Origin of the sequence: Pseudomonas sp. SWRI68, from assembly GCF_014269165.1 — a bacterium.
GTDB classification, from domain to species: domain Bacteria; phylum Pseudomonadota; class Gammaproteobacteria; order Pseudomonadales; family Pseudomonadaceae; genus Aquipseudomonas; species Aquipseudomonas capeferrum.
The window spans coordinates 56,896-172,238 of the sequence record NZ_JABWRU010000011.1 but is presented as its reverse complement, the minus strand read 5'-3'; the positions used below and the strand labels follow the sequence as shown (position 1 = coordinate 172,238).

Here is a 115,343-nt window from a genome sequence, read left to right as displayed (position 1 = left end):
CCGACTCCAGCGTGAAGACCAGGACCTGATCGTCCTCGGCGATGACGACACCTTGGACGATAGCTTGTGGGAGGCGTTGTCACGGCACAAGCCGGCGTTGCTGGAGATGCTCGCCGAACGCGAGGACGACTGGCTGAGCCCAGCCTTTCGCATCACCCCCGACATGTTGCCGCTGGTAGCCCTGGAGCAACAGGCCATTGACCGCATCGTCGCCAGCGTGCCCGGCGGCGCCGCCAACGTTCAGGACATCTACCCGCTGGCGCCGCTGCAGCAGGGCATGCTGTACCACCACCTGTCCGCCAGCGACGGCGACCCGTACCTGTCGCAGGTGCAACTGCGCTTTGCCAGCAAAGCCCACCTCGAAGCCTTCGCCGAGGCACTGCAGTGGGTGATCCAGCGCCATGACATCCTGCGCACCGCGCTGCACTGGGAGTACCTTGACCAACCGGTGCAAGTGGTCTGGCAGCAGGCGACGCTGGTTCGCGAAGCCGTCCCGGTTACCGGTAGCGCGGCGCTGGCCGAGTTGTGCGCGCGCTTCGACCCACGCCAATACCGCCTCGACCTGCGCCAGGCGCCGCTGATGCAGTTGATGCACGCGCAGGGCGAAGGTGAGACGTGGGTGGCACTGCTGATGTTCCACCATGTGGTCATGGACCATACCGCGCTGGATATCGTGCGCCGGGAAATCCAGGCGCACCTTGCCGGCCAGGCCGAACACTTGGCCGCGCCCATGCCGTTTCGCAACGTGCTGGCCGCCGCCCGCCAGGCACTGGATGAGCAGGCCCATGAAGGGTTCTTCCGCGAGATGCTGGGTGACATTGATGAGCCGACACTGGCCTTCGGCCTGCAAGCCAAAGGCGATGCGCTGCTGGAGCAGGCACGCCTGACTCTGGCCCCGGCGCTCAGCCAGCGCCTGCGCAGCCAGGCCCGGCAACTCGGGGTAAGCCCGGCGAGTGTACTGCACTTGGGCTTCGGCCGGCTGGTGGGGCAGCTTTCGGCGCGTCAGCAGGTGGTGTTCGGCAGTGTGCTGCTGGGCCGCATGACTACCGGCGATGGCAGCGAGCAGGCGCTGGGCATGTTCATCAACAGCCTGCCGCTGCGTATTGACCTTGGCGCAACCGGCGTGCGTGATGCGTTGCTGGCCACCCACCGACGGCTCAGCGCCTTGCTTGGCCACGAACAGGCGTCCCTGGCCCTGGCCCAGCGCTGCAGCGGCGTGGCGGCACCGGCGCCGCTGTTCAACACCCTGCTCAATTACCGCCACAGCGATGCGGGCGATGCTGCCGAGGTCATCCCGGTGGCCGACGGCATCGATATCGTCGGCGCCGAGGAACGTACCGATTACCCGTTGACCGTCAGCGTCGATGATTTGGGCGACGATCTGCGCCTGACCGTACAGAGCCTGCCCGAATGGGGCGCGGCGCGCTTGTGCGCGCAATTCGAGCAGGTCCTGGCCAGCCTGGTCGAGGCGTTGGAACATGCGCCCACTGCACCCATGCAAGGGCTGCAGGCACTGCCCCTGGCAGAGCGCGAACAGTTGCTGCAACAGTTCAACCACACGGCTCAGGCGTACCCACAGGGGCAGACCGTCCATGCTTTGGTCGAGGCCCGCGCGGCCCGCGCACCGGCTGCAGTGGCGCTGCGGCAGGGTGACCAGGCTTTGAGTTACCACGCACTCAACTGCCACGCCAACCAGCTTGCGCATCAGCTGATCGCGCGTGGTGTCAAGATGGGCGACCGTGTTGCCCTATGCCTGCCGCGCAACAGCGGGCGCGTGGTCGCGTTGCTGGGCGTGCTCAAGGCGGGCGCGGCCTATGTACCGGTAGACCCCGCCTACCCGGCAGAGCGCATTGCCTATCTGCTGGCCGACAGCGAACCGGCACTGGTGGTGAGCGAGGCTGCTATTACCGGGTTGCCGGCCGGGGTGCCGCGCCTCGACCTGGATCTTGCACAAAGCATCGCCGTGCACGATAGCAACCCTCAGTTGCCTGAGTTGCACGCGCAGCACCTGGCGTATCTGGTCTACACCTCCGGCTCCACCGGCCAGCCGAAGGGTGTGATGATCGAGCATCACACCCTCGCCAACCTGGTGCACTGGCACTGCCAGGCCTTCGCGCTGGACGCCACTGCACACGCGTCCAGCGTGGCCGGTTTCGGCTTCGACGCCATGGCCTGGGAAGTCTGGCCCGCCCTGTGCGCCGGAGCCACGTTGCACCTGCCGCCTGCGCACATCGCCAACGAGCATGTCGATGAACTGCTCGACTGGTGGCTGGCGCAGCCGTTGACGGTCAGTTTCCTGCCTACACCGGTGGCCGAGCAGGCCCTGCGCCGCGAACGTCAGCACCCGACACTGCGCACCTTGCTGGTAGGCGGCGACCGCCTGCGCCAGTTCGAGCGTGACCCAGGGTTTGCTTTGGTCAACAACTACGGGCCGACCGAAACCACCGTCGTCGCTACCTCCGGGCAGGTGGTGCCTGGCGGGCCTCTGCACATCGGCCGGCCGATCGCCAATACCCGCGTCTATGTGCTGGACGAAGGCCTGCAGCCGGTACCGGTCGGCGTCACCGGTGAGCTGTTCATCGGCGGGGCGCAAGTGGCGCGTGGCTACTTCAACCGCCCAGCGTTGACCGAGCAGGCGTTTCTCGTCGACCCGTTCAGCGCGCAGCCCAACGCACGGATGTACCGCAGCGGTGACCGGGTGCGCTGGAATGCCGATGGCACCCTCGATTACCTTGGCCGCAACGACGACCAGGTGAAGATTCGCGGCGTGCGGGTAGAGCTGGGCGAAATCGAAGCCACCCTCGCAGCGCAGCCCGGCATCGACGCGGCCGTGGTGCTGGTGCGGGGCGAGCGTCTGCTGGCCTGGTTCACCGAGACCGCCCCGGTGGATGTCGAAGCCTTGCGCCAGGCCTTGCAGGCCCGCTTGCCGGCGCACATGGTACCGCTGGCGTTGCTGCGCCTGGCTGAGCTGCCGCTGACCAGCCACGGCAAGCTGGACCGCCGCGCACTGCCCGACCCGGCTACCTCGCAGTTGTTCGGCCAGGCATTCGAGGCGCCTGAAGGTGAGACCGAAGCCACGATGGCGGCCATCTGGGCCGACGTGCTGGGCGTGGAACGGGTAGGGCGGCACGACAACTTCTTCGAACTGGGCGGCCACTCGCTGCTGGCGGTGACGCTGGTCGAGCGCCTGCGCAAGGCTGGCCTGCTGATCGATGTGCGGGTGCTGTTCGCCCAGCCGACCCTGGCCGCGCTGGCCAGCGCAGCGGCTATCGGCCGCGAAGTGACAGTGCCCGCCAACCGGGTGCCGCTGCACGCTGAACGGATTACCCCGCAGATGTTGAGCCTGGTCACCCTGGAGCAGGCGACCCTCGACGACATCGTCGCCAGCGTGCCGGGTGGCGCTGCCAACGTGCAGGAAATCTACCCGCTGGCCCCCCTGCAGGAGGGCATTCTCTACCATCACCTGAGCGCCGAGCAGGGCGACCCCTACCTGCTGCAGACCCGCCTGGCCTTCGACAGTGTCGAGCGCCTGCTGGCCTGGGCCGGTGCCCTGCAACAGGTTATCGACCGCCATGACATCCTGCGCACCGCAGTGCTCTGGCAAGGGCTGGCGCAGCCGCTGCAGGTGGTCTGGCGCAAGGCCGAGCTGGTGGTCAGTGAAATCGATGACCTGGCTGATGAGGATGGCAGTCCTCGGATCGAGCAGTTGCATGCGCGTTTCGATGCACGGCACCACCGGCTGGACCTGACCCAGGCGCCGCTGACCCGCCTGTACTACAGCCTGGACCCCGCCAACCACCAGGTGGTGGCGATTCTGCTGTTCCACCACCTCACCCTCGACCACACGGCCATGGACGTGGTCGCCCGCGAAATGCGCGCATTGCTGTTTGGCCAGGGGCACACGCTGCCGGCCGCGGTGCCGTACCGCAACTATGTGGCCCAGGCCCGCCTGGGTGATCAGGCCGGCCACGAGGCGTTCTTCCGCGAGATGCTGGCCGATGTCGATGAGCCGACCTTGCCGCTGGGCTTCGCCGACGTGCAGGGCGATGGCCGGGGTATCGAAACGGCCTTCCAGGCCCTGGATGGCGAGGTTGCCCTCGGTTTGCGCGCCCAGGCCCGGCAACTGGGTGTCAGCGCCGCGAGCCTGATGCACCTGGCCTGGGCGCGGGTGCTGGGGGTGCTTGCTAACCGCCATGACGTGGTCTTCGGTACCGTGCTGATGGGCCGCTTGCAAGGGGGTGAGGGCGCCGATCGGGCGCTGGGCATGTTCATCAACACCCTGCCGCTGCGGGTGGACACCACGCTGGCCGTGCGTGCCGCCGTGCGCGCCACCCACCGTAGCCTGTCGGCCTTGCTCGGCCATGAGCACGCGCCGTTGGCCCTGGCCCAGCGCTGCAGTGGCGTGGCGGCCGCTGCGCCGCTGTTTAGCGCCTTGCTCAACTATCGGCACAGCGCCGACGATGCAACGCGTGACGGCGAGGGCATCTGGGAGGGCGTGCGCCTGCTCGGGGGCGAGGAGCGCAGCAACTACCCGCTGACCCTCAGTGTCAACGACCTGGGTGATGGCTTCACGTTCAGTGTGCTGGCCATCGAGGGCATTGGTGCGGCGCGGGTTGCCACGTGGATGGCCAATGCCGTCACCCAGCTGCTGCAAGCACTGGAGCAGGGGCAGGAGGCGCCGGTCGACAGCCTATCGATCTTGAACGATGAAGCTCGCCAGCAACTGCTGGGCAGCTTCAATGCCACCGCGCAGCACTATCCGCAAGGGCTGACGGTGCATGCTCTGGTCGAGGCCCGGGCAGCCGCGACCCCGGATGCCACGGCAGTCAGTCAGCCGGGCATGGCGCTCAGCTATGGTGACCTGAACCTTCGGGCCAACCGCCTGGCGCACCAGCTGATCGCACGCGGCGTGCGCTGCGGTGACCGGGTGGCGTTGTGCCTGGGCCGTAGCGCCGAGCGGGTGATCGGCCTGCTGGCCGTGCTCAAGGCCGGGGCCGCCTATGTACCGGTGGACCCAAGCTATCCCGCCGAACGCATCGCCTACCTGTTGGCCGACAGCGCGCCCGCCCTGCTGTTGAGCGAAGCGGCCATCGACGGCTTGCCTGCTGGCATACCGCGCCTGAACCTCGACCAGGCCGCCAGCGATGACGCCCTCGACAGCAACCCGCACGTGCCCGGGTTGGATGCTCACCAGTTGGCCTACCTGGTCTACACCTCTGGCTCCACCGGCCAGCCCAAAGGGGTGATGATCGAACACCATACCCTGGCCAACCTGGTGCACTGGCACTGCCAGGCCTTTGCGCTGGAGACCGGCACACGTACTTCAAGCGTCGCGGGCTTCGGTTTCGACGCAATGGCCTGGGAGCTCTGGCCGGCATTGTGTGCCGGTGCCACGCTGCACCTGCCACCTGCGCACATCGGCAATGAACATGTCGAAGCGCTGCTTGACTGGTGGCTCGAACAGCCACTGACCGTCAGCTTCCTGCCCACGCCCGTGGCCGAGCTGGCGCTGCGCCGCGTACGCCAGCACCCGACCTTGCGCACCTTGCTGATAGGTGGCGACCGCCTGCGTCAGTTCGAGCGTGACCCAGGCTTTGCCCTGGTCAACAACTACGGGCCGACCGAGACCACGGTGGTCGCCACCTCTGGGCAGGTGCAGCCCGGCGCTGCGTTGCACATCGGCAAGCCCATCGCCAATACCCGCGTCTACGTGCTCGACGCGCATCGCCAAGCGGTGCCGGTGGGCGTTGTGGGCGAGCTGTACATCGGCGGTGCGCAGGTGGCGCGGGGGTACTTCAATCGCCCTGAACTGACCGAGCAGCGCTTTTTCGCCGACCCGTTCAGCCGCAAGCCTGGCGCGCGCATGTACCGCAGCGGCGACCTGGTGCGCTGGAACGCCGATGGCACCCTCGATTACCTCGGCCGCAACGACGACCAAGTGAAGATTCGCGGCATGCGCGTGGAGTTGGGTGAAATCGAAGCCGCCCTGGCCGCGCAGACGGGTATTGCCGATGCCGTGGTGCTGGTGCGGGGTGAGCGCTTGCTGGCCTGGTTCACCGAGTCCGCACCGGTGGTGATCGACGCTGTGCGTCAAGCGCTGCAGGCCAGCTTGCCAGGGCACATGCTGCCGCAAGCGTTTATCCGTGTGGAGGAGTGGCCGCTGACCAGCCACGGCAAGCTGGACCGCCGTGCCCTGCCCGAACCGGATACCGCCGATTGGGTCAGCCGGGGTTACGAGGCGCCCGTCGGCGAGACCGAAGCGGCCATGGCCAGCGTCTGGGCCGAGGTGCTGGGCGTGGAGCGGGTAGGGCGGCATGACAATTTCTTCGAACTGGGCGGCCACTCGTTGCTGGCAGTGGCCCTGATCGAACGCCTGCGCCAACAAGGCCTGCCGACCGACGTGCGGGTGCTGTTCGGCCAACCGACCGTGGCCGCACTGGCGGCCGCACTGGGCAATGGCCGCCAGGTAAGCGTGCCGGACTACTGCATTGCAGAGGGCTGCACCCACATCACCCCGGCCATGCTGCCGTTGCTGGCCCTGGACGCCGCCGCCATCGAGCGCATTGTCGCCACGGTGCCGGGTGGCGCCGCCAACGTGCAGGACATCTACCCGCTGGCACCGCTGCAAGAAGGCATTCTCTACCATCACCTGAGCGCCGCCGACCAAGACCCGTACCTGCTGCAATGGCGCGTGGCATTCGACAGCCAGGCCCGCCTGCACGCGTTCGCCGCTGCCCTGGACCAGGTCATCGCCCGCCACGATATCCTGCGCACCGCCGTGCTGTGGGACGGCCTGGCGCAGCCAGCCCAGGTGGTCTGGCGCAGCGTGCCAGGGTCGGTGCTGGTTGAGCGCACCGAACAGGCTGGCCGAATTGACCTCAGCCAGGCCCCATTGATGCGCCTGCTGGCGAACCCGCAGCCGGGCGCCGAACGCATCGAGGCCACCCTGCAATTCCACCACATCGCCCTTGACCATACGGCCATGAAAGTGGTGCTTGCGGAGATCCGCGATCACCTGCGCGGGCAACAGCCCGGCCAGCCGGCCGTGCCCTACCGCAACTATGTGGCCCAGGCCCGGCTGGCCATCAGCGAGGCCGAACACGAAGCGTTCTTCCGCGCCGAACTGGCCGACATCGACGCGCCGACCTTGCCCTATGGCCTGCTCGACCTGCAGGGCCAGGCCAGTGCCTTCGAACTGGCCACCGTGCAGCTGCACAGCGAGCAATACCGGCGCCTGCGCCGCCAGGCGCAGCAGCTGGGCGTAAGCGCCGCCAGCGTGCTACACCTGGCCTGGGCGCGGCTGGTGGCCGCCACCAGTGGCCAGGACCGCGTGGTATTCGGCACCGTGCTGCTCGGCCGCCTGCAAGGCGGTGCGGGGGCCGACCGCGGCCTGGGCATGTTCATCAATACCCTGCCGCTGCGCCTGGACCTGCAGGGGCTGGGTGTGCAAGCCGGTGTGCGCCTGGCCCACCAGCGCCTGAGTGCGCTGCTGGTGCACGAGCATGCCTCGCTGGCCCTGGCCCAGCGCTGCAGCGGTGTGGCCGCGCCGACACCTTTGTTCAGTGCCATGCTCAACTACCGCCACGGCGCCAGCCAGCCCGAACAGCAAGCGCAGCGCGAAGCCCTGGAAGGCATCGAGGCCCTGCCCAGCGGCGGGCACGGCAACTACCCGCTGAGTGTCAACGTCGACGACCTGGGCGACGGCCTGCGCCTGACCGCCCAGGTCAGCGCCCAGGTGGGCGCGCAGCGCGTCTGCGAGCAACTGTTGCAGGTGCTGGTCGGCTTGCTGGATGCCCTTGAGCATGCGCCCCAGATGCTAGTGCAGCAGCTGCCAGTATTGACACCGAATGAACGCCAGCAACTGCTGGCCAACGCCACGCAGCGGCCCGACGCTGCGGAGCAACCGTTGCACGCGCTGTTCGAGGCGCAGGTGAGGCGCACGCCGAATGCCATTGCCCTGGCCGCCGAGGAGGGCGAACTGAGCTATCGCCAGCTCGACGAGCAGGCCAATCGCCTGGCCCATCACCTGATCGGCCTGGGGGTAAAACCCGATGACCGTGTGGCGATCTGCGTCGAGCGTGGTTTGTCGATGGTGGTCGGCTTACTGGCCATCCTCAAGGCGGGCGGTGCCTATGTGCCGGTCGACCCGGGTTACCCGGCCGAACGCATTCGCCACATGCTGGTGGACAGTGCGCCGCTGGCGGTGCTGGTGCACAGCGCCACCCGCGAGGCCGCGCACGGCGCCCAAGCGCCCCTGGTCGACCTCGACCAGCCTTGCTGGCACGCCCAGCCGATCAGCAACCCACGCGTGCCTGCGCTGAACGCTCGGCATCTGGCTTATGTGATCTACACCTCCGGCTCCACGGGCCTGCCCAAAGGGGTCATGGTCGAGCACCGCAACGTGGTCAACCTGGTGCGCTGGAGCCAGCGCCTTTGCCAGCCGGCGGGTGACGGCGCGGTGCTGCACAAAACCCCGGTCAGCTTCGATGCCTCGGTGTGGGAGCTGTTCTGGCCACTGTGCAGCGGCCTGCGCCTGGTGCTGGCACGCCCGGACGGCCAGCGCGACCCGCAGTACCTCGCGCAACTGATCGAAGCGCAGCAGGTCAGCGTGGTGCAATTTGTGCCGGCGTTGCTGCAGCAGTTCCTTGAAACCCCCGCCAGCAGCCGCTGTACCCGCCTCAGCGATATCGTCTGCGGTGGCGGCGAGTTGACCGAAGCCCTGGCCGCCCTGGTGCGTCAGCGCCTGCCGGGTGTGCGCCTGCATAACGTCTATGGCCCAACCGAGACCACCGTCGATTGCAGCGCCTGGACGCTGGAACCGGGCGCCGAGCTGCCGCAAGGGGCATTGCCGATTGGCGTCGCCATCGACAATACCCGCCTGTATGTACTCGACCCCTACGACCAACCGGTGCCCTGGGGCGTGGTCGGCCACCTGCACATCGGTGGCGCCGGCGTGGCCCGTGGTTACCTGGGCTTGCCAGCGCAACAGGCCGAGCGTTTCATTGCCAGCCCCTTCGTCGACGGCGAGCGCCTGTACCGCAGCGGTGACTTGGTGCGCCAGTGCCAGGACGGTAACCTGGTCTTCCTAGGCCGCAACGATCACCAGGTGAAGATTCGCGGCCTGCGCATCGAACCGGGTGAGATCGAAGCCTGCCTGGTGCGTATTCCCGGCGTACGCGAGGCAGTGGTGATGGCCTTCGATGCCCCGGTCAGTGGCGCGCGCCTGGTGGCCTACCTCACCGGTGAGCCGCAGGCGGCAGACGGCCTGCGCAAAGCGTTGCTGATGCATCTACCGGAATACATGCTGCCGGCGCAGTACATCCACCTCGACCACCTGCCTTTGACGCCGAATGGCAAACTCGACCGCAACGCGCTGCCTGCCCCGGACGGTGCATTGCATGAGCGCCTGTACGAGGCCCCGCTCGGTGAAACCGAAACCCTGCTGGCTCGATTGTGGGCCGAACTGCTCGGCGTGCAGCAGGTAGGCCGGCACGACAACTTCTTCGAACTCGGTGGCCATTCGCTGCTGGCGGTCAGCCTGACTGCACGGCTGCGGCTGGAGGGCCTGCAAGTCGATGTGCGCACCCTGTTCGGTCAACCAACGGTTGCGGCCTTGGCCGCGACACTGGGGCGTAATCAGCAAGTAGTGGTGCCTGCAAACCGTATCCCTGCCGACTGCCCGCGTATCACCCCAGACCTGCTCAGCCTGATCGAACTCGACCAAGCGGCGCTCGACCGCATCGTTGTGAGCGTGCCGGGCGGTGCCGCCAATGTGCAGGATATCTACCCCCTGGCGCCCCTGCAGGAAGGCATTCTCTACCATCACCTGAGCGCCGAGCACGATCCTTACGTGCTGTATTCACGGCTGCGCTTTGCCAGCCTGGAGCGCTTGCAAGCCTTCGCCAGCGCGCTGGACCAGGTCATCGCCCGCCATGATGTGCTGCGTACCGCCGTGCTCTGGGATGGCCTGCCACAAGCCGTGCAGGTGGTCTGGCGTCATGCGCCGCTGCAGCTGTTGCACCTCGATGCAGGCGCGAGCGGCCTGGACCTGAGCCAGGCGCCGCTGATCCGTCTGCTGCACCGTCAAGTGCCTGGCACCGAGCAGATCGAAGCCACCTTGCAGTTCCACCACATCGTCCTCGACCACACGGCCCTGGAGGTGGTCGGCGAAGAGCTGATCGGCTTCCTGCACGGCACGCCGCCGGTGGCCACCCCGGTGCCGTATCGCAACTATGTGGCCCAGGCGCGCCTGGGCATCAGCCCGGCCGAGCATGAGCGGTTCTTCCGCGAACAACTTGCCGATATCGATGAGCCGACCTTGCCGTTCGACCTCAGCGATGTGCAAGGCGATGGCCGCGACATGCACGAGGCCAAGCTGGCGCTGTCGGCCGAGCTGGCCGCAGGGCTGCGACGCCAGGCGCGGCAGCTTGGCATCAGTGTCGCCAGCCTGTTCCACCTGGCATGGGCACGCCTGCTGGCGGCTGCCAGTGGCAAGGACTGCGTGGTGTTCGGTACCGTGCTGCTTGGCCGTTTACAAGGTGGCGAAGGCGCCGAGCGGGCGCTGGGCATGTTCATCAATACCCTGCCGTTGCGCGTCGACCTTAACGAGGTGAGCGTGCGCGAGGGCGCGCAGGCCGTGCACCAGCGCCTCAGCGCACTGCTGGCCCACGAGCACGCGTCCTTGGCGTTGGCCCAGCGTTGCAGCGGTGTGGCTGCGCCATTGCCACTGTTCAGCGCCATGCTCAACTACCGCCATGGCGCTGAAACCAGCGCCGAGCAGCGTCAGGCATGGCAAGGCATCGAGGTGTTGGAAGGCCAGGAGCGTACCAACTACCCGCTGAGCCTGAACGTGGATGACCTGGGTGAAGGCTTCCGCCTGGTTGCCACGACCCTGGCAGAAGTGGGCGCGGCACGTATTTGCGGGCAGATGAACCAGGTGCTGGAGGCGATGGTCGAGGCCCTGGAACAGACGCCGGAGTTGGCATTGCAGCGCTTGCCGGTGCTGGCGCCAGAGGAACGCCAGCGGGTGTTGGTGGGCTTCAATGACACCGCGGTGGCTTACGACCTTGAGCAGACCTTGCACGGGCTGATTGAGGCGCAGGTGGTGCGCACGCCAGATGCGGTTGCAGTGCGGGCCGAGGAAGGTTCGCTCAGTTATCGCGAGTTGAATGAACAGGCCAACCGCTTGGCACATCACCTGATCGCGTTGGGCGTGAAGCCTGATGATCGGGTGGCGATCTGCGTCGAACGGGGGCTGTCGATGGTGGTTGGCCTGTTGGCCATCCTCAAGGCGGGCGGCGCCTATGTGCCGGTGGACCCGGATTACCCGACCGAACGCGTGCGCCACATGCTGAGCGACAGCGCGCCGGTGGCGGTGCTGGTGCACAGCGCTACGCGACACGTACCGGAAGCGGCCCGGCTAATTGATCTGGACCAGCCAACCTGGAACGCGCAGCCTTCCAGCAACCCGGTAGTTTCTGCGTTGACCCCGCGTCATCTGGCCTACGTGATCTACACCTCAGGCTCTACAGGCTTGCCGAAAGGTGTGATGAACGAGCACGCCGGTGTGGTCAACCGCCTGCTGTGGATGCAGGACGCCTACAACCTCGGCGCAGAAGACGTTGTCTTGCAAAAGACCCCATTCAGCTTCGACGTTTCGGTATGGGAATTCCTCTGGCCGCTGCAAACCGGCGCACGCCTGGTCATGGCTCGCCCCGGTGGCCATCGCGATCCGGAGTACCTGCGCCAAGTGATCCGCAGCGAAGGCGTCACCACCTTGCACTTCGTGCCATCGATGCTGGATGTGTTCCTGGCCCACGGCGATGCTTCGGCAGATGCTCTCAAGCGCGTGCTGTGCAGCGGTGAAGCCCTGCCGGGTAGCCTGGTACGGCGCTTCCACGCGCAGTTGCCAACGGTCGAACTGCATAACCTGTATGGCCCGACAGAAGCAGCGGTGGACGTCAGCGCCTGGCATTGCATGACGGCGCCGGACAACACCCCAATCGGCAAGCCCATCGCCAACACCACGCTGTACGTGCTCGATACGCTGGGCCAGCCAGTACCGCAAGGCGTCGCCGGCGAGCTGTTCATCGGCGGCGTGCAAGTCGCCCGCGGCTACCTCAACCGCGCTGAACTGACCGCCGAACGCTTCATCGACGACCCGTTCAGCACTCGCCCCGGCGCACGCCTGTACCGCACCGGCGACCTGGCGCGGCACCTCGTTGATGGCAACATCGAGTACCTGGGCCGCAACGATGATCAGGTGAAGATCCATGGCCTGCGCATCGAGCTGGGTGAAATCCAGGCCGGGCTCACCGCCATCGACGGCGTCAAGGAAGCGGTCGTTATCGCCCGCGACCAGCGTCTGGTGGCGTACTACACCGGCGAGCAGCAGGCCGTGGAAGCCCTGCGCAGTGCACTGCTGGCTCATCTGCCAGCGTTCATGGTACCCGCGCTGTTCATGCACCTGCCGGCGCTACCGCTAAGCCCCAACGGCAAGCTCGACCGCAAGGCCTTGCCGCTGCCGGACGCCGAAGCCCTGCAACACCGCGAATACCAAGCCCCCGAAGGCGACACCGAGACCCTGCTGGCCGCGATCTGGGCCGAACTACTGGGCGTGGAGCGGGTAGGGCGCCACGACAACTTCTTCGAACTGGGCGGCCATTCGCTGCTGGCAGTCAGCCTCACCTCGCGCCTGCGTCAGCAAGGCCTGCATGCCGATATCCGCGTGCTGTTCGGCGAGCCGACCCTGGCTGCGTTGGCCGCCGCCATCGGCGGTGAAACCGGCGTGAGCGTGCCGGCCAACCGCATCCCGATAGATGGCACCCGCATAACCCCGGACATGCTGCCGCTCGCCGAGCTGTCCCAGGCGGCCATCGACACCCTGGTCGGGCAGATCCCAGGGGGCGTGGCCAATGTCCAGGACATCTACGGCCTGGCCCCGCTGCAACAAGGTATCCTCTACCACCACCTCGCCAGCGAGGGCGCCGACCCCTATGTGCTGCAAGCGCGCTTTGCGTTCCCGGGGCAGGCCGAACTCGATGCCTTCGCCGCGGCGTTGGATCAGGTCATTGCCCGCCACGATATCCTGCGCACCAGCATCCACTGGCAGGGCCTGGACGAACCCGTGCAGGTCGTCTGGCGCAGCACGCCTGCAGTGGCCGGCCAGGCTGGCACCACCACCCTCGACCTGAACCAGGCCCCCTTGATCCGCCTGGTGCCAAGCCCAGGCGAAGGTCGCGTGGAGGCGACCCTGCTGATTCACCACATCATTCTCGACCATGCGGCTGTCGAGCAACTGGTGGCCGAGATCACTGCGGTGCTGCAAGGCCAGGCCCTGTCGCACGCCAGCGTGCCTTACCGCAACTACGTGGCCCAGGCGCGCCTGGGCGCCGATGCCCAGGCCGACCAAGCCATGTTCGGCGAGCTGCTGGGCGACATCGACGAACCCACCACCGTGTTCGGCCTGCGCGATGCGCACAGTGATGCCAGCCGGGTGCTGGACAGCCGCCTGGCACTAGACAGCGCCCTGGCCGGCCGCCTGCGTGAGCAGGCCCGTGTGCTGGGTATCAGCGTCGCCAGCCTGGTGCACCAGGCCTGGGGGCAGGTGCTGGCGCAATTGTCCGGGCGCGAAGAGGTAGTGTTCGGCACCGTGCTGCTCGGCCGCCTGCAAGGCGGCGAGGGGGCCGAACGGGCGCTGGGCATGTTCATCAATACCTTGCCGCTGCGGGTGAGCGTGGGCGCGATGGCGGTGGCCGAGGGCGTGCGCCTGACCCACCAGCGTCTGGCGCGTTTGCTGGCCCACGAGCAAGCCTCGCTGGCCCTGGCCCAGCGTTGCAGCGCAGTGCCCGCGTCCCAGGCGCTGTTCACCAGCCTGCTCAACTTCCGCCACAGTGCCCCGGCCAAGGCCGAGCTGCGCCAGGCCTGGCAGGGTATCGAACAACTGGCCGCGCATGAGCGCAGCAACTACCCACTGGTGGTCAATGTCGACGACCTGGGCGACGCCTTTGTGCTGACCGTGCAAGCGGTGCCAGAGGTCGATGGCGCGCAAGTCTGCCAGTTGCTGAGCACCGCCCTCGAACAATTGGCCGAGGCCCTTGCACAGGCACCGTCCATGGCCTTGCACCAGGTGAGCAGCCTGGCGCCAGCCGAGCGCGAGCGGGTGCTTCAAGGCTTCAACGCCACCCGCCGCGATTACCCACGCGAACAGGCGCTGCATACCCTGTTCGACACCTATGCCGCGCTCAGCCCTACTGCGCCGGCGGTGTTGCACGGTGACCGGCAATGGAGCTACGCGCAGCTCGAACAGCACGCCAACCGCCTGGCTCATCACCTGTTGGGCCTGGGCGTACGCCCTGGTGACCGGGTTGCGCTGTTGTTGCCACGCAGCATCGAACTGCTGGCGGCGCAACTGGCGGCCAGCAAGTGCGCGGCGGTGTTCGTACCGCTGGACAGCAATGCACCGGTCGAACGCCAGGCCTTCATGCTCGATGACAGCCAGGCGCGGGTGTTGCTCACCCTCAGCAGTGAACACGTGGTGGGCCACGCCCTGCGCGTCGAGCTGGACCGCCTTGACCTTGCCGGCTACCCGCAGCAGTCTCCGGGCCTGGTGGTGGATGCCGAAAGCGCCGCCTACATCATGTATACCTCCGGCTCTACCGGCACCCCAAAGGGCGTGCAGGTACCGCACCGGGCCATCGTGCGCCTGGTGATCAACAACGGCTTCGCCGACTTCACCTGCCAGGACCGCGTCGCGTTCGCCTCCAACCCAGCGTTCGACGCCAGCACCTTGGAAGTCTGGGCGCCGCTGCTCAACGGCGGCGCAGTGGTGGTCATCGACCAGCACCAGGTGCTGTCGCGTCAGGCCCTGCATGAGGTGTTGCTGGAGCAGGGCGTGACGGTGCTGTGGCTGACTGCCGGCTTGTTCCACCAGTTTGCCGACGACTTGCTGCCGGCCTTCGCCAAGCTGCGTTACCTGATGGTTGGCGGCGATGTACTGGACCCGGCCGTGGTCAACCGGGTATTGCGCCATGGCGCCCCGGCGCACCTGCTCAATGGCTATGGCCCGACCGAAGCCACGACGTTCAGTACCACCTACGCCATCCGTGCGGTCGATGCGGGCAGCATTCCCATCGGCAAACCGATCGGCAATGGCCGCTGCTATGTGCTCGATGCGCGTCAGCAGCCGTTGCCAGTCGGCGCGGTCGGTGAGCTGTACATCGGTGGCGACGGCGTCGCCCTGGGTTACCTCGGCCAGCCCGCGCTGACCGCCGAACGCTTCCTCGACGACCCGTTCAGCCGCGAGCCGGGTGCGCGCATGTACCGCAGTGGCGACCTGGCCTGCTGGCAGGCCGACGGTACCTTGCGCTACCTGGGGCGTGCCGACCAGCAGATCAAGCTGCGCGGCTTCCGTGTCGAACTGGGCGAGATCGAAGCGCGCCTGGGGGCGTGCGCCGGTATCCGCGAGACGGCGGTGGTGGTGCGCGAAGATGTGCCGGGCGACAAGCGCCTGGTGGCTTATTTCACCGCCAGTGAGCCTGCCCCAGGCATTGCCGAACTGCACCAGCAGTTGCAAGGCCAGTTGCCGGACTACATGCTGCCGGCCGCCTATGTCTGCCTGGGTGGGCTGCCGCTGACCGCCAACGGCAAGCTTGACCGCCGTGCCTTGCCGCAGCCAGGCAGTGATGCCGTGCTGAACCGTGCGTTCGAGGCTCCGCAGGGTGAGGTCGAAACCACCTTGGCAGCGATCTGGGCCGAGCTGCTCAAGGTCGCGCAGGTCGGCCGCCACGACCATTTCTTCGAACTGGGCGGCCACTCGCTGCTGGCCGTGACCCTGGTCGAGCGCATGCGCAAGGCCGGCCTTGGCGCCGATGTGCGTGTGCTGTTTGCCCAACCGACGCTGGCAGCTTTGGCTGCTGCGGTGGGCAGCGGGCGCGAAGTGCAGGTGCCGGCCAACCGTGTGCCGCAAGGTGCCCGCCACATTACCCCGGACATGCTCAGCCTGATCACGCTCGACCAGGCCAGTATCGACCGTATCGTCGCCACCGTACCCGGCGGCGCGGCCAATGTGCAGGAGATCTACCCGCTGGCGCCGTTGCAGGAGGGCATCCTGTACCACCACCTGAGCGCCGCACAGGGCGACCCGTATCTGCTGCAATCGCGCCTGGCGTTCGACAACCTGGCGCAGTTGCAGCGCTGGGCGGGTGCCTTGCAGCAGGTCATCGACCGGCACGACATCCTGCGTACTGCGGTGGTCAGTGAAGGCTTGGAGCACGCCGTGCAGGTGGTATGGCGTGAAGCGCGGATGCAGGTGTGCGCAATCGACGACTTGGCCGCCGGCTCGGTGATCGACGCCTTGCAGGCACGCTTCGACGCCCGCCACCAGCGCCTGGACCTGTCGCGTGCACCGCTGTTGCGCCTGCTGCATGCCGACGACCCGGCCAACCAGCGTGTGGTGGCGATGTTGCAGTTCCACCACCTGGCCCTGGACCACACCGCCATGGAAGTCATCGCCAGCGAGATGCAGGCGGTGCTGGCGGGCCACGGCGAGCGCTTGCCGGCGCCAGTGCCTTACCGCACCTACGTCGCCCAGGCGCGCCTGGGGGCCAACGATGCCGGCCACGAGGCGTTCTTCCGCGACATGCTGGGCGACCTCGACGCGCCGACCTTGCCGTTCGGCCTGGCCGATGTGCAGGGGGATGGCCGCGCCATCGAAGAAGCCCGCCTGGCCATCGATGCCAGCTTGGCACGCGGCCTGCGCGAGCAGGCGCGACGCCTGGGGGTGAGCGCCGCCAGCCTGGCGCACCTGGCCTGGGCACGGGTGCTCGGGGTGCTCGCCAACCGCACCGATGTGGTATTCGGCACGGTACTGATGGGGCGCTTGCAGGGCGGCGAAGGGGCCGACCGGGCGTTGGGCGTGTTCATCAATACCCTGCCGCTGCGCATCGACCTCTGCGCACCCGTGGCGCAAGCGGTGCGCATCACCCACCAGCGGCTCTCGGCGTTACTGGCGCACGAGCACGCGTCCTTGGCATTGGCCCAGCGTTGCAGTGGCGTGGCGGCCTCTACGCCGTTGTTCAGCGCCTTGTTCAACTACCGGCACAGCACGGCAGGGGCACCTGCCGAGGCCGATACCGGCACCCCGGGAGTGCGCCTGCTGGGCGGCGAGGAGCGCAGCAATTACCCGCTGACCCTGAGTGTCGACGACCTGGGTGAAGGGTTTGCCCTGAGCGTGCTGGCCCAGGAGGGCATCGGCGCCGAACGGGTCGCCGGCTGGATGAACCAGGCCCTGATCGAGCTGTTGCAGGCCCTGACCCAAACGCCGGACAAACCGGTGGATACGTTGTCGATCCTCGACCCGGCAGCGCGCCGACAGGTGCTGGAAGCCTTCAATACCACCGCACGCGACTACCCGAAAGGGTTCACCGTGCACGCCCTGGTCGAAGCCCAGGCGGCCCGCACGCCGCAAGCGGCGGCGTTGGTGCAGGATGGCCAGGTGCTGAGCTATGGCGAGCTGAACCGCAGCGCCAACCGCCTCGCCCACCACCTGATCGAGCGTGGGGTAAAGGTCGGCGACCGGGTTGCGTTGTGCTTGCCGCGTACCCTGGAGCGCGTGCTGGCACTGCTGGCCGTGCTCAAGGCCGGTGCAGCCTACGTGCCGATCGACCCGGCGTACCCGGCCGAGCGCATCGCCTACCTGCTCGAAGACAGCGCACCGGCACTGGTGCTGGTCGAGTCCGCCACCCTGGCGCTGGTCGGCGAGACCCCTTGCGTCCAGTTGCACCGCGATGCCTGGCAGGGCGCAGCCGACAGCAACCCGCGTGTGGCTGGCCTGGATGATCGCCAACTGGCGTACGTGATCTACACCTCCGGCTCTACCGGCCAGCCCAAAGGGGTGATGGTCGAGCACGCCACACTGGCCAACCTGGTGCATTGGCACGGTGAGGCCTTTGCCCTGAACGCCGGTAGCCATACCAGCACGGTGGCCGGTTTCGGCTTCGATGCGGTGGCCTGGGAGGTGTGGCCGGCGTTGTGTACCGGGGCCGTGCTGCACCTGCCGCCTGCGCGTATCGCCGCTGAGCACGTCGATGAACTGCTCGACTGGTGGCTTGCGCAACCGCTGGCGGTCAGCTTCCTGCCAACGCCGGTGGCCGAGCAAGCGCTGCGCCGCGAGCGCCAGCACCCGACCTTGCGCACGCTGCTGGTCGGGGGGGATCGCCTGCGCCAGTTCGAGCGTGACCCAGGCTTTGCCCTGGTCAACAACTATGGGCCCACCGAGGCCACGGTGGTTGCCACCTCCGGGCAGTTGGCGGCGGCCGGTGCGCTGCATATCGGCATGCCGATCGCCAACACCCGGGTGTATGTGCTCGACGAACGCCAGCAACCGCTGCCAGTGGGCGCCGTGGGCGAGTTGTACATTGGCGGGGCGGGGGTCGCCCGCGGTTACTTCAACCGCCCGCAACTGACCGCAGAGCGCTTTGTCGCCGACCCGTTCAGCGGGCAACCCGAGGCGCGGCTGTACCGCACGGGTGACCTGGTGCGCTGGAACGCTGACGGCACCCTCGACTACCTGGGCCGTAACGACGACCAGGTGAAGATCCGTGGTGTACGCGTGGAGCTTGGCGAGATCGAAAGCGTGTTGGCCGCCCAGCCCGGTATTGGCGATGCGGTGGTGCTGGTGCGCGGCGAGCGGTTGCTGGCCTGGTTCACCGAAACCGCACCGGTGGCCGTGGACACACTGCGCCAGGCGTTGCAGGCAAGCCTGCCCGCGCACCTGGTGCCGATGGCCTTCATGCACCTGCCGGCATTGCCGTTGACCAGCCATGGCAAGCTTGACCGCAACGCGTTGCCCGACCCCGACCCGAACCTGCTCGCAGGCCAGGCCCACGTTGCCCCGCAAGGTGAGGTGGAAACCGCCCTCGCGGCAGTATGGGCCGACATGCTGGGCGTCGAACGCGTGGGCCGGCACGACAACTTCTTCGAGCTGGGTGGCCATTCGCTGCTGGCCGTGAACCTGACCGCGCGCCTGCGCCGGGAAGGCTTGCAGGTCGATGTGCGCACGCTGTTCGGCCAACCGACCGTGGCGGCGCTGGCAGCAACCCTGGGCCAGGGAGGCCAGGTGCAGGTGCCGGCCAACCTGATCCCGGCTGGCTGCCAGCACATCACCCCGGGCATGCTGCCCCTGATCGCGCTGGAGCAGGCGGCCATCGAGCGCATCGTTGCCCAGGTGCCGGGCGGCGCCAGCAATGTGCAGGACATCTACCCGTTGGCGCCGTTGCAGGAGGGCATTCTCTATCACCACCTCAGCGCGCAGGCCCATGACCCTTATGTGTTGCAGTCACGCTTCGCCTTTGCCAGCCGCGAGCACCTGGACCACTTTGCCACAGGGCTGGGCAAGGTCATCGCCAGGCATGACGTGCTGCGCACTGCTGTGCTTTGGCAGGGCCTGCCGCAAGCCGTGCAGGTGGTCTGGCGGCATGCGCCGTTGTCGGTCATGCCGGGCGGCGATGAGCGCGATGCAACGCTCGACCTGGGCCAGGCACCGCTGATCCGCCTGCGCTACACCCAGCAGCCGGGTACGGAACGTATCGAAGCGACCCTGCAGTTCCACCACATCGTGCTCGACCACACCGCCATGGAGGTGGTCGGCGAGGAACTGATCGGTTACCTGCAGGGCGCTGGCGAGCCGGCGCAGGCGCCGGTGCCATATCGCAACTATGTAGCCCAGGCGCGCCTGGGTATCAGCCAGGCCGAACACGAAGCGTTCTTCCGCGAGCAGTTGGCGGATATCGACGAACCGACCCTGCCGTTCGGCCTCAGCGATGTACAAGGCGATGGCCGCGACATCGAAGAGGCCCAGCTGTGGCTGCGGGACGACCTGGCACAACGTCTGCGTCAGCACGGCCGGCAGCTGGGGATCAGCGTTGCCAGCCTATTCCACCTGGCGTGGGCACGCCTGCTGGCGGCTGCCAGCGGCAAGGACCAGGTGGTGTTCGGCACGGTGCTGCTTGGCCGTTTGCAAGGCGGCGAAGGCGCCGAGCGGGCGCTGGGCATGTTCATCAACACCTTGCCGCTGCGGGTCGACCTGAACGAAGTGAGCCTGCGCGAGGGTGCGCAGGCCGTGCATCAGCGCCTCAGCGCCTTGCTGGCCCATGAGCACGCATCCTTGGCATTGGCCCAGCGTTGCAGTGGCGTGGCTGCACCCTTGCCGTTGTTCAGCGCCATGCTCAACTACCGGCACAGTACGCAGGTCACTGACAGCCAGCGTCAGGCTACCCAGGGTATGGAGAACCTCGAGAGCCAGGAGCGCAGCAACTACCCGTTGGGCCTGAACGTGGACGACCTGGGTGAAGGCTTCCGCCTGGTTGCCATGACCCCGGCCGAAGTGGGTGCGGCTCGTATTTGCGGGCAGATGAACCAGGTGCTGGAGGCCATGGCCGAGGCCCTGGAGCAGACGCCTGAGTTGGCGTTGCAGCGCTTGCCGGTGCTGGAGCCAGAGGAGCGCCAGCGGGTGTTGGTGGGCTTCAATGATACGGCGGCGGCGTACGACCTTGAGCAGACCCTGCATGGGCTGATCGAGGCGCAGGTGGTGCGCACGCCAGATGCGGTTGCAGTGCGGGCCGAGGAAGGTTTGTTGAGCTACCGCGAGCTGAACGAACAGGCCAACCGCCTGGCACATCACCTGATCGCGTTGGGCGTGAAGCCTGATGATCGGGTGGCGATCTGCGTCGAACGTGGGCTGTCGATGGTGGTTGGCCTGTTGGCCATCCTCAAGGCGGGCGGCGCCTATGTGCCGGTGGACCCGGATTACCCGACCGAACGCGTGCGCCACATGCTGAGCGACAGCGCGCCGGTGGCGGTGCTGGTGCACAGCGCTACGCGACACGTACCGGAAGCGGCCCGGCTAATTGATCTGGACCAGCCAACCTGGAACGCGCAGCCTTCCAGCAACCCGGTAGTTTCTGCGTTGACCCCGCGTCATCTGGCCTACGTGATCTACACCTCAGGCTCTACAGGCTTGCCGAAAGGTGTGATGAACGAGCACGCCGGTGTGGTCAACCGCCTGCTGTGGATGCAGGACGCCTACAACCTCGGCGCAGAAGACGTTGTCTTGCAAAAGACCCCATTCAGCTTCGACGTTTCGGTATGGGAATTCCTCTGGCCGCTGCAAACCGGCGCACGCCTGGTCATGGCTCGCCCCGGTGGCCATCGCGATCCGGAGTACCTGCGCCAAGTGATCCGCAGCGAAGGCGTCACCACCTTGCACTTCGTGCCATCGATGCTGGATGTGTTCCTGGCCCACGGCGATGCTTCGGCAGATGCTCTCAAGCGCGTGCTGTGCAGCGGTGAAGCCCTGCCGGGCAGCCTGGTACGGCGCTTCCACGCGCAGTTGCCAACGGTCGAGCTGCATAACCTGTATGGCCCGACAGAAGCGGCGGTGGACGTCAGCGCCTGGCATTGCATGACGGCGCCGGACAACACCCCGATCGGCAAGCCCATCGCCAACACCACGCTGTACGTGCTCGATACGCTGGGCCAGCCAGTACCGCAAGGCGTCGCTGGCGAGCTGTTCATCGGCGGCGTGCAAGTCGCCCGCGGCTACCTCAACCGCGCTGAACTGACCGCCGAACGCTTCATCGACGACCCGTTCAGCACCCGCCGCGGCGCACGCCTGTACCGCACCGGCGACCTGGCGCGGCACCTGAGCGATGGCAACATCGAGTACCTGGGCCGCAACGATGATCAGGTGAAGATCCATGGCCTGCGCATCGAGCTGGGTGAAATCCAGGCCGGCCTGACCGCCATCGAGGGTGTGAAGGAAGCGGTTGTAATCGCCCGCGACCAGCGTCTGGTGGCGTACTACACCGGCGAGCAGCAGGCCGTGGAAGCCCTGCGCAGTGCACTGCTGGCTCATCTGCCAGCGTTCATGGTGCCCGCGCTGTTCATGCACTTGGAGGCCCTGCCGCTAAGCCCCAACGGCAAGCTCGACCGCAAGGCCTTGCCGCTGCCGGACGCCGAAGCCCTGCAACACCGCGAATACCAAGCCCCCGAAGGCGACACCGAGACCCTGCTGGCCGCGATCTGGGCCGAACTACTGGGCGTGGAGCGGGTAGGGCGCCACGACAACTTCTTCGAACTGGGCGGCCACTCACTGCTGGCAGTGACCCTGACCTCCCGCCTGCGCGACCAAGGCCTGGAAGCCGATGTGCGCGCCCTGTTCGACCAACCGACATTGGCAGGCTACGCAGCCATCACAGACAGAATGGAGATCGTCCTGTGAGCATCAACCAACTACTGGCAACACTGACGGCCAAAAACGTGCAGCTGGCGCTGAAGGACGGCCAGCTGGCCGTCCAGGGCAATCGCCAGGCCTTGACCGACGCCACACTGGTGGCGCAACTGCGCGAGCACAAGCCGGCGCTGGTGGCGATGATCGAGCGCGGCGAGTACGTGGCCGTGAGACAGGGCGCGGTGCAGGTGCCGGCAAACCTGATCGCACCTGGCTGCACACGCATCACCCCGCAAATGCTCAACCTGATCGACCTCGACCAGGACACCCTCGATGGCATCGTTGCCTGCATCCCCGGCGGCGCGGCCAATGTGCAGGACATCTACCCGCTGGCACCCTTGCAGCAGGGCATGTTGTTCCACCATGCCAGCGCCACCGACAGCGACCCTTACGTGATGCAGGCGCGTTTCGTGTTCGCCAGCGAAGCACGCCTGCAGGCGTTCGCCGAGGCCCTGCGCGGGGTGATCGCCCGCCACGATATCCTGCGCACCTCGGTGCACTGGGAAGGGCTGGAAACACCGGTACAGGTGGTGTGGCGCCGTGCCGACCTGCAAGTGGCGACACTGCCCGCCAGCGACCCCCAGCGCGGCACGCTCGACTTGACCCAGGCGCCGCTGATCCGCCTGCTACGTGACGCCCCAGAGGCCGATGGTGCATTGAGTGCCACCCTGCAGTTTCATCACATCGCCATGGACCACAGTGCCCTGGAGGTGGTGCGCCACGAACTGATCGCGTTTCTGGCGGGCGAGGGCGAGCGCCTGGGCACGCCGGTGCCGTTTCGCAACTACGTGGCGCAGGCCGTGCTGGGGATCAGCGAGGCCGAGCACGAGGCGTTCTTCCGCGACCTGCTGGAGGGCATTGATGAATCGACTCTGGCGTATGGCATCCAGGATGTGCAAGGCGTTGGCGAAGTGCACAACGAGCACTCGCTCGACCTGCCGCTCGCCCTGTGCCAGCAACTGCGCACCCTGGCGTGCAGCCTGGGGGTGAGCGTCGCCAGCGTGTTCCACCTGGCCTGGGGGCGTGTGCTCGGGGGGCTGACCGGCCGTGAGCAGGTGGTGTTCGGCACGGTACTGATGGGGCGCCTGCAAGGGGCCGAAGCCACTGACCGGGCGTTGGGGATTTTCATCAACACCCTGCCAGTACGTGTGGACCTGGGCAGCGAGGACCTGGCAACGGCCATTCGCGCCACCCACCAGCGGCTGAGTGCATTGATGCGCCACGAACACGCGCCCCTGGCGCTGGCCCAGCGTTGCAGCGGTGTGGCAGCGCCGGCGCCGCTGTTCAATGCCTTGCTCAACTACCGTCACAGCGCGGTGGACACTGCCCAGCCTCGCCGCGCAGCCCTGGCGGGTATCGACATCGTCGAGTCCGCCGAGGCCACCAACTACCCGTTGACCTTGAGCGTCGATGACCTGGGCGAGGGCTTTCGCCTGACCTTGCTGGCCAGTGCCGAGGTCCCGGCGCAGCGCGTCTGCGGGTATTTGCAGCAGGTCCTTGAAGGCCTGTTGCAGGCCCCTCAGGCAGCGGTCATGGCGCTTGCCATGCTGCCTGACAGCGAGCGCCAGCAACTGCTGGAAACGTTCAACGATTACCCGGCCAGCTACGAACGGCAGCTGGCGCTGCATCAGCGCATCGCACAACTGGCCGAGCAGTACCCTGACCACGTTGCCGCCACCTGCGCCGGCGCGTGCCTGACTTACGCCGCGCTCAACCGCCAGGCCAATGCCCTTGCGCAGCACCTGATCAGCCTGGGGGTGCGGCCCGATGACCGTGTCGCCGTGGTCGCCCGGCGCAGCCTGGAGACGCTGGTTGGCTTGTTGGCTGTGCTCAAGGCAGGGGCGGGCTACGTGCCGGTAGACCCGGCCCACCCGGATGAGCGCGTGCACTACCTGCTCAGCGACAGCGGCCCGGTGGTGGTACTGACGCAACAGGCATTGCAGGCGCGCCTGGGGCCCGTCGAGGTGCCGGTGCTGCTGCTGGACCAGCCGGGCTGGCCCGCCTGCGACAGTAACCCCCTTGTGCCCGGCCTGGATGCAAGCAACCTGGCCTATGTGATCTACACCTCGGGCTCGACCGGTCAGCCCAAGGGGGTGATGGTTGAGCACCGCACGGTCAACAACCTGGTCGACTGGCATTGCCGCGCCTTCGACCTGTGCCCTGGCCGGCACACGTCGAGCCTGGCCGGCTTTGGTTTCGATGCCATGGCCTGGGAAGTCTGGCCGGCGTTGTGTGCCGGGGCCACGTTGCACCTGGCGCCGGCATCCCAGGGCAACGAAGACCTCGACGCCATGCTCGCCTGGTGGCAGGCACAGCCGCTGGACGTCAGTTTCCTGCCCACGCCGGTGGCCGAATACGCCTTCAATCACCAGCTCGAACACCCGACTTTGCGCACTCTGTTGATCGGCGGCGACCGCCTGCGCCAGTTCAACCGCACCCAGCGCTTTGCCGTGGTCAACAACTACGGCCCCACTGAAACCACCGTGGTGGCCAGCTCTGGCGTGTTGGAGCCCGGCGCGGCGCTGCACATCGGCCGGCCGGTCGACAACGCGCGCCTGTATGTCCTCGACGCCCATCAGCAACCTGTCGCGCTGGGCGTGCCAGGGGAGCTGTACATTGGCGGTGCCGGGGTTGCCCGGGGCTACCTGAACCGCCCGGCATTGACCGCCGAGCGCTTCCTTGACGACCCCTTCGTCGCCACGGCCGGTGGGCGTATGTACCGCACGGGCGACCTGGTGCGCTGGTTGCCCGACGGCACCCTGGACTACCTGGGGCGCAACGACGACCAGGTCAAGATCCGCGGCGTACGCGTCGAACTGGGCGAAATCGAAAGCCGCCTGAGCGCCTTGGCCGGCATCGATGAGGCGGTGGTGCTGGCCCGCGAGGACCAGCCCGGCCAGCCACGGCTGGTGGCTTACTTCACCGCCCAGGCCGACGTCGAGCCGCTCACCCCCGAAGGCCTGCGTGCCCAGTTGCAGGCGCACTTGCCCGAATACATGGTGCCGGTGGCGTTCGTCGCGCTGCAGGCGTTGCCGCTGACCGCCAATGGCAAACTCGACCGCCGGGCATTGCCGCAGCCTGACCGCTCGGCATTGTTCGAGCAAGGTTACGAGGCCCCCGAGGGCGAGCTGGAGCAGGCCCTGGCGCACGTGTGGGCCGAGCTGCTGCAGGTCGAACGCGTCGGCCGTCGCGACCATTTCTTCAGCCTTGGCGGCCATTCCTTGCTGGCCATGCGCATGGTCTCCCAAGTGCGCGTGCGCCTGGGCGTCGAGCTGAGCCTGAGCGAACTGTTCGCCAACCCGGAGCTGGCTGCGGTGGCCGACGTGCTGGCCAAGGCCGAGCGCAGCGAGCTGCCGGCGATATGCCCGGTGCCACGCGATGCGCCGCTGCCAATGTCGTTTGCCCAGCAGCGGTTGTGGTTTCTGGCGCAGATGGACGGCGGCAACCAGGCTTACAACGTGCCGATGGCCCTGGGCCTGCGCGGGCCACTGGACGCGGATGCCCTCAAGGCTGCATTGCTGCGGATCATCGAGCGCCACGAAACCTTGCGCAGCCGCTTCGTGCCGCGTGATGCCAGTGCCGAGGTGGTGTTTGCCGCCACAGCGGGTGGCGAGTGGTTCCAGCGCGAAGACATTGGCGCCGATGCCCTGCCAGCCCGCTTGCATGAAGCGGCCAGTGCGCCGTTCGACCTGGCCCACGGGCCGTTGCTGCGGGCGTGTCTGCTGCGCCTGGGCGCCGAGCATCATGTGCTGGCCTTGACCGTGCACCACATCGTCGCCGACGGCTGGTCGCTGGGTGTGCTCACCCACGAGTTGAGCGCGCTGTACACCGCCATCTGCCAAGGCAGGGATGAACCACTGCCGGCGTTGGCCATTCAGTATGGCGATTACGCCGTTTGGCAGCGCCGCTGGCTATCCGGCGCCCAGTTGCAGCGCCAGGCCGATTACTGGCGCCAGGCCCTGGACGGCGCGCCCAGCCTGCTCAAGCTACCCAGCGACCGCCCACGCCCCGAGCGCCAGGACTTTGCCGGGGCAAGCCTGCCACTGCAGCTGGAGCCACGCCTGGCGGCGGGGCTGCGCACCCTGGCCCAGCGTCATGGGGTGACGCTGTACATGGCCGTGCTCAGCGCCTGGGCTGGCGTGCTGTCGCGGTTGTCCGGCCAAGCTGAGGTGGTGATCGGTTGCCCTGTGGCGGGCCGCGGCCGTGCCGAGCTGGAGCCCTTGGTGGGCGTGTTCGTCAATACCCTGGCCGTGCGCATCGACACTGCAACAGCACCGACAGCGCACGCCCTGCTAGAGCAGGTGCGCGCACGTGTACTGGACGCCCAGGCGCACCAGGACTTGCCGTTCGAACAGGTGGTGGAAATCGTCCGCCCGCTGCGCAGTCTGGGCCATACGCCGTTGTTCCAGGCCACCCTGAACTGGCAGGCCACCGAGGGTGCCGCCTTGCAGTTGCCGGGCCTGCAACTGGAAGCCGTGGCCCAGGCTGGCCAGGTGGCCAAGTTCGACCTGACGCTGAACCTTGGCGAGCATGGCGACAACTTGCGTGGCAGCCTCGACTACGCCACTTCGCTGTTCGACGAAGCCACCGTGCGGCGCTATGTGGGCTACTTCGAGACGTTGATGTGGGCCATGATCGATAACGATCAACAGCCCCTGGCGCAGGTGCAGCTGGTTGGCGACGCAGAACGCCAGGCATTACTGAATGGCTTCAATGCCACCCAGCGCGACTACCCTCGCGAATGTGCGGTGGACCGCCTGTTCGAACAGCGCGTGGCCCGCCACCCGCTGGCACTGGCGGCGGTGCATGGCGACCAGTCCGTGGACTACGCCACGCTTAACGAACGCGCCAACCGCCTGGCGCATTACCTGATGGGCACCGGTGTGGCGCCGGGCGCCTGCGTTGCGGTGTTGTTGCCGCGCTCGTTGCAACTGCTGGTGGCGCAACAGGCAGTGCTCAAGTGTGGTGCGGTCTATGTACCGTTGGACATCCATGCCCCCGCCGATCGCCAGGCGTTCATGGTCGAGGACTGCCAGGCCGCCGCAGTGCTGACGCTTGCCGCTACGCCAGTCGATCTTGCGGTGCGGCGTGTGAACCTCGACCAACTGTCACTCGACGACCAGCCCGGCCACAACCCTGGGCTGGCCCAGGACGCTGGGAGCACGGCCTATGTAATGTACACCTCCGGCACCACCGGCAAACCCAAGGGCGTTTGCGTCACGCACCGGGGCATCGCGCGGCTGGTGCTGAACGACAGCTTTGCCGAACTGACGGCGGGCGACCGTATCGCCTTCGCCTCCAACCCGGCATTCGATGCCAGCACCCTGGAGGTCTGGGGCGCACTGCTCAACGGCGGGCAGGTGCGGGTGATCGACCACCACACGCTGGTCGACCCGCAGCGTTTCGCGGCGGCGCTGGTGGACCAAGGCATCACCGTGCTGTTCCTGACCACGGCGCTGTTCAACCAGTACGTGCAACTGATCCCCGATGCCCTGGCGCTGCTGCGCGTGCTGATCAGCGGCGGTGAGCGTGCAGAGCCCGCAGCCTTCCGTACGCTGCTGCAGAAGGCGCCTGGGTTGCGCCTGGTCAATGGCTACGGGCCGACCGAAACCACCACCTTCGCGGTCACTTTCGAAGTGCATGAACTGGCGCCGAACGCGCCTCAGGTGCCGATTGGCCGGCCTATCGGCAACACACAGGTGTATGTGCTGGACGCCTGGCAGCAACCCGTGCCGCAGGGTGTGGTCGGTGAGCTGCACATCGGCGGTGACGGTGTAGCCCTGGGCTACCTGAATCGCCCGGAGCTGACGGCGCAGCGTTTCATCGATGACCCGTTCAGCCAGCAACCCGGTGCCAGGCTGTACCGCACCGGCGACCTGGTGCGCTGGCAGCCTGACGGCCTACTGGAGTGCCTGGGGCGCAATGACGACCAGGTCAAGATCCGCGGCTACCGGATCGAGCTGGGTGAAATCGAGCAGCAGTTGGCCTTGGCACCGGGGGTTGGCGAGGTGGTGGTGATGGCCGTGCCTGGCGAACAGGGGCCGCTGCGGCTGGTGGCCTGGTTAACCCCGCTCGAAGCAGTGCTGCAGGCCACAGAGCTGCGCGCGTTCCTGCGTGGCCGCTTGCCGGAGTACATGGTGCCGAGCGCCTTTGTCGCGTTGCCACGGATGCCCCTGAACAACAACGGCAAGGTCGATCGCCAGGCCTTGCCGGCACCGGGGCCCCAGGACCTTGCGCTGACGGCTTACGAAGCGCCCGAAGGCGAGCGCGAGCAGGCACTGGCCACGCTGTGGGGCGAACTGCTGCAACTGCAGAGCGTCGGGCGCCAGGACCGCTTCTTCGAACTGGGGGGCCATTCGTTGCTGGCGATGCGCATGGTGGCCCAGGTTCGCCAACGCCTGGGCCTTGAGCTGGCCCTGGGCGATCTGTTCGCCGATGACAGCCTGGCGGCGGTGGCGGCGCGCCTGGCCCATGACGGCAATGCGTTGCCGGCTATCCAGCCGGGCCCACGCCAGGGCGCCTTGCCGTTGTCGTTCGCCCAGCAGCGGCTGTGGTTTCTGGCGCAGATGGAGGAGGCCAGTGCGGCCTATCACATTCCGCTGGCCCTGCGCTTGCAAGGTCGCCTGGACTGCGCGGCGCTGGAGCGGGCCTTGCGGCGCCTGGTCGAGCGCCATGAGAGTTTGCGCAGCCATTTTGTGGAGCGGGACGGCGAGCCGCAAGTGGTACTGGCCAGCGGCAGCGATGGCTTCCAGCTTGGCTGGGAAATCTGCAGTGGGCTGGATGAGCTAGCGCTGGCGGCGCTGATTCGCGAGGAGGCCGGCCGACCCTTCGCCCTGGCCAGGGACTTGCCGGTGCGGGCGCGCATGCTGCAGCTCGCCCCTGGCCACCATGTGCTGTTGCTGACCTTGCATCACCTGGTGGCCGATGGCTGGTCGCTGGCGGTGTTGGTACGCGAGCTTGGCGCGCTGTACCAGGCCTTCGGCAGCGGTGGCGACGACCCGTTGCCAGCCTTGCCTGTGCAGTACATCGACTATGCCCTGTGGCAGCGGCGCTGGCTGAGCGGCGATGCGCTGCGCCAGCAGGCCGATTACTGGGTCGGCCAGTTGGCCGGGGCACCGGCGCTGATCAGCCTGCCCTGGGACCACCCACGGCCCGAGCGCCAGCAATATGCCGGTGACAGCGTCGCGGTGTGCCTGGAGCCGCGCTTGAGCCGCGACCTGAAAGCGCTGTGCCGGCGCCATGGCGTGACGCCTTACATGCTGTTCATGGCGGCCTGGGCGGTGCTGTTGAGCCGGCTGGCTGGCCAGGACGAAGTGGTGATCGGCTCGCCCGTGGCCAACCGCAGGCAAGCGGAAGTGGATGGCCTGGTCGGCATGTTCGTGAACGCCATGGCGTTGCGCGTGCAGACTTCGGATGCACCGGATGTCGCCACGTTGCTGGCCAGGGTCAAGGCTGTGGTGCTGGCCGGGCAGGCGCACCAGGACCTGCCGTTCGAGCAGGTGGTCGAGCTGCTGCGCCCACGCCGCAGCCTGGCGCATACGCCGCTCTACCAGGCCACCCTGGACTGGGAGGCCAGCCCGGAGCGGCAGGCGCTGCAGTTGGCCGACCTGACGGTGAGCGCAGTGGGTGGGCCGGCATGCATTGCCAAGTTTGACCTGAGCCTGAGCCTGGGCGAGTCTGGCGATGGCTTTGCTGGCGGTATCGTCTACGCGACAGCGCTGTTCGAGCGGGCCACCATCGAGCGTTATGCGGGGTATTTCGAACAGTTACTGTGGACCTTCGCTGAAAGTGATCGGGCCATCCCTGCCCATACCGGGTTGCCCGATGCCGATGAGCGCAAGCGGTTGCTGCAGGGCTTCAACGATACTGCGGTGGCTTACGACCTTGAGCAGACCCTGCATGGGCTGATCGAAGCTCAGGTCGTGCGCACACCGGATGCGGTTGCAGTGCGGGCCGAGGAAGGTTCGCTCAGTTATCGCGAGTTGAATGAACAGGCCAACCGCTTGGCACATCACCTGATCGCGTTGGGTGTGAAGCCTGATGATCGGGTGGCGATCTGCGTCGAACGGGGGCTGTCGATGGTGGTTGGCCTGTTGGCCATCCTCAAGGCGGGCGGCGCCTATGTGCCGGTGGACCCGGATTACCCGACCGAACGCGTGCGCCACATGCTGAGCGACAGCGCGCCAGTGGCGGTGCTGGTGCACAGCGCTACGTGCCACGTACCGGAGGCGGCCCAGCTTATTGATCTGGACCAGCCAACCTGGAATGCGCAGCCTTCCAGCAACCCGGTAGTTCCTACGTTGACCCCGCGTCATCTGGCCTACGTGATCTACACCTCTGGCTCCACCGGCTTGCCGAAGGGTGTGATGAACGAGCACGCCAGTGTGGTCAACCGCCTGCTGTGGATGCAGGACGCCTACAACCTCGGCGCAGAAGACGTTGTCTTGCAAAAGACCCCATTCAGCTTCGACGTGTCGGTGTGGGAGTTCCTCTGGCCGCTGCAAACCGGCGCACGCTTGGTCATGGCTCGCCCCGGTGGCCATCGCGATCCGGAGTACCTGCGCCAAGTGATCCGCAGCGAAGGCGTCACCACCTTGCACTTCGTGCCATCGATGCTGGATGTGTTCCTGGCCCACGGCGATGCTTCGGCAGATGCTCTCAAGCGCGTGCTGTGCAGCGGTGAAGCCCTGCCGGGTAGCCTGGTACGGCGCTTCCACGCGCAGTTGCCAACGGTCGAACTGCATAACCTGTATGGCCCGACAGAAGCAGCGGTGGACGTCAGCGCCTGGCATTGCATGACGGCGCCGGACAACACCCCAATCGGCAAGCCCATCGCCAACACCACGCTGTACGTGCTCGATACGCTGGGCCAGCCAGTACCGCAAGGCGTCGCCGGCGAGCTGTTCATCGGCGGCGTGCAAGTCGCCCGCGGCTACCTCAACCGCGCTGAACTGACCGCCGAACGCTTCATCGACGACCCGTTCAGCACTCGCCCCGGCGCACGCCTGTACCGCACCGGCGACCTGGCGCGGCACCTGAGCGATGGCAATATCGAGTACCTGGGCCGCAACGACGACCAGGTGAAAATCCATGGCTTGCGCATCGAGCTGGGTGAAATCCAGGCCGGCCTGACGCGGATAGTGGGGATCAAGGAAGCCGTGGTGATCGCCCGCGAACAGCAGCTGCTCGCGTACTACACAGGCCAATTCCATCCGGTGGAGGCGCTGCGCTCGTCGTTGCTCGGGCACCTGCCGACGTTCATGGTGCCCGCGCTGTTCATGCACCTGCCGGCGCTACCGCTAAGCCCCAACGGCAAGCTCGACCGCAAGGCCTTGCCGCTGCCAGACGCCGAAGCCCTGCAACACCGCGAATACCAAGCCCCCGAAGGCGACACCGAGACCCTGCTGGCCGCGATCTGGGCCGAACTGCTGGGCGTGGAGCGGGTAGGGCGCCACGACAACTTCTTCGAACTCGGCGGCCATTCCCTGGCCGCGATCCGGCTGGTCGACAAGATCACCAAGGCGGGTTTGCAAGTGGCCATCAACGATGTGTTCCAGCAGCCCAGCGTCGCCTTGCTGGCGGCGCGGCTGGGCAACCGGGATGCCGCGCCGCGTGGTGTGATCACGGTGCGGGCCAGCGGTACGCAGACGCCGCTGTTCCTGGTTCACGAATTTACCGGCCTGGACTTCTACTTCCCGGTGCTGGCCCAGCACCTGCCCGGTGACTTCGCTATCTACGGACTGCCCGGCGTACCGGGTGACCGCCCACAACCGCGCACCCTGGAGTGCCTGGCCCGCTACCACATCGAGCAGATGCGCAGCGTACAGCCGCAGGGGCCTTACCGCCTGGCCGGCTGGTCGTTCGGTGGGGTACTGGCCTTCGAGATCGCCAACCAGTTGCTGGGTGCGGACGAGCCAGTCGAGTTCCTGGGCTTGATCGACACTTATGTGCCGCGCCTGGCCGACCAGGGCAAGGCGCGCTGGGAGGGGCCGCGTGCACTGGAGCGGCAGTTGCTGGCCAACTGCAGCCTGTTCTGGCGCACGCAGGGCCCGGCAGTCGCCGACAAGCTGGCGCGGTTGCAGCACCTGGAAGCCGGGGAGACGGATTTTACCGCCCTGGTGGCCAGTTGCCGCGAACATCAGCTGCTGTATGGGCTGTGGGCGAGCATGACGGATGCGCAACTGCAGCACTACTTCACCCGCGAACTGGCGCACGGCCGAGCATTGGCGCATTACCGCCCTGCGCCGCTGAGTGTACCGGTGCACTTGCTGCGCGCCGAGCAGGGCAGCGATAGCCTGTCCGCCCTGGGCTGGGGCGAGACGCTGCCGACTCAGGCGCTGGTCGCCCTGGGCGTGCCGGGCGACCACCGCAGCGTGATGCAGGCGCCCCATGTGGCCGCGCTGGGGCAGGTGCTCGGGCAGGCGTTGGGCGCGGTGCCTAACGTCGAGGTGGCGGCTTATCAGCCGTTGGTAGCGATCCAGACCGGTCAGGCTGGGCACGCGCCGGTGTTCTGCGTGCCGGGGGCCGGCGACAGCGTCACCAGCTTCATTGGCCTGGCCGACGCGCTGGGGCCGGACTGGCCGCTGTATGGCTTGCAGGCCCGCGGGCTGGATGGCTGCTCGGTGCCGCACAGCACGGTGGAAGCCGCTGCCGATTGCCATGTGCTGGCGATCGAGGCGCTGTACCCGCAGGGGCCGTTGAACCTGGTCGGGCATTCGTTCGGGGGCTGGGTGGCACATGCCATCGCCGCCAGGTTGCAAGCCAAGGGGCGGCAGGTGCGCTCATTGACGCTGATCGACAGCGAGGCCCCGGGCGAGGGTGGCACCTGTGGCCAGCCCTACACCTTCGGCGAAGCGTTGCAGCGGCTGATCGACGCGCTGCAGCTTTCCACTGGCAAAGCGCTGGGCATCGACCCAGGTGCATTTGCCGACGCCAGCGACGATCAACAGTTGAGCCAACTGCACGCGGCCATGGTCCGGGTCGGCTTGATGCCGGCACGGTCGCAGCCCGCTGCGCTGCACGGCACCGTGCGCACCTTCGCCACGGCATTGCGCACGGCCTACCGGCCAACGCTGGCCTACAGCGGCGCGGTCGGGCTGGTATTGGTGGACGACCCGGGCCTGGATGCCTTGGGCAATGCGCGCGAGCATGCCGCCATGCAGGCCGGCTGGCAGCAACTGATGCCGAAGCTGGCGCTGTGGCAGGGGCCGGGTGACCACTTCAGCATCCTCAAGGTGCCGGACGTGTTCAGCCTGGCAGCCTGGTGGCACGACGGGCAGGCGCTGCAGCACGGCAAGGTTACCCCGTAATGATCGGCCTCCCCGACCCCGCTGGGGTCGGGTTATGCGAATCCCGAGAGAAAGTGAGTGTTCATGGAAAAGTCCAGATTCCGCAAATTCGGCCTCGGCATCGCCGTGGCCCTGGTGGCCGGCATCACGCTGTATGCCATCCAGGCCCCGGCCAAGCCGCCGCAGTACATCACCGCCACGGTCGAGCGTGGCGATATCGAGAACGCCGTGCTGGCCACCGGCACGTTGGAGGGCATCAAGCAGGTGGACGTCGGTGCCCAGGTTTCGGGCCAGCTCAGGTCGCTGAAGGTCAAGCTGGGCGACAAGGTCAGCGAGGGCCAGTGGCTGGCCGAGATCGACCCGCTGGTGCTGCGCAACACCTTGCGCCAGGCCGAAGTCGACGAGGACAAGCTGCAGGCCGAACGGCGTTCGACCCTGGCCCAGCTCAAGCAGGCCCGGCGGGTGTATGAGCGTTATCGCGAACTGCAGGCCGACGAGTCGGTGTCGCGCCAGGACTTCGAGAATGCCGAGTCGGAGTACGAAGTGCAGCAGGCCGCCGTGCGCTCGCTCGATGCGCAGATTCAAAGTGCCCGGGTCGAAATCGACACCGCCAAGGTCAACCTGGGTTACACCCGTATCAATGCGCCGATCAACGGCCATGTGGTGGGCATCGTCACCCAGGAAGGGCAGACCGTGATCGCCAACCAACTGGCCCCGGTGCTGCTCAAGCTGGCCGACCTCGACACCATGACCGTGAAGGCGCAGGTGTCCGAAGCCGATGTGATCCACATCAGCCCCGGCCAGCAGGTGTACTTCACTATCCTGGGCGAAGACAAACGCTACTACGCCAAGCTGCGCGGCACCGAGCCTGCCCCGCAGAACTACGCGCAAAGCTCCGACAACAGCGATGGCAGCGCCGCCAAACCCAATGGTGCGGTGTTCTACAACGCGCTGTTCGAAGTGCCGAACCCCGAGCATCGCCTGCGCATCTCGATGACGGCCCAGGTGCATATCGTCCTCGACACCGCCCAAGGGGTGCTGACCGTGCCGGTGGCAGCGCTGGGCGCACGCAATGGCGACGGCAGCTTCCCGGTGCGGGTGCTCGATGCCAAGGGCTTTGCCCAGGTGCGCAACGTGCAGGCGGGGATCAACAACAACGTCAAGGTACAGGTGAAGGACGGCCTGGCCGAAGGTGATCGGGTGGTGATTGGTGAGCCGGTGTCCGGCGAAGCAGGGGCGTGAGCATGAACATGAATGTCGAGCTGAGCGCGCCCCTGGCCGTGGCCAACGGCAACGGCGAACCGTTATTGCGCCTGCAGGGCGTCAGCCGCAGCTTCCTGGCAGGCGACCGCGAGTTCCTGGCACTCAAGGGCATCGACCTGCAGATTCACAGTGGCGAGCTGGTGGCGATCATCGGCGCATCAGGCTCGGGCAAGTCGACCTTGATGAACATCCTCGGCTGCCTGGACAACGCCAGCAGCGGCAGCTACCAGGTTGGCGGGCAGGAGACCCGCACGCTGGGCGATGACGCCCTGGCAGCGCTGCGCCGCGACCACTTCGGTTTCATCTTCCAGCGCTACCACCTGCTGCCGCACCTGGATGCCCTGCACAACGTCGAGATCCCTGCGGTGTATGCCGGCACCCCACAAGGGCAGCGCCACACGCGGGCACGTGAGTTGCTCACGCGTCTGGGCCTTGTAGGGCACCTGGGGCACCGCCCCAGCCAGCTTTCCGGGGGGCAGCAGCAGCGGGTAAGTATCTGCCGGGCGCTGATGAACGGCGGCCAGGTGATCCTCGCCGATGAGCCGACCGGTGCGCTGGACACTGCCAGCGGCAAAGAGGTGATGAACATCCTGCTGGAGCTGCATGCGGCCGGGCACACGGTGATCCTGGTCACCCACGACCCCAAGGTCGCCGCCCATGCCGAACGGATCATCGAGGTCAGCGACGGGCAGATTGTCAGCGACCGGCGCACCGGCACGGCGGCCGTGCCCACCCCGGCCGCGGAGCCGCCACGGGCCGTCGAACCTGCCCGGCGCCTGGTGGCCAGCCTGGGGATGTTCCGCGAGGCCTTCAAGATGGCCTGGATCGCCTTGATCTCGCACCGCATGCGCACCTTGCTGACCATGCTCGGGATCGTCATCGGCATCACTTCGGTGGTGTCCATCTCGGCCATCGGCGAGGGCGCCAAGGGCTATGTGCTCAAGGACATCCAGGCGATCGGCAGCAACACCATCGATATTTATTCGGGCAGCAACTTCGGTGATAGCCGGGCCAAGACCATCGAGACCCTGGTGCCGGCCGACGTGACCGCGCTCAACGCGCTGTACTACGTTGACAGTGCCACCCCGGTGATCGGCCAGAGCACCTTGGTGCGCTACCGCAACCTGGACGTCGACGTGCAGCTCAATGGCGTCAGCGAACACTACTTCCAGGTGCGCAACATACCCCTGGCTGCAGGCATCGTGTTCAGTGCCGACGACGCCCGGCGCCAGGCCCAGGTAGTGGTGATCGACCACAACACCCGCAAGCGGCTGTTCGGCCCCCATGTCGACCCGCTCGGGCAGGTGATCCTGGTAGGCAACCTGCCGTGCACGGTGATCGGCGTCACGGCCGAGAACAAGAACCTGTTCGTCGCCAGCAACCAGCTGAACATCTGGGTGCCCTACGAGACCGCCGCTGGCCGCGTACTCGGCCAGCGCCATCTGGACAGCATCAGCGTGCGCATCAAGGACGGCGTGCCGAGCAAGCGGGTGGAGGAGGAGGTGACCAAGCTGATGCTGCAACGGCACGGCACCAAGGACTTCTTTACCAACAACCTCGACAGCATCATGCAGACGGTGCAGAAGACCAGCCGCTCGCTGACCTTGCTGCTGTCGCTGATTGCCGTGATCTCGCTGGTGGTCGGGGGTATCGGGGTGATGAACATCATGCTGGTGTCGGTGACCGAACGCACCCGGGAAATCGGTATTCGCATGGCGGTGGGGGCGCGGCAGTCGGATATCCGCCAGCAGTTTCTGGTAGAGGCGGTGATGGTCTGCCTGTTTGGCGGGGTGGTTGGCATTGGTTTGTCGTACGGGATCGGCTATCTGTTCGAGTTGTTCGTCAAGCAGTGGGAGATGGTGTTCTCGCCAGCCTCGATCGTGATGGCGTTTGCCTGTTCGACCTTGATTGGCGTGTTGTTCGGGTTTGTGCCGGCGCGCAATGCTGCGCGGCTTGATCCGATCGAGGCGTTGGCGCGGGATTGAGTTTTGCCTTGTCACGGCCTCTTCGCGGGGCAAGCCCGCTCCCACAGAGTGGACTGCACTCCTACAGAGACTGTGCTTACTCTGTGGGAGCGGGCTTGCCCCGCGAAGAGGCCGTGACAGGCAACACATGATCAATCGGCGGTATACATCCAGCGCATCAACGAATGCCGCCCGCTGATCCCCAGCTTGATCGCCGCCCGGCGCAAATAGCTCTCGACGGTATTCACCTTCAAGGCCAACCGCTCGGCCTGCTCCGGGGCGGTATGCCCGGCCAGCAGGCCAAGGCACACCTGGCACTCACGTTCTGACAACTTCAGCCCCGATTGCCCCAGGCGGTCGGTAAAGCGCTGCTCCAGGCTCTCCTGGGGGGGGCGCTCTGGGGCGGGTTGCAAGGCATTGATGTGTTTCTCCAGCATCGGCAACAGCAGCGGCGAGATATCGTCCAGGCGGTTGCGTTCGAAGGCCGAAAACCCGTAGGTCGAGTCGGCGCGCAGGACATGGATCTCATAGCGCGAATCGCCTTTGCGGCGGATCATGTGCAAGCGCGAAGGGTCGCTGAAATCCCTGGCCGGCGGCTCGTCCGAGGAAAACACCGTCTCGTCGATCAGGGTGGCGTGGCTGTTATAGCCGGCCGGTGCCATTGGCAACAGGCGTATGTGCGTGGCATCGATGGTCAGGTGGGCCTGGATCAGGTCGTGCAGCATGCGCGGGAACTGGCGGCTGCCGGTGCTGGCAATCACTTTGCCAATTTGCGGGTAGAGCAGGTGCGAATTCATCGTGTCATCCATGAGGTTCGGTGGTGCAAATCCCCGTCTGCCTGCTGGCCCGCATCCTGGGCCGCATTCGGGAGGTGATGGGTATCCTAGTACAACGATTGGGTGACGGTTAAATGAAGTGGCGATAATGTCATAATAGTGGCCATGTTGCTGGGCGGCTGGTGCGGCGCGGCTTGTCGGGTATGATGCTGGCCCCACTATCTTCAAGAGGCCTGCCCCATGTCCCTGAGTGCTGAACAGATCGTCGAATACCGCGCCTTTGCCGAGCAGCTGGCTGATGCCGCCGCGCTGGCGATCAAGCCGTATTTTCGCGCCAGCCTGGACGTCGAGGACAAGGGCGGGCGCTTGTATGACCCGGTGACGGTGGCCGACAAGGCGGCCGAAGACGCCATGCGCGAACTGATCCAGGCCCGCTACCCCGAGCACGGCATTCTGGGTGAAGAGCAGGGCGTGGCGGTGGGGACCAGCCCGTTGACCTGGGTGCTCGACCCCATCGACGGCACCCGCGCCTTCATCACCGGCTTGCCGCTGTGGGGCACGTTGATTGCCCTGAACGACGGTGTACGCCCGGTCGTAGGCGTGATGAACCAGCCCTTCACTGGCGAACGCTTCGTCGGCACCCCGCAAGGTGCCTGGAGCAGCGGCACCCCGCTGAAGACCCGTGCCTGCGCCGACCTGGCCTCGGCCACGCTGATGTGCACCACGCCGGACATGTTCGACACCGCCGAACGCAAGGCGGCCTTCGAGGCGGTTGCCGGCAAGGCCCGGCTGATGCGTTATGGTGGTGACTGCTATGCGTACTGCATGCTGGCTTCGGGCTTTGTCGATGTGATCGTCGAAGCCAGCCTGCAGCCGTATGACGTGCAGGCATTGATGCCGATCATCGAAGGGGCGGGCGGGCTGATCACGGCTTGGGACGGCAGCTCGGCGCAGCATGGCGGCTGTGTGGTGGCGTGTGGTGACCCGGTATTGCATGCGCAGATGGTGGAGATGCTGCGCCACGCCCTGTAAGTGCTGTGTTGTCGATGGCGGCCTCTTCGCGGGGCCAGTCCTGATACCCGGTTACCGCAACCATCGCACTTTTTCCGGTTTGTGCGCTCTATGCTTGGCCAGGCCGCGCTGATCCCCGGTGCCGCCGCCGAATATCGACCCGGTGCCGATGGTTGCAAGCCCTTTCAAAACCTTCCCCGGCCTGCTGCTGGCAGGCGCCTTGACCTGCCTGTGTGCCTGCACCCAGGAGCAGGGCCGTGACATCGTCAGCCAGTTTGGCAACGGCAAGCCCAGCGAGCTGTTCCAGACCAGTGTCGACCGCCTGGCGACGCTGTCCATGCGCGACAACCTGCAAAGCCTGTACCTGCTGATGAACAAGCTGTACCTGCGCAACCCGAACCAGTGGAAGATGTCCGGCTACGTCGATGCCGCCACGGCCGAGCGGCAGATCCGCATCGCCATCGAGCAGCGACAACCCTTGGCGCAGTTGGGCAATCGGCGCGACCTTGCGGCCCTGAGTTACGCCCTGAGCCCGGAGTTTCGTGGCGATCGGGTCGGTGCGTTCATCTACGCCATCGGCAGCATGTTGATCACCGCCCATGGCGGGCGCTCCGAGTTCTACATGACCGACACCATCGACCCGCTGTTCGTCAACAACGCGGCGCGTAATATCGAGAAGGCCACCTGGATGCTCAGCCAGCGCCAGGATGCCAATGGCGTGCTGTTGCTGTTCTCCAACGAGATTTCGGAGGAGGGCAGCAACCTGAGTTTCGCCGTTGAGTTCGGCAAGATCGTCGCGCGCCTGGATTTGCTCGCAGAGCTGCTGGATGAGCGCTATCGGCGGATCGGGCTCAACTATGCGCAAAGCCTGTTGCTGATGAATTTTTTGCCGGTGCAGTGATTGCCCTGCCTTCACAACAACGCCTGAATCGCCCGCCGATACCGTTGCCCTGCCAGGCTCATGCTGTTGTTGTGGGTAGCCCCCGGCACCAGTAACAAGGTCTTCGGCTCTTGCGCTGCGTCGAACAGCTGTCGGCTGAACCGCGAGGGTACAAAGCGATCGTCCAGCCCGTGCACCAGCAGCAACGGCAGGCCTACGTCCTTGATCTTGTCCAGCGAATCGAATTTTTGCGACATCAGCCAACGCACGGGCAGGGTGGTATCGGCAACAGCCGCAGCGACGTCGCCCAGGGAGGTGAAGGTGGATTCGAGTATCAAACCCCGAGCGGGGGGCGGGCTGCCGTCCTTGTGGGCTTGCCGTGCAAGCGCCGTGGCCAGCTCGACCGCGACCGCGCCCCCCAGGGAGTGGCCGAAGATCAACCGCTTGTTGGCATCAGGTTGCAGCTGGGCGAAGCGTGCCCAGGCGATCTGCGCATCTTCGTACACCGTCGCCTCGGAGGGCAGGCCGCCACGGCTCTGGCCAAAGCCGCGGTAATCCACGGCCAGCACCGAATAGCCCATGGCATGCAACTGCTCGATGCGGAACAATTGCCCGGTAAGGTTCCAGCGCACGCCGTGCAGGTACAGGATCGCAGGCGCATCGGCGCGTTTAGCCGGCCACCACCAGGCGTGCAGGCTCTGGTTGTCGGTGAAGCTGTGCGGGCGCAGGTCAAGTTCCTGCACCCCGCTGGGCAGGCCGCGGAACCAGCTGGCCTGGCCCGGCTCGATGCGGAACACCAGCTCGCGCTCTTTGTGTTGCAGAACGGCGCAGCCGGTGGGGAGGCCGATGACCAGCAGGGTGGCGCACAGCCAGGTGAGCCAACGGCGGCGCAGGTGGGTAAGGAAGAAAGTCGGCATGGCGCGGTTGTACCAGATGCATGGGGTTGGATGTCGGGAAAAACGCCGAGCGGTAGCTGCGCCTTTGCGCGACGCAAGGCCGCTCTACAACAGCGGCTGGAACGCTGACAGCAGCCAGTCGCGCAGCCGCCGGCAGCTGGGCTCATGTTCCTTGTCTTCGTTGAAGGCCAGGAAGTGGAAGGTGTCCTTGAGCTCCAACTGCTGCGCCACCGGCCGCACCAGCAACCCTTGGGCAACGAGCGGGGCCACCAGATGGTGCCAGCCCAACGCCACGCCCTGGCTGCCCAAGGCAAGCTGCACCAGCAGGTTGTAGTCATTGGCATTGAAGAAATGCGGCGCCGTGCTGGAGCGGCTTTTCAGGTCGACATCATGGAACGCCAACCAGACGTTCCAGTCCACGTGTTCGGCCACCTGCGAGCGGCCATAAGGGCTGAGGTTGAGCAGCGAGCCATCGCGAATGCCTTCCAGGGTGGCCAGCTGCGGGTGCTGGGCCAGGTAGTGCGGGCTACACACTGGGTAGATCAGGTCATGGTTGAGCGGGTGGCAGCTATAGCCCGCCTGGATCTTGCCCAGTTTGGTGATGTAGATGTCCGGCCGCACCCCAGGCTCCATCGACAGAAAGTTCTGGGTGGTCACCAGGTTGATGTCGATATCCGGGTTCTCGTCGAAGAACTTCGGCATCCGTGGCCCCAGCCACAAGGCGGCAAACGCCGGTGAGCAGCACAGGGTGACCACGTGCTTGGTGTTGGTATTGCTGCGGATTCGCTCGGCCGCCTGGGAGATGTTGACGAACGATAACTGCACCGCATCGAAGAAGATCGACCCGGCCACGGTCAGCTCCACCGCGCGGCCGACCCGGGTGAAGAGTTCGGCACCCAGGTAGGTCTCCAGCTCGCGGATCTGCCGGCTTACCGCCGCTTGGGTCACGCACAGCGCTTCGGCGGCACGGGTGAAGTTCTGGTATTTGGCGGCCGCGACGAACACTTTGACCGCGCGCAGCGAAGGCATCTTGAGCAGGGTCTGATCGGGTTCGGAGTGTCTGACCATGGTGCTGGGGTGGGGTCCTTCGTCTAGCCAAGGCCCTCACTCTAGCCTTTGCGCACCCTACGGTAAATGCACAAGCGCTCTGCCACCGGGGCTGCCGCCCAATTGATAACCTCAGGTAATGGTTAGCGCCCTGCAAATGTCGTTGGACCCGCTCTGGAGCTAGGCATAACGTGAAATACCGGCGCGACATTGAGACATCGATGTCGAATAACTTTTTGAAGCAGGACTTTCTGCGTGCCGGTTTTGACTCACGTTCGATTTTGAACGGACTGCCAAGCGTACTCGCACTGATCTACCCGCCTTATTGAAAGTGCGAAGTTGATAGATTGGTTATAAGCATAATAAAGAGGGTCGTATGAGCCATGCCGATGAGATTCTTTCGGTAAACAACATCTTCAAAGTGTTCGGCCCCAACCCGAACATGGCCATGGAGATGCTCCGCAAGGGCGCCGACAAGAACGAAATCTTCAGCAAGACCGGCCACGTCGTCGGCGTGTTCGATGCAAGCTTTTCCGTCAAGCGTGGCGAAATCTTCGTCATCATGGGCCTGTCAGGCTCGGGCAAGTCGACCATGGTGCGGCTGTTCAACCGCCTGATCGAACCCACCTCTGGCAGCATCCACCTCAACGGCCGTGAAATCACCGGGCTGTCCGATAAAGCCTTGCTTGATGTGCGCCGCAAGGAAATGGGCATGGTGTTCCAGTCCTTTGCCCTGATGCCGCACATGAGCGTGCTGCAGAACACGGCCTTTGGCCTGGAAATCGCCGGCGTCGGCGAAGCCGAGCGCCACAGCCGTGCCCGCGAAGCGCTGAGCCAGGTTGGCCTGGCCGGCCACGAGCACAGCTACCCGCACCAGCTTTCCGGTGGCATGCAACAACGGGTAGGGCTGGCCCGCGCGCTGGCCAACGACCCGACCATCCTGCTGATGGACGAAGCGTTCTCGGCCCTCGACCCGCTGATCCGCAGCGAGATGCAGGGCGAACTGATGCGCCTGCAGGCCGAACAGCAGCGCACCATCATCTTCATTTCCCACGACATCGAGGAGGCTATCCGCATTGGCCACCGCATCGCGATCATGGAGGGCGGCCGGGTGGTGCAGATCGGCACGCCGCAAGCGCTGATCAACCAGCCGGCCAACGACTATGTACGCGCGTTCTTCAAGACCTTCAATAGCCGCTGCCAGTGCGCCAGCCTGGCAAACAGCGCGCCGTTGCAGTCCCTGAGCCGCCACTGAACCTACGCGAGGTTGTCCCATGCCCGAATTCAGCCTGCTCGACCCGTTCCAGGCGGCCACCATCCCCCTGGGTGACTGGGTCACCGCCACCCTCAACTTCCTCGTGCACAACTTCCGCGAGGTGTTCCGCGCCATTCGCTGGCCGATCGACCAGGTGCTCAATGGCATCGAGTTCACCCTGCAGAGCATTCCACCCACCATTGGCATCCTGCTGTCGTCGTTGCTCGGCTGGCAGCTGGCCGGCAAGCGCATGGCGCTGTTGTGCTTCGTCACCCTGACCCTGCTCGGTTTGATTGGCGTCTGGTCGGAGTCGATGACCACTCTGGCGCTGGTGCTCACCTCGGTGTTCTTCTGCGCGGTGATCGGTATTCCGCTGGGCATCGTCTGCGCCCGCAGCAACCGCCTGGAAAGTATCATTCGCCCGCTGCTCGATGCCATGCAGACGCTGCCGGCGTTCGTCTACCTGGTGCCGGTGGTGATGCTGTTCGGTATCGGCAACGTGCCGGGCGTGCTGGTGACCATCGTCTTCGCCTTGCCACCGCTGGTACGCCTGACCAACCTGGGCATCCGCCAGGTGCCGGAAGACAAGATCGAAGCCGCCCGCGCCTTTGGCTGCACGCCGCGGCAGATGTTGACCCGGGTGCAACTGCCGCTGGCCACCTCGACCATCATGGCCGGGCTCAACCAGACCCTGATGCTGTCGCTGTCGATGGTGGTGATCGCCTCGATGATCTCGGTCGGCGGCCTGGGCCAGATGGTGCTGCGCGGCATCGGCCGGCTGGACATGGGCCTGGCCACGGTCGGTGGCGTCGGGCTGGTGCTGCTGGCGATCTTCCTCGACCGCCTGACCCAGGCCATGGGCGCGCGCAGCAGCGCCGACCCGAGCCTGCGCTGGTACCACACCGGGCCGGTGGGCGTGGTGCTGCGCCTGTGCGGTGCAGGGCAAGCTGCAGGGCGGCGCAAGACCGCCTGACACAACCCCATTTCGAACTGCCGCACACGCTATAAAAACCACAAGAAGGTACGCGACGATGTTGGAATCCATGTTTTCCCGCAGCATCCTGCAAGGCGCCAGTGCCTTGGCCCTGGTTGTCGCCTCGCTGTGCGCCAACGCTTCGGCCGACCAGCCGGGCGAAGGCGTGAAGGTGACGCCGATCTTCCCCTCCATTGCCGAGGAGCGCTTCCGTGGCGAGGTGGCCATGGAGGGCCTGCGCGAGCTGGGCTACAAGGTCCAGGAACCCAAGGAAACCGAATACGGCGTAATGATGGTGGCGCTGGCCAACGGCGATGCCGACTTCACCGTGCACCTGTGGGACAAGCTGCACGACAAGTTCTACCAGCAGGCCGGTGGCAATGACGTGATGGTCAAGGCCGGCGACATCATGCCGGGCGTGCTGCAGGGCTACCTGATCGACAAGAAGACCGCTGAGCAGTACCACATCAAGTACATCACCGACCTGAAAAAGCCAGAGATCGCCAAGTTGTTCGACACCGACAGCGATGGCAAGGCCAACCTCACCGGCTGCAACCCCGGCTGGGGCTGCGAGCTGGTCATCGCCCACCACATGAAGGCCTACGACCTGGGCGATAGCGTGCACGTGGACCAGGGCTCGTACTTTGCGCTGATGGCCGACACCATCACCCGCTACAAGGAAGGCAAGCCGATCCTGTACTTCACCTGGGTGCCACAGTGGATTTCCACCGTGCTGGTCGAGGACAAGGATGTGGTCTGGCTGGAAGTGCCGAAGACCGACCTGCCCGATGGCAACAACGCGGTCGACACGATGTACAAGGGCAAGAACCTGGGCTTTGCGGTCGACAAGGTCGAGGCTGTGATGAACAAGGAGTTTGCCGAAGAGAACCCGGCGGCCACCAAGTTCCTGTCACTGATGCAGATCACCACGGCTGACGAGAGCGCGCAGAACCTGAAGATGCAGCAGGGCGAGAAGAAGCCTGCCGACATCACCCGGCATGCCAAGGAGTGGGTGGCGGCGCACCGCCAGCAGTTCGATGAATGGCTGCAGGCGTCGCGCGCAGCGGCGACCCAGGCCAGCAAGTAACCTGGTCCATCGGTGTTGGCTTCATCGCGGGTTCACCTGCGATGAAGGGCACCGCGATTTTCGCAGTAGAGTTGAAACCATGAGCCATTTCGAAAGCACCCTCAAGAACGCCAACCTGGCCCACCTGGACGCGGCTGGCCGCACCGCGCTGTCGATGCCGTGCCAACGCGTCGCCTTCGTGCTGCGCGAGCACTTCTCCATGATGGCCTTCACCGCCGCCATGGACACCTTGGTCACCGCCAACCTGATGAGCGCCACGCCACTGTTTCAGATCCAGGTGGTAGGGGATGGGGCGCAGGTCATGAGCGACCTGGGCATCGCCTTGCCGGTCAACACGCCACTGGCTGAGCTGGATGTGCAGGCCCTGGACAGCCTGTTGGTGTGCGGTGGGTTTCGGGTGCGCCTGGAAAGCGCGCCGCTGCTGCGCGCCAAGTTGCGCCAGGCCGACCTGCATGGCTGCCAGCTCGGCGGTTTGTGGAACGGCGCCTACTTCCTGGCCGAGGCGGGCCTGCTCAATGATCACGACTGCGCCTTCCACCCCGATGGCCGGGCGATGATGAGCGAGCTGTACCCCAAGGTGCGGGTCAGCCGCCAAGCCCATGTACTGGACCGCCGGCGTTTGAGCTGCGCGGGCGCCAGCAGTGCCTTGGACATGATGCTGGCGTTGCTTGAACACAGCGGCGGCCCGGTATTGCGCCGGGCAGTGGAGCAGATGCTGGCGTGCGACCGCGCGCGGGTGATGAGTGATGCGCCGGCCAGCGCAGCGGAAATAGACCCGAGCCTGCCCAAGGGTGTACGTTTGGCCCTTGAGTTGATGCATGCCAATATCGAAGACCCGATCGGCATCGACGAAATTGCCGAGCATGCGGGGTTGTCGCGTCGTCACCTGGAGCGTTTGTTCCGCCGCCATGTGCAGGCGACACCGCCGCGCTATTACCTGGAGCTGCGCCTGACCCATGCACGCCAGCTGCTGCAACACACCAGCAAGTCACTGACCGAGGTGGCGGTAGCCAGTGGGTTTGTGAGTTTTCCGCATTTCTACCGGCGTTTTCGCGAGCTGTTCGCCATCGCCCCGCGCCAGTTCCGGGCGCGCAGCCAAGGTTGGGCGGTGCAGCAGAGCGCATAATTGTGTTCGGTAATCGAACATTGGGCATTGGCGCCTTGTCCGCTATCCGCCCGCCCATTCCAATCGTCGCATTGCCCAACCCCCGCCTTTTTGCTTAAGTGTGGCCATTCACCGGCTGTCGCCTGCCCCAATTCCCTGCGCCCAGCCCGATAGAATGACCGTGAACGACCGCAACCACCGGCCACAAGCCCGTAGGGAGCGGCGCCCAGAACAATAACGAAACCGAGTGCCTTGCCTATGGAAAGCCGCCTGCTGAGCGAGCGCAGTAGCGTGTTTCATCATGCCGACCCCTATGCTGTGTCCGACTATGTGAACCAGCACGTGGGCCAGCATTGCATCGGCTTGTCCCGCACCACCCATCCCCAGGCCAGCCTCAGCCACCGTAAGTTCGCCGAACTCGACCTGTGCCGCATCAGTTACGGCGGTAGCGTGCGCGTCACCTCGCCAGCACTGGAAACCATCTACCACCTGCAGGTGCTGCTCAACGGCAACTGCCTGTGGCGCGGGCACCAGCGCGAGCATCACCTGGTGCCCGGCGAGCTGCTGCTGATCAACCCTGACGACCCGGTTGACCTGACCTACTCGGAAGACTGCGAGAAATTCATCCTCAAGGTGCCGACCCGGTTGCTCGATTCGATCTGTGACGAGCACCGCTGGCAGCGGCCTGATGGCGGCGTGCGGTTCTTGCGCAACCACTACCGGCTGGAGGAGCTGGACGGGTTCGTGAACCTGCTGGCCATGGTCTGCCATGAAGCCGAGGTGAATGAGCCGTTGCCCCGTGTGCAAGGGCACTACAGCCAGATTGTCGCGAGCAAACTGCTGACCTTGATGAGCACCAACATTCGGCGCGAAAGCCTGAATGCGCCGGCGGCGAGCCTGGAGCGGATACTGGATTACATCGAGCGCAACCTGAAGCTTGAACTGTCAGCCGAGGTGCTCGCAGAGCAGGCCTGCATGAGCTTGCGGTCGCTGTATGCGCTGTTTGATCGGCACCTAGGTACCACGCCCAAACATTATGTGCGGCTGCGCAAGCTGGAGCGGGTGCATGCATGCCTGAGCGATGCCAGTTGCAGCGTGAGGAGTGTGACCGAGCTTGCCATGGACTATGGCTTCCTGCACTTGGGACGCTTTTCGGAAACCTACCGCCAGCGCTATGGGGTATTGCCCTCGGTGACGCTGCGCAACCGCGGTTGATGTGCACAAAGCGGATAGCACTCTGCACGAAAAGGATATTGCCACCACGCCTCGATCCCTAACCTGACATGGTCTGAACAATAACAATGGAGACCCTGGCCATGTCCCTGGGATTCGACTACCTCAATGCCATGCTCGAGGACGACCGTGAACAGGGCATCTACCGCTGCAAGCGCGAGATGTTCACCGACCCACGGCTGTTCGACCTGGAGATGAAACACATCTTCGAGGGCAACTGGATCTACCTGGCCCATGAAAGCCAGATCCCCGAAAAGAACGATTTCCTCACCCTGACCATGGGGCGCCAACCGATCTTCATCGCGCGCAACAAGGACGGGGTGCTCAATGCCTTCCTCAATGCCTGCAGCCACCGTGGTGCCATGCTGTGCCGGCACAAACGCGGCAACCGCGCCAGCTACACCTGCCCGTTCCACGGCTGGACCTTCAACAACAGCGGCAAACTGCTCAAGGTCAAAGACCCGAGCAACGCCGGCTACCCCGACAGCTTCAATTGCGATGGCTCCCACGACCTGACCAAGGTCGCGCGTTTCGAATCGTACCGGGGCTTCCTGTTCGGCAGCCTGAAGGCCGATGTCAAACCGCTGGTGGAGCACCTGGGCGAGTCGGCCAAGATCATCGACATGATCGTCGACCAGTCGCCTGAAGGCCTGGAAGTGCTGCGCGGCGCCAGTTCGTACATCTACGAAGGCAACTGGAAGCTCACTGCCGAGAACGGCGCCGACGGCTACCACGTCAGCTCCGTGCACTGGAACTACGCTGCCACCCAGAACCAGCGCAAACAGCGCGAGTCGGGTGACGAGATCAAGACCATGAGCGCCGGTGCCTGGGCCAAGCAAGGCGGGGGCTTCTATTCCTTCGACCACGGCCACCTGCTGCTGTGGACCCGTTGGGCCAACCCCGAGGACCGCCCGGCATTCGAGCGCCGTGATGAGCTGGTTGCCGACTTCGGCCAGGCACGCGCCGACTGGATGATCGAAAACTCGCGCAACCTGTGCCTGTATCCCAACGTGTACCTGATGGACCAGTTCAGTTCGCAGATCCGCATTGCCCGGCCGATTTCGGTGAACAAGACCGAAATCACCATCTACTGCATTGCGCCCAAAGGCGAAAGCACCGATGCCCGCGCCAAGCGCATCCGCCAGTACGAGGACTTCTTCAACGTCAGTGGCATGGCCACCCCGGACGACCTGGAAGAGTTCCGCTCGTGCCAGACCGGCTACGGCGGCGGTACCGGCTGGAACGACATGTCCCGCGGCGCGGCGCACTGGGTCGAAGGCGCCGACGAGGCAGCCCGCGAAATCGAGCTCAAACCGCTGCTGTCGGGTGTGCGCACCGAGGACGAAGGCCTGTTCGTGCTGCAGCACAAGTACTGGCAGGACACCATGATCCAGGCGCTCAAGGATGACCAGCAACTGATCCCCGTGGAGGCCGTGCAATGAGCCTCTACGAAACCGTGCGCGACTTCCTCTACCGCGAAGCGCGCTACCTGGACGATGCCCAGTGGGACCAGTGGCTGGAGATGTATGCCGCCGACGCCAGCTTCTGGATGCCGGCTTGGGACGATGACGACCGCCTCACCACCGACCCGCAAAGCGAGATATCGCTGATCTGGTACGGCAACCGTGGCGGCCTCGAGGACCGGGTGTTCCGCATCAAGACCGAGCGCTCCAGTGCGACCGTGCCGGATACCCGCACCTCGCACAACATCAGCAACATCGAGATCGTCGAGCAAAGCGAGGGCTACTGCCAGGTGCGCTTCAACTGGCACACCCTGAGCTTTCGCTACAAGACCACCGACAGCTACTTCGGCAGCAGCTTCTACACCCTTGACCTGCGCGGCGAGCAACCGCTGATCCAGGCCAAGAAGGTGGTGCTGAAGAACGACTACGTGCGTCAGGTCATCGACATCTACCACATCTGATCCGAGGTAACGCGAGCCGCTCGGTGTGCCGCTTGGCGCGCCGTGGCGACGCTCGCCCGCGAGGTGCTACATGAGCTTCCAGATCGCACTGAATTTCGAAGACGGGGTGACCCGCTTCATCGAGGCCGATGGCCATGAAACCGTGGCCGATGCGGCCTATCGCCAGGGCATCAACATCCCGCTGGACTGCCGCGACGGCGCCTGCGGCACCTGCAAGTGCAAGGCCGAAGCCGGGCGTTACGACCTGGGCGATAACTTCATCGAAGACGCCCTGAACGAGGACGAAATCGCCGAAGGCTATGTGCTGACCTGCCAGATGCGCGCCGAAGCCGACTGCGTGCTACGCATCCCGGCGTCTTCGCAACTGTGCAAGACCGAGCAGGCCAGCTTCGAGGCCGCCATCAGCGATGTGCGCCAGTTGTCGGCAAGCACCATTGCCCTGTCGATCAAGGGCGAGGCGTTGAGCCGGCTGGCGTTTCTGCCGGGGCAGTACGTCAACCTCAAGGTGCCGGGCAGCGAGCAGAGCCGTGCCTACTCGTTCAGCTCGCTGCAAAAGGACGGCGAAGTCAGCTTCCTGATCCGTAACGTACCCGGCGGGCTGATGAGCAGTTTCCTCACCAGCCTGGCCAAGGCCGGCGACAGCATGAGCCTGGCAGGGCCGCTGGGCAGCTTCTACCTGCGGCCGATTCAGCGGCCGCTGTTGCTGCTGGCCGGTGGTACCGGGCTGGCACCGTTCACCGCGATGCTGGAGAAGATCGCCGAGCAGGGCAGCGAACACCCGTTGCACCTGATCTACGGGGTGACCAACGACTTCGACCTGGTCGAACTGGACCGCCTGCAGGCCTTGGCGGCGCGCATCCCCAACTTCACCTTCAGTGCCTGCGTGGCCAACCCTGACAGCCAGCATCCGCAGAAGGGTTACGTCACCCAGCACATCGAGCCGCGCCACCTCAACGACGGCGATGTGGATGTGTACCTGTGCGGGCCGCCGCCGATGGTCGAGGCGGTCAGCCAGTACGTGCGTGAGCAGGGGATTACGCCGGTGAACTTCTACTACGAGAAGTTCGCGGCGGCTGCGGCCTGAGCGTTCGTGGGGGCTGCCGCTCCCACACAGACAGCATCAATATGGAGCGTTTCAGATGACGACAAGATTTCACGATAAAGTCGCCCTGGTCACCGGTGCTGCCCAGGGCATTGGCCGAGGGGTGTGCTGGCGGCTGAAGGCCGAAGGCGCGCAAGTGGTGGCGGTGGACCGTTCCGAGCTGGTGCACGAACTGGCCGGGGAGGGCATGCTGACCCTCACCGCCGACCTCGAGCAGCACAGCGATTGTGCCCGGGTCATGGCCGCTGCAGTCGAGGCCTTCGGGCGCCTCGACATCCTGGTCAACAACGTCGGCGGGACCATTTGGGCCAAGCCCTTCGAACACTATGAAGTGGAACAGATCGAGGCCGAAGTGCGCCGCTCACTGTTCCCGACCTTATGGTGCTGCCACGCCGCGTTGCCCTACATGCTCGAACGTGGGGCAGGGGCCATCGTCAACGTTTCGTCCATCGCCACCCGTGGCGTCAACCGCGTGCCCTACGGCGCGGCCAAAGGCGGCGTGAACGCACTGACGGCCTGCCTGGCCTTCGAAACCGCCGGCCGCGGTATCCGCGTCAATGCCACCGCCCCTGGCGGCACCGAGGCGCCGCCGCGGCGGGTGCCACGCAACAGCGCCGAGCAGAGCGAGCAGGAAAAGGACTGGTACCAGCAAATCGTCGACCAGACCCTCGACAGCAGCCTGATGCACCGCTACGGCAGCATCGACGAGCAGGTTGGCGCCATCCTCTTCCTGGCCTCCGACGAGGCCTCCTACATCACCGGTGTGACCCTGCCGGTAGGGGGCGGCGACCTCGGCTGAGCCACACCCTAAGGCAAAGGTTTTCTTCCACAACAAAAACAATAGAGACAGCTGCCATGCGAACCCTTGACGTACACCCGATCATCGATAACGCGCGCTTCACACCCTTCCACTGGATGGTCATGGCCTGGTGCGGCCTGTTGCTGATCTTCGACGGTTATGACTTGTTCATCTACGGCGTGGTGTTGCCGGTGATCATGAAGGAGTGGGGGCTGACGCCACTGCAGGCCGGCGCCTTGGGCAGCTACGCGTTGTTCGGGATGATGTTCGGTGCCCTGGTATTCGGCAGCCTGGCCGACCGGATCGGGCGCAAGAAGGGCATCGCCCTGTGCTTTGCGCTGTTTTCCACGGCAACCATCCTCAACGGCTTCGCCAGCAGCCCCAGCGAGTTTGGCATCTACCGCTTTATCGCCGGCCTGGGCTGCGGTGGGTTGATGCCCAACGCCGTGGCTCTGATGAACGAATATGCGCCAAAACGCCTGCGCAGCACGCTGGTGGCGATCATGTTCAGTGGCTACTCGTTGGGCGGCATGCTTTCGGCAGGCGTCGGTATCTTCATGCTGCCGCGCTTCGGCTGGGAGTCGATGTTCTTCGCCGCAGCCGTACCGCTGTTGCTGTTGCCGGTGATTCTCTACTACCTGCCGGAATCCATTGGTTTTCTGGTACGCCAAGGGCGCACTGATGAAGCCCGCGCACTGCTCAGGAAGCTCGACCCCGCTTGCGACATACAGCCTGGCGACAGGCTGCAGGCAACGGACCGCAAGGGCGGCGGCAACGCTGTCGTGGAGCTGTTTCGCAACGGCCTGGCCGTGCGCACCCTGGCCCTGTGGCTGGCGTTTTTCTGCTGCCTGCTGATGGTCTACGCACTCAGTTCGTGGCTGCCAAAACTGATGGCCAACGCAGGTTACAGCTTGGGTTCGAGCCTGTCGTTCTTGCTGGTGCTGAACTTCGGCGGCATGGCCGGGGCGATTCTGGGGGGCTGGTTGGGCGACCGCTACAACCTGGTCAAGGTCAAGGTCGGCTTCTTCATCGCCGCAGCACTGTCGATCAGCCTGCTGGGCGTCAACAGCCCGATGCCGGTGCTGTACCTGCTGATCTTCATCGCCGGCGCCACCACCATCGGCACGCAAATACTGCTGTATGCCGGCGCGGCGCAGATGTACGGCCTGTCGGTGCGCTCCACCGGCCTTGGCTGGGCCTCGGGGATCGGCCGCAACGGCGCCATCGTCGGCCCGCTGCTGGGGGGCGCACTGATGGGCATCAACCTGCCGCTGCAACTCAATTTCATCGCGTTCGCCATCCCTGGCGCAATTGCTGCGCTGGCCATGGCCGTGCACCTGGTCAGTGGCCGGCGGCATGGCCTGGCTACGGCTGCGCAGGCCTAGCAAGACCACAGGCCTTGCAAGAGGCCTGATCCACACACCCGCCCCAAGCCTTGCGAGAGGTGCCATGAAAACCCTGTTCAAGGACAGCTCGCTGTCCGCCATCGTCGCCGGTTGCCTGGCGACGATGATTTCCTACGCCGGCCCGCTGGTGATCATCTTCCACGCCGCCGAGGCCGCGCACATGCCTCACGGCCAGCTGTCGTCCTGGGTGTGGGCCGTTTCCATGGGCAGCGGTGTGCTCGGCGCATTGCTGAGCCTGCGCTATCGGGTGCCGGTGGTGATCGCCTGGTCGATCCCGGGTTCGGCCCTGTTGGTGACTGCCTTGCCGGCACTAGGGCTGGAGCAGGCCGTGGGGGCCTACCTGGTGGCGAACCTGATCCTGCTGCTGATTGGCCTCAGCGGGGCCTTCGACCGCATCATCACGCGCCTGCCCGGGTCCATCGCTGCTGGCATGCAGGCGGGCATCCTGTTCAGTTTCGGCACCGAGGTGTTCCGCGCCTTGCCCGTGCAACCGCTGCTGGTACTGGCGATGTTCGTTACCTATGTGCTGATGCGCAGGGTTCAGCCGCGTTATGCGGTGGCCGCCGTATTGTGCATAGGGGCCGTCGTCACCGTGGCCAGCGGCGCGTTCCGCAGTGAGGCCCTGGTGCTGCAACTGGCCTCGCCCCAGTGGGTTACCCCGCAGTTCAGCCTGGCGGCAGTGTTCAGCCTGGCGCTGCCACTGGTGCTGGTGGCCCTGACCGGGCAGTTCATGCCAGGGATGGCGGTGCTGCGTAACGCCGGCTACGCCACACCGGCCAGCCCTTTGATCGGTGCCAGCGCCATCGGCGGCGCCTTGCTGGCACCTTTCGGTTGCCACGGCCTGAACTTGGCAGCCGTCACCGCCAGCCTGTGCACCGGCCATGAGGCCCATGAAAACCCGCGCCGGCGTTATGTCGCGGCCGTCGCCGGCAGCGTGTTGTACCTGCTGTTGGGGGTTGCCGGTGCCACGTTGATGTCGCTGTTTGCTGCCTTCCCTGCGGCATTGATCGCAGCCCTTGCTGGGCTTGCCCTGTACGGGGCGATCAGCGAAGCCCTGGCGCGCAGCCTGGCCGAACCTATGGAGCGCGATGCCGGCCTGTTCACCTTCCTGGTCACCGCCTCGGGGGTGTCTTTCCTTGGCCTGTCGGCGGCGTTCTGGGGGCTGCTGTTCGGCCTGCTGGCGCATGCGCTGCTCAGGCTGCGTCGGCCGCAAGCGAGCGAGGTATTGCGCCGTACCCCATGAGCCCCGTGTTCCCAGCGCTTTATCCATAACAACAAGATCAAGAGAGCTTCGGAATGAACCACACCCCTTGCGTTGCCATCGGCCTGACCTTGCTCAGCCAACCTGCGCTGGCCGCTGATGGCGGCTTCTTCGAGGATTCGAAAGCCAGCCTCAGCGCCCGTAATTACTACTTCAGCCGTGACTTCTCGGACATCGTCGGGGCCAATCAGCAGTCCAAGGCCGAGGAGTGGGCCCAGGGCTTCATTCTCGACTTCAAGTCGGGGTACACCCCCGGCACGGTCGGCTTTGGCGTGGATGCCCTGGGCCTGTTGGGCATCAAGCTCGACAGCAGCCCTGACCGGGTCAATACCGGCCTGCTGCCGGTGCATGGCGATGGCCGTGCCGCAGACGAGTACAGCCGCCTGGCTCCGACGTTCAAGGCCAGGCTGTCGAAGACCGAGCTGCGTGTTGGCGAGCTGCAACCCAACTTGCCGGTGCTGACCTTCAGCGATATCCGCCTGTTACCTCCGACTTACCAGGGGGTGAGCCTGAGCACGTCCGAGCTGCAAGGCCTGACCCTGCAGGGCGGGCATTTGCGGTCAACGCACCTGCGCAACGAAGGCGGCGACGGCAAGATGAACGCCATGCTCGGCCATGTGCCGATGCGCCAGGCACAAAGCGATGCGTTCAACTATGTCGGCGGCGACTACGCGTTCAATGCGAACCAGAGCAGTGTCAGCCTGTGGTACGGGCAACTGGAAGACATCTACGAACAAGGTTTTGTCGGCTTCAAGCACAGCAAACCCGTGGGGGACTGGGTGCTAAGTGCCAACCTGGGGTACTTCACCGCCCGCGAAGACGGCGACGCACTGCTCGGCACCATCGACAACCAGGCCTTCTTCTCGCTGTTCACCGCCCGGCAGGGTGGGCACAGCGTGCATGTGGGGTACCAGGGCATCTACGGCGACAGCCCGTTCCCCCGGGTATTCGCCAACATCTCACCGTTGGGCAACGAGGTCCCTACCTACGAGTTCGCGTATACCGACGAGCGCTCCTATCAGCTGCGCTACGACTACAATTTCGCCGCCATGGGCGTACCCGGGTTGACGGCAGGGGTGCGTTATATCACCGGCAACAATGTCGATACCGGGCTGGGCTACGAGGGCCGTGACCGCGAGCGGGACCTGGATATCGGCTATGCGGTGCAGAGCGGGCTGCTGAAAGGGTTGGGGATCCGGCTGCGCAATGCCATGGCCCGCTCCAACTACCGCAGTGATATCGATGAGAACCGCCTGATCCTGGTGTACACCTGGCAGTTGCTGTGAATACCCATCGCCCGGCTGTTGCCACCTTTTGTCACTGAACCGCATTTGCACCGCAGGGCTTGAGGGGGGTAGTTTTCCTGGGTCATCCACACAGGAACTCCCCCTTGGACTCATTGACCCAAGCCGTACTCGGCGCCGCCCTGCAGGGCACTGTGCTCGGCCGCATCCAGGGCCGCCGTTCGCTGCTGTATGGCGCCGCGCTGGGCACCCTGCCTGACCTGGACGTGATCATCCGCTACGCCGACCCGGTCTCGCAGATGACCTACCACCGGGGCTTCTCCCACTCCCTGTTCGTCCTCACCGCTCTGGCGCTGTTGCTGGCCTGGTGCGTCAACAGGTACTGGCCGGGCAAGGGCTACACATTGCCGCGGCTGTTCCTGGCGTTCTGGCTGGTGCTGGTCACCCACCCGGTGCTCGATGCCTTTACCGTGTATGGCACGCAACTGTTCTGGCCGCTGTCGGTTACCCCGCAAAGCTGGGCGGCGGTATTCATCATCGACCCGGTCTATACCGTGCCGTTGCTGGCCGCAGTGGTCTACACCCTTGCCAAGGGGGTGACGGGCAAGGCCGTGAGGCTGATGACCTTGGCACTGGTCTTCAGTACCGCCTACCTGGGCTTTGGCCTGGCCGGGCGGATGCAGGCGGAGCAGCGTTTTCAGGCAGCCCTGGACCACCAAGGCATCACGGCCAGTGACGTACGCGCCGTGCCTATCGCCTTCAACAGCCTGATCTGGCGCGTGCTGGCCAAGACCCCGGAGGGCGCGTACTACGAAGGTGTCAGCAGTTGGCTCGATCAACATCCGCCGGAAATGCAGCGCCTGCCCCGCAACCTTGAACTGGCTTCGGCGCTTGCCGCTGCGCCACTGCATCAACGCCTGCGCTGGTTCACCGATGACTGGCTGCGTTACGACGAGGTCGACGGCGCGCTGGTGGTGACAGACCTGCGCATGGGGATCCCAGGCAACTACACCTTCCGTTTCAACATGGCCCACCGCGACAGCCAGGGGCACTGGGTTGCCGATACCCCCACGGCATGGCAGGGGGCAGGGGTAGCGTCGATGTTCAACAGCCATGACCTGGCCTTGATCTGGCGGCGCATCGTCGACCAGCAACCGCCCCTGCCGCTGGCTGCCTGGACCTCCCGCTACCTGGCGCCGACGGCGGCACAGCGCGGGCACTAGGGGATGCGCTCGGCAGGGCTGGACCTGGTCAAGTGGGTGGCGATCGTGACCATGGTCGCCGACCACCTGCGCTTCATATGGCCGCGTGCCGAAGGTTTGTTCATCCTTGGCAGGTTGGCCTTCCCGCTGTTTTGCCTGGCTATCGCCGTCAATGTCGGGCGCCGGCACGGAGGGGCGCCGTCAACCGGCGTCAACCTGCGTTACCTGGGCGCGATGCTGGTGTTTTCAGTAGTGTCCGAATGGCCCTACCGTTGGCTGGACAGCGGTTCGCAGACGTTCAGTGTGATGCCGACGCTGGCCCTTGGGCTCCTGGTAGCTTTGGGCGTGCAGCAGCATCAGGTGGCAGCACGGGTACTTGGCCTGGTAGCCCTGGCGGCTGCGGCCCTGTTCAGTGAACGCCTGATGTACGGCCTGGCCGGCGTGCTGTTGCCGGCCGCCTGGCTCATGGCCCGCCGCCTGGGCGCGCTGACGTGGCTGCTGCCGTGCCTGCTGGCAATGGCGGGCAACCTGACCAACGGCTGGTTGCGCGAACATCCGCTCGCGCCGTTCACCCTGCTGACCTTGGCCGCCGCTGCCCTGGCGGTGCCGTTCGGCTGTTTGCTATTACGTCGTGATGAGTGGCGCGTGCCTGCGGTGGGGCGCTGGGGGTACCTGTTCTACCCGGTGCATTTGCTGGTGATCAACGCGCTTATTTGAAGGGGTACACGGGCATTTTGCCGATGAATTCGGGTACAGGATTCAGCTATTTTCGATACTGGTAAAATTGTTAGTAGCTTCTCGCCGACAAAGCGCTCAATATGTGGCTTGCAGGGGCTTGTTGTTTGACATGGCCCTCGTTGTAAATTTCACGGAAAACGCATCAAAACAGCCATCGAGGGCTCAGAGCATGTCCAACAGACAAACCGGTACAGTTAAATGGTTCAACGATGAAAAAGGCTTCGGCTTCATCACCCCACAGGGCGGTGGCGACGATCTCTTCGTTCATTTCAAAGCCATTGAATCGGACGGCTTCAAGTCGCTGAAAGAAGGCCAGACTGTCAGCTTCGTTGCCGAAAAAGGGCAAAAAGGCATGCAGGCCGCCCAAGTGCGTCCTGAGTAAGACACGTACCAGCCGGCTCAACGTTCGAACAGGCACCCGCAACCTTGCGGGTTGACCGAGGTACTTGATCGAACGATGTGAAGCCTGGCAATTGTGTAACGTGTAAAAAAAGCTCCGTATCGAAAGATATGGGGCTTTTTTCGTTTTGGCTGGACAGTAGCAGTGGTCGCCCGATCAACAGAGATTACCTGGTAATAATGCTAGTAGCCGTCTGCTTGCCGATGGGCGATTATTTACAGTGATCGGTGAATAGTTTGCTCCAGGCTGCTGATAACAGTGACCATTCAAACACAACAGGAGGTGCTGTTCATGCCCCAAAAAGCGCAGTCGCTGACCGCAATGTCGTTAGCACAGGTTGATCCCCAGTTTGTAGCACCGGGGGTTGGCGAGGTTGTGTTTCTGATGGGGGACGGCGGCCAAGGTGCCCCGATCATCCGCGAGGGTCAGCACGTCAGTTATGAAATCGAGCAGCGGGAAGATGGGCTGTTCTATGCGGTGAACATCGTCATCGAAGACGAGCCACCCTTGAACTAGATTAACTGCTCGATGGCTGGCCAAGGGGCTTCATAGCCCCTTGCCGATCTGCCTTCAACTGCGCGCCAGTCGCCCGCTGACAAAGTGCGCCACATCATTGAAACCTGGGGTAGATGCATGCCCCGGCGTCACCAGCGAATCGATGAACGCTTCATCCTCTCCCGTGATCTTCACCTCCAGTGCCCCGGCATAGGTGTCCCATTGCGCTTCGGTGCGGGGCCCGACAATCGCCGAACTGACCTGTTGGTTGTTGAGCACCCAGGCAATCGCAAATTCCACGATACCCACGCCCTTGGCCTCGACGTATGCCTGGATCTGGCGAGCGATGGCCAGTGACTCCTGGCGCCACTCCACTTCCATGATGCGCTTGTCTTGGCGCCCGGCACGGCTGCCGGCATCCGGTACCGAGCCAGGTGCGTACTTGCCGCTTAGCACGCCGCGGGCCAAGGGGCTGAACGGCACCACGCCCAGGCCATGGTAGGCCGCTGCGGTCAGTTGCTCGGGTTCTGCCTGGCGGTTGACGATGTTGTACAGCGGCTGGCTCACCACCGGCTTGGCCACGCCCAGGCGCTCGGCCAGGTTGCAGATTTCGGCAATACGCCAGCCGCGGAAGTTGGACACGCCCCAGTAGCGGATCTTGCCCTGGCGCAGCAGGTCGCCGATGGCCTGCACGGTCTCCTCCAGCGGCACCTTGTGGTCCTCGCGGTGCAGGTAGTAGATGTCCAGGTAGTCCAGGTCCATGCGCGTCAACGTGGCATCGATGGCATTGAACACATGTTTACGCGACAACCCGCTGCGGTTGGGCAGGCCGTCGGCGGGGCCAAAACCAACCTTGGAGGCGACGATCCAGTCCTGGCGATGACGTGCCACGGCTTCGCCGACAATTTCTTCCGAGCGCCCAGCGTTGTAGACATCGGCGGTGTCGATGAAGTTGATGCCCTGATCCCAGGCTTTTTCGATGATCCGCAGGGCGTCTTCGGTGCTGGTCTGCTCGCCGAACATCATGCTGCCCAAGGTAAGGGCGGAAACCTGCAGGCCACTTTGGCCGAGGGGACGGTAGATCATGCGGGTAAGTCCTTTGCAGTGGGCTGATGTGCCTGTTTTACACAGAACCAGGCGGCATTGAAAGCCAGCAGCAAGGGCTGACACACCTGTGCCATGGCTGCATCAGCTGTGCCATGGCTGCTGCAGCCACAGCCTGTGGTCAGGCGCTGGCCCTTTGTGCTCAAACCCCTCTGGCATGGCTGTTTCGAAGCTGTTGGGCAGCGCTGGCACAACCGTTGCTCTATCTGTTGCAGGCGCCTGCCATGGCGTCGCCATAACAAGAACGGAGAAGCCACCATGAACCGAACAGGCCCGCACCGCCGGCCCTTCCCGCACGCCTTGGGCTGCCTGGCCCTAGCCTTGGCCTGCTGCGCACCTGCCTATGCCGCCGACGTCGATGGCAAACGCATCATCGCCGCCGACCAGGAACCCGGCAACTGGATGAGCCACGGCCGCACCTATGATGAACAACGCTTCAGCCCCCTCAAAGCCATCAACCAGGACAACGTCAATCAGCTAGGCCTGGCCTGGAGCTACAAACTCGACCTGGACCGTGGCGTGGAGGCCACGCCCATTGTGGTCGATGGGGTGATGTACACCACGGGCCCGTTTTCGGTGGTGTACGCGCTGGATGCCCGCAACGGCAAACTGCTCTGGAAATACGACCCGCAGTCGGATCGCAACCGTGCCGGTGAGGCCTGCTGCGATGCGGTAAACCGAGGCGTGGCGGTGTGGCAGGGCAAGGTTTACGTCGGCGTACTGGACGGGCGCCTGGAGGCGATTGATGCCAAGACCGGCAAGCGGGTCTGGTCGGTGGACACCCGCAGCGACCATAAACGCAGCTACACCATCACCGGCGCGCCGCGGGTGGTCAACGGCAAGGTCATCATCGGCAATGGTGGGGCGGAGTATGGCGTGCGCGGCTATGTAACGGCCTATGACGCCGAAACCGGCAAGCAGGCCTGGCGCTTCTTCACCGTGCCAGGTGACCCCAAGCTGCCGCCGGAAGACAAGGCCATGGAAATCGCCAGCAAGACCTGGCACGGCGATGCCTTCGTCGAGTGGGGCGGTGGCGGCACGGCCTGGGACTCGTTTGCCTACGACCCGGAGTTGAACCTGCTGTACATCGGCGTCGGCAATGGCTCGATGTGGGACCCGAAATGGCGCAGCCAGGCCAAAGGCGACAACCTGTTCCTGTCGTCGATCGTCGCGGTCAATGCCGACACGGGCGAATACGCCTGGCACTACCAGACCACCCCGGGCGATGCCTGGGACTTCACCGCCACCCAGCACATGATCCTTGCCGAGCTGCCGATCAACGGCAAGCAACGCAAGGTGCTGATGCAGGCACCCAAGAATGGCTTTTTCTATGTGCTGGACCGCGCCACTGGCGAGCTGCTGTCGGCCAAGAACATCGTGCCGGTGAACTGGGCCAAGGGCATCGACATGAAGACCGGGCGGCCCATCCTCGACGACGAGGCGGCGGCCTACTGGAAGGACGGCAAGCGCAAGCTGGTGACCCCGGCATTCTGGGGCGCTCATGATTGGCACCCGATGTCGTACAACCCGAACACGGGGCTGGTGTACATCCCGGCGCATATCATGTCGGCCTACTACGAGCACATTCCCGACGCACCCAAGCGCAACCCGTTCAAAAGCGTGTACCAGCTGGGTCTACGCACCGGCATGATGCCCGAGGGTGCCGAAGGCCTGCTGGAGATGGCCAAGACCTGGTCCGGCAAGCTGATCGCCTGGGACCCGGTTAAACAGGCGCCCGCCTGGGAAGTGCCCTACATCACTATCTTCAACGGTGGCACCTTGAGCACCGCCGGCAACCTGGTGTTCGAAGGCAGCGCCGATGGCCGGGTGATCGCCTACGCCGCCGACACCGGCAAGAAACTCTGGGAGTCACCGGCCGCCAGTGGCGTGATGGCGGCACCGATCAGCTATTCGGTCGATGGCGAGCAGTACGTCACCTTCATGGCCGGTTGGGGCGGGGCATTCTCGACGTTTGCCGGGGCACTGTCGCTGCGCGCCGGGGTACAGCCTTTCTCCCAGGTGCTGACCTACAAGCTTGGCGGTAATGCCACGTTGCGTGAGCCGGCACCGCCCGCCAACGCGCCCGAACCGCCACCCCTGACAGCTGATGCCAACGCAGTGGCCGCCGGTGCTGCCCTGTACGACGGCAACTGTTCGCAGTGCCATGGCATTCATGCCGTCAGCGGCGGCGTACTGCCTGACCTGCGCAAGCTCAGCGCGGAAAAACACCAGATGTTCCTCGGCATCCTCTATGGCGGCCGCGTGCCCGATGGCATGCCGTCGTTTGCCGACAACCTCAAGCCCGAGCAGGTGGAACAGGTGCACCAGTACCTCATCAAGCGTGCCCATGACCTCAAGCGCGAGGGCAGTACCTGGCAGCAGTTCAGCGCCAAGCCGGCTGCCCAGTCGCCACTGGCCGACAACCACCCACAGGAGTGAATGACCATGACTGCAACGATCTACCAGAACTACATCGACAATGCCTTCCTGCCCTGCGAGCAACTGATCGAGGTGTACAACCCGGCCAACGCACAGCTGCTGGGGCGTGTCCCGGAGTCGCCGGTGGAGCACGTGGAGCGGGCCATTGCCGCAGCGCGTCAAGCGCAAAAAGGCTGGGCGGCCAAGCCTGCCATCGAGCGCGCCGGGTATCTGCGCCAGATCGCGACAAAGGTACGCGCCAATGCCGAACGCCTGGCGCGCATCATCACCCTGGAAGGCGGCAAGGTGCAGGGGCTGGCGCAGGTCGAGGTCAACTTCACGGCCGACTACCTCGACTACATGGCTGAATGGGCGCGACGCCTGGAAGGCGAGGTGCTGACCAGCGACCGCGCCAATGAGCACATCTTCCTGATGCGCAAACCCTTGGGTGTGGTGGCTGGGATCTTGCCGTGGAACTTCCCGTTCTTTTTGATCGCCCGCAAGATGGCCCCGGCGTTGTTGGCGGGGAACACCATCGTGATCAAACCCAGTGAGGAAACGCCGATCAATTGCTATGAGTTCGCGAAGTTGGTGGCCGAGACCGACCTGCCAGCGGGTGTGTTCAACGTGGTCGGCGGCAAAGGGGCGAGCGTCGGCCATGGGCTGTCCAGCCATGCCGGTATCGACCTTGTAAGCTTTACCGGTAGCGTCGCCACCGGCGCACGGATCATGGCTGCGGCGGCGCCGAACATCACCAAGCTCAACCTTGAACTGGGCGGCAAGGCCCCGGCGATCGTGCTGGCGGACGCCGACTTGGACCTGGCGGTGAATGCCATCGTCGCCTCGCGGGTGATCAATACAGGCCAAGTGTGCAACTGCGCCGAGCGGGTGTACGTGGAGCGCCAGGTGGCCGACGCCTTCGTCGACAAGGTGGCCCATGCCATGGCGGCCACCCGTTATGGCGACCCGTCGAGCCGTGCCGACCTGGACATGGGGCCGCTGATCAACCAGGCCGGGCTCGACAAGGTGGCGCAGATGGTGCGAACGGCTGTCGGGCAGGGCGCCCAACTGGTGACCGGCGGGCAGGTGGCCGACCTGGGTGCCGGGTTCCATTACCAGCCGACTGTGCTTGCGGGCTGTGCGTCGGACATGGAGATCATGCGCAAGGAAATCTTCGGGCCGGTGTTGCCGATCCAGGTGGTCGATGACCTGGACGAGGCGATTGCCTTGGCCAACGACAGCGAATACGGGTTGACTTCTTCGCTTTACACCCGCGACCTGAATGCGGCGCTGAAGGCCTGCCGCGAGATCGACTTTGGCGAGACCTACATCAACCGCGAGAACTTTGAGGCCATGCAGGGCTTCCACGCCGGGGCGCGCAAGTCCGGGGTCGGTGGGGCGGATGGCAAGCACGGCTTGTATGAGTACATGCGCACGCAGGTGGTGTACATCCAAGGGTAGAGGGTGGCTTTGCTGGCCTCTTCGCGGGGCAAGCCCGCTCCCACTGAACAACTGCTAACTCATCGATTTAGCGAGACGCTGTGGGAGCGGGCTTGCCCCGCGAACACCGGCGAAGCCGGTGCCAGGCACCGTGCACGGCCATTCGCGGAACAGGTGTTTTACCTGTGTGCGTGCTTTCCTGCTCAGTAGCAGATTGATCAATGGCGTATGGGGCAGTACCTGCACGCTGCTTGTAGGGTAATTCTGATTTTCGCAGGCCCAGGCTTTTGCATGTTTTTCCAGTGTTAGCTTCCAGCTTTCTACGGCCGGAGGCTATTCATGACGCGCATATCGATACATGGAAAAGGGCAAGCGCTGGATGGCGATATCACCACCACAGGCGCAGTCTGCATTGCCAGCAGTACGAACTACCGGGGGGACAACCGACGTGCGCTGCGCCTGGGCGATGCCACGACCGAGTGCCCGAACTGCAAGAAGGTCGGTGTCATTGTAGAAGGGGTGAATGCTTTCGTCATCGGAGGTAAACCGGCTGTTGTCGATGGGGCGCTGGTCAAGTGTGATTGCCCAAACGGCAGCAACCGGGTCATCGCGCAGTCAGCCATGCACCGGGCTGGCAGCCGTCCTGCTCAGGCTGCATCGCCTGCCTCTGCCGTCAGCCATTCGGCGCCTTCATCAGGGCAGAGTCCTGCTCAAGTGTACAACGCATCTCCCGTCGGCTCATCATCGATACTTGAGCCTGGCTTCCATATTGTGCAACGCAGCATGTCGTTCGAGCAGGTGCTTCAGAGCCTTGGCGCGACGCACAGCCCTTTGCCAGTGGCGTTATTGCAGCGCTTGAATCCTACCTTCCCTGAGGGCTTCAAGGCGGGCGAGATATTTGTGCTGGGCAGCCCAAGCAGTGGGCACGCATGCAGTGCGCTGGAAAATGAACTGATCATGGTGGCCGAAAAGACCAGGGAGTCCCTGTCGATTCTCTCGCGTGAAGAAGCCAACTTCATGATGCAGCACATCGGCGAGATTGCCGGGGTGCTCAATGGCGCCAGCCAGTCGATGGGGGTGGGCAAGGACATGCTTGAGCGTGGACTGGGGCAGGTCAAGGACACGCTGAAGGGCATTGAGACTTTGCACCAACAGCAGTTTGTTTTGCATGGCCACTTGAACAGTGCGGAGTTCTTCGCCAAGCGCAGGGGGCTTTATGAACAACTGAGCGCCCAGTTGCGCGTAGGTTTTCTGAACAAGACATTGAACCTCGGCAGTTACGACACACTCCGCCGCGATCTGGGCATTTCCACCAAAAGCCTGGTGCGTCATTGGACCAAGGCAGGCGTACCGGGCCAGATACCCGGATATGCGACCCACCTGGATGAGGTGGCCAAGATGTCGAATTACTTAAAATATGGTGGGTTTGCGGCGATTGGACTTGGTGCGGGTTCTTCTTATTTGAAAGTTCAGGCGGCGTGTCGGGCGGGAGAAACTGAGGCTTGTAAGAGAGTTAGATTCACCGAGACGGGGAGCTTTTCAGGTGGGTTAACTGGCGGAATAGTTGGCGCAAAGATCGCGGGTGAGGCTGCTCGGCTAGTCTGCTCGTTTGGGGTGTATGGTAAAGTTGCTTGCGGAATCGTTCTCGTTGGTAGTGGGTCCTTTGCTTTTAGTAAGGGTGGCGAAAAGCTTGGGGAGACATCTGGAGAGGCAATCTTCGAGAGACTTTATGACTGATTTAACTACATGGCCTGCAAGCCTGCATATTGCGTTTCTTCTCGCACCATTTCTTATAGGATTGATTGGTCTGGGTATTCATTACCATATTGCCGGCTCACGTCACTTTGAGGTGCTTTGCTCGGCGTTTCAGAACAGCCCTGGTCTTATTGAGGATTTAAGGTACTGGAGCACTATATCGATTCGAACCAGGGCCATGATAGTGGCTGGTGTAACGCTAGCGGCGGTTTGCCCGTCACTGGTGGTACGTCGAGGTTGGTTGAATGCCGAAGATTGCAAAAATTGCCCAGCCTACCTCAAACGTCGGCTGCAGATTTCATTCTGGTGTACTGCAATAGCGGGCTTTTGGATTATGGCTGGGTGGGTACTTATCGAATTCGATAAGCTATAAGAGAAAACCCTCACGGTGGTAGGTCGCCATCACGCCGAGTGATGCGGGGGAGAGATTCGGGAGCGCTATGATTGATTTTTCAAATGTGCCCATGAGCTTGAAAATGGCTTTTGTACTCGCGCCTTTCATTGTTGGGCTCACCGGGGTGGGCATAAGTTATCATATAGCCGCTACTCGGCATTTTGATGTGCTTTGCACGGCATTTAGAAATAGCCAGGGGTTAGTGGATGACTTGAAATATTGGAGTACTATTTCGCTTGGGACAAGAACGAGGATAGTGTATGGCGTGACATTGGCATCGGTATGGCCGAGTTTGGGGGTTCGCCAAGGCTGGTTAGAGGCTGATGATTGTAAAAACTGTCCGCTCTATCTCAAGCGTCGACTGCAGGTCTCGTTTTGGTGTCTATTAATCGGTTGTGCATGGCTTTTTGTGGTTTGGGGCCTAATTGAGTCGGGCAGATTGTAAGTCCGAAAGGGCCTCCCGTCAGCGGGTCGTTTTGCCGATTACTTCATGAATTCTGGCTGCTCATTTGGAGGGCAGCCAAAGCCATGGCTGTACGACATTTCTGAACTTGACTCACCCCATGCCCTCGCGCATGGCCACCAGGGAAGGGGCCGGTTCAGTCAGCCCAACTGGTTGGGCTGGACGATGCCGTATCGCTTCATCTTGCGATACAGCGTTGACCGCGAAACCCCCGCGGCCTCTGCCGCTGCGCTCATGTTCCAGCGCTCTCGCTTCAACACCTCCAGCAAATGCCGCGCCTCGGCAGCCTCGACTTGCTGCTCTAGCACCTTTGGCCGCGCAGGCGCTGCAGGGTCGGCCACTACCTCCGGCAGGTCAGCCACTTCGATCAGCCCACCTTCGGCCAGCGCGACGGCCTGACGCAACGCATTGAGCAACTGCCGCACGTTCCCCGGCCAGGCGTGCCCGAGCAAGCAGCGCCACGCTTCATCGCTCAGGCGCATGCCAGCGCCCCCCGGCAGCCCTACCAACAACCCTTCGATCAATGCGCGCCGGTCACTGCGTTCACGCAGTGCCGGCAACGTCATGCGCATCCCGCACAACCGGTAGTAGAGGTCTTCGCGAAAGCGCCTGTCGCCGATCATTGCCTGCAGGTCCTGGTGGGTTGCCGAAATCACCTGGAGGTCCAGTGCTACCGGCGCTTCGGCACCCAGCGGCACCAGCTCGCGCTCGGCAAGCACCCGCAGCAGGCGCGTTTGCAGGTGCGCCGGCATGTCGCCGATCTCGTCGAGGAACAGCATGCCGCCATTGGCCTGCTCCAGCTTGCCCTTCATGCCTTTGCGATTGGCCCCGGTGAAGCTGCCGGCGCGGTAGCCAAACAGTTCGCTTTCGATCAGTGATTCGGGTATCGCCGCACAGTTGAGCGCCACGAACGGTTTGGCATGGCGCTGGCTAGCCTGGTGCAAGGCACGGGCGAACGCCTCTTTGCCGGTGCCGGTTTCGCCGTTCAGAAGAATCGCGATGTCTCGGTCCAGCACCTTGCGCAGGCGTTTCACGCCTTGTTGCAGCTGTGTGTCCTGGCCTGCCAGTTGCTCGAGCGTGGGGTGTGCAGTGTGGGTGGGCGCGGGCCGCGCAGAAGGCGCTTGGCGGTAACCGGCCGGTACGCGCAGGCCCACATCCAGCAGGTGCGCTTGTTCATGACCGCGCAGTTGAGTGCCACGGGCACCGCCGCGCGTCAGGTCCAGCAACTGGTCGATGGTGGCAGGCAGCAGTTGCTCGATGGCCACGCCCAACAGCTTGCCGGTATGCGCCAGGAACGCTGCCCGATTGGCGCCGATTACCCGGCCGCTTTCGTCCAGTGCCAGCAGTTGCTCTGCGGCCAGGTCGCAGAAGTCGTCGCGTGGTTTGATGGCCAAGGTCAGGCGGTCGCGGTAGCGCTGGCGGAAATGGCTGTTCTCGATCAACCGGGCGTACAGGGTCACCAGCTGCAAGGTCAGGTGCTGGGCTTGCTTGGGGCCGTCGTTGTACAGGCAGGTCGCGTTGAGGCAGCCGAGCAGTTGGTTGTGGGCATCGAAGATCGGTGATACCGAGCAACTGAGCCGCGCATTGGCCGCAAGGAAGTGCTCCTGACGATGGATGGTCAGTGCCTGCTCAGAGGCCAAGGCGGTGCCGATGCCGTTGGTGCCAGCAATCGACTCGTCCCACCGCGCGCCGACGATCAGCCCGGAACGGGTGTAGCGCTGTGGGTCGGCGGGCAGGCGGGCAGCCAGCGTGATGCCTTCGGCGTCACTGAGCAGCACGGCGAAACCGGCGTCCACCACGCGCTTGGCCAGGCCACTGACGCCCTGGCTGGCGATGGCCAGGTAGGCCTCGTGCTGGGCTTGGTGCTGGCGGATTTCAGCGGCGCTGAGGATGTTGTCGACGTGGCGCAGGGCGGGGTCCAGGTGGTGCTGATTGATGCTGCGGTACCAGGATTCAGCGATCACCGGTTCTGGCGTCAGGCCACGTTCGGCAAAGTGGCAGTCGACGAAGGCGGCCAGTTCACTGGCGCGGGGTTTGGCCATGGGCGCTCTACCAAGTTCTTGTTATTTGAGTTGGGGAAACCATAGCTGATTTTGGGTTTGGGAGTTGCTTGTCTTTAGCTTTGCAGGGGGCGGATATCGAGCGCCCCCCGAAGAACCCAAGCAAAAAAGCAGGCGTGTTTCAGCCGATCAGCTTGAGTGCCTCATCCAGACCCAGCGGCCGCTTCATCCGCTGCGACAGCTGCGCCATGGCATCCGAATACCCCTTGCCCACCACCGCTTCAACCTGCTCCCCGACACACTGCAAGGCAATGAAGTCACCTTTCTCCGGCTCGCCGACGAACTCGATTCGGTCCCAGTCCCGAGCATGCCCCAGCACTTCATAGGTGCGCCCATGCTGATAGGTCCAGAAAAACGGCACATCCGCGTAACGACGCTGCTCGCCCAGCATGTTGGCTGCGGCAATTACCCCATGCTGCTGGGCCAGGCGCCAGTGTTCGATGCGCACCGGGCGGCCAGCGAGGGGGAAGGTGGCGATGTCGCCGGCGGCCCATAGGCGGTCGGCGGCATGCAGCTCGGCGTCGACCCGCAACGAACGATCCTCGTCCAGTTCCACGCCCTGCACGAACGCAGTGGCCGGTGCGACGCCGGTACCCAGCAACACCAACGACGTCATCAGCTTCTCGCCATTGGCCAGCAGCACGGCGTCGACCCGTTCTTCACCGAGAAAGCGCTCGACCTCGGTCGGGCCGTGGAACACCACGCCCTTGCGCTCATGCAGCGCGCGTATGCTGCGCCCGATACGCTCCCCTAACTGTTTGCTCAAGGGCACCGCGTGGCGGCTGACCACATGCACCTGCGCGCCATACTTGCGCAAGGCCGAGGCCGCCTCCAGGCCAATGAACCCGTCGCCGACGATCACTACAGGCTGCCCCGGCTCGGCGGCATCCAGCAGGCGTGCTGCATCTTCGCGTGAACGCAGGGTCATGACCCCTGCCAGGTCGACACCGGGCAGTTCGGGGCGCTGCGGTTTGCCGCCCGTGGCCAGCAAGGCGGCGTCATAGTCGATGCGGTGGCCGTCGCTGAGGGTGATTTGGCGCTTTTTCACGTCCAGTGTGCTCACCTTGCCCAAGCACCGCTCCAACTGGCCCGCGCGCAACTGGCCAGCCTCCAGTAGCGCCGGGACTTCATCGGGCGGCATCTCCCCGGCGATGACGAATTTGCTCAGCGCAGTGCGGTCGTAGGCGGGCTGGCGTTCATGGTCAAGCCAGACCAGACGCCCGCCGAAGCCATGGGCCAGCAGCGTGGCCACCGCCGCCGAGCCTGCGGCCCCGGCACCGATGACGACGAAGCAGCGCGCGTCACTGTGGCGTGGTGGCTCGGCCTTTGGCAGCGGCTGGTCATCGACCCAGACTTCACCGTCCTTGACCCACGCCCGATAGCGGCGCAGGTCGGCCAGTGCCGGCGGTTCGCACACCGCGCCTTCGTCCACGGCAAACGCCGCCTTGTGCCACGGGCAGACCAGCAAGCCTGCGCAGATCACGCCTTCTTCCAGTGGGGCGCCGGCATGGGGGCAGTTGGCCTGGTAGGCCTGCACCAGATCGCCCTGGCGGATGAGGATGAGTTCTTCGTTGCCGGCCTGCACACGCAGAGGGCGGTGGGGGTCGAGCTGATCGAGGCGGGCCACGGTATGCTGGGTCATGAGGCTTCTCCAAAGGGGGCCTTTGGAACCATTTGACGCCTGTGCCGTTGAGATGCTGACCTGAGCCGACGACCGGGGCATTATTATTCTGAAGCACCGTGTGGGGCGGGTTTGCCGGCTCCCACACGGGCTGTGGCGCATTGCAGGTGTTTTAGGTGGACTTTACCGTGGCAAGCGCGCCAGCGCGCGTTACCCGCAAGGCCACCAGGCTACCCACCACGATCAATGCCGCCAACGAATACAGCGCGGCATCGGTCGACCCGGTCTGGTCCTTGATGAAACCGACCAGGTACGGGCTGAGGAAGCCCGCCATCTGCCCCACCGAGTTGATCACCGCCAGCCCGGCCACGGCCGCACCGGCGCTGAGCAGCGCAGTGGGCATTGGCCAGAACATTGGCAGGCCGGTGAGCGCGCCCATGGTGGCGATCGACAGGCCGAGGATGGCAATCGGCGGGTTGCCGGCGAAGTTCACGGCGATCAGCAAGCCGATGGCGCCCATCAGCATGGGCACTACAAGGTGCCAGCGGCGCTCGTTACGCAGGTCGGCCGAGCGCCCGCAGACAATCATGAACACCCCGGCCAGCAAGTACGGAATGGCGCTCAGCCAGCCAATCAGCAAGGGGTTGTCGAAGCCCATGCTCTTGATGATCGACGGCAGCCAGAAGTTGATCGCGTACACACCGCTCTGGATACAGAAGTAAACGAAACCGAACGTCCAGATCAGCGGGTTGGTCAGCACTGCGAGCACGCTGTCACCGCTGGTGGCGGGTTTGCTGGCGGCGTCGGCCTTGAGGTCGGCCTCGATCAGTTGGCGCTCGGCCGGGCTCAGCCACGTGGCTTTTTGGTAGCCGTCGCTGAGCAGGCGGATGGCCAGGAAACCCAGGATGACGGTGGGCACGCCCTGGATCAGGAACATCCATTGCCAGCCGGCAAGGCCATGCTGGCCGGCGGCGAAATGTTCGAGGATCCAGCCGGAGAACGGCCCGCCCAGCAGCCCCGACACCGGGATCGCCGACATGAACAGGGCCATGATCCGGCCACGACGGTCGGCCGGGAACCAGCGCGAGAGGTACAGCACCACGCCTGGGAAGAAGCCGGCTTCGGCGGCGCCAGTCAGCAGGCGCAACGTGTAGAACTCGGTGGGTGTGGTGACGAACAGCAGGCAGGTCGAGAGGCTGCCCCAGGCGATCATCATCAACGCGATCCAGCGCCGTGGGCCGAAGCGGTTGAGTGCCAGGTTGCTCGGCAGGCCGCAGAGCACGTAGCCGATGAAAAAGATACCGGCGCCGAGGCCGTAAACGGTTTCGCTGAAGTTCAGGGCGTCGAGCATCTGCAGCTTGGCGAAGCCGACGTTGACGCGGTCCAGGTAGTTGAACAGGTAGCAGATGAAAATGAACGGAATCAGCCGCAGGGTGATGCGCCGGTACAGCGCGTTACGGGTGGTGTCCGTGCCTTGGTCAGGGGCGGGGCTGTGTGCCATGATCGGGTTCTCTGTTGTTATGGTTGTCACCGCGTCGCCTGTTCCGGCGCTCGCCCTGACGAGTCTGGCGGGCCTGCGGTGTGCCTGTCTTTGTGCTTTTGCACAGCGCTTGGCCAGGGCTGCTGTGCCCGCGACCAAAGCCTACCACCCCAAGGACCGTTGAATGTTCGAACTCGACCATGACCTGGCGCAGGATATCGTTGATCGGGCGATGGCCATCCTGCCCTGCAACGTCAATGTCATGGACAGCCAGGGGCTGATCCTTGGCAGTGGCGAGCCGGAGCGTATCAACACCCGCCACGAAGGCGCGCAACTGGTGCTGGCCAACGGCCGCATCGTCGAGCTGGATGTGGACGCGGCAAAGTGCCTGAAGGGCGTGCAGCCAGGGGTGAACCTGCCGCTGATGCTCGATGGGCGGCTGATGGGGGTGCTGGGCCTGACCGGCGACCCACAACAGTTGCGCACCTATGGCGAGCTGGTGCGCATGACCGCCGAGATGCTCCTGGCCCAGCGCCATCTGCAGGTCGAGCAGCAATGGCGGCGGCAGCGTTGTGACGATTTGCTGGCCTTGTTGCTGGGTGGCAGCGGCGATTCACCCAGGTTGCTCGACGAAGCCCGGCAGTTGGGCCTGAAACCCCAGCTGCCCAGGGTGCCCTGCCTGTTCGAGCTGGAGTCGGGGCCACCGGCCGAAGCCTTGTCGGCCTGGCTGACCAGCCGCTACCCGGACAGCTGGTGTGTCAGCCCCGCACGCCAGTCGCTATTGTGGTGCCGCCCGGCAGCCTTGGTGCTGGACGAAGCGCGGCTGCTCGAGCGCCTGCAGCGCCACGGCTGGCAGGTCGAGCGCCTGGCCCTTGGTTGCGTGGCGCAGAGCCTGGAGCAGTTGCGCCGAGGCTATCGCCGGGTGCGCGACCTGCTGGCCTATGGGCAGGAGGTGCTGCCCGCCGAACGCCTGCTCAGCCTTGAGCGCTATCGGTTACCGGCCTTGCTGTGGCGCCATCGCAATGACGATGCCCTGGATGAACTGCTCGAACCGCTGCAACGCATCCGGGCCAAGGACGCGAGTGGTCAGCTGATTGCGACCTTGCGGGCCTGGTGCGCCCATGATGGCCAGAGCCAGGCCTGTGCCGATGCCTTGGGCATTCACCGCAACAGCCTTCGCTACCGGCTGGAACGGGTCGCCGAGCTGGGCGAAGTCGACCCGCTGCGGATGGAAGGCATGCTCAGTTTGTACCTGGGGTTGCAACTGCTGCCGGCCGGTTGAGGGGGGGGCGAAGGCATTTGCCCAAACAACGCCTCTGCTGTCTTGTGCATTTGACCGAGGCCAGCTTGCCAGGCAACTGTCAGCATGCCGCTCATCTGGACAGGAGAATCCCCATGAAGATCGTCATCGCCCCCGACTCGTTCAAGGACAGCCTCGACGCTGCCGGTGTCACCCGCGCCATTGCCCTGGGCCTGGCCGAGGTGTGGCCGGATGCCGAGCTGGTCGAATGCCCCATGGCCGATGGCGGTGAAGGCACCATGGAGGCCATTCTTGCCGCCAGCCAGGGCGAACTTCGCCGCCTGGCCGTGCGTGGGCCTTTGGGGCAAACCGTCGAGGCCGGTTGGGGGTGGCTGGCGCAGAGCCGCACCGCAATCATCGAGATGGCCCAGGCCAGTGGCCTGCAATGGGTGCCGACCGAGCAGCGTGATGCGTGCCGCAGCAGCACCAGGGGTACTGGCGAGCTGATCGCTGCCGCGTTGGCCGCTGGTGCTCGGCGTATCGTCCTGGCAATTGGCGGCAGCGCTACCAATGACGGTGGCAGCGGCATGCTGCGCGCCCTGGGCTTGCGCCTCCTGGATACCGATGGCAAAGCGCTGGAAGAAGGGGGCCTGGCCCTGGCAAGGCTGGCGCACATCGATACCAGCGACCTGGACCCACGGCTGGCCGAAGTGCAGGTCGAGGTGGCTGCTGACGTTGACAACCCGCTGTGTGGGCCCAATGGCGCCTCGGCGATCTTCGGCCCGCAGAAAGGCGCAAGCCCGCAACAGGTGCAGGCGCTGGACCAGGCGCTGGGGCATTTTGCCGATCACTGTGCGCGGTTGCGCGGTGAGGATGTGCGCGACTTCCCTGGCTGTGGCGCCGCAGGCGGCATGGGGTTCGCGGCCAAGGCGTTCATGGGCGCGCAATTCCGCCCTGGGGTGGAGGTGGTGGCTGAGCTGGCCGGGCTCGATGCGCTGGTGCAGGGTGCTGACCTGGTGGTGACCGGCGAAGGACGCTTCGACGCCCAGACCCTGCGTGGCAAGACGCCGTTGGGCGTGGCCCGGGTCGCCAAGCGCCACGGTGTGCCGGTGGTTGTACTGGCCGGCACGCTGGGGGAGGGCTACCAGCAGCTGTATGCCCATGGGATTGACGCCGCTTTTGCCTTGGTCAACGGGCCGATGAGCCTGGAGCAGGCATGCGCCAACGCGCCAACGCTACTGCAGGCGCGCGCGGGTGATATCGCCCGGCTGTGGCGCTGCGCTTCTGCAGCCCCCAAAAAGCATGTGAAATATTAAAAACATCTTAGTCTGATACCTCGCCCAAAACACAAGCCGAATCGGGTGCTTTTGCCAGAAAAGTACTACATACAGCGAGCGTAAAAGCCCCTATTTAGGCCGATTAATACCTGGCAACTCTCACCGTCGCCGAGAAATAAGTATTTTACTAACCCCCTGTCGCTCGCCAATTCTCTGCGCTGCACATTTGAGAGGGCGAGTCGATGTTGGTTCATGGCGATAAGGATTTCGAAGTATTGAAGAACGCCGAGCGCGAACTTCAACAGCATGTCGGGCATCTCCCCGATGCCGCGTTTTATGAACGAAAGTTGCAAGCAGCCTGGAGGCGAGCACAGCACAGCGCCCACTACGCAGAGATAGGCCCCTACCGTTTTTCGGCGTTTCAGCAATTACCGCTGACGGCCAAGGCCTTGCTTAAACGTCAGCCATTGGCGTTCTGTACCGTGGCCCTGGGCGATGCGGCCAAGTACTACGCCACTACCGGCACCACGGGCGAGCCGACCCCGACCCCGCGCCTGAAACAAGACATCATCTGGAATGCTGTCAGCGTCGCCGCCCACTGGCGCTCGGTGCTGCGCCCGGGAGCACGGGTGGCCAACCTGATGCCATCGGACATCGTCCCGGTCGGCGACCTGATCGCCAATGTCTGCGAATACCTGGATATTTCCCATGTGCGGCTGTATCCGTTCACCACCGGCATCACCGACTGGGAGCGGGTGTGCAACACCTTCGACACCTACCGGCCAACGGTGCTGTTCATTGCCCCCGGCGTGCTGGTACAGCTGACCCGCTACCTCAAGCAGCGGGACCTGTTGCACACCTTCGCCCAGTCGGTGAGCTCGATCATGCTGCTGGGCGAGGTCAACACTCAGCCGTTTCGTGAACGTCTGGCCCGTGGCTGGCAGTGCGAGGTGTTCGACGCCAGTTATGGCAGCACCGAAACCGGCACCTTGGCCGCCGTGGGCGAAGACCAGCAGATGCGCCTGGCCACAGCCACCCACTACTTCGAACTGCTGTTGCCCGACGGCAGGCTGGTGACGCCCGCCGAGGGCCTTACCGGGCGCCTCGTGGTCACCCCATTGAACCTGTATGCCCGCCCGTTGCTGCGGCTGGACACCGGCGACAGCGTGACCATCACCGCGCCGTGGCAGCCCGGGCAGCTCAGCCCCAGCCTGCTGATCAATGGTCGCGACAGTGACAGCATCATGGTGGCGGGTGTCAGCCTTGAGATTCGCGCGGTCGAAGAGGTGGTCTACGGCACCTGTGACGCTACCGGCTACGTGATCGAGATCGACCGCCAGAACGACAGCGCCGCCTTGATCCTGGAGCGCGACGTGCACTGGGACAACGCGCAGGAAAGCCAACTGCAAGCGCAACTGCTGGAGCGCTCCCAACAGCTGATGGGCCTGCGCTGGAGCCGCGTGCTGTTCGTCAACAACCTGTCGGCCATCAACAAAAGTGGTGGCTCGCAAAAAAGCTGGAAGAAGACCAACCTGCGCTTCGTGGGGGGCAAGCAATGACCGCACCACGCTTTGCGCAAGGGCGCGGCCTGGGCAATGGCCAGCCTGACCTGTGGTGCACCTACGCCGCCGTGCGCAGCCTGGCCTGGGTCGAGCGCCTCGACAGCGTCGATACGGCCAGCCTGCACACCTACATTCAGTCCCGCCGTAACCGTGACGCAGGCTTCGCCTGGAGCAAAGGCATGCCGTCCGACGCCTGGGCCACGTTCTATTGCTGCGAAACGCTCAAAGACTTGGGCATTGCCATCGAGCAGGGCACCCAGACCGCCGAATGGCTGCATACCCTGTTCGACGGTGATGCCTACGCCATGTGCCCGGGGCAGACCGCAGACGTCTGGGCCACCCACTATGCGGTGCGCACCTTGGTCGAGGTTTGCGATGGCCGCGTGGCCGACCCCGATGCCTTGTATGCCTGGCTTGAAGGGCTGCAGTGCAGCAATGGCGGCCTGAGCTGGTCGGCGGACTTTGCCCGGCGCAACCTGGCCGATACCCGTGCCTGCTTCTATGGCGTGATGGCTGCGCGCGCGCTGGCTCGGCAAGGGCTGCCAGCGCCGGCCTGGGACGTGCCGCGGTTGATCGACTGGTTGCAGGCGCAACAGATGGACGACGGTGGCTTTCGCTTCAGCGAAGCCGCCGAGCGGCCGTGCCTGTGGGCGACCTACCGCGCCACGGCCAGCCTCGCAGCATTACAGGCGCAGCCGCTGGGGCCCGGCCAGTGCGTCGCCTGGATCGAGGCGCTGCGTGGCCCGAGCGGCGCCTTCGTGCGCTGGCAGGGTTATGACGTCGAAGATGTCTGGGCCGCCTTTTGTGCGGTGGGCTCACTCAAGGCGCTCGGTGAGCCGGTGGCACACTTGGCAGATGCCATCGCAAGCTTCATCGCGACCCTGGCGTTGCCGCAGGGTGGTTACACCTATCGGCAGGTCGACGCTGCGGCTGATGTGCTGACCACCGCGGCCGCAGTGATCGGTGGGCAGATGACGGATGCACAGCGGGCGGATGCGCTGCGCTGGATCGAGGGCTGCCAGATGCCGAACGAGCCCGGGATCATGTACATGCCGGGGCGTGGGGCCGAAGTGCGTTGCACCAATTGGGGCCTGGCCGCCGGTGCCTTCGCTGACCGCCCCGACGCACGCAAGGCAGTCGGACACTGGCTGGCCTCGCTGCAGAACCCCGACGGTGGCTTCGGTTTCTGGGAGGGGCGTGGTTCTGACCTGGTGTCCACTGCATCGGCGGTGGCGATTCTGCAGCAACTGGGTAACAACGCCGGTGTCGACCTTGTCGAGCTCGAAGCCTTTGTCGCCAGCTGCTGCCAGCAGGGCCGGCATGCCGCGTACCCGCGTGGGCAGGTCTCTTTGCGCGCCAGCCTGCAGGCATTGATCTGCCTGCGCCATGTTGGCCGGGATGTTCGCGCGCAGGCAAGCGACCTGCTGGCCGCGCACAAGGTGCGCCAGGGCGGCTTCGCCAACCAGGGGCAGCGCATCCCTGATCTGCTCAGCACCTACCAGGCCGTGGCGTTGGCCGCAGCGCTGGGGTTGCCGGTCGACCTGGCGCACCTGCGCTTCTTCCTCGACAAGGTGCGCAGCGGCCCGGGGTATGCCTGGTCGCCGCTCTACCTGCAGGGGCACGACGCGTTGTCGGGCTGCCTGGGGCGCCTGTTGCAGGCGTTTGCCGACGGCAAGTGCCTGCACCTGCCCAACTTGCAGCTGTCGTGAGGAGCAGGCATGCCGACCATCACTGTTACCTGCGCGCCGCTGCAGGCCATTGAACGCAAGCGCCTGGCCCTGGCCTTCACGCGCCAGCTCAAGGCGCTGGGTGCCGAGCCTGCGCACTGCATGGTGTTTTTCAACCCGCTGACGCCTGGCTGCGTGTTCGGCGCGGGCATGCCGTTGCCTACCGTGGACGGTGACGGCGCCGCCTTGCAGTTCTACCTGCGCATCACCTTGTCGGTGGCGCGCGATGCAATAGCCCACGCGGTATTGGCTGAGGGCCTGCACCGCTGCCTAGCCACGCACTACCCGGATGCTTTTGTCTATCTGCAGTTCGACCCGATCCTGCCGGAACAGGTGTTCTACAGCACGGGAGCGGAACTAATCAATGCCGGCAACCCACAAGGAACAACAGGCCCGTGAGCAACTTATCTATTGAGCAGCGTATTCGTCAGGCATTGGCGCAGTTACTGGGCGAGGAGGTCCACGCCATCGATAAACAGGACAGTTTTCGCGACTTCATTGGCGAGCGTTTCGACAGCCTGATGGCCGTCGAAGTCATCACCGCTATTGAAGGCTGTTTTGAAATCGAAGTGGATTACCTGAGTGACGATGTCCGCTACTGGTTTGAAACCTTGGAGAAGATGGAAGCGTTCGTCGCCCAGAAGCTTGAAGATCAATTGACCCTGCAGGCCGCTGAATGAGCAGCGACCATTTGTTCACCACATCGGGCTCTACCGGTGTGCCCCGCCAGTGGCTGCGCAGCCACGCGCAGATGACCCAGGAGGCGGCCTTGATACTCGGCCACTGGGCGGCTGGCGCGACCGAGGTCCTGTCATTTGCGCCGAGCACGCACAGCTACGGCATGATCCTGGGCGAGGTCGGCGCGCAATGGCTGAACGCGCGGCTGCAAGCCTGCTCCCTGGAGCAGCAGGTGTTGCCGCAACTCGATGGCGACGGGCCTTGTGTGATCCTCGCCATTGCCAGTACCTGGCGGCTGTTGCCCACCCTGTTGGCGCGCCTGTCGGCACGGCGTTCGGTGCTGGTGGTGCACAGCGCTTCGCTGCTGCCCCCCGACGCTTTGGCCACCGTGCAGCGCCATGCCGGGCCGCAGGTGCGCTTCATCGAGCTGCTGGGCGCCACCGAAACCGGCGCCATGGCCGTTCGCGAGCTGGATGCGCAAAGCAACGCGGAGCAACCCTGGACGCTGTTGGGTGACGTCACGTTGCTCAGCCCGATCGGCGCGCCGAGCCCGCTGGAAGTCAGCAGCCCGCGTATCGCCCGGGAGCAGGGGGCTGCGGCACCGGCCAGCCGTCACCGTTGCGATGACCTGGTGCTGGCGTTGGACGCCCGACGCTTTCAATGGCTGGGCCGTGCCAGCAGCCTGATCAAGGTCAACGGGGTACGGCTTGACCTGGCACGTGTGGCCAGCGAGCTGAGCCAGCAACTGCACTGCCCGACCCTGGCCTGCGTGGCGGTGCGCGATGCGCTGCGCGCCGAGGCGTTTGAAGTGCTGTTCAGCTCGGCAACGTTGACCGAGCGGGCAGTGCGTGAAGCGTTCACGCACTGGCCAGCGCACCACCCGCGACCGGTCGCCGTGCGCCGGGTCGCCCATCTGCCCCTGTCTGCCACCGGCAAGCCCCAGCCGTGGGCGGCCGCAACTTCTGTCAAGGAATACACCCATGAGCCACGCTGATACCCAGAGCACCATCGCCCATTACCTGAACCACTGCGGTGCGCCGCTGGCCAGTGGCCGCGAGCAGCCCGAATACCTTGGCCTCAGCCTGCGCAAACGCCTCGAACTGCTGCAGCGCAGCCCCGCGCTGGCGGCTGATTGGGCCGCGCAGTACGACGCCTGGCGCGACCATGCCGACAGCCACTATCGGTGCCTGACCAGCACCCGCCCGGCCGAGGCACCGTGGTTTCGGCTGGGGGTCAAGGACACCGTGGATGTCGCCGGCCTGCCGACCCGTCTGGGGCTGCGCAGCTACCGTCACTACCCGCAGCGCAGCGCCAAGGCGCTGACCTGCCTCGATTCGCGCATCGTGCTGACCAGCAAGGTGGCGACCACCGAGTTGAACATTGCGTTCGGCGCAGGCTGCCGCAACCCGCACTTCCCGGGCATCGACCCGTCAGGGTCCAGTACAGGGTCTGCGGTCTCCGTGGCGGCGGGCCTGTGCGATATTTCGTTGGGTACCGATGTACTCGGTTCGGTGCGCTGGCCGGCATCGCACTGCGGCATGGTCGGCTTGCGCATGACCCAGAAGGCCGCCAGCCTAGCCGGCGTATTCCCACTGTCGCCACGCATGGACGCCCTCGGTTGGGTCACCCGCAGTGCCGACGACCTCGACCTGCTAATGCCGTTGCTGGGCCTGGCACCGCTGCTGGGGGATCAGCAACCGCTCAAGCCGCACTACCGGGTTGGCGTGTTGGCGCACGCCCTGGACCCGGCACTGACCAGCGCGCCCATGCTCGACATGCTGGGCCAGGCCCGAACCGCCTTTGCCGACCTGGGCATGGCGCCGCATGAAGTCGCCATGCCTGAACTGTGGGCCTGCCGTGGCGATGCCTGGCAGCTGTGTGCGCGTGACGCCTGGCTGGCCTCGGCCGCCTGGGCACGCCGCTTCGACAGCGAACTGCACTGGTCGACCCTCAGTGCGCTCAAGGTCGGTGAAGGGGTGAGCGACAGCGATTATCAGCGCATTCATGGGCGCATGGACGCCGTGCGCGCGGGCATCGCTGCCTGGTTCGACAGCGCCCAGGTGGACTTCGTGGTCTTTCCGATGGACCCGAACCGGCCATTCGACCGGCGCAACCCGCAACCGGGTGACTCGACCATTCCGTCACCCGACGATCATGATTACTCGCAGAAGATCGGCTTTACCCCACTGGCCAGTTTCAGCGGCCTGCCAGCCATCACCGTGCCGGTTGCCCTCAGTGCCGACGGCAAGGCGCCGTTGGCCATCCAGATCATGGGCCGGCGCGACAGCGAACAGCAGCTGCTGGACATCGCCAAACGGCTGCAGGCGTTGATCGGCCTGCTGCCTACCCGCCGTCTTCAGGTGTAAGGAGCGAGCCATGTGCGGAATTACCGGCTGGGTGGACTACACCCGCGACCTGAGCCAACAGCGCCAGGTGCTCGGCGCCATGACCGACACCCTGGCCCTGCGCGGGCCAGATGCCAGCGGCAGCTGGCAGCACCGGCACGCCTTGCTCGGCCACCGGCGTCTGGCGATCATCGACCTGAGCGGTGGCGTGCAGCCGATGACCTACCGCTTCGCCAGTGGTGAGGAAGTGGCGCTGGTGTACACCGGCGAGGTCTATAACCACAATGCCCTGCGCGAGCGCCTGCGCCAGGCCGGGCACACGTTTCAGACGCGCAGCGACACCGAAGTGGTGCTGCATGCTTACCTGGAGTGGGGCGAGCAGTGCTGCGACTACCTCAATGGCATGTTCGCCTTCGCCGTGTTCGACGCGCGCGATGGCCACTTCCTGCTGGTGCGTGATCGCCTGGGGGTCAAGCCGCTGTACTACGCCCGTCACCAGCAGGGGCTGCTGTTCGGCTCGGAGATCAAGGCGGTGCTGGCGCACCCCGACTTCGCCAGTGCCCTTGACGCGGTCGGCCTGGTGGATGCCCTGAGCCTGAGCCGCGGTACCACCCGCACGGCGTTGCGCGGGGTCAGCGAACTGCCGCCCGGGCATCGGTTGTCCTGGCGGCCCCAGGGGCAGGTCAGCATCAGCCGCTATTGGCAACTGCAACGCCGAGCGCACGAGGACGATCTGGCGACCACCGTCGAGCGCACCCGCGAGCTGCTCGACAACGCGCTGGGCGAGCAGCTGCACGCCGATGTGCCGGTCTGCTCGCTGCTGTCCGGTGGCCTGGACTCGACCCTGCTCACCGCCATGGCGCAACAACGGCTGCAGGCGGAGCAGGGCGGGGCGGTGAACTCGTTCTCGGTGGATTTCGTCGGCCAGGCCGAACAGTTTCAGAGCGACGCGTTTCGCCCGGAGCGCGATCAACCTTACGCCCTGGCTGCCGCGCAGTATATCGGCAGCCAGCACCAGACCATCCTGATCGACAACCGCGAGCTGGTGGCGGACGCGGCGCGCCTGGCGGTGTACCGCGCCAATGACAGCGCGGCAACCTTCGGCGACGTGGATACCTCGCTGTACCTGCTGTTCAAGGCCATCCGCGCGCACTCTACTGTGGCTATATCCGGTGAAGCGGCAGACGAGGTATTTGGCGGCTATGCCTGGTTCCGCGATCCGCAGGCCGTGGCAACAGCGCGCTTCCCTTGGTTGTCGCGCATGCAACTGCTGCAGCCTGGGCTGATCAACCCGGAGTTCAACCGTGTCTGCGACTTTGCCGGCTATCAGGACAGCTGCTATCACCAGGCCCTGGACAGCGTCGAACACCTGCCGGGTGACAGCCCGCTGGAGCGGCGCATGCGCGAGATCTGCCACATGCACCTGCAGCGTTGGCTGCCGATTCTGCTCGACCGCAAGGACCGCCTGAGCATGGCCGCCAGCCTCGAAGTGCGGGTGCCGTTCACGGACCACACTTTGGTGGAGTACGTGTACAACGTGCCGTGGTCGATCAAGGGCAAGGATGGCGAGGAAAAATGGTTGCTCAAGCAAGCCAGCGCCGGCCTGGTGCCGCCTGCGGTGTTGCAGCGGCGCAAGAGCCCGTACCCGACGTCGGCCAACCTGGCCTATGAACGCTTCCTGCGGGGGCGCATCGGGCAGTTGCTGAATGCGCCAGGCCAGCCGGTGTTTCAGGTCATCGACCGTGGCCAGCTGGCCGCCGAGTTGCGCCAGCCCGAGGGCTACTTCAATTCGCAGCTGCGGCGCAACAACCTGGAGACCGCCTTGGCGCTGGATACCTGGCTGCAGGAGTATCGCCTGACGCTGTAGGGCTACAGGATCAAAGGGCTCTGCAGGGTGTCGCTGAAGCGCTTCGGCGCGCCCTGGTCGAGCATGGCGATGAAGCTGCCCAAGGCAGGCGAGGCGTTCTGAGTGTTCCAGTTCATGTACAGGCCCATGGTCGGGGTTGGCTGGTCCTTGATCGGGCGGATCGGCCGGAACTGCACGCGGTCGCGCAGCGTGGAGTAGGCGATCGACTCGGGCACCAGGGCCACGCCGAAACCACAGGCCACCAGGCCGATCAAGGTATGGATCTGCGCCGCTTCCTGGACAACCTTGGGGTAGAAACCGGCCGACTCGCACAGGGCGATCAACTGGCTGTGGTAGCCACTGCCCAGGGCTTGCGGGGTGAACACGAAGTCCTCTTCGGCGAAGTCGCGCAGGTCGACCAGGGGCTGCTGCGCTTTGGCGTGGCTGGCCGGCAGGGCCATGATGATCTGCTCGTTCAGCAACAGCCGCGATGCGATGATGTCGGGCGGCATCGGCAGTTTACGCATGAAGCCGATGTCGGCTTCGCCGGCCAACAAGGCCTTGGCCTGGGAGGCCGAGGGCATCTCCCGGATGGTCAGGCGCACATTCGGGTAGACCTCGCGGAACCTGCGCAAGGTGGTGAGCAGCGACTCGTAGTACGCGATGGAAATGGCCGTGATGGTCAGCTTGCCGCAGATGCCTTCGGAAACATTGCGCGCGTACTCGATGCCTTGCTCCAGTTCCTTGAGCGTGCGGTAGGCGGTTTCCAGGAAGGCCATGCCGGCGGCGGTCAGCTTGACCCCACGCTTGTTGCGCAGGAACAGGCTGAAGCCGAGCTTTTCTTCAAGGCGGTTGATTGCTTGGCTCAGGGGCGGCTGCGCCATGTGCAGGCGGATGGCAGCCTTGTGGAAGTGCAGTTCCTCGGCCACGGCAATGAACTGCCTGAGCAAACGTGTTTCGATCATTCTACGTTCCTTCATCGACATGCAGGGTGCCCGGAAGGCGGCCGGCCCGCCCCTGCAAGGCGGCCATGATAGTGCGTGGCACCCGAGTGACAAAGCCCGGTGATATCCCTGAGATATCAAAGTTGCATGCTTTTAATATTAAGTCATTGATTTTTTTATTGTTATCGTAAAAAAGGAGAATCTGAAGGTGCCCCGCAATGCCCATGACAGACCCTTTCAATAATAAAGTTGCCATCATCACCGGTGCCGCCCAAGGGCTGGGCCTGGCCTATGCCATGGCGCTGGCCGAGCGTGGCGCCCGGGTGGTGATCAGCGACCTGGGGACTGACCGCGCTGGCCAAGGGCAAGACCCGTCAGCACTGGACCAGGCGCTCGCGGCCCTGCAGGCCAAGGGCTGCAACGTGGTCGCCCATGCCGGGCAACTGGAAGACGAACGTGAATGCCAGCAGTTGATCGAGCTGGCCATCGAGCATTTCGGTGCGCTGGACATCCTCATTCACAATGCCGGTTGGGTCGATTACCAGGGGATCGAGGCGCAGGAAGAGGGCTTTCTTCAGCGTGCGCTGGGCATCAGCGTGCACGCCCCGGTGTGGCTGGCCAAGCATGCCTGGAAGTACCTCAAGCACTCGGCGGCGCCGCGTGTGGTGCTGACCACCTCGGACCGCGCCATGTACCAGCGCTATTCGCAGCCCGGCCTGGTGGCCTACTCGGCCGGCAAGATGGCCCAGGTCGGCATCATGAACGCGTTGAGCATGGAAGGGCAGGCGCACGGCATTCTGGTCAATGCCATCTCGCCCGTGGCCAAGACCCGCATGTGGGGCGTGACCGACGCACCGGAAGAGCTCAAGCCCGAATGGGTCACGCCGGGGGTGTTGTACCTGGCCAGTTCACTGTGCCGTGACACGGGGTACATCCTGCGTGCCAGCAACGGGCAGTTCACCGCCACCCGTTTCACCGAGAACAGCGGCGTCAGCTACCCGCGCGACCTGGCGCGGGTGCAGGCGGGCAACCTCAAGGAAGTGGCCGAACGCTGGAGCCGCATCAAGGAATGCCACTATGTGCCGGTCAAGGTCGCCAACACCCGTGCCGACCTGGGCGAAAGCCCGGTCTGGGACGCGCACAGCGGCGCGCTGTACTTCGTCGACATCTCCGGTGGGCGCATCAATCGGCTGAACCCGGATGGTGAGGTCGAGAGCCTGTATGAATCGGCGGCGCGCATTGGTGCCCTGGCGTTGACCGACAAGGGCAACCTGATCTTCACCGAAGACTCCAGCGTCGCCATTCTTGACGTGAACGCGCGCAAGGTGCGGCAGTGTTCCGTGCCGGTCCATCCGCGTTCAACCTACCGCTTCAACGATGGCGCCTGCGACCCCCAGGGGCGTTTTGTCAGCGGCCTGATGGACGAAGCGCCGAGCGGCAATACCGGTGCCTTGTTCCGTTTCGATGCACAGCTGAGCGACGAGGTGATCCACGACGGCATGGCACTGCCCAATGGCCTTGCCTGGTCGGAAGATGGGCACACCGTGTACTTCGTCGACTCGGTCGCCCGTTCCATCTACCGCGCCGAATACCTGCCGGAAGGCCGCCTGGCCGAAGTCGTGCTGTTCGCCGAAACCCCCGCCGAGCTGGGCCGCCCGGATGGCATTGCGCTGGACCGTGAGGGCGGGCTGTGGGTTTGCCAGTTCAATGGCAGTTGCCTGTTGCGTTACGACCGTAACGGCCACCTGACCGACCAGGTGGTGATGCCGGTGCCACGCCCGACCAGTTGCTGCTTTGGCGGCGAAGGCATGGCCACCTTGTACATCACCACGGCGCGTTTCGGCATGAACGCGGTTGAACTGCGGCACTATCCGGATGCCGGCGACCTCTACGCCATTCGCCCGGAAATCGCCGGCATTCACCGCCACGCCTTCAAGGAGTGAGCTGATGCACCCGGCTGGCCGGTAACACGGCCAGTTCGCCAAAGCGCTGCGCTGCATCGATGTAGCGCAGCGCCGACTTGGCGTCTTTCCAGCCTACGTAGCTCATCAACGCCTTCAGCTCCCAACCATTGGCCGTGGCCCAAGTGGCGAAACCGCGGCGCAGAGAGTGGCCGGTGTACAACGCAGCCGGCACCCCGGTACGCTCCAGCATGCGCCTGAGCAGGCCGACCAGGCTGTTGCTGTTGAGCGGCGCGTCGCCGAGATTGCCCCAGCGGTCGAGTTTGCGAAACACCGGGCCATGGGCGATGCCGGCCACTTCCAGCCATTGCAGGTAGGCGGTGACCGGGCACAGCGCCTTGAGTGCCGGGGTGCGGTGCTGCACGCCAAGCGCTTCCCGGTCGCCCTTGCTGCGCGGCAGGAACAGCGTGATGCCGACACCCGCCTCGGCTTGGATATGTTCGATGCGCAGCCGGGCCAGCTCATCACCGCGAAACCCTCGCCAGAACCCCAGCAACAGCAACGCGGCATCGCGACGTGCGCGGCGCAGCGCGGTCAGGTCATGGTTTTCGTGTGCCTGGCGAGCTTCGTCCTCGAAGCACTGCACCGCCGTTTGCAGGTGCTGCAGCAACAGCGGTGCGGCCTGCTTCGGAGGGGTCGGGTGCAGGGTGCGGATACCGCGTAGCACCTGGCGCACCAGCGGTGCCTTGGTCGGGTCGGGGAAGCCCTGGCTGATATGCCATTGGCTAAGGGCCGCAAGGCGTTGGCGCAGGGTGCTCACGGCGTGCTGTCCGGCGTGGTCGGCCAGGTAGCGGGCTACCGCCTCGGCAGTGGCCGGCAGAAAGCCGCCCCAATGGGTTTCGAAATGGTCGATGGCAGCCTGGTAGCTGCGCCGCGTGTTGTCGCGGGTGGCGGCGCGGACGTAGCGCTCGATGTCGGTCATGGTGCGGTAGCCGGTATTCAGTGGTGACACGATAAACCGAATCGGCGGGTATGTCCTGGCACACTTAGCCGCTGTGGCCCATGGCACTGGTTTCGAGTGTATACGCGGGTGAACCCGCTGCCACCAAGTCCTCGATGCCGTTGAAGGGCGGGTAGTCGAGCAGTTGCGCCGGCGACAGCGGGCGGCTGAAGTGATACCCCTGAGCGATGTCGCAACCGGCGAGCTTCAGGCAGACCACTTGCTCGCGGGTTTCCACGCCCTCGGCGACCACCTCCAGGCCCAGGCGCTTGGCCAGGATGATGGTGGAGGAGACGATCGGGCTGTCGTCGTGGCTGTTGGACAGCGGCGCAATCAGCGAGCGGTCGATCTTCAACTTGCTCAACGGCAGCGAATGCAGGTGGGCAAAGCCCGCATAACCGCGCCCGAAATCGTCCAGGCTGATGCCCAGGCCCGCGTCGCGCAGGCGGTGCAAGTGGCCGACTGCAGTGCCCTCGGGGTCGAGGATGGTGGTTTCGGTGATCTCCAGCTCCAGCCGTTGCGCGGCAATTCCGTACCCCTGCAACTGGCTTAACAGCCGCGTGCTGAAGTCTGCCTGGCGCAGTTGCAGCGCCGAGACGTTGACCGCCAGGCGTGCTTCACGGCCCTGGGCGTGCCAGCGCGCCAGTGCTTCGCAGGCCAGGCGCAGCACCTCCCAGCCGAGCTCGATGATGAAGCCGCTGCGTTCGGCCAGGTCGATGAAGCGGTCCGGGTAGAGCAGGCCGAATTCAGGGTGGTCCCAACGCACCAGAGCCTCGTAGCCCAGCACCTGGTGGGTATCGAGGCGGATCTGCGGCTGGTAGTGCAGGACGAACTGGTGCTCGGCCAGGGCTGCGCCAAAGGCCTGTTCGAGGGTGAAGGCATGGATATCGATCAGGTTCAGCGAGGGGTCGAAGAAGCGGTACTGGGCACGCCCGGCCTGCTTGGCCGAGTACATGGCGGCATCGGCGCAGCGGATCAGGCTGTCGATCTCCTGGCCATCGCGTGGGCAGATGCTGACACCGACACTGGGGCTGGTGTTGACCTCCTGGCCATCCAGGGCATAGGTGGCCGAGAGCTTCTGCACCAGTTCGCGTACCCAGGCGTTGATCTGCTCTTCGCTGCGCTGCCCGGCCAGCAGCACCACGAACTCGTCACCGCCAAAGCGCGAGGCCTCGTCGCCGGGCTCCAGCAGGCGCTGAATACGCCCGGCCACGGCTTGCAGCAGCAGGTCGCCGATCTTGTGACCGAGTGAATCGTTGATCGACTTGAAACGGTCCATGTCGATGAACAGGATCGCCATCAGCCGGCGCTGGCCCCGTTGTCGGGTCAGCGCAAACCCCGCCACCTCGACGAACTGGCGGCGGTTGTGCAGGCCGCTGAGGTGATCGGTGGCGGCGGCATGGCTGCTGCGCCGGTGGGCCTCCTCGAGCCGCTCGATCAGTTGCTGGTTGACCTGTTGCGCATGCTCCAGGGCACTGAACGCTTCCTGGCGTTTGCGCAGCAGGCGCAAGGTCCAGGCCAGGCTGGCGAGAATCATCAGGGTCATGCTGAGGTTCAGCCAGAACTGGCGGGCGTAGGCCTGCGTCGAGGGCGCAAGAATCGCTTCGTAGCGCTGGCTGACCACCACGCTGAAGCCGCGTTCGGCAACCCGCCGGTACAGGCTCTGGTAGGCGCCACCGGGTGAGTACTGGGTCAGCGCTCCGGCGTCTGGCCCCGCTTGTGGCAGCCCGGGCTCGAAGTTGTCTGCGGCCATCCGCACGCCACTGGCGTCGATGCGCAGGCGTTCCTGGCCATCGTCCTGCAGCAGGCGCATCAGGCCCGTGCTGCCCAGGTCGATGTGCTGGAACAGAACCGCCAGGTAGCCGATGTCCAGTTGCACCACGAGGATGCTGTCGATTTCACGGCCAGGCAGGTCGGTCAGCGGCATTATGAACGGCAGGCGCCAGCTAGGCATGGCGTTGATGCCGGGTGCTTCGGCGCTGGGCAGGAAGGGTTTGAAACCATAGCGGGCTACGTGCAACTGCAACTGGCGCAGCCAGTCTTCAGGCAGTGTCGCGGCCTCGTCGGCATGGCTGGCCGACACCAGCCGACCCTGCCGGTCATACAGGCTCATGCGTTTGAACACCGGGTCTTCGGCGAGCAGCCGCGCCAGGCTGGCGTTGCCCTGGCGCAGCGCCTTCATGTCGCCCTGGGTGACGCGGCCCACGGCCTGGGCCCGGTCGACCAGCTGGCGCAGGCTCTGCGCGACGATGCTGGCCAGGTTCAGGTGTTCGGCAGCCTTGGCCGACAGTGCATCCTGGCGTGCGGCGGCCTTCTGCGAAACGTGCAGCCCCCACAGAAAGGCCAGGGTGGCTGCACACAGCATCAGGACCAACAGGCGCAGAAGGCTTGCAGAAGAGAGCGAGCGGCGAATCACGGCGGAGGGTCCCGACCCAGGGTGATGCCGGCAAAATACGACAGCAAGATGACAGGCTAATGACTGATGGCCAATTGCCTCTAAGGTTTTGCCGTATCCGCCAAAGGCGTCTGCAGGCGCGTGGTTTCTTCTTCCATATAGGCCATCAACGCGCTGACCTCGGCATCGCCCAGGCGCAGGTTGGGCATCGCCAGGCGGTTGTACTGCTCATACAGCAGCATGGCCAGCGGGTCTTTCTGTGCAAGCATCTGGTCAGGCGCTTTCAGCCAACGGCTCAACCAGCTGGCATCGCGTTGGCGGGTTACCCCCAGCAAGTCGGGGCCGATGCCCTGTTGCATACCGGGCTCGGTGTTGCCCAAGGTGTGGCAGGAGGAGCAGCGGGTACGGAAGATCTGCTCGCCACTGCTGGGCGAGCGCACTTCCGGCGCCTGGGCATAGTCGTTGGCCATGGCGCTGGCTTGTTTCCAGTTGTGCAGGCTGTTGCCCAGGCGGTCGGCGAGGATATAGGGGCTTTCGAAGGGCGAGGCTTTCATCCAGCGGCCGGTGGCCTGGTTGCCGATGATCAGGCTCAGGTTGTGGTCTTTGGAGCGGCCGTTTTCCAGGCCCTCTATGTACAGGCCCAGGCTTCTGCGCAATTGCTCGATGTCGTCGGGCTCGCCGGTGAGCAAGGTCCAGCCGGGGCCGATGGCGAATTTTTCGGCGTAGCGTTTGAGGGTGGCGGGGGTGTCGTTGTAGGGGTCGATGCTGATGGAGTAGAGGAATATATCCTTGCCTACGCGGTCGCCGAGGATCTTCTGCACCTGGCGCAGGCGGGCGGTTTCAACCGGGCAGGAATCGGAGCAGCCGGTGAAGATGAAGTTGATGGCGACGACCTTGTCCTTGATCAGGTCGTCGAAGAAGCGGACCTTTTCGCCATCCTGAGTGAGCAGGGGGGTGTTGGGGAAGTAGTCGGCGCCCCAGGGCGTAGCAGCTTCGTTGGTAGGGGCTTGCTGGGGCTGCACGGGCCAGAACGGGACACTGGCAGCGAACAGCGACAGCACGAGCAGAACACGCCATGAGCCGGTCATGATGCACGCCTCGAGAGGTGAGCCAGTGGGGCTGCGCAGCAGCCCCGTTTCGCCAAGCGATTACTTGTAACTGATCGGCACCGTCACGCTTTGCCCCAGTTTCGATTTCACGGTCGCCGTTGCGGGCGTTGCCGGGCCGTAGCCGGAGGTGGTGACCGACACCCGCCAACGGGCACCGGTGGTGGCTGCGGTCAGCGTGGCCGCGCCCAGGTTCAGCGGGCCGTTGGTGGTTGCCACCGACACGTTGATGCTGTTACCGGTGGCGATCGAGGTAGTCCCTATCAGATCCCAGGTGTAACGGTTGCCGCTGCGCAATTGCACCGAGGCACTGCTGACCTGGATAACGTCGACGGGTGCCGCGGGGCTCACTGCAACGCTGACCGTGGCCGGGACCACCGACTCGGCACCTTTGGTATCACGTGCCGAGTAGGTGAAGCTGGCAGTGAAAGGCGTGGCGACAGTGGCCGGTGGGGTGTAAGTCACCGTGGTGCCATTGGTACTGGTGGTACCCTGGCCAGAGTCCGGCTGGCTCAAGCCAATGATGGTCAAGGGCAGATTGCGCTCGGGGTCGGTGTCGTTGGCCAGCACACTCAGCGTAAGTGCCTTGCCTGCTGTGGTAGCTGCGCTGTCGCTGACCGCGACCGGTGGCTTGTTGACATCGTCATCATCGTCATGGGCAGCCGTGCGGAAGGTCGGCAGGCCAACGGAGGCGACGTATTCTACGCCGTCCCAGCCCGGTAACGGGGTTGGCATCACCTGGAATTGGCCAGGGTGTTCCAGGTCCCACCGCAGCAGCATGGACGAATCCTCATGCTGGGTGTTGTGGCAGTGCTCCATGTAGGTCCCGGCGAACTCACGGAAGCGGATGGCCACATCCAGTTCTTCCGAGGAGTCGGTTTCCGAGCCGATGCGGTAGACGTCCTTGCGTGCCCATTTCTCCCATTCTGGCGGTGCCTTGCCGTCGCGGCTGAGCACGATGCCTTCCTCGAAGTGAACGTGGACTGGGTGGCTCCAACCATTACCGCCATTCTTGATCTTCCAAACCTCAAGGGTGCCATCGCCGCTGAAACCGGCGGGTGTGGCTTGGTTGGCCAACTGAGGGGCGGCATTGATGCGCCGTGGGTCCATGCTGTAGCCGAAGCCACCATCGGTCTTGATGGTCCAGGGCTGAGTGTCAGTACCATCCGAACGGCCAAAAAGGAACTCGCGGTGGCGAGCATCCTTGAGTTTGGCCTGGTCGGCAACGGCGTTGCGGTCGAGGGTCAACGGAACCATTTTCAGGCCTGCAGCCTTGCCCGGCTTGGCCGGTTCATAGGCAACTGGGTCCATACTCAGGTCCTGGCCACTGTAGGGCTGTACCAGCAACTGCAGGAACTTGCCCACCACCGGGTCGCCATTGTCCCATTGCGGGCCCTTGCTGGTCTGCTTGATGACAGCCTTGTATTTCTCCGACAGCACGTCCGCCAGCGCGATGGCCATGTTCGGGCCCTTGCCGGACTGGTGCTCCATCAGGTTGATGAAGTACAGCTTGTCGCCGGCCTTGATGCCGTTCTTGGCGAAGTTGATGATGATGTCGTAACGCTCGGCGATAGCTTGCACCGGCAGGATGCCGTTGTTGTCCTTGAGGTCGCCGTCGCCATTGAGGTCCAGGGTGCCGTCGAACGGCACGGCGTGTTCCATGATGTTGCCGTCGTTGGCGATCATGTGGAACGGCACGCGGGCATACGACAGGTTGGAGCCGGTCGGCCCCTTGAACTCGCCGCTGGTGCCGGCGATTTCACGCACCACAGCGAACTTGAAGTAGCGCGATACCGAGCCGTTGAGCAGGCGGAAACGGTAGCTGCGCGCCCGCACTTTGAGCTTTGGCTGGTACTGCCAGTTGACCAGGATCTGGTCGCCGAGGAAGCCGTCGGTGTTGAACGGGTTGAACCACAACTGGCCGTTGGCATCCCAGGCCTTGTCGGCGATCACCAGGTTGACGTCGTAGTCGCGGTTGCCCCACGGCATGCCCGAACCACTGGGCAAGCGCAGGTTGACGCCGTCCTGCAGGGCCTCGTTGCCGCGGTCCAGGGCGCTGTAATAGTTCATCATCGCGGCGTTGCCTTTGTAGACGTTCTGCGCCGTGAAATCCATCATGTGGTCGTGGAACCAGTGGCTACTCATGGTTTCGCGCCAGTCGCCACGAATCTTGATGCTGCCGTTTTCGCAGGTCTTCAGGCCAGGCGACGCATCATTCACAAACAAGGTTTCGCCAGGTGAGCAAGGGAACGCTGCACGCGGGTCCTGGGCACGGGTATTGATCGTGTCGTAGCCAGCCAACTGGACCGGCCAACGGTAGTCGTAGTACTGGCCGGGGAAAAAGTAGGCATTGGCAAAGCCATCGCTCTCGGCCGGTGAGTGGCCGTTATGCTCGTGGGTCGAGAGGGTGTGCAGGCCAAAGCCACCGTTGGCCGAAGGGTCGATCGGCAGGGCGTTGTAGTGGCGCATCAGGATCGGCTGGCCATACCGCACCATCAGCAGCTTGGGCGGGAAGGTGCCATCGAACGACCACAGCGATTTGTGGTTTTGCAGGGGCATGCTTGGGTGAAAACGGGTGTCGATGCCCTTGGTGGTGCCCAGCGTGGTAGGGATGTCCGAGGTCTGGTAGTACAGCCCGCCCGGCGCGAACTCGCCGGCCGCATAGTTGTGCAATTGCTTGCGGTCGCGCAGCCCGAGGTTGATGCGTGCACCGGCTTGGGCGGTCTTGAATGCAGCCTGGGGGTAGAACTCGTTCCAGCGCTGATGGGACCAGCCTTTTCCTGGTGGCCGGCCCTCAGCCGGCGAACCGACCGGTTGGCGGTTGAGGAACATTTCGATCTGCGCCTTCCAGGGGTTGCGGTCGAGCACGTTGGCGTATTGGGTCGGGAAAGGGTACAGGCCAGGTTGTTTTAGAAACGCCTCCAGCGCCGTGCCACTGGGGCCGCTGCGGGCGACGATGTTGGGGTCTTGCGCAGGCGCGGCGCCGAGGGTCGGCACCGGGAACGTCAGGCTAGGTACCGGGATGCTTGGGTCGAGCTTCTCGGGGCCGAACTCTTCGAACAGCAGCAGTTGCTGGGTGAACGGCTGCGCACCGAACAGCGGGCTCGGTTTACCGTTGGTGGGGTATTTTTCGGAGGTTTGCAGGGCGGGCGGCAGCACGTTGTCCTTGCGCACGGTGGTGCGGTCGCCGTAGCCACCGTCGGTAAGTTCCAGTGAGCCTTCGTTGGCTTCCGGCAGGGTATACAAATTGAGTAACGCCGGGTTCGGGTCGGCCGGCTGATTGGAGTAAGCCGACGGGTCGGTCGGCGGGGGCTGGCTGACGTCATCGAGGGAGGAGGCCATGGCCGGGATCAGCCCGAGGCTGAACATCAATGCAGTGACGGAAGACAATTTGAATGCATGCCTTGTGGGTTGGGTCTTGGCCGATGTTTTCATTGCCTTGTGCCTCGCTCGCGGCTCTATGGCTTGGAGCCATCAATGGCGTTTTGCCTGGTTAATGGACCTGAGCAACGGCTGTGCCAACTGATAATTCAGTAATGCTTTGTTAAACAAAACCTTGCGAGGCCTGAATGAGGTGCGGTAGGGAGGCGTCAAAAAACGGGTGTAAGTACCCACAAACGGGTCATGCTTCACCCACTGTTTGGGTAGTGACAGCACCTTCGTACCTGCTGTATACCTGTGCGCCACCAAGGGGAGCCCCGGCAACGGGCTGAGAAACCGCTGAATGCTTTAGCGCGGTGACCCTTCGAACCTGATCCGGATCATGCCGGCGAAGGGATTGGACTTGCGACCTGCCTTTTTGCCGGCCTCACTGCGAGGCCAGTCCATGCCAGCTGCAATGGTCTCGCTGTCACCCCCTGCAGAGGACAGCATCATGACCGAACGCTTCACGCAAACCCTGCGCCGCCAAAGCGAGCCGTCCTGGTCGGCGGCCGTGGGGCACCGTTTCGTTACCCAACTGTGCGACGGCAGCCTGCCGGACCCGATCATGGTCCGCTACCTGGTGCAGGATCACCGTTTTCTCGACAGCTTCCTGACCCTGCTCGGCGCTGCCATCGCGACCGCCGACACCTTCGAGGCGCGCCTGCGCTTCGGCCAGTTCGCCGGGATGATCTCGAGTGATGAAAACACCTATTTCCTGCGTGCCTTCGAGGCGCTGGACGTAAGCCCGGCACAGCGCGTAGAAGCCGGGGACACTGCCCCAACTGCAGGTTTCAAGGCCATCATGCGCGAAGCAGCGGCCACCCGTTCGTATGCCGCCGCGCTGGCTGTGCTGAACGTTGCCGAAGGCTTGTACCTGGACTGGGCAATCAAAGCCCCCAAGCCCTTGCCCGAGCACTTCGTGCATGCCGAATGGATCACCCTGCACGACAACCCGGCGTTCCAGGCCTTCGTTGCCTTTCTGCAAGCCGAGCTGGACCGCGTGGGGCCGCAGGAGGCTGAGCTGAGCACCGACTTCTACCTGCGTACCGTGGCCCTGGAACTGGCTTTCTTCGATGCTGTGTATGAGGGGGCGGCTTGAGCATGGATATTTTCGATCGCCTCAAAGCCGCCCGCGCCGGCCAGTGGAATCGCTATGTCGATCACGATTTCGTGCGGCAGATGGGCGAAGGCACGCTGAGCGAAGCTGCGTTTCGGACTTACCTGGTGCAGGACTACCTGTTCCTGATCCAGTTCGCCCGCGCCTGGGCGCTGGCCGCCTACAAAAGCCGCCTGCCCGCTGACATTCGTGCCGCCCAGGCAGGCCTGGCGGCGATTCTCGACGAAACCGAACTGCACCTGCGCCTGTGCGCCCGCTGGGGGCTGACCGAGGCCGATATCCAGGCTGCGCCGGAGCATCAGGCCACGGTGGCCTATACCCGCTATGTGCTCGATTGCGGCGCTGCTGGCGATCTGCTTGAGCTGCACGTGGCGTTGGCCCCCTGTGTGATCGGCTATGCCGAAATCGGGCGCACGTTGGCGCAGCGTATTGGCGACCTGAGCCAGCACCCTTACCGTGAGTGGATTGGTGAGTACGCCGGGGAGGGCTATCAGGCCGTGGCGGCCAATGCGCGCAAGCACCTGGATGAACTGGCGGCGCGCAGCATGACCGAGCAACGATTCGTCGAACTGGCAGGCATCTTCGGCCAGGCCTCGAGCCTTGAAGCCGACTTCTGGCAGATGGGGCTCGATGGCGCTGCCTAGCAGACTGCCCCCGTAAGCTGCGTATCCTGTGGGAGCGGGCTTGCCCCGCGAATGGGGCACACGGTGCGTGGCACCGGCTTCGCCGGTGTTCGCGGGGCAAGCCCGCTCCCACACGCCCCCCATTACCTCGATTGGATCAATGCCCCCCCTTCATGCGACGGGCCACCAGGTAAATCCCCAAACCGACCAATGCCGTAGCCGCACCGATGTAACCCGTACTGGTCCAGCCCAGCCCCGCGGTGATGGCCATGCCACCCAACCACGGCCCAAGCGCGTTGGCCAGGTTGAACGCCGCATGGTTCGAAGCCGCCGCCAGGCTTGGCGCTTCATGGGCAATATCCATCAGGCGAATCTGCAACGGCGCGGCCAGGGCAATCATGGTGCCGACCAGGCCGACGCCCAGCAGCAGCGTCCAAAGCGATTGTGCCGCAAAGGTGAAAAACAGCAGCACAGCAATCGACCAGACCAACACCAGGCCCACGGCGCGGAACTGCAGGCGATCGAACAGCTTGCCACCGGCGATGTTGCCAACGATGCCACCCACGCCAAAGGCGGCCAGGCCAAAGGGGATCCAGTGCGGCGACACCTGGGTCACGTGCAGCATGGTCGGTGCCAGGTAGCTGAACACACAGAACATGCCGGCAAACCCGATCGAGGCAATGGCCAGTGCCATCCACACCTGGGGCAGGGCGAACGCCTGCAGTTCCTTGCGCGGGTCGCTGCGCACCTCATCGTGCGGTTGCGGCACGAAGCGCCAGACCAGGGCGATGGTGCACAGGGCAATCAGCCCGACCAACACAAACGCAGAGCGCCAGCCAAAGTACTGCCCCAGGAAGGTCGCAACCGGGTTGCCCAGCAGCATGGCCAACGTCAGGCCCATCATCACCCGCGCGACGGCTCCCGCCCGCTGGTTGTTTGCCACCATGCTCGATGCCACCACCGCCGCAATGCCGAAGTACGCGCCATGGGGCAGGCCGCTGATGAAGCGAAAGGCCACCAGGCCGCCGAAGGAGGGGGCAAATGCCGTGGCCAGGTTGCCCAAGGCATACAGCGCCATCAACAGCAGCAGCATGTGCTTGCGCAGCAGCTTGGCGCCGAGGATCGCCAGCGTCGGGGCACCGACCATCACGCCCAGCGCATAGGCACTGATGGCATGGCCCACCTCAGGCTCGCTCAGTTGCAGGTTGCTGGCGATGTCCGGCATCAACCCCATGATGGCGAATTCGCCGGTGCCGATGGCAAAGCTGCCCAGCGCCATGGCGGCTTCCATCTTGGCGACAGTGCGTTTCGGGAGGGGGAGCGGTGGTGGTTCTTGGACAGACATTTGAATCCTTATTGAAACATGCTGAAACGTTCAAGGCGGAATCATAGTCAATCCGGGAGAGGCACGTCGAGGCTGCAGGGGGCTTGCGATGTGCTTGTCGCAAGTTCTTTGGCGCCTATGAGATCGAGCGCCGCGTGGGCGGCGCTCGATCTCATAGGCGCTGAACCTCCCAAGCCCTACACCAAGGCCTACTTGAACCCGGTAACCGCATGCGGCACATAAGGCGCTTCCAGCCGCATGACCTCTTCATCACTCAACTCAAGCCCCAACGCCGCAATGGCATCGTCAAGGTGCGCAGGCTTCGATGCACCAATAATCGGTGCAGACACGCCGCGTTGCCCGAGCACCCAGGCCAACGCCACCTGCGCCATGGGTACGCCACGTTCAGCGGCAATCTGCTCGACCACATCAATCACCCGCCCATCCTCGGCTTCGGTCCGCTCATAGAACGACTTGCCGGAAACATCGCTCAGCGTGCGCGCCGTTTCCTGCCCCTTGGGCCGGGTCAGCCGTCCGCGTGCCAGCGGGCTCCAGGGCATCAGCCCGACGCCTTGGTCCTGGCACAAGGGGATCATTTCCCGCTCTTCTTCCCGATACACCAGGTTGAGGTAGTTCTGCATCGAGACGAACCGGCTCCAGCCATTGGCCGCGGCAACGTGCTGGGCTTTGGCGAACTGCCAGGCGTACATCGACGAGGCACCGATGTAGCGGGCCTTGCCGGCCTTGACCACATCGTGCAGCGCTTCCATGGTTTCTTCGATGGGGGTGTGATAGTCCCAGCGATGCACTTGGTACAGGTCGACGTAATCCACCCCCAGGCGGCTCAGGCTCGCGTCGATACTGCTGAAGATGGCTTTGCGCGAAAGGCCTTGCTCATTGGGCTTGCTGGCGCCTTCCCACATGTTCGCGGGGTAGAAGACCTTGGTCGCGATCACCGTGTCCTCACGGCGCGTAAACGCCTTGAGCAGTTGGCCCAGGATGACCTCCGAGGTGCCGGCCGAATAGCTGTTGGCCGTGTCGAAGAAGTTGATGCCCTGTTCCACCGCGTGGCGGATGATCGGGCGGCTCTGGTCCACATCCAGGGTCCAGGGATGGGTACCGGCATCGGGGTCACCGAATGTCATGCACCCCAGGCACAGCCGGGAGACATCCAGGCCGGTGTTTCCGAGTTTGACGTACTGCATCTGCGTGCCCTCTCTGGCGGCATTGCCCGGCGCAGGTTGCCGAGCGATGGCACAAGGTTAACGGCGATGCGGCACTGCGCAAATTCCCGGAATGTGCAGGCGATGTTTGCAAAAATTCACAAGCGAAGCAGGGGCTTCACCTGTTCGATCAAAAAGTCGGTCACGGCTTTGATGCGGGGTGTATTGCGCACGTCTCCATGAACCGCCAGCCAGATTTCGATGCTCATCGAACTGTTGTCGTTGGCTGGCTTGAGCCCGTATTCCTCAGCCATGAAGGCGGGCAGGCAGGCAATGCCCACGCCCCCGGCTGCTGCCTGGGCCTGGATGCGCAAGTCGTTGCTTTGCAGGGCGAAAGGGCGGCCTGTGGCGTGCTTGAGCAGCCACAGTTGCTGTGGGGATTTGGCCTGGGATTCGTCGTAGCCGATATACACCTGCGGTTCGCGTTGGCGTAGGTAGGCCGCCGAGGCGTACAGCGTGTATTCCAGATGGCCGAGCAAGCTGGCCACCAAGGTGGGTTCGGTGGGCCTGGCCAAGGCAATGGCCACGTCTGCTTCGCGACGCGCCAACGAGGCGCGCGACTTGCTGCCGACCAGTTTTAACTGCAAATGGGGGTAGCGTTGATACAGTGCCCCCAGCCTGCGTGCCACCATGCTGCCCAGCAGCGCAGGGGGGGCAGCAATCACCACTTCGCCTTCAACGGTATGTTGGTCGGCACTGGCAAAGTGCTCCAGTGCAAACGAAGAGGCCAGCATCTGCTCGGCGAACTCGCCGACCCGCAAGCCTTGTTCGGTGAGGGCGTAGGCCCGTGGCCGGCGGTCCACCAGTTTGAGCTGCAAGGACGCTTCGAGCGAGCTGATGCGCCGGGCCACGGTGGCGTGGTCAACGCCCAGGCGCTTGGCGGCGGCCGAGAGCGAGCCGGCGCTGATGAAAGCAGAAAAGTGACGCAGGTCTTCCCAATCGAACATGACAGGCCTCGGCTGTGAGGCCTGATGATACGCGGATTCAAGCGGTGCCCGTCAGCCGGGTTGTACCGCCATATGCTCAGCCCGTGCCTGCAGGCGCGCCACGCCGGGCACGCACAGCATGGCCAGCAGGGCTACGCCCGCCGCCACATAACCGAGCGACGATACACCGAACGCGGGGATGACCAACCCACCCAGCAGCGCGCCCAGGCCGATCCCGGCATTGGCGGCGGATACGTTGGTAGTGCCGGCCAACGCCTGGGAATGCGACACCGCGTTCATCACCCGGACTTGGCAGATGGGGTACAGCGCCGTGTTGGCGATGCCCCACAGGGCCAGCGCCGCCCAGAGCGTAATCGGTGCCGAAGCCAGCGGGCTGAATGCCGCCATGCCCACCCCTAGCAAAGCCAGGAACAGCGCAGTGGCCTTGATCGGCGATTGCCTGACCGCGCGACCACCCAGCCAGTTGCCCAGCAAACCGATGGCACCGAAGCCCATCAGCCACCAGCCGACATCCGCTGTTGCCACACCTGCGGTGCGCTCAAGCATGTCTGCGAGGTAGGTGTAGGCAATGAACATGGCGGTGAACACCAAGACCGAGAGGGCCACGTTGGCCAGGAAGATAGGTTCACGGAAAATTCGCGCCTGCTGGCTGAAGTCGACTTTAGGCTGGCGGGCAACCGCTGGCATCCAGGCCAGCACGGCAAAGGCCATCAGCGCTGATGCGGCGGCCAATACCCAGAAGGCGCCGCGCCAGCCGATGGCATTGGCCGCCAAGGTACCCAGCGGGATACCGAGCAGCAGGGCCGCTGAAATGCCCAGGTACACCTGCGCGACGGCCTGCCCCTGGCGATCTGCGCTGACCATCCTGGCCGCCGTTTCGCTGGCCGTCCCCCAGAAAACCGGCAGTGCCAGGGCGGGCAAGAATCGCGCTACTGCTAGCACCCAGATGTTCGGCGCAATGGCAGCAAGCGCATTGGCCGCAGCGAACAAGGCCAGGATGGCTGCGAACAGCTTGCGCCTGTCCAGATGGGCAAGTGCTGCTGTCAGCGGCGGGCCGGCGAGCATGACGGTGAAGGCGAACAGCGTGATCAGCTGCCCGGCACTGGAAATCGACACATCAAGGTCTCTTGCCAGCCTCGGCAGCAGGCCAACCATCAAAAACTCGGTGGTTACGATCAGAAAGGCCGAGGTGGCGAGGATCAACGTCCCCAAGGTGGCGCGTCGATTGGTCGCCAAGCCCAGGGGAGGGCGTTCAACAGCAGTCATGCAGGCAGTTCCTGAAATCAAAGGTGCTGCCATTGTATTGATTCAAAAAAAGCTTATCGCTGGCAAAAATTCACTGGCTTGGCGAATATTATTCACTAATCACCGGGCTGCAGAACGTGGCCGTCCATGCGCAGTGATTGCAACAATACGTCCAGTAACGCCCTGACGCGCGGCAGGGCCTCGCGCTTCCTGAGCCATACCACGTTCATCGGCAAGCCCTCTGTTGCCAGGTGCGGCAATACTTCAACCAACTCGCCACAGGCCAGTTGCTGGTTGACCAGCCAGGTAGGCACCTGGGTGATGCCCAAGCCTTGCAGCACGGCCTGTACCACACCTTCGCCATCGCCAATGGCAAGCCGCGCCGGCATGAAGCGCCGTTCCATTTCGCCAGGCTGGGTACCGGTCATGTGCCAAGGGCTGCCCAAACCGTCGGCTTGCCCGTAAACCACACAGTCATGGGCGTGCAGGTCACGCTCATCGACGGGCGTGCCGCGTGCTTGCAAGTAGGCCGGTGACGCGCAAAAGATGACCCGCTGAGCGCCGATGAACTGGTGGCCCAGCTCGTCCGGCCAAACGTCCGGGCCGCCAATACGTACCACGATATCGATGCCCTGTTCGGTCGGGTTGACGAAGCTGTCGGTAAAGGACACGTGTGGCTGCAGCTGATGATGGCGCTTGATGTAGTCGAGGATAACCGGCAATACGTGCAGCCGCCCGTAGGCCGCAGGCAGGTCGATACGCACTCTGCCTCGCGGCTCGAAGTAGTCCTCGTGCAGCGACAGCTCCGATTCTTCGAGGTCGGCCAGCACCCGTGAGCAGGTCTTGTAGAAGGTCTGCCCCGCGTCAGTCAGGGCAAGCCGGCGGGTGGTGCGTTCGAACAGGCGCAGCCCCAGGCGCGCTTCCAGCCGCGCGATACCTTTACTGACCGCCGAACTTGTCAGGTTCAGGCGCTGCGCTGCCGCCGCAAAACTGCCGAGGTCTGCAACGCAGACAAATACATCGATGCCTTTCAGGCGCTCTGATGAGTGCACATCAACCCTTATGTCATGAATAGCCGTCTTGCCACTCTAATTGAACCGAAGCGACAGTGCTTGGGTCGCAGTGTTTAACTCTGGCAAAAAGGATGTTGACGATGAAAGCGATGACACGACTGTTCACGGGTTTGGCACTGGTGGGGGCACTGGGGGCTAATGTTGCCTGGGCGGATCAGCCAGGCGCCGACTGGAAGGTCAACAAAGACCAGGCCGAAGCTGCGTTGAAGAGCGCCGGCTACACCCAGATCACCAAGATCGAGGCCGATGATGGCCATTGGGAGGGCGAGGGCATCAAGGCGGATGGCAAGCAGTACGAATTCCACGTCGATCCGCACACTGGCGCCATTACCAAGGATGAGTTGGACAAGTGACCGGGTGTTGAACGAATGCGACCCGCGCCTGTGCGCGGGTTTTTAATGCCAGCCCGGCTGGCTATTGTGCTTGTTCCGTAGCTTTCCGAATGTCGATCAGGCTTTCCAGGTTCGACAATATCGACAAGGCGTCATAGGGCTTGCGCACCACGGGAACGTGCTTCAAGTGCGCGGGAATGCTGACACTGTCGCCGTAACCCGTGGCAAACAGGAATGGGATGTGCTGGCGCGAGAGCGCTTCGGCAACGGCAATGGAGGTTCCCGTCCCCAGGTTGATGTCCAGCACGGCGACATCAGGCCTGTGGCTGGCCAGCAGTTTCATTGCCTCGGCTTCCGAGCTTGCGGTGATCACATCCTCGACCAGCGCATCGGCCAGAATCTGTTCAAGGCCCACGGCAATCACCAGTTGGTCTTCAAGAATCAGCACGCATGCATTGACCAGGGCCGTGTAGCTTACCGGCGGCGCAGCCGGCGCGACCTGCGGCGCTGGGGTGTCGGCTGTTTCAAGCTGAGTCAGGTGTTTGCCAGGAATTTTGAAATACCCATGCAGGCCTTCTGGTCTGAACTCGAGCGTGCTGCTGCCGCCCAGGTCGAAGGGGATGCTGCGTTCAATCAGTACCGAGCCAAAACCGCTTCGGCTTGGCGGGCGCACCGTCGGCCCACCGCTTTCGCACCAGGCGATGTCGCAAGCGCCACCCGAATCAATCGTCCAGCTGACCGCCAATTTGCCGCCTGCCCGAGACAACGCGCCATACTTCGCGGCGTTGGTCGCCAGCTCGTGAAGCATCAGCGCCATTACCGAGTAGGCGCGGGCATCGAGCAGCAGGTTCGGGCCGCTCAGGGTGATGGCATCGGCTGCAGTGCGGTACGGCGACAGTTCCGCTTCCAGCAGCGTTGCGAAACGGCCGCCGCCATCCCCCCTCACGACCTGATCGTGCGCCAGCGACAATGCCTGGATACGGCCCTTCAGCGTTGCCACGTAGCTGTTGAGGGTCTGGTTTTCAGTGGTGGGGTGGGCCACCAGTGCACCGATCAGTGAAAGAATGTTCTTCACCCGGTGGTTGAGCTCTTCGTTGAGCATCCGCTGGCGCACTTCGGCCTTGGAGCGCTCATCGGCCATCAGCTCACTGTTGTGCAGGGCAACTTCGACGATCGCGGCGCGGATGGCCTCACCGAACTGGCGGTCCTGTTCGGACCAGGGCTGCGAGTGCTGATGTACGGTCTGCTTCCAGACAGCAAAGCTTTTGCGTGGGGTCAGGCGCTCACCGAGCGGGCCGCTTTCGTAGGTCTTGTTGGGGTCACCGGCCCAATCCAGGGTTTCGATCACCTCCTTGCGAAACAGCATGAGGTAGTCCCTCGGTTGCTGCGACATCGGAATCACCAGTACGCCCGAAACGTCGACGGCATAATCCTGGGCGGCAGGGTGCGCCATCGACAGGCAGTTCGACGCCCATGTACGCCCCTCGGCGACCCCCTCGGCAAAGCGCAGCAGGTTCGGTACCGCCGCCTTGGGCGGTGTCAGCGCGTCTGCCGACCAGCGCCCTTGCAGCGACATGGCGATGCCGTCGCAAGGGATGAGCGCCTTGAAGTCTGTCATGCGGGCACGCAGCAGTTCTTCGATATCCGCCGTGCGGTGGGCATCGCGCAGCAGGTTGTCCAACACCTGGCGGGCGTATGCGGCGGCTTCCAGGGTTTGCTTGGCCCGAAGGGTCTGGATATGCAGCGAGAAGAACTCGCCGAACATCTCCGCTGCGACCCGCTGGCCCATGGTCAGCGTGCGGGGTGCGTAATGGTGGCAGGCAATCAGCCCCCACAGCGCGCCGTCGACGATGATCGAAATGGACATGGACGCGCCCACGCCCATGTTGCTCAGGTACTCGCAGTGAATGGGCGAGACGCTGCGCAGGTGCGCGTAGGACAGGTCCAGTGGCTCGCCGGAAAGGTCCAGTACTGGCTCGATCGGCACGGTTTTGAACTGGGCATCGGCAATGATCCGCACCGGGTTGCGCAGGTACAGGGCGCGTGCCTGCTGAGGAATGTCCGAGGCGGGGAAGTACTGCCCCAGAAAGCTTTCGAGGCCGCTGCGCTTGGCCTCGGCAATGACCTTGCCGGCGCCGTCGACGCCAAGTTGGTAGATCATCACCCGGTCATAACCCAGTAGTGCGCGAACACGCCGGGCAGTATCGGGGAACAGCTTGTCGGAGCGGTCGATCTCACGCAACTGGGCGATGACGGTACGCACCAGTTCGATTGGTTCGGCAATGCCCGCACCGGAGGGCTCGAACTCCAGGAGGGCAGTGCCTTTGAAAATATGCGCGGCCACATCGAACACCTGCCCGGACGGCAGACTCACGGCAAAGCTCAGCGCCGGTCGGGACGCCTCTCTGACGCGTGCCAGCGCGTTGCGCAGCGTATGGGCAGCCTCGCTGCCGATGATGGTTTCGAGCCGTTGCCCGTTGATTTCACCCGCCACGCCCAGCATGCCGGCGGTATTGGCGGAGTGCCGCAGCACGACGCTTGCCGACGCGTTGCAGGCCAGCAGGCAACCGTGCGGCTGGATGCTGCCGGGGATCTGGATAGGTTCGCGATCGCAGTTGGTCAAGTTGACGGGAGGTTGCAAAGTCATGGGCGGCCCCTGCCGGTTTACCAGAGGCCGGCTGCCTGCATGACCGCCGAACATTTTCAGGCAAACGAAGTGTTTACAGTCAAATTCAGCATGGGAGTCTAGCTTGCAGGGCACGCTTCGTCATCAAGGGCAACAGGTGGCAAACACAGGGGGTTAGCGTGCCGCCATGGGCGGGAGCGGGTAAACCCGCTCCTGCACGGGTCAGCTCCCTGCGTAACCAACCGACTTCGCCGCCATCCGATTACGTTTCACGAAGTAGGCCGCCACCACCACCAGTGAGGTCACCGTGGTAAACCAGAACTGAAAGCGCGACCCTGGGTCGAAGGCCTGGGTGACAATCACGGCCAGCAGCGCGAACAGCGCAACGATATTGGCGTAAGGGAAGAACCACGCCCGGAACGCCGTGGGGTCGACCGCTTCATGCCGGGTTTTCCAGCGCATGGCAAAGTGGGCGATGATGATGAAGATCCACACGATCATCACGAACGTGCCGCTGCTTTTGGCCAGGGTCATGAACAGGTCGCCGCCGCTGACAAAGTGCACTGTCAGGATCAACAGGCAGATGCTCAGGCTCAGCAGCAGGGCGTTGAGCGGCACCCCTTTGGAGGTGGTGCGGGAGAACAGCTTCGGCGCGTGGCCACGCTGGCTCAACGAGAACAGCATGCGCGAGTTGGAAAACATGAACGAGTTCATCACCGACATGAACGAGATGAACAACACGATCTTCATGGCCACCGCCGCGCCACTGAACCCGGCCAGGCTGAACAATGACACATACGGCGAAGCCAGGTTTTCAGTGTCTGTCCAGGGCAGGCACAGGATCAGAATCGACACCGAACCGACATAGAACAGCATCACCCGCAAAATCACGCTCTTGATTGCCCTGATGACGTTCTGCCGCGGGTTTTCCGATTCGCCGGCCGCAACGGCTGCAATTTCACTGCCGCCCAGCGAGAAGATCACCACCACCACGCCCGCCATCACCGGCGACAGGCCATTGGGCATGAAGCCATCGTGCGCCGTCAGGTTGACCCAGCCAGGGGAGGGGATGTTGCTGTGCAGGCCGAGCAGTATCGAGACACCCAGCACCATGAAGATGAGAATGGTGGCGACCTTCATCGCGGCCAGCCAGTACTCCACTTCAGCGAACGATTTGACCGAGTAGGCGTTGCTGGCCATCAACGTCACCAGCATGATGAAGGCGCCCGCCCAGATCGGTAGCCACGGCAGAAAGTCGTTGAGGATGGCGCCTAGCAGCACCGCCTCCAGGGTGATGGTCAGCATCGATTTGAGCCAGTACAGCCAGCCGACGGCAAAACCCGCCCATTCGCCGAGGTAGGTATTGGCATAGGTCGAGAACGAGCCGGCGTCCGGGTTGCGACAGGCCATCTCGCCGAGCATGAACATCACCAAGGTGACCACGATGCCGCCGATGAAATATGACAGGATCGCGGCCGGCCCCGCCGAGGCAATCAACTTGCCCGACCCCATGAACAGCCCCGCGCCTATCACCCCGCCTAGCGCAATCATGGTGATGTGCCGTTGTTTCAGGCTTTGCTTCAGACTGTTGGATTGCATTTCCTTGTCCTCTCTTATTATCGGGGAGGAATTGGCAACGTTCGTGCAGCGCAAGGCTTGCCACCGCAAAAATAGTCACCCCCCACACACAGGCGTCGTCGTGCGCCTGCGTCCACGCCCTGCAGCCTTTTATTCAGGCAATAGCTGTCAGGCTGGCCACCTTGGGCAATGCGGCCGTCTATCTCAAGCGAATTCTGCGCACAACATCCTGCGTTTTTTTCCTGAGGGCGTGCTTTTTGCTGTGCAATGTTGTCCCTTCAAGGGGACATGTCTGTTTCTCACACCGCTTACAGTCCGCTGCATATCCGAAATGGCTCAGGCCAAAAAAAAGCATAACAATCCGGAGATGCAGTGCGATGCACACACCACTCGCAGAGCCTCGTCGCTCTATCTATTTCGATTACCAGGTTTTCCCTGCCCACACCGCCAGCGTGAATGCCCAGGTGCAGCATCACCCTGTGGTGATCGTCGGTGCTGGGCCGATTGGCCTGACCACGGCCCTGGACCTGGCCCGCTACGGCATCCCCTCGATCGTGCTGGAAGCCGAACGGCAGGTCAGCGAAGGCAGCCGGGCGATCGTGTTCACCCGTCGATCACTGGAGATCCTGCAGCAGGTCGGCATCTCCGAGCGTGTCACCTCAGCGGGCCTGCCCTGGCGCTTTGGCAATTCCTACTACCGCAATCAGCGGGTATTTCGCATGGAGGCCCCGCACGACCCCGATGACCGTTTTGCGCCCATGACCAACTTGCAACAGCCTTGCCTGGAGCAGTTTCTGGTCGATGCCTGCCACGCCAACCCGATGATCGAGCTGCGCTGGGGCAACCAGGTCAAGGCGCTGGCCCAGGCAGAAGACCGCGCGACACTGGAGGTGGATACCCCTGCGGGTGAGTACACCCTGCAAGCCAGCTGGGTGGTTGCCGCAGATGGGGCGCGTTCGGCCATTCGCACACTGCTTGGGCTGCAACTGGAAGGTGCTTCATACGAAGGCCGTTTTGTAATCGCCGACATCAAGATCGACCTAGACCTGCCCACTGAGCGCCTGGCGTATTTCGACCCGCACTGGAACCCGGGCAATACCGTGCTCATGCACCGCGAGCCAGGCAATATCTGGCGCATCGACTATCAACTGGCACGGGGTGAAACGCCCGAACAGGCCTTGTCGGCTGATTCCCTGCGCGAGCGTATCAATGCCCAGTTGGGCATCCTCGGGGTAGCGAACCCGCAGTGGGAGCTGGACTGGTGCTCGGTGTACTCGGCGCGCGCACTGACACTGTCCGATTACCTGCATACTCGGGTGATATTCACCGGCGATGCCGCGCATTTGCTGCCCATTTTTGGCGTGCGCGGTGCCAACACCGGTTTCCAGGACTGTCACGGCCTGGGCTGGAAGCTGGCGCTGACCCTCAAGGGCGTTGCTGGCCCGGGGCTGCTGGCCTCGTATAGCGCGGAGCGGGTAGGGGCCGCGCGCGAGATCATTGCCGAAGCGGGGAAGAGCACCCGTTTCATGACGCCGCCCAGTGCGGGTTATCGCCTGTTGCGCGATGCCGTACTGTCGTTGTCATTGACCCAGGCGTTCGTCCGCCCGCTGTACCACTGGCGCACTTCGCGGCCACATGACTATGTGGACTCTGCACTCAACTGCAAGCATGACGACAATGCACGCTTCAGCTGCGGGCCTCACCAGGGCGCGCCGCTGCTGAACGTGCGGCTCGGCGATGACCAGTTCCTGTTCGACAGGTTAGAGGCGTCGTTCTGCCTGCTGTATTTCACTGATGCCGTTGAAGTGCCGAGCGATATTCAAGCGCAGGCGCAAAGCCTGCGTGACCAAGGCGTGCCGTTGCAGTTGCTGGCTGTCGTGGGTCATCGGCAAGGCGAGGTCCGGGGCGCAGACGGGGTGATCGACGACCCTGGCGGCCACCTGCGCAACAAATATGGTGCGTCGGCGGGCGGTGCTTACCTGATGCGCCCGGACCAGCACGTTTGCGCCCGCTGGCATCACCTCAATGGGCAGGCTTTGCGTGATGCCGTCGAAACCGCTTTGGGCAATGAGTGAGAACCCTATGGAACACAAGCAACTGACCATCAGCGACATTGAGACCCTCTACGACCAGCTAGCGGATGCCCTTGACCACATCGAAGAGGGCAAACGCGAGCTGTTTCTGGTGAAACTGGCGCTGCTCAGCGCTCAGGCGCTTGGCGACGCAGCGCAGTTTCTGGCGCTGACGCGCACGGCGTTGCTGGACCTGTAATCAGCCCCTGGCTTTCGTGCATTTGCCGCCGGTTTATCTGTTCGAGCCGGCGAGCCTTCCTATAACAATAATCAGGAAGTTCCTCATGACGCGCAGTCCTATCGCCAGCGCGACCACCCCGACGGTGGCCGGTGTTGACGACCGCTATCAGCACGTGTGTAAAAAGATCTCGAAAAGGCTGATCGGCTTTTTGTTTGCCTGCTTCGTACTGTCGTTTCTGGACCGCATCAATATCGGTTTTGCCGGCCTGACCATGATGGGCGACCTGGGCCTCACGGGCACTCAGTTTGGCCTGGCCAGTACCTTCTTCTATGTCGCATACATCGCCTGTGGCATACCCAGCAACATGGCCCTGGCACGTATCGGGGCCCGTCGCTGGATCGGCAGCCTGATGATTGCCTGGGGGCTGGCGTCTACCTGCACGCTGTTTGCGACCGATGCCACCTCGCTTTACCTGTTGCGGATTCTGGTGGGTGTGACCGAAGCAGGGTTCTTGCCTGGCGTGTTGCTGTACCTGACCTTCTGGTTTCCTTCGGCTTACCGGGCCCGCGCCAACGCGCTGTTCATGATCGCCATGCCATTTACCGCCGGGTTCAGCGCTGCGCTGTCGGGGCTGATTCTGGGCCTGGATGGCATGTGGGGGCTGAAGGGCTGGCAATGGCTGTTCCTGCTCGAAGGCTTGCCCTCGGTGCTGATGGGCTGCGTGGTGTTCGGTTATCTGGATGACCGCCCGCAACAGGCGAAGTGGTTGGATGGCGAAGAACAGGCGCTGCTGCAGCGCGCACTGCAAGCGGAGCGCGCTGCCTGCCCGGCAACTGCCACACAGCCTGCCCGCAGCGTCGGGCGCGAACTGGCCTCGCCGCGCATCCTGCTGTTCTGCCTGGTCTACTTTTGCCTGGTCAACACCTTGGCAATGATTGCGGTATGGACACCGTTGATCGTCAAAAGCTTCAACAGCGCCAGCAGTAACCAGGCGATCGGCTTTCTGGCGGCCATCCCGCAGATCTGCACCATTGTCCTGATGATCGTCTGGGGCCTGCATTCGGACCGCACCCGCGAGCGCCGCTGGCACTTGGTGCTGCCCATGCTGATGGCTGCGGCTGGCTGGGTGCTCACTGCGCTGTCGAGCTATCCGGTGGTGCAATTGCTGGGGGTGTGCATGGCGGCCAGCGGCTCTTACAGCGCCATGTCGATTTTCTGGACAACGCCCGACCAGGTGCTGAGTTTCAGTGCCCGTGCGGTGGGTATCGCGGTGATCAACGCCATGGGCAATATCGGCTCGGCAGTCAACCCGCTGGTGGTCGGCTGGCTGAAGGACCTGACGTCCAGTTTCAGCGCAGGTTTCGCCTATGCTGCCCTGCTGCTGGTCCTCGGCGCACTGCTGGCCCTGCGCCTGCCCATTGCGCCGCCAGAGCCCGGGCGCTGAAGGGTGATAGAGTGCCGGGTAGCCGTAGTAGGCAATAACCACAGAACCTGCGCCCGACACGTCGAGAGAAACCGCTATGCAGTACTGGCCCTTGCGCCCCGGCAGTAGTGAACACCGCTTCAATATCGCTCACACCGCCAATCTGTTCGCCAGGGTGGGCCAGAACCGCAGCAAGTTCCTCGCAGCGGATTTGCTGCAGGTGATCGGCTCGGGCGTGCCGTTGGCCCAATGCACGATCTTCGCTTATCCGCAGCGGCGCAACGCCGAGGTGTTCTCGTTTGCGGACCGGGCGCGCGAAGTCTCGCTGCCGGCGATCTCCCACAAATATGTGCAACGCTTCTTCGGCCTGGATGGCAACCAGCAGGTGATGAGCCAAAGCCACTGCGTCACCAACACCATCGTGCAACGCCAGTCAGCTGACGACATCACGCACCCCGAGTACCGGCGCATCTGCTATGAGCAGCCACAGATTGCCGAGCGGGTAGCCTTGCTGACCCACTGTGAAAGCAACCGCTGGTTGTCGGTGAACTTCTACCGCGGCCGCGAGCACGGGCGCTTCTCGGCGCAGGAAATGAACTACCTGGAAGCCCTGGCGCCGTTGCTGATCCAGGCCGTGCGCCTGCATTACCATGCGCACCTGCAAGCCAATGAACTGCCCTTGCTGTTGGCCGAGCGGGTAATCAAGCAGCAGCATGTGGCGCTGACCTTGCGTGAACAAACGCTGTTGCGCCTGATGCTGAGCGGCCTTGCAGTGGAAGACATTGCCGAGCATCTGGGGGTTCGCCCCGTCAGCGCCGCGACGTATGTGAAACGGCTATACCGCAAACTGGGTGTCAACGGTTTGCGTGAGCTGTTTGGCTTGACCACGCAGGCCCAGTGGGCGCTATCCTGAATGCCTGAACCCTTGGGGCATCTATCATGCGCAGGTTGATGGTGTTGCTCGCGATCACGGCGATTGCGGGTTGTCAGGCGCCAATGCCGGCTGCCGATCCGCAGATGGCGTGGGTCGACTTCTCGGTCCCGTTTCCCAACGACAGGTTGTTGATGGCTGAACGCCTGGACCAGCAACGCCTACGCGACGGCCGGTTTTTTCAGGTCAGCCCCGGCAGCCATGAGCTGATCGTCAGGTTCGACTACGAAGCAAGCGGGGGTTCGGGCATGAGCATGATGGGGGGCTCCACCGTGCGCGAGTGCTACCTGACGCTCAACTACCCGCATTTCAAAGCCGGCCAGCGCTATGTGCTGGAGGCGCGTTCCATGGCTTTGACGCCTGAGGCGCGGCTGTACGATGCCAAGGGGGCGATCGTTGCCGAGGTCAGCGCGTATTATTGCCTTATGTGAGTGATGTTCAAACAATGAATCGTCCGCTGTTCGTTTCTCTGGATGGGCCCAAGGGCACTGGCAAGACCACACTGCTTGAGGCCATTACAAAAGTACTGAGGGCAGGCAACAACAAGGTGGTCCGGCTTTGCGAGCGCAATAACGACCCCAACAGAGGGGCAACAATGGCCCTGGTCAACCAACTCGTCAGAAACCCCAGCCGGGAGCTGGAAATGGGGGTTTGCGAGCGCCTGGCCGATAGCCGTAGCTGGATTTCACAGCATGTGCTGCCCAGACAGCCCCAGGGCAGCATCATCCTGATCGACCGCTGGTACCCGTCGGATGCTGCGTTTCGCCGGATAGTCCCGTTTGCAGACATTCTGCGCCTGAATATCGAGCGCAATGTGCGCGTGCCAGACCTGCATGTCGGGGTGGTCACCGACCCTGAAATCTCATGGGCCAGGGCAGCGGCGCGGTCGCGCGGGCTGGGCAGTACCGTGATGTTCAACCTGCAAGAGCAGGTTGCCAGTACCCAGGCGTTCGAGCGAGCGGTTGCGGAGCAGGGGTGGGTGTTGTGCCGCAATGAGGGCACGGTCGAGGAGGCGACGATCCAGGTGGTTGCCGAGATATACAGGGTGTTGCGAGGCCAATAGGGGCAGCGCAGGGCAAAGGTCATGCACGTCGAGCAAGTCGAACCAAATGCTGTCTGCCGAGTCAGGATATTTGTCATGCCAACTCTATGGAGCACAGCAAATGCAAACCTTCAACCTCAAGTATGTTTTCCAGGGCCAGCCGCGTACCCATCAGCTTCAGCTCAAGCAGCGTGAGCTTCCCCTTCACGAGGCAGCCATGCACTTGATCGTGTTGCATTATGGAGATGGTGAAAACAGTCTCGTCATGCCTGCTGCGAATGCCACCCCAACCGAGATCCTGCAACAGGCAGATTCGCTTGATATCTCGCAGGTTGAGGTAACCCCAGCCGGCTTGTGAGCAGGCGCATAACAAACGCCCACCTGCAGGGTTACTGCAGACATGATGAAAACCCGCCAATGCAGGCAAGGGAGCTTCTATCGCTATGATTGATCACTTGGATCATCTGGTACTGACCACCACGGATGTCGACGCTTGCAAAGATTTCTACGTCCGTGTTCTGGGGATGCGTTTGCAGACCTTTGGGGCAGGCCGCCTTGCGTTCTGTTTCGGCAATCAAAAGATCAACGTCCATGTTCGCGGGCATGAGTTCGAGCCAAAGGCCCACCTGCCGGTGCCGGGGGCATTGGACGTGTGCTTGATCGCCAGTGTCGGGCTCGAGCAGGTGGTCGCACACCTCGAAGCTCAGAACTGGCCCATTGTCGAAGGGCCTGTTCAGCGGACCGGGGCGACCGGGCCTATCCTCTCGGTCTATGTGCGCGACCCTGATCTCAATCTGATCGAAATTTCCGAACAGCTGTGACTTGGCGCTTCAGGGCTTTCAGTACCGGTGGTGAAACTACCTACTCGAGGCAGGAGGAACGGCTGTTCTTTTAGTGCACCCATGTGAAGGCATCATGTCGTTGGGGTGGGCATCATGTATGTACTGAATAACAGGAGCCAGACATGGCTATTCTCTACATGGCCGAGCCCGGCAGTGCTGCTCAATGGCGTCAGGCTTTTCATGAAAGTGCCCCCGAACTTGAGTTTCGCGAATGGCCCGAGGTGGGCGATGCGCGCGACATCGAGTATCTGATTGCCTGGAAACCGATGCCCAGGCTGATGGCGCAGTTCCCAAACCTCAGCGTGCTGTACTCGGCAGGCGCCGGCGTCGATCAGTTCGACCTGTCTGAGCTACCCGAGCACGTTTCGCTGGTCAGGCTGGTGGATGGCGCCATGGCCGACATCATGGCCGAGTACGTGACCTTTGCCGTACTGGCCTTGCACCGTGACATCCTCACTTACAAGAACAGTCAGCGCGAGCGCCGCTGGGCGCCTTTGCCGATCACCCCAGCGTGCGAGCGGCGTGTGGGTGTGATGGGGCTGGGGAACCTCGGGCAGGTAGCCCTGCAGCGGTTGCAGCCACTGGGCTTCCAGCTGAATGCGTGGAGCCGCTCGCCGAAAGTGGTCGCGGGTGCGCGTTGCTACGTGGGTAATGAGCAATTGCATGCATTTCTAGGCCAATGCGACATCCTGATCAACCTGTTGCCTCTGACACCCGAAACGGCGGGCATATTGAACGCGACCACGCTCGGTGCGCTGCCCACAGGGGCAGGTGTGGTGAACGTGGGGCGGGGTGCTCATGTTGTCGAGCAGGATCTGTTGGCGGCGCTTGATACCGGCAAGGTCGCAGGCGCGGTGCTGGACGTGCTTGATCAGGAGCCTCCCTTGCCCGACCACGCGTTCTGGCGGCACCCGCGGGTATTGCTGACCCCGCATATCGCCAGCAATGTTCAGGTCAGGGGCGCTGTTGATGTCATCGTGCGAAACCTTCACCGCGCGCGCAGCGGCCTGCCCTTGCTGAACACGGTGCATCGCGGCAAGGGCTACTGAGGCGTCGCGATTTGATCCTACCTGAAGAAGCATGAAAAGCCTGTTTCTTCCTATTCCGAGTTGGTAGAGCCTCATCCGCGCTCGGCTTACAGTAGTTAACGCCCACTGCTCTACCCTGGGGAGTCCCCGTAGGGCCGTTGCGTTTCCGTGCTGATGATCGAGACCAGGCTTCTCCTAATGACAAAAAACAACCCTATCCCTTTCGACCTCAACCTCCTGATGACCCTGCGCGCCAAGCTTGAGGCGCAAACCTCGGCGGAGGTTCGATTCGACGCCGCCACCCGCGCCATCTACGCCTCCGAGGCCTCAAACTATCGTCAGCTGCCGATAGGCATTGTCATTCCCAAAACCGTCGACGATATCGTGACCACGGTACGCCTCTGCAAAGAGGCCGGCATGCCGATCTTTCCGCGTGGCGCGGGTACCTCCATGTGCGGCCAGGCGGTGAACGCGGCGGTTGTGATCGATGCCTCCAAATACCTTCATGCTGTTCATGAGATTGACCCTGCAAGGCGCCTGGCCAGGGTGCAGCCGGGTGTGATCTGCGATCAGCTCAAAAGCGAGGCGGCCAAGGTGGGGCTGACCTTCGGCCCGGACCCTGCAACTCATAGCCGCTGCACGCTGGGCGGCATGATCGGCAACAACTCCTGTGGCGCTCACTCGGTGATGGCGGGCAAGACAGTCGAAAACGTCGAGCGCCTGGAAATTCTGACCTATGACGGTGAGCGTTTCTGGGTAGGGCCTACCGACGAGGCCGCCTACCAGCAACACATCAGGGCCGGTGGGCGACGTGCCGAGATCGTGCAGGCATTGAAGGCGCTGGTCGATCGCAACGAGGCGCACATTCGCGAGGGGTTCCCCAAACTCAAACGTCGCGTGTCGGGCTACAACCTCGATCAGTTGTTGCCTGAAAACGGCTTCAACATTGCACGCGCGCTGGTGGGCGTCGAAGGCACCTGCGTCACCGTCCTGCAGGCTGAGACGATTCTGGTGAAGAACCCGACTCACCGCGTGCTGGTGGTGCTGGGCTATGACGAGATCTATTACGCAGCCGACTCCGTACCGCAGTTGCTGCCGCTCAACCCAATCGCAATGGAAGGGTTGGATGATGGCATCATCGATGGGCTCAAAGAACGCGGCATGAAGCTTGCCGATATCGCTGAGCTTCCGGCTGGCAATGCCTGGTTGATGATCGAGTTTGGTGCTCTGTCGACTGAGCAAGCGATTGCCTTCGCCCAGAAGGCCGTGGACATCGCGCCTGAGTTGCCGGGTAGCCCAAGTGTGCGGCTGGTGACCGATGCAGGTTTGATGAATCGAATCTGGACGATCCGCGAGACGGGCGCCTCGGCGACCTCGCTGGGGCTGGACCCGAACGCGCCTGATCCTGTCGTAGGGTGGGAGGACGCAGCGGTCGAGCCCGCGCACCTTGGCCAGTACCTTCGCGAGTTCAAGCGCCTGGTCAGTAGCTACGGCTACAAGACCAACCTCTACGGGCACTTTGGTGATGGCTGTATCCACTCGCGCATTACCTTCGACCTGAAATCCCAGGACGGCCTGGATAACTGGCGAGCATTCCTGGAGGAGGCGGCTCACCTGGTCGTGCGCTACGGCGGTTCGTTGTCGGGCGAGCATGGTGATGGCCAGGCCAAGGGGGAATACCTGCGGATCATGTACTCCACCGAGATCATGAACGCCTTTGCCGAATTCAAAGCGATCTGGGACCCGCTGAACAAGATGAACCCAGGCAAGCTGATCCATGCCATGCCGGTCGATGCCAACCTGCGGTTGGGCCCGGACTATGAGCGCCGCGAAATCCCCAGCCAGTTCACCTACGATGCACGCCTCGGTGACAAGGGCCTGGCGCGTGAGGCCGAGCGCTGCATCGGGATGGGTAAATGCCGCTCGCTCGATGGCGGCACCATGTGCCCAAGCTTCAGGGCGACCCGCGAAGAGAAGTACTCCACCCGCGGCCGTGCACGTTTGTTTTTCGAGCTGTTGAAGGGCGAGGTGATCGAAGGTGCCTGGCAGAACGAGGAGGTCAAGGACTCTCTGGATCTGTGCCTGAGCTGCAAGGGCTGCAAGACGGACTGCCCGACCAATGTGAACATCGCCCGCTACAAGACCGAGTTCCTTAGCCGCTATTACAGCCACAAGCCGCGCCCGGTGATGGACGCCATGATCGGGCGCATCGGCGCATGGCTGCCTCATGCCACCAAGCTGTCACCCGTACTTAACTACGCCATGGGTAACCCGCTGGTGCGTAAGGCGGGTGCTTATTTCGGGCTGGCGCGTGAAGCCAAGTTCCCAAAGGTCGCCTCGCAGAGTTTCCGTAGCAGCGCTACGGCCAGGCGCATCCTGAAAAATGAGCGTGTGCGTGTCGGTACAGAGGTGCTGTTGTGGGTGGACAGCTTCAATAATGGCTTCACGCCCCACGTGCTCGAAGCGGGTGTAACCGTACTCGAGGCGCTTGGGTTTAGCGTAAAACTGATGAAGCGCCATGTGTGCTGCGGCCGACCTTATTACGACGTGGGCATGATCGATCAGGCCAAGTCGAACCTTGAGCAGATCCTTGCCCAGTTGGCGCCAGTGCTCGAAGAGGGGCTTCCAGTCATCGTCCTTGAGCCCAGTTGCTTGTCGGTGTTCCGCGACGAAATGCCGGGCCTGTTCCCGACGGACCCGCGCGCCCAAAAGCTCGAGAAGTCGATCATGACCTTGAGTGAGTTCATCGAGCAGCGTGGTTTGCAGTTGCCTTCGATCAACGAAGACGTGCGCATACATGGGCATTGCCACCAGAAGTCCTGCGGCGGGATGGCTGGGGAGCAGGGCGTTCTTGAAAAGCTGGGCGGCCAGGGCCAGGTGATTGCTGCGGGGTGCTGCGGCGTGGCGGGTGCATACGCTTACCATAGCAAGACGGCTCCGATTGCGAAGATCATCGGTGAGAATGAGTTCAAACCTCACATCGACAAGATCCCGCAGCAGGCGGCGGTCGTTGCCGATGGCTTCAGTTGCCGCGGGCAGATCCGCAACGTGAGTGGCAGAGAAGCCATGCACCTGGCCGAGTACCTTGCGAAAATTCTGGGTTAGTTGCACGCAGCGCAGCATTCTCCAGTATCTGGCTGCTAAGGTCGTTGCAAACCTGGCAGCCATCGAGTGCTGTCGAGTGGTTATTTCTAAGTGGGATTGATAGGTCATGAAGCTCGACACAGCGATAGGTAGCACTGTGCTTCGCGAGGCCACTGTGGTGGCCGGTGAAACAGCCATGGATCGCGAAATCACCTGGGTTCACATCGTCGATCACCCCGAGATCACCAATTGGTTGAAGCCTGGCGAGCTTCTGTTGACCACCGGCTACAACTGGCCAGTAGACGACGAAGAGTGCCGTGTGATGGTGCGCCGGTTGAGTGAAATCGGTTTGGCGGGGGTGGTACTGGCTGTTCCCCATTTTCGCGAGCATTTCACCCAGGCCGCGATTGACGAAGCGAACCGCTGCGACTTGCCACTGCTCGAGTTGCCGTGGGAGATCCAGTTCAGCGAGATCATGCACGATGTACTGGCCCGGATCATCAACATCCAGGCCGAGACCATTCGCCGCTCAGACCATATCCATCGCACGTTGACCGAGGCTGCCTTGGAGGGCAACAACCTGGAAGGCTTGGCCAAGGCGCTGAAATCCGCCCTGGACAAGCATGCAACCGTGGTCTCTGCGGATGGTACTGTTCTGGGGGCCTCCGACCCCGCGGTCGACGCGCTTGCCGAGCGCGCACTGATTAAGAAAATCACCGAACTGGACTCGCTCACGGGCTGTTTCGATGCCACCACGGCAAAAGTCGTGACGCAGGGCGTGCAGCGCCCCAGGCTGGGCGGTGCCATCAGGCTACGTGGAGAAGTGGTGGGCATTG

The 115,343-nt window shown here is 64.1% G+C and carries 68 protein-coding genes, 1 pseudogene and 1 riboswitch (2 of these 70 only partly in view); of the genes and pseudogenes, 50 read left to right on the top strand and 19 right to left on the bottom strand.

From position 1 onward, the window contains the following. The 4 genes from HU770_RS17525 to HU770_RS17510 all read left to right on the top strand — a co-directional run. Positions 1–22,279 carry the 3' portion of a non-ribosomal peptide synthase/polyketide synthase gene (locus HU770_RS17525; RefSeq protein WP_186664608.1) on the top strand. Its footprint begins 44 nt before the window's first position, so only the last 22,279 of its 22,323 coding nucleotides appear in the window; the start codon falls outside the window, past its left edge; the stop codon is at positions 22,277–22,279. After that, entirely contained in the window at positions 22,276–33,597 is an 11,322-nt protein-coding gene (locus tag HU770_RS17520; RefSeq protein WP_186664600.1) for a non-ribosomal peptide synthetase, read from the top strand. Before HU770_RS17525 ends, HU770_RS17520 begins: the two co-directional genes overlap by 4 nt. A gap of 63 nt (positions 33,598–33,660) precedes the next feature. Then, positions 33,661–34,818 (top strand): macrolide transporter subunit MacA, encoded by a 1,158-nt coding sequence (macA, locus tag HU770_RS17515; protein ID WP_186664591.1) that lies wholly within the window; start codon positions 33,661–33,663, stop codon positions 34,816–34,818. Positions 34,819–34,826: 8 nt separating this feature from the next. Then, positions 34,827–36,824 carry a MacB family efflux pump subunit gene (locus HU770_RS17510; RefSeq protein ID WP_186664643.1) on the top strand — a complete coding sequence of 666 codons (1,998 nt, stop codon included), beginning with the start codon at positions 34,827–34,829 and terminating at the stop codon, positions 36,822–36,824. Positions 36,825–36,955: 131 nt separating this feature from the next. Here HU770_RS17510 and HU770_RS17505 read toward each other — a convergent pair whose 3' ends face one another. Then, a complete protein-coding gene (locus HU770_RS17505) occupies positions 36,956–37,600 on the bottom strand; it encodes a helix-turn-helix transcriptional regulator (RefSeq protein WP_186652962.1) in 645 nt (214 codons plus the stop codon). Between the two features lie 219 nt (positions 37,601–37,819). Here HU770_RS17505 and hisN point away from each other — a divergent pair, with 219 nt between their 5' ends. Together hisN and HU770_RS17495 are read left to right on the top strand one after the other, a co-directional pair. Beyond that, a complete protein-coding gene (gene hisN / locus HU770_RS17500; RefSeq protein WP_033697704.1) occupies positions 37,820–38,611 on the top strand; it encodes a histidinol-phosphatase in 792 nt (263 codons plus the stop codon). 148 nt (positions 38,612–38,759) lie between these two features. Continuing rightward, positions 38,760–39,491 carry a hypothetical protein gene (locus tag HU770_RS17495; protein WP_186664589.1) on the top strand — a complete coding sequence of 244 codons (732 nt, stop codon included), beginning with the start codon at positions 38,760–38,762 and terminating at the stop codon, positions 39,489–39,491. A gap of 11 nt (positions 39,492–39,502) precedes the next feature. Here HU770_RS17495 and HU770_RS17490 read toward each other — a convergent pair whose 3' ends face one another. Both HU770_RS17490 and HU770_RS17485 read right to left on the bottom strand, forming a co-directional pair. Then, positions 39,503–40,387, bottom strand: a complete 885-nt coding sequence (locus HU770_RS17490) for an alpha/beta hydrolase (RefSeq protein WP_186664587.1) — start codon at positions 40,385–40,387, stop codon at positions 39,503–39,505. An 84-nt stretch (positions 40,388–40,471) separates the two neighbouring features. Beyond that, the gene (locus HU770_RS17485) at positions 40,472–41,434 is read right to left on the bottom strand and encodes a LysR family transcriptional regulator (RefSeq protein WP_047583596.1); all 963 of its coding nucleotides are present in this window, start codon (positions 41,432–41,434) and stop codon (positions 40,472–40,474) included. A 355-nt stretch (positions 41,435–41,789) separates the two neighbouring features. Between HU770_RS17485 and HU770_RS17480 the strand changes: the two genes are divergently transcribed. The 16 genes from HU770_RS17480 (at position 41,790) to HU770_RS17405 (ending at position 57,658) form a co-directional block, all read left to right on the top strand. Beyond that, the gene (locus HU770_RS17480; protein ID WP_271910504.1) at positions 41,790–42,668 is read left to right on the top strand and encodes a glycine betaine/L-proline ABC transporter ATP-binding protein; all 879 of its coding nucleotides are present in this window, start codon (positions 41,790–41,792) and stop codon (positions 42,666–42,668) included. A 19-nt stretch (positions 42,669–42,687) separates the two neighbouring features. After that, complete coding sequence (proW, locus tag HU770_RS17475; RefSeq protein ID WP_186652967.1) at positions 42,688–43,641, top strand: glycine betaine/L-proline ABC transporter permease ProW; 954 nt, start codon at positions 42,688–42,690, stop codon at positions 43,639–43,641. A 58-nt stretch (positions 43,642–43,699) separates the two neighbouring features. Then, the gene (gene proX / locus HU770_RS17470) at positions 43,700–44,728 is read left to right on the top strand and encodes a glycine betaine/L-proline ABC transporter substrate-binding protein ProX (RefSeq protein ID WP_186664585.1); all 1,029 of its coding nucleotides are present in this window, start codon (positions 43,700–43,702) and stop codon (positions 44,726–44,728) included. Between the two features lie 79 nt (positions 44,729–44,807). Next, entirely contained in the window at positions 44,808–45,854 is a 1,047-nt protein-coding gene (locus HU770_RS17465; protein ID WP_186652971.1) for a GlxA family transcriptional regulator, read from the top strand. A 237-nt stretch (positions 45,855–46,091) separates the two neighbouring features. After that, the gene (locus HU770_RS17460; protein ID WP_186652973.1) at positions 46,092–47,048 is read left to right on the top strand and encodes an AraC family transcriptional regulator; all 957 of its coding nucleotides are present in this window, start codon (positions 46,092–46,094) and stop codon (positions 47,046–47,048) included. A 101-nt stretch (positions 47,049–47,149) separates the two neighbouring features. Then, complete coding sequence (gene benA / locus HU770_RS17455) at positions 47,150–48,508, top strand: benzoate 1,2-dioxygenase large subunit (RefSeq protein ID WP_047583601.1); 1,359 nt, start codon at positions 47,150–47,152, stop codon at positions 48,506–48,508. Then, positions 48,505–48,990 carry a benzoate 1,2-dioxygenase small subunit gene (gene benB / locus HU770_RS17450; protein WP_186664583.1) on the top strand — a complete coding sequence of 162 codons (486 nt, stop codon included), beginning with the start codon at positions 48,505–48,507 and terminating at the stop codon, positions 48,988–48,990. Before benA ends, benB begins: the two co-directional genes overlap by 4 nt. Before the next feature lie 70 nt (positions 48,991–49,060). Next, positions 49,061–50,074, top strand: a complete 1,014-nt coding sequence (benC, locus tag HU770_RS17445; protein ID WP_033697720.1) for a benzoate 1,2-dioxygenase electron transfer component BenC — start codon at positions 49,061–49,063, stop codon at positions 50,072–50,074. Between the two features lie 55 nt (positions 50,075–50,129). After that, positions 50,130–50,891 (top strand): 1,6-dihydroxycyclohexa-2,4-diene-1-carboxylate dehydrogenase, encoded by a 762-nt coding sequence (locus HU770_RS17440; RefSeq protein ID WP_186664581.1) that lies wholly within the window; start codon positions 50,130–50,132, stop codon positions 50,889–50,891. Between the two features lie 56 nt (positions 50,892–50,947). After that, positions 50,948–52,276: an aromatic acid/H+ symport family MFS transporter gene (locus tag HU770_RS17435; protein ID WP_186652975.1), complete on the top strand. Its 1,329-nt coding sequence runs from the start codon at positions 50,948–50,950 to the stop codon at positions 52,274–52,276. 64 nt (positions 52,277–52,340) lie between these two features. Then, entirely contained in the window at positions 52,341–53,540 is a 1,200-nt protein-coding gene (locus tag HU770_RS17430) for a benzoate/H(+) symporter BenE family transporter (RefSeq protein ID WP_186664579.1), read from the top strand. A 53-nt stretch (positions 53,541–53,593) separates the two neighbouring features. After that, positions 53,594–54,844 (top strand): OprD family porin, encoded by a 1,251-nt coding sequence (locus HU770_RS17425; RefSeq protein WP_186664577.1) that lies wholly within the window; start codon positions 53,594–53,596, stop codon positions 54,842–54,844. 104 nt (positions 54,845–54,948) lie between these two features. Continuing rightward, on the top strand, positions 54,949–56,025 hold the full coding sequence (locus HU770_RS17420) for a metal-dependent hydrolase (protein ID WP_186664575.1): 1,077 nt from the start codon (positions 54,949–54,951) through the stop codon (positions 56,023–56,025). 3 nt (positions 56,026–56,028) lie between these two features. Further along, a complete protein-coding gene (locus HU770_RS17415; protein ID WP_186652980.1) occupies positions 56,029–56,721 on the top strand; it encodes a TraX family protein in 693 nt (230 codons plus the stop codon). Positions 56,722–56,911: 190 nt separating this feature from the next. Next, complete coding sequence (locus tag HU770_RS17410; RefSeq protein ID WP_003179963.1) at positions 56,912–57,124, top strand: cold-shock protein; 213 nt, start codon at positions 56,912–56,914, stop codon at positions 57,122–57,124. Positions 57,125–57,433: 309 nt separating this feature from the next. Beyond that, the gene (locus HU770_RS17405) at positions 57,434–57,658 is read left to right on the top strand and encodes a hypothetical protein (protein ID WP_186652983.1); all 225 of its coding nucleotides are present in this window, start codon (positions 57,434–57,436) and stop codon (positions 57,656–57,658) included. Between the two features lie 54 nt (positions 57,659–57,712). Here the strand turns inward: HU770_RS17405 and HU770_RS17400 are convergent, their stop codons facing one another. Continuing rightward, positions 57,713–58,723, bottom strand: a complete 1,011-nt coding sequence (locus HU770_RS17400; RefSeq protein ID WP_186664573.1) for an aldo/keto reductase — start codon at positions 58,721–58,723, stop codon at positions 57,713–57,715. Positions 58,724–58,999: 276 nt separating this feature from the next. On the opposite strand from HU770_RS17400, the gene HU770_RS17395 reads away from it, so the two are divergent. The 3 genes from HU770_RS17395 to HU770_RS17385 all read left to right on the top strand — a co-directional run bounded on the left by HU770_RS17395 (position 59,000) and on the right by HU770_RS17385 (position 64,336). Next, on the top strand, positions 59,000–61,180 hold the full coding sequence (locus tag HU770_RS17395) for a PQQ-dependent dehydrogenase, methanol/ethanol family (protein WP_186664571.1): 2,181 nt from the start codon (positions 59,000–59,002) through the stop codon (positions 61,178–61,180). A 6-nt stretch (positions 61,181–61,186) separates the two neighbouring features. Continuing rightward, positions 61,187–62,620 carry an aldehyde dehydrogenase gene (gene aldA / locus HU770_RS17390; RefSeq protein ID WP_186664570.1) on the top strand — a complete coding sequence of 478 codons (1,434 nt, stop codon included), beginning with the start codon at positions 61,187–61,189 and terminating at the stop codon, positions 62,618–62,620. Between the two features lie 318 nt (positions 62,621–62,938). After that, the gene (locus tag HU770_RS17385) at positions 62,939–64,336 is read left to right on the top strand and encodes a PAAR domain-containing protein (RefSeq protein WP_186664568.1); all 1,398 of its coding nucleotides are present in this window, start codon (positions 62,939–62,941) and stop codon (positions 64,334–64,336) included. A gap of 1,015 nt (positions 64,337–65,351) precedes the next feature. Here the strand turns inward: HU770_RS17385 and HU770_RS17380 are convergent. The 3 genes from HU770_RS17380 to HU770_RS17370 all read right to left on the bottom strand — a co-directional run bounded on the left by HU770_RS17380 (position 65,352) and on the right by HU770_RS17370 (position 70,393). Next, positions 65,352–67,253 carry a sigma-54-dependent Fis family transcriptional regulator gene (locus HU770_RS17380; RefSeq protein ID WP_186664566.1) on the bottom strand — a complete coding sequence of 634 codons (1,902 nt, stop codon included), beginning with the start codon at positions 67,251–67,253 and terminating at the stop codon, positions 65,352–65,354. A gap of 139 nt (positions 67,254–67,392) precedes the next feature. Then, on the bottom strand, positions 67,393–68,913 hold the full coding sequence (locus HU770_RS17375; RefSeq protein ID WP_186664563.1) for an FAD-dependent oxidoreductase: 1,521 nt from the start codon (positions 68,911–68,913) through the stop codon (positions 67,393–67,395). 151 nt (positions 68,914–69,064) lie between these two features. After that, positions 69,065–70,393, bottom strand: a complete 1,329-nt coding sequence (locus HU770_RS17370) for an MFS transporter (protein WP_186653002.1) — start codon at positions 70,391–70,393, stop codon at positions 69,065–69,067. A 163-nt stretch (positions 70,394–70,556) separates the two neighbouring features. Between HU770_RS17370 and HU770_RS17365 the strand changes: the two genes are divergently transcribed. From HU770_RS17365 to asnB, 9 genes are all read left to right on the top strand, one after another. Continuing rightward, entirely contained in the window at positions 70,557–71,654 is a 1,098-nt protein-coding gene (locus tag HU770_RS17365; protein ID WP_186664561.1) for a sugar diacid recognition domain-containing protein, read from the top strand. Between the two features lie 113 nt (positions 71,655–71,767). Next, the gene (locus HU770_RS17360) at positions 71,768–72,928 is read left to right on the top strand and encodes a glycerate kinase (protein WP_186664559.1); all 1,161 of its coding nucleotides are present in this window, start codon (positions 71,768–71,770) and stop codon (positions 72,926–72,928) included. A 203-nt stretch (positions 72,929–73,131) separates the two neighbouring features. After that, positions 73,132–74,448, top strand: a complete 1,317-nt coding sequence (locus HU770_RS17355; RefSeq protein ID WP_186664557.1) for a phenylacetate--CoA ligase family protein — start codon at positions 73,132–73,134, stop codon at positions 74,446–74,448. Next, positions 74,445–76,160, top strand: a complete 1,716-nt coding sequence (locus tag HU770_RS17350; RefSeq protein ID WP_186664555.1) for a prenyltransferase/squalene oxidase repeat-containing protein — start codon at positions 74,445–74,447, stop codon at positions 76,158–76,160. The genes HU770_RS17355 and HU770_RS17350 overlap by 4 nt, the downstream gene beginning before the upstream one ends. 9 nt (positions 76,161–76,169) lie before the next feature. Then, positions 76,170–76,577 (top strand): hypothetical protein, encoded by a 408-nt coding sequence (locus HU770_RS17345; protein WP_033697759.1) that lies wholly within the window; start codon positions 76,170–76,172, stop codon positions 76,575–76,577. Beyond that, entirely contained in the window at positions 76,574–76,858 is a 285-nt protein-coding gene (locus HU770_RS17340; protein WP_186664553.1) for a phosphopantetheine-binding protein, read from the top strand. Before HU770_RS17345 ends, HU770_RS17340 begins: the two co-directional genes overlap by 4 nt. Next, positions 76,855–77,850, top strand: coding sequence for an AMP-binding protein (locus tag HU770_RS17335; protein WP_186664551.1), 996 nt, complete (start codon positions 76,855–76,857; stop codon positions 77,848–77,850). Before HU770_RS17340 ends, HU770_RS17335 begins: the two co-directional genes overlap by 4 nt. After that, entirely contained in the window at positions 77,837–79,222 is a 1,386-nt protein-coding gene (locus HU770_RS17330; protein WP_186664549.1) for an amidase, read from the top strand. Before HU770_RS17335 ends, HU770_RS17330 begins: the two co-directional genes overlap by 14 nt. A 10-nt stretch (positions 79,223–79,232) precedes the next feature. Beyond that, complete coding sequence (asnB, locus tag HU770_RS17325; RefSeq protein WP_186664547.1) at positions 79,233–81,068, top strand: asparagine synthase (glutamine-hydrolyzing); 1,836 nt, start codon at positions 79,233–79,235, stop codon at positions 81,066–81,068. 2 nt (positions 81,069–81,070) lie between these two features. Here asnB and HU770_RS17320 read toward each other — a convergent pair whose 3' ends face one another. Beyond that, positions 81,071–82,012 carry a LysR family transcriptional regulator gene (locus tag HU770_RS17320; RefSeq protein WP_033697770.1) on the bottom strand — a complete coding sequence of 314 codons (942 nt, stop codon included), beginning with the start codon at positions 82,010–82,012 and terminating at the stop codon, positions 81,071–81,073. 197 nt (positions 82,013–82,209) lie between these two features. Here HU770_RS17320 and HU770_RS27370 point away from each other — a divergent pair. Beyond that, positions 82,210–82,803 (top strand): annotated as a pseudogene (locus tag HU770_RS27370) (SDR family oxidoreductase); the annotation flags it as partial. Between the two features lie 21 nt (positions 82,804–82,824). After that, entirely contained in the window at positions 82,825–83,934 is a 1,110-nt protein-coding gene (locus tag HU770_RS27365; protein WP_309475613.1) for an SMP-30/gluconolactonase/LRE family protein, read from the top strand. On the opposite strand, the gene HU770_RS17310 is transcribed toward HU770_RS27365, so the two are convergent. The 4 genes from HU770_RS17310 to HU770_RS17295 all read right to left on the bottom strand — a co-directional run bounded on the left by HU770_RS17310 (position 83,924) and on the right by HU770_RS17295 (position 91,828). After that, positions 83,924–84,904: a site-specific integrase gene (locus tag HU770_RS17310; protein WP_186664543.1), complete on the bottom strand. Its 981-nt coding sequence runs from the start codon at positions 84,902–84,904 to the stop codon at positions 83,924–83,926. The genes HU770_RS27365 and HU770_RS17310 overlap by 11 nt on opposite strands. 34 nt (positions 84,905–84,938) lie before the next feature. Continuing rightward, on the bottom strand, positions 84,939–87,308 hold the full coding sequence (locus tag HU770_RS17305; RefSeq protein WP_186664541.1) for an EAL domain-containing protein: 2,370 nt from the start codon (positions 87,306–87,308) through the stop codon (positions 84,939–84,941). Positions 87,309–87,388: 80 nt separating this feature from the next. Further along, entirely contained in the window at positions 87,389–88,375 is a 987-nt protein-coding gene (locus HU770_RS17300) for an SCO family protein (protein ID WP_186664539.1), read from the bottom strand. A gap of 60 nt (positions 88,376–88,435) precedes the next feature. Then, the gene (locus tag HU770_RS17295; protein WP_186664537.1) at positions 88,436–91,828 is read right to left on the bottom strand and encodes a multicopper oxidase domain-containing protein; all 3,393 of its coding nucleotides are present in this window, start codon (positions 91,826–91,828) and stop codon (positions 88,436–88,438) included. Between the two features lie 244 nt (positions 91,829–92,072). Further along, positions 92,073–92,189: riboswitch (TPP riboswitch) on the top strand. 78 nt (positions 92,190–92,267) lie between these two features. Here HU770_RS17295 and HU770_RS17290 point away from each other — a divergent pair. Both HU770_RS17290 and tenA read left to right on the top strand, forming a co-directional pair. Continuing rightward, on the top strand, positions 92,268–92,915 hold the full coding sequence (locus HU770_RS17290) for a TenA family protein (RefSeq protein ID WP_186664535.1): 648 nt from the start codon (positions 92,268–92,270) through the stop codon (positions 92,913–92,915). 2 nt (positions 92,916–92,917) lie between these two features. After that, positions 92,918–93,577 carry a thiaminase II gene (gene tenA / locus HU770_RS17285; protein WP_033697781.1) on the top strand — a complete coding sequence of 220 codons (660 nt, stop codon included), beginning with the start codon at positions 92,918–92,920 and terminating at the stop codon, positions 93,575–93,577. A gap of 136 nt (positions 93,578–93,713) precedes the next feature. Here tenA and HU770_RS17280 read toward each other — a convergent pair whose 3' ends face one another. From HU770_RS17280 to HU770_RS17260, 5 genes are all read right to left on the bottom strand, one after another. Further along, positions 93,714–94,901: an MFS transporter gene (locus tag HU770_RS17280; RefSeq protein ID WP_186653060.1), complete on the bottom strand. Its 1,188-nt coding sequence runs from the start codon at positions 94,899–94,901 to the stop codon at positions 93,714–93,716. A 188-nt stretch (positions 94,902–95,089) separates the two neighbouring features. Continuing rightward, positions 95,090–96,085 carry an aldo/keto reductase gene (locus tag HU770_RS17275; RefSeq protein ID WP_186653063.1) on the bottom strand — a complete coding sequence of 332 codons (996 nt, stop codon included), beginning with the start codon at positions 96,083–96,085 and terminating at the stop codon, positions 95,090–95,092. 116 nt (positions 96,086–96,201) lie between these two features. Next, entirely contained in the window at positions 96,202–97,050 is an 849-nt protein-coding gene (locus HU770_RS17270; protein WP_186664533.1) for a LysR family transcriptional regulator, read from the bottom strand. 51 nt (positions 97,051–97,101) lie between these two features. Beyond that, positions 97,102–98,316: an MFS transporter gene (locus HU770_RS17265; protein ID WP_186664531.1), complete on the bottom strand. Its 1,215-nt coding sequence runs from the start codon at positions 98,314–98,316 to the stop codon at positions 97,102–97,104. A 95-nt stretch (positions 98,317–98,411) separates the two neighbouring features. Beyond that, entirely contained in the window at positions 98,412–99,347 is a 936-nt protein-coding gene (locus HU770_RS17260; RefSeq protein ID WP_186664529.1) for a LysR family transcriptional regulator, read from the bottom strand. Between the two features lie 101 nt (positions 99,348–99,448). On the opposite strand from HU770_RS17260, the gene HU770_RS17255 reads away from it, so the two are divergent. Continuing rightward, complete coding sequence (locus HU770_RS17255) at positions 99,449–99,721, top strand: PepSY domain-containing protein (protein ID WP_186653075.1); 273 nt, start codon at positions 99,449–99,451, stop codon at positions 99,719–99,721. Positions 99,722–99,782: 61 nt separating this feature from the next. Here the strand turns inward: HU770_RS17255 and HU770_RS17250 are convergent, their stop codons facing one another. Beyond that, a complete protein-coding gene (locus HU770_RS17250; RefSeq protein ID WP_186664527.1) occupies positions 99,783–102,347 on the bottom strand; it encodes an HWE histidine kinase domain-containing protein in 2,565 nt (854 codons plus the stop codon). 201 nt (positions 102,348–102,548) lie between these two features. Beyond that, positions 102,549–103,925 carry an amino acid permease gene (locus HU770_RS17245; protein ID WP_033697791.1) on the bottom strand — a complete coding sequence of 459 codons (1,377 nt, stop codon included), beginning with the start codon at positions 103,923–103,925 and terminating at the stop codon, positions 102,549–102,551. Between the two features lie 356 nt (positions 103,926–104,281). On the opposite strand from HU770_RS17245, the gene HU770_RS17240 reads away from it, so the two are divergent. From HU770_RS17240 to HU770_RS17190, 11 genes are all read left to right on the top strand, one after another. After that, positions 104,282–105,979, top strand: a complete 1,698-nt coding sequence (locus HU770_RS17240; RefSeq protein WP_186664525.1) for an FAD-dependent monooxygenase — start codon at positions 104,282–104,284, stop codon at positions 105,977–105,979. Positions 105,980–105,986: 7 nt separating this feature from the next. Continuing rightward, the gene (locus HU770_RS17235) at positions 105,987–106,175 is read left to right on the top strand and encodes a DUF2783 domain-containing protein (RefSeq protein ID WP_186664523.1); all 189 of its coding nucleotides are present in this window, start codon (positions 105,987–105,989) and stop codon (positions 106,173–106,175) included. Positions 106,176–106,260: 85 nt separating this feature from the next. Next, positions 106,261–107,601: an MFS transporter gene (locus HU770_RS17230; RefSeq protein ID WP_186664521.1), complete on the top strand. Its 1,341-nt coding sequence runs from the start codon at positions 106,261–106,263 to the stop codon at positions 107,599–107,601. A gap of 76 nt (positions 107,602–107,677) precedes the next feature. After that, positions 107,678–108,493, top strand: coding sequence for a helix-turn-helix transcriptional regulator (locus HU770_RS17225; protein ID WP_050506052.1), 816 nt, complete (start codon positions 107,678–107,680; stop codon positions 108,491–108,493). A 26-nt stretch (positions 108,494–108,519) separates the two neighbouring features. Further along, positions 108,520–108,942, top strand: a complete 423-nt coding sequence (locus HU770_RS17220; protein ID WP_186653092.1) for a hypothetical protein — start codon at positions 108,520–108,522, stop codon at positions 108,940–108,942. 14 nt (positions 108,943–108,956) lie between these two features. Further along, positions 108,957–109,574 carry a dTMP kinase gene (locus tag HU770_RS17215; protein ID WP_186664518.1) on the top strand — a complete coding sequence of 206 codons (618 nt, stop codon included), beginning with the start codon at positions 108,957–108,959 and terminating at the stop codon, positions 109,572–109,574. A 100-nt stretch (positions 109,575–109,674) separates the two neighbouring features. Then, on the top strand, positions 109,675–109,911 hold the full coding sequence (locus HU770_RS17210; RefSeq protein WP_186653095.1) for a hypothetical protein: 237 nt from the start codon (positions 109,675–109,677) through the stop codon (positions 109,909–109,911). Between the two features lie 85 nt (positions 109,912–109,996). After that, the gene (locus HU770_RS17205; RefSeq protein WP_033697802.1) at positions 109,997–110,374 is read left to right on the top strand and encodes a VOC family protein; all 378 of its coding nucleotides are present in this window, start codon (positions 109,997–109,999) and stop codon (positions 110,372–110,374) included. Positions 110,375–110,517: 143 nt separating this feature from the next. Further along, complete coding sequence (locus tag HU770_RS17200) at positions 110,518–111,444, top strand: glyoxylate/hydroxypyruvate reductase A (RefSeq protein WP_186664516.1); 927 nt, start codon at positions 110,518–110,520, stop codon at positions 111,442–111,444. 177 nt (positions 111,445–111,621) lie between these two features. Then, the gene (locus HU770_RS17195; protein ID WP_186664514.1) at positions 111,622–114,528 is read left to right on the top strand and encodes an FAD-binding oxidoreductase; all 2,907 of its coding nucleotides are present in this window, start codon (positions 111,622–111,624) and stop codon (positions 114,526–114,528) included. A gap of 106 nt (positions 114,529–114,634) precedes the next feature. Next, on the top strand, positions 114,635–115,343 hold the beginning of the coding sequence (locus HU770_RS17190; RefSeq protein WP_186664512.1) for a PucR family transcriptional regulator. It continues 854 nt past the right edge of the window; the window shows 709 of its 1,563 coding nt (coding positions 1–709); the start codon lies at positions 114,635–114,637; its stop codon lies off the right edge, out of view.

What these genes read in the sequence shown, in the direction of transcription:
- benB (WP_186664583.1), top strand. Translation starts at nt 48,505, where the DNA reads ATGAGCCTCTACGAAACCGTGCGCGACTTCCTCTACCGCGAAGCGCGC.
- HU770_RS17210 (WP_186653095.1), top strand. Translation starts at nt 109,675, where the DNA reads ATGCAAACCTTCAACCTCAAGTATGTTTTCCAGGGCCAGCCGCGTACC.
- HU770_RS17415 (WP_186652980.1), top strand. Translation starts at nt 56,029, where the DNA reads ATGCGCTCGGCAGGGCTGGACCTGGTCAAGTGGGTGGCGATCGTGACC.
- HU770_RS17410 (WP_003179963.1), top strand. Translation starts at nt 56,912, where the DNA reads ATGTCCAACAGACAAACCGGTACAGTTAAATGGTTCAACGATGAAAAA.
- HU770_RS17235 (WP_186664523.1), top strand. Translation starts at nt 105,987, where the DNA reads ATGGAACACAAGCAACTGACCATCAGCGACATTGAGACCCTCTACGAC.
- HU770_RS17510 (WP_186664643.1), top strand. Translation starts at nt 34,827, where the DNA reads ATGAATGTCGAGCTGAGCGCGCCCCTGGCCGTGGCCAACGGCAACGGC.
- HU770_RS17490 (WP_186664587.1), bottom strand. Translation starts at nt 40,387, where the DNA reads ATGCCGACTTTCTTCCTTACCCACCTGCGCCGCCGTTGGCTCACCTGG.
- HU770_RS17495 (WP_186664589.1), top strand. Translation starts at nt 38,760, where the DNA reads ATGGTTGCAAGCCCTTTCAAAACCTTCCCCGGCCTGCTGCTGGCAGGC.
- benC (WP_033697720.1), top strand. Translation starts at nt 49,061, where the DNA reads ATGAGCTTCCAGATCGCACTGAATTTCGAAGACGGGGTGACCCGCTTC.
- HU770_RS17395 (WP_186664571.1), top strand. Translation starts at nt 59,000, where the DNA reads ATGAACCGAACAGGCCCGCACCGCCGGCCCTTCCCGCACGCCTTGGGC.
- HU770_RS17280 (WP_186653060.1), bottom strand. Translation starts at nt 94,901, where the DNA reads ATGTCTGTCCAAGAACCACCACCGCTCCCCCTCCCGAAACGCACTGTC.
- HU770_RS17480 (WP_271910504.1), top strand. Translation starts at nt 41,790, where the DNA reads ATGAGCCATGCCGATGAGATTCTTTCGGTAAACAACATCTTCAAAGTG.
- HU770_RS17335 (WP_186664551.1), top strand. Translation starts at nt 76,855, where the DNA reads ATGAGCAGCGACCATTTGTTCACCACATCGGGCTCTACCGGTGTGCCC.
- HU770_RS17300 (WP_186664539.1), bottom strand. Translation starts at nt 88,375, where the DNA reads ATGACCGGCTCATGGCGTGTTCTGCTCGTGCTGTCGCTGTTCGCTGCC.
- asnB (WP_186664547.1), top strand. Translation starts at nt 79,233, where the DNA reads ATGTGCGGAATTACCGGCTGGGTGGACTACACCCGCGACCTGAGCCAA.
- HU770_RS17230 (WP_186664521.1), top strand. Translation starts at nt 106,261, where the DNA reads ATGACGCGCAGTCCTATCGCCAGCGCGACCACCCCGACGGTGGCCGGT.
- tenA (WP_033697781.1), top strand. Translation starts at nt 92,918, where the DNA reads ATGGATATTTTCGATCGCCTCAAAGCCGCCCGCGCCGGCCAGTGGAAT.
- HU770_RS17380 (WP_186664566.1), bottom strand. Translation starts at nt 67,253, where the DNA reads ATGGCCAAACCCCGCGCCAGTGAACTGGCCGCCTTCGTCGACTGCCAC.
- HU770_RS17250 (WP_186664527.1), bottom strand. Translation starts at nt 102,347, where the DNA reads ATGACTTTGCAACCTCCCGTCAACTTGACCAACTGCGATCGCGAACCT.
- HU770_RS17245 (WP_033697791.1), bottom strand. Translation starts at nt 103,925, where the DNA reads ATGCAATCCAACAGTCTGAAGCAAAGCCTGAAACAACGGCACATCACC.
- HU770_RS17430 (WP_186664579.1), top strand. Translation starts at nt 52,341, where the DNA reads ATGAAAACCCTGTTCAAGGACAGCTCGCTGTCCGCCATCGTCGCCGGT.
- HU770_RS17440 (WP_186664581.1), top strand. Translation starts at nt 50,130, where the DNA reads ATGACGACAAGATTTCACGATAAAGTCGCCCTGGTCACCGGTGCTGCC.
- HU770_RS17385 (WP_186664568.1), top strand. Translation starts at nt 62,939, where the DNA reads ATGACGCGCATATCGATACATGGAAAAGGGCAAGCGCTGGATGGCGAT.
- HU770_RS17205 (WP_033697802.1), top strand. Translation starts at nt 109,997, where the DNA reads ATGATTGATCACTTGGATCATCTGGTACTGACCACCACGGATGTCGAC.
- HU770_RS17215 (WP_186664518.1), top strand. Translation starts at nt 108,957, where the DNA reads ATGAATCGTCCGCTGTTCGTTTCTCTGGATGGGCCCAAGGGCACTGGC.
- HU770_RS17360 (WP_186664559.1), top strand. Translation starts at nt 71,768, where the DNA reads ATGAAGATCGTCATCGCCCCCGACTCGTTCAAGGACAGCCTCGACGCT.
- HU770_RS17425 (WP_186664577.1), top strand. Translation starts at nt 53,594, where the DNA reads ATGAACCACACCCCTTGCGTTGCCATCGGCCTGACCTTGCTCAGCCAA.
- HU770_RS17365 (WP_186664561.1), top strand. Translation starts at nt 70,557, where the DNA reads ATGTTCGAACTCGACCATGACCTGGCGCAGGATATCGTTGATCGGGCG.
- HU770_RS17435 (WP_186652975.1), top strand. Translation starts at nt 50,948, where the DNA reads ATGCGAACCCTTGACGTACACCCGATCATCGATAACGCGCGCTTCACA.
- HU770_RS17265 (WP_186664531.1), bottom strand. Translation starts at nt 98,316, where the DNA reads ATGACTGCTGTTGAACGCCCTCCCCTGGGCTTGGCGACCAATCGACGC.
- HU770_RS27365 (WP_309475613.1), top strand. Translation starts at nt 82,825, where the DNA reads ATGTGGGGCGTGACCGACGCACCGGAAGAGCTCAAGCCCGAATGGGTC.
- hisN (WP_033697704.1), top strand. Translation starts at nt 37,820, where the DNA reads ATGTCCCTGAGTGCTGAACAGATCGTCGAATACCGCGCCTTTGCCGAG.
- HU770_RS17405 (WP_186652983.1), top strand. Translation starts at nt 57,434, where the DNA reads ATGCCCCAAAAAGCGCAGTCGCTGACCGCAATGTCGTTAGCACAGGTT.
- HU770_RS17400 (WP_186664573.1), bottom strand. Translation starts at nt 58,723, where the DNA reads ATGATCTACCGTCCCCTCGGCCAAAGTGGCCTGCAGGTTTCCGCCCTT.
- HU770_RS17375 (WP_186664563.1), bottom strand. Translation starts at nt 68,913, where the DNA reads ATGACCCAGCATACCGTGGCCCGCCTCGATCAGCTCGACCCCCACCGC.
- benA (WP_047583601.1), top strand. Translation starts at nt 47,150, where the DNA reads ATGTCCCTGGGATTCGACTACCTCAATGCCATGCTCGAGGACGACCGT.
- HU770_RS17240 (WP_186664525.1), top strand. Translation starts at nt 104,282, where the DNA reads ATGCACACACCACTCGCAGAGCCTCGTCGCTCTATCTATTTCGATTAC.
- HU770_RS17195 (WP_186664514.1), top strand. Translation starts at nt 111,622, where the DNA reads ATGACAAAAAACAACCCTATCCCTTTCGACCTCAACCTCCTGATGACC.
- HU770_RS17345 (WP_033697759.1), top strand. Translation starts at nt 76,170, where the DNA reads ATGCCGACCATCACTGTTACCTGCGCGCCGCTGCAGGCCATTGAACGC.
- HU770_RS17295 (WP_186664537.1), bottom strand. Translation starts at nt 91,828, where the DNA reads ATGAAAACATCGGCCAAGACCCAACCCACAAGGCATGCATTCAAATTG.
- HU770_RS17255 (WP_186653075.1), top strand. Translation starts at nt 99,449, where the DNA reads ATGAAAGCGATGACACGACTGTTCACGGGTTTGGCACTGGTGGGGGCA.
- HU770_RS17225 (WP_050506052.1), top strand. Translation starts at nt 107,678, where the DNA reads ATGCAGTACTGGCCCTTGCGCCCCGGCAGTAGTGAACACCGCTTCAAT.
- HU770_RS17200 (WP_186664516.1), top strand. Translation starts at nt 110,518, where the DNA reads ATGGCTATTCTCTACATGGCCGAGCCCGGCAGTGCTGCTCAATGGCGT.
- HU770_RS17220 (WP_186653092.1), top strand. Translation starts at nt 108,520, where the DNA reads ATGCGCAGGTTGATGGTGTTGCTCGCGATCACGGCGATTGCGGGTTGT.
- HU770_RS17370 (WP_186653002.1), bottom strand. Translation starts at nt 70,393, where the DNA reads ATGGCACACAGCCCCGCCCCTGACCAAGGCACGGACACCACCCGTAAC.
- HU770_RS17485 (WP_047583596.1), bottom strand. Translation starts at nt 41,434, where the DNA reads ATGGTCAGACACTCCGAACCCGATCAGACCCTGCTCAAGATGCCTTCG.
- HU770_RS17460 (WP_186652973.1), top strand. Translation starts at nt 46,092, where the DNA reads ATGGAAAGCCGCCTGCTGAGCGAGCGCAGTAGCGTGTTTCATCATGCC.
- macA (WP_186664591.1), top strand. Translation starts at nt 33,661, where the DNA reads ATGGAAAAGTCCAGATTCCGCAAATTCGGCCTCGGCATCGCCGTGGCC.
- HU770_RS17290 (WP_186664535.1), top strand. Translation starts at nt 92,268, where the DNA reads ATGACCGAACGCTTCACGCAAACCCTGCGCCGCCAAAGCGAGCCGTCC.
- proW (WP_186652967.1), top strand. Translation starts at nt 42,688, where the DNA reads ATGCCCGAATTCAGCCTGCTCGACCCGTTCCAGGCGGCCACCATCCCC.
- HU770_RS17465 (WP_186652971.1), top strand. Translation starts at nt 44,808, where the DNA reads ATGAGCCATTTCGAAAGCACCCTCAAGAACGCCAACCTGGCCCACCTG.
- HU770_RS17355 (WP_186664557.1), top strand. Translation starts at nt 73,132, where the DNA reads ATGTTGGTTCATGGCGATAAGGATTTCGAAGTATTGAAGAACGCCGAG.
- aldA (WP_186664570.1), top strand. Translation starts at nt 61,187, where the DNA reads ATGACTGCAACGATCTACCAGAACTACATCGACAATGCCTTCCTGCCC.
- HU770_RS17350 (WP_186664555.1), top strand. Translation starts at nt 74,445, where the DNA reads ATGACCGCACCACGCTTTGCGCAAGGGCGCGGCCTGGGCAATGGCCAG.
- proX (WP_186664585.1), top strand. Translation starts at nt 43,700, where the DNA reads ATGTTGGAATCCATGTTTTCCCGCAGCATCCTGCAAGGCGCCAGTGCC.
- HU770_RS17275 (WP_186653063.1), bottom strand. Translation starts at nt 96,085, where the DNA reads ATGCAGTACGTCAAACTCGGAAACACCGGCCTGGATGTCTCCCGGCTG.
- HU770_RS17330 (WP_186664549.1), top strand. Translation starts at nt 77,837, where the DNA reads ATGAGCCACGCTGATACCCAGAGCACCATCGCCCATTACCTGAACCAC.
- HU770_RS17505 (WP_186652962.1), bottom strand. Translation starts at nt 37,600, where the DNA reads ATGAATTCGCACCTGCTCTACCCGCAAATTGGCAAAGTGATTGCCAGC.
- HU770_RS17320 (WP_033697770.1), bottom strand. Translation starts at nt 82,012, where the DNA reads ATGATCGAAACACGTTTGCTCAGGCAGTTCATTGCCGTGGCCGAGGAA.
- HU770_RS17270 (WP_186664533.1), bottom strand. Translation starts at nt 97,050, where the DNA reads ATGTTCGATTGGGAAGACCTGCGTCACTTTTCTGCTTTCATCAGCGCC.